Below are 114,544 nucleotides of genomic sequence, written 5' to 3'. Positions count from 1 at the left end.
CCTCGGCGTAGCGGTCAGCGCGCCGCCCGGCGCGCCGCGGTGATGGCGCCCAACGCGGCCACGGCCCCGACCATGCCGAGCGTCAGCAGCACGACCCGCGCGCCGTGCGCGGGCCCGCCTCCGCTCAACCCGGCCAGCACCGATTTCACCCCGATGAACACCAGCACCACCGCCAGCCCCACCGAGGCATCCGGCACCCGCGCCAGCAAGCCGCGCAGCAGCCCGAACAAGTGCCGGAACCCGACCAGCGCGAGCACACCCGCCACCAGCACCAGAGGCGCCGAGCCGGTCACCTCGCGGGTGGCAGCGGCCGACAGCAGCGCGAGGACGAGCGCGGCGAGCACCACCGCGGCCATGGCCAGGCGCGGAGCCAGCGGCCGGGGTGGGTGGCCCTCCCCGCGGAAGGCCCGCCAGGCCGCCCACAGCACAGCGGCGCCGAACACGACCGAGACGACACCGACCAGGGGCGCATCGGCGAAGGCCAGCGCACCTCGGGCCAGCACACCGACGACCACGACCACCGCGACGGTCTCCATCCCGGCTGCCACCGACAGCAGCACGGCCAGCAGATCCACCGTCGCGGCCAGCGAGGTCGCCCAGCCGGCGAAGAACTGCGCGGCGGCACCGGACCCGCTGGCGCCGAGGAGCACCGCGCCGACCAGCGCGGCCACCAAGAGCTGCGCGAAGAGCAGCAGGGTGCAGCGGCGCAGCGACCGGCCCCGTCCGGCTGCGGTCAGATCCCAGGCGACGAGGGCGAGCAGGATTCCCGCCGCCGACAACGAAATCGCAGGCACGCCCACAAGCGCCTCCGGTTCGGGAGCGATCGGCACCCCGATGGCCGACATCGGCCCCGCACTGCCGTTCTAGACCTGCCGGACCGGCGATGTCCAGCGCCGGCAAGGCGATCCATCCGTTCGGCGCAGCGACCGTCCTCTGTGGAACGTTGTCGACCCGGACGAAGATGACATACTGTATGCTAAATCCATCGGGCAAAACACCCGCGCCCCCGACCGACCCCGGAGCTGCGCATGTCGTTGACCTCGAAACCGCCGCAGGGCCTGGCCGCCCGCCAGGTCGCGCGTCCGGTGCCGCTGCGCGACACCGTCTACGAGGCCATCCTGGAGCTGATCGTCACCGGCGAGCTCAAGCCGGGCCAGCACCTGGTGGAGAAGGAGCTCGCCGAGCTGCTCGGGGTGTCGCGGCAGCCGGTGCGCGAGGCGCTGCAGTGGCTCAAGAAGGACGAGTGGGTGGACCTGCGGCCCGGCTTCGGCGCCTTCGTGCACAGCCCCACTCCGGAGGAGGCCGACCAGCTGCTGAGCGTGCGCACCCTGCTGGAGGCCGAATCCGCCCGGCTGGCGGCGCTGAACTCCACCAAGGAGGGCATCGCCGAGCTCAAGCAGATCTACAAGCGCGGTGTGCAGGCGCTCAAGGCCGACGACGTGGAGGCGGTGGTGGCGGCCAACGCCGAGCTGCACGCCCGGATCACCGAGATGTCCGGCAACAAGGTGCTCGGCGAGCTGGCGGCGCGGATCAACCGCCGGGTCCGCTGGTACCACACCCCGGTGGCCAAGTCGCGCGGCAAGAAGTCGTGGGACGAGCACTCCGCCCTGATCGACGCGATCGCCAAGAAGGACGCCGAGCGCGCCGCGCAGCTGATGCGCGAGCACACCGAGCACACCCGCGAGTCCTACCTCGCGCAGAACTCCGAGAGCTGAGCCGGATCCGCCGGTGGCGGGCGCCGCAGCGGATAGGGTCGCACCGTGTTCACGGTTACCGCGCCGATCACCACCGACCGGCTGCTGCTGCGCCCGTTCACCCCCGACGACGTCGACGACGTCTGGGCCTACCAGCGGCAGCCCGAGGTCGCCCGGCACCTGCTGTGGGAGGCCCGCGACCGGGCGCAGACCGAAGCGGCGGTCGAGCAGATGGTCCGCGAGACGACGCTGGCCGACGACGGCGACTGCCTGAGCCTGGCCGCCGTGCTGCCGGAGACCGACCAGATCGTCGGCCAGGTGGAGCTCGTCTGGCGCAGCCGGGAGGACCGGCAGGGCGAGGTGGGGTACGTGTTCAACCCCGACTTCCACGGCAAGGGCCTGGCCACCGAAGCCGCCCGGGCGCTGCTGCGGCTCGGCTTCGAAGGGCTGGACCTGCACCGGATCTTCGGCCGCTGCTCGGCGCACAACCTGGCCTCCGCCAAGCTGATGGAGCGCCTGGGGATGCGCCGCGAGGCGCACTTCGTGGAGAGCATGCGCATCAGGGGCTCTTGGCGCGAGGAGCTGGTCTACGCGATGCTCCAGCGCGAGTGGGCGGCCACCGCTCAGCCCAGCAGCGGCAGGTCGCAGAGGATCCGGCCCAGGTAGTCCAGCGCCGCGTCGACGGGGAACTGGCCGTAGGTCGCGGCGTGGGCGTCGCGGAAGCGGCGTTCGACGCCGAAGTCCTTGCGGAAGGCGAACTGCCCGCAGACCTTCATGCCGAGCTCGGCGACCCGCACCGCGCTCTCACCCGCCGTGGCCCGCAGCTGCAGCAACCGCCGCTGCGCCTCGGCCGGTTCCTGCCAGGTCGCCCGCACCGCGTCGGACAGCTGCAAGCGGACCACGTCGATCCGGGTCTGCATCCGCGCCAGGTCAGCCCGCACTTCCGGCTGCCGCGGCGGCGGTTCCTGCCAGCGCGCCCACGATGGCTGCGGGCCGTTGACGCACTCGATCGACCGCTGCACCACCGATTCCGCCAGTCCCAGCGCCAGGGCCGCGTTCAACGCGCACAGCCACGGCAGGACCGTCGTCAGCACGGCCTCCACTCCGCCGCCGTCAGCGCCGAGCATCGCCGAGGCGGGCACCTGCACGGGATCCCCGGTGATCGTGGCCGTCGCACTCCCGCGCAGGCCGACCCCCTCGGGTCGCGCCGGGACGCACATCCCCGGCGCGGAGGCGGGCACCAGCCACAGCGTGCTGGCTCCCGAGGGACCCACCGCGCGGCTGGACCACACGTAGCTGTCGGCTTCGCCCGCCGCGGTCACCCAGTTCTTGCGGGCGTGCAGGTCGACCACGCCGCCGTGCTCGCGAGGCCGGGCGACCGGTGCGAAGGGCCTTCCTTCCTCGGCCAGCGCGAGCGTGCTCAGGTGGCGGCCCGCCGCGATCTCGCGCAGCAGGGCCGGTTCGGCGTGTTCGGCGAGCACCGCCACGGCGGCGAAGTGCGCCTGCAGCACGGCAGCGGTCGAGCCGCATACCCGGGCGACTTGCCTGACGACCTGGGCCGCTTCGGCCAAGCCGTGCCCGCCGCCCCCGCACCTGATCGGCAGCGTCAGGCCGAGGACGCCCGCCCGGCCGAGCGCGTTGATCACCGGGCGGGGGAACCGGCCCAGGTCGTCGGCGTCGCGGCCGGCCGCTCCGGCCAGCGTGCGCAGGACGCGATCGACGCCGCTGAGGTGGTTGCCCGCCCGGCCCGTCATGGCCGCGGTTCCCGGTTCTGCACGTGCTGCCAGCCGAACCGGCCCTTGATGCACAGGTTCCCGTGCCCGACCGAGCTGTCGTGCGGCGAGGTCACCCGCACGATCTCGTTGTCCTGGGTGTGCAGCGTGACGTTGCAGCCCACGCCGCAGTAGGTGCACACCGTGGTGGTCCGCCGCTGCCTGGACTCGTCCCAGGTGCCCTCGGCGCGCATGTCGAACTCCGTCTTGAAGCTCAACGCGCCGGTCGGGCAGACCTCGATGCAGTTGCCGCAGTAGACGCAGGCCGATTCCGGCAGCGGAGCGGCGAACTCGGTGGAGATCCGCGCGTCGAAACCGCGACCGGCCACCGCGATCGCGAAGGAGTTCTGCCACTGCTCACCGCAGGCGTCCACGCACTTGTAGCACAGGATGCACTTGCCGTAATCGCGGACGTAGAGGTCGTTGTCGACCTTGGCGGGCTGGTGCACGGTCGCCGCGACCGAGCCGTCCGGTGCCTCGTGCTCGCCCGGCGGGCGCTCGTCGCGGTCCTCGGCCGGGGCCGGCGGGCCGAACCGCGCGGGGTCGGCGCCGTACTCGGCCATCCAGCCCGCGACCTCCGGCGTGCTCGACAGGTCAGCGGAGGAGCCGAGCAGTTCCAGCACGAGCTTCCTGCTGTGCCGGGTGCGCTCGGAGTCGGTGCGCACCACCATCCCGTCGGTGATCCGCCGGGAGCAGGCGGGCACCAGGGTTCGCGAACCCTCGACCTCCACCATGCACATCCGGCAGGCGTTGCGCGGGCGCAGCGTGTCGCCCCAGCACAGCGTCGGCACCTCGATGCCCAGCGCGGTGCACGCGTCGAGGATGGTCGAGCCCTCCGGCACGCTGACCGGCTGGCCGTCCAGGGTGAACTCGACCAGCCGGCGCGGGAGTCCCAGATCAACAGCCGTCATGCTTGTTCCGCCTCTCCGCGATTCGCAGTGGTGGTCGCGTCCGAGCTCGTCCTTGCGTTGGAGGTTTCCGGTGGCCGGGTTGCGTCGCGATCCCCCGGAGTGCGGTCGGGCGGCTGCGCGGCGGTGAAGGTGCCGAGCCGGTCCAAAGCTGATTCCACCGCGTTCCAGGCGGTCTGCCCCAGCCCGCAAATGGAGGAATCGCGCATCGCCCGGCCGACTTCGCGCAACAGCGCCAGGTCCTCGGCGCCATCGCCGCGGTCGCGCACGAGCCGCTGCAGCGCTTCCTCCTGGCGCACGGTGCCCACCCGGCACGGCACGCACTGGCCGCAGGACTCGTCCCGGAAGAACGCGGCGATGCGCAGCAGCAGCGCGGGCAGGTCCGCGGTGTCGTCGAAGACGAGCACGACCCCCGACCCGAGCGTGGCACCGGCTTCCCGCACCGCTTCCAGGCTCAGCGGCAGGTCGAGCTGATCGGGACCGACGAACCCGCCCGCCGCGCCGCCGAGCAGCACCGCGCGCAGCCGCCGGTCCTGCTCGACGCCACCGGCGAGGTCGAGCAGCTGCCGCAGCGTGGTGCCGAAGGGAACCTCGTACACGCCGGGTCGCCGCACGTTGCCGGACAGGCAGAACAGCCGCGTGCCGGTGGAGTCCGCGGTGCCGGTGCGGGCGTACTCCGCGCCGCCCCCGGTGAGGATCAGCGGTACGTTGATCAGCGTTTCGACGTTGTTGACCACCGTGGGCTTGCCGAACAGGCCCTGCTCCACCGGGAACGGCGGCTTGCTGCGCGGTTCGCCGCGATAACCCTCGATGGAGTTGAAGATCGCGGTCTCCTCGCCGCAGATGTAGGCACCGGCGCCCCGCCGGATCTCCACGTCGAAGTCGAACTCCTCCCGGCCGAGGATGCTGCGCCCCAGCAGACCGCGCTCGCGCGCCTGGTCGATGGCGTTGCGCAGGCGGCGCACCGCCCTCGGGTACTCGCCGCGGATGTAGAGGTAGCCGCGACGGCAGCCGGTGGCGAACCCGGCGATGGTCATGGCCTCGATGACCGCGAACGGATCCCCCTCCATGACCACGCGGTCCTTGAAGGTGCCCGGCTCGCTCTCGTCGGCGTTGCACACCAGGTAGTGCGGTTGGGCCGGTTGCCCGGCGGTGGCCTCCCACTTGCGGCCGGTCGGGAACGCCGCGCCGCCCCGCCCGGTCAGCTTGGCCTCGCTGACCTGCCGGACGACCTCGGCCGGGCCGATCTCCAAGGCCCGGCGCAGCGCGAGGTAGCCGCCGTGCGCGCGGTAGTCGTCGAGGCTCTCCGGATCGACCGCACCGATCCGCCGCAGCAGCCGCAGCGAGGCGTCACCGGCCTGCGGTACCGATTCGCGCGCAGGCGGCTCCTGATCTCCATCGACCGGGCCGGACACCACAAGGTCCACAGTGGATTTCTCGGACGCCGGTGCGAGCAGCTGCGTCCGCGCCGGATCACCGGCCTGGAACGCCAGCGCCGCGGGCGCCCGCTCGCACACCCCGAGGCACGGGCTGCGCAGCCACATCACCTCGCCGCTCGCCTCCACCGATTCCAGCGCCGCGCACAGCTGCGCCGACCCGCGAGTCCGGCACGCCAGGTCGTCGCAGACGTGCACCACCCGCGGTGGTCGCGGCCGCAACGCGAACAACGCGTAGAAGCTGGCCACGCCGTAGGCCTCGGCCGGCGGGATGGACAGCCGTTCGCAGATGTGGTTCAGCGCGCCCCGGCTGATCCAGCCGACCCGGTCGTTGACCGCGTGCAGCGCGGGCAGCAGCTGGTCGCGCCCGTGACCCGGCCCGCGCCCGTTGCCGCCGGGCGGGCCGAGCAGCGCGTCGACCGCGGCCCTCTCGACATCCGTCGGTGTGTCGTTGAGCAAGTGCAGATCCACCGCGCCTCCTCGCGCCCGAGATCCCGAACCGCCATCACCCGGTACCACGTCGATCTCGTACGAAACCGACCGCTCCCCCGCCTCAGACGGCGGATTCGGCGGGGAGCTTGTCGACTCGGATCGCCGAGGCCTTGTACTCGGCGGTGCCGGCCACCGGGTCGGTGGCCTCGATGGTGATCAGGTTGACGTCCACCTCGTCCGGGAAGTGGAAGGTCATGAACGCCAGCCCCGGCCGCAGCCCCTCGTCCAGCCGCACCGGCGCCACGATCGAGCCGCGCCGCGAGGAGATCTGCACCTTCTCCCCGGCCACCACGCCGAGCCGTTCGGCATCGGCGGGGCACAGGTCGATGGTCTCCCCGCGCCGCATCGGCGAGCTGAAACCGCCCGACTGCACACCGGTGTTGTAGGAGTCCAGCCGCCGCCCGGTGGTCAGGCGCAGCGGGTACTCCTCGCTGAGCTCGTCCACCGGCGGGCTGTGCCGCACCGGCGCGAACGTCGCGGGCTCGCCGCGCTCGGCGGGATCCTCCGCCCACAACCGGCCGTGCAGGTAGGTCGGTTCGAGCTCGTCCTCGGAGTAGCACGGCCACTGGATGCCGCCGAGGTCGGCGAGCCGCTGGTAGCTCATCCCCCGGTGCATCGGCGAGAGCGCCCGCATCTCGTCCCACACCTGCTCGGCGGATTCGTAGTGCCAGTCGTGGCCCAGCCGCCGCGCGATCTCGCAGATGATGTCGATGTCGTCGCGCGCCTGCCCCGGCGGATCCAGCGCCTTGCGCACCCGCTGGACGCGCCGCTCGCTGTTGGTGAAGGTGCCGTCGCTCTCGCACCAGGCCGCCGATGCGGGCAGCACCACGTGCGCCTGCTGCGCGGTCTTGGTCAGGAAGATGTCCTGCACCACCAGGTGCTCCAGGTTCTGCATCCGCTTGAGGGTGCGGCCGGAGTCGGCCTCGGACTGCACCGGGTTCTCACCGATGGCGTACACCGCGGTCAGCTCGCCGCGGTCCATGGCCTCGAACATCTGCGTCAGGTGCCAGCCGTAGCGGGGCGGGATGCTCGATCCCCACGCCGCGTCGAACTTGGCCCGCACCTCCGGCAGCAGGATGTCCTGGAAACCCGGCAGCCGGTTCGGGATCGCGCCCATGTCGCCGCCGCCCTGCACGTTGTTCTGCCCGCGCAGCGGGTTCAGCCCGGCGCCGTAGCGGCCGACGTGCCCGGTCAGCAGCGAGAGGTTGATCAGCGACAGCACGTTGTCGGTGCCGTTGTGGTGCTCGGTGATGCCCAACGTCCAGCACAGCTGCGCGCGGTCGGCCCGGGCGTAGGCCTGCGCGAGCTCCTCGATGAGTTCGGCGGGAACCCCGGTCTCCAGCGCGGCGACCTCCGGCGTCCACTGCTCGACCTCGGCGGCGTAGGCCTCGAAGCCGCTGGTGGCCCGATCGACGAAGGACCGGTTGACCAGTCCGGAGCTGATGATCTCCCGGCCGATGGCGTGCGCCAGCGCGATGTCGGTGCCGACGTCGAGCTGCAACCACCGGTGCGCCCACTTGGCGGTGCTGGTGCGCCGGGGATCCACGACGTAGAGCTTGGCGCCGCGGTGCACCGCCTTGAGCACGTGGTGGAAGAAGATCGGGTGCGCCTCGCGGGCGTTGGAGCCCCACATCACGATGACGTCGGCGTCCTCGATCTCCTGGTAGGACGAGGTGCCGCCGCCGCTGCCGAAGACCTGGGCCAGGCCCGCCACGCTCGGCGCGTGGCAGGTCCGGTTGCAGGAGTCGACGTTGTTGGTCCCGATGACCGCCCGGGCGAACTTCTGCGCCACGTAGTTCATCTCGTTGGTGGAACGGGCGCAGGAGAACACGCCGAAGGCGTCCGGGCCGCGGGATTCGATGGTCCGCGCGATCCCCTCGGCCGCGCGGTCCAGGGCTTGCGCCCACGACGCGGGCCGCAGCTCGCCGCCGTCGCGCACCAGGGGCTCGGTCAACCGGGTGTAGCTCATTGCTGCCTCCTCGGTTCGGAGATCGCGCAGATCCGCTCGTGGTGCGACACCGGTGTTTTCGCGCGGAATCACCACCCGGCCGGACCAACACCGGGACCGGTCCGGCGACGCGCTCCTCCAGATCTCGCAACGCGGGAGTCCCATGCTCGCCCGCCGGTCGGCCACCGGCCATCCGCCGTTCGATGGCAATGTCGGCGGTGCTCCAACGCGGCTGAACAGGCCGGAACCATCCCGGACATCCGCCAGAGCATGCAGTATACAGTATGTCAACACTCGGGAAAACCACCGGCCGATCGACTCGTGGCTCCACTTAGGACGGACGGGGCCTGCATCCGGGCGACCGGGTATGGACAACCGGCCACTCGCTGCGGTATCCCTGGAATCGCCTCATACGGTATGCAGTATGGAGCCGACCGCAGCCCGTTCCCCCCGAGAGGACGAGAGCGCTCATGGCCCAGACATCACCCGAGCAAGCAGGCGCAGCAGAGCTGATCTCCGGCGGTCACCTGGTCGCCAAAGCGCTCCGAGCAGAAGGCGTGGACACCATCTTCACGCTCTGCGGCGGGCACATCATCGACATCTACGACGGATGCGCGGACGAGGGCATCGAGGTCATCGACGTCCGCCACGAGCAGGTCGCCGCGCACGCCGCCGACGGCTACGCCCGCGTCACCGGCCGGCCCGGCTGCGCCGTGGTGACCGCGGGACCGGGCACCACCGACGCGGTCACCGGCGTGGCCAACGCCTTCCGCGCGGAGAGCCCGATGCTGCTCATCGGCGGCCAGGGCGCGCTGTCGCAGCACAAGATGGGATCGCTGCAGGACCTCCCGCACGTGGACATGATGGCGCCGATCACCAAGTTCGCCGCCACCGTCCCGCACACCGAGCGCGTCGCCGACATGGTGTCGATGGCCTTCCGGGAGTGCTTCCACGGCGCACCCGGCCCGTCGTTCCTGGAGATCCCGCGCGACATCCTCGACGCGAAGGTGCCGGTGGACCGGGCCCGCATTCCGCTGGCCGGCGGCTACCGCGCCTCCACCCGCTCGGCGGGCGATCCCGACGCCGTGGAGAAGCTGGCCGACCTGCTGGTCAAGGCGGAGAAGCCGTGCATCCTGCTGGGCAGCCAGACCTGGACGTGCCGGGCCACCGACTCGGCGGTCAAGCTGGTGCGCGAGCTCAACCTGCCCGCGTTCATGAACGGCGCCGGACGCGGCACCCTGCCACCGGCCGACCCGCTGCACTTCCAGCTCGCCCGCAGGCACGCCTTCGGCAACGCCGACCTGATCATCATCGTGGGCACCCCGTTCGACTTCCGGATGGGCTACGGCCGCCGCCTCTCCCCCGACGCCACCGTGGTGCAGATCGACCTCGACTACCGGACGGTGGGCCGCAACCGGGACATCGACCTGGGCATCGTCGGCGACGCCGACGCGGTGCTCACCGCGCTGGCCCAGGCCACCTCCGGTCGGCTCGACAACGGCGCGGGCAAGCGGGAGAGCTGGATCCGCGAACTGCGCGAGGTGGAGACGGCGGCCTACGAGAAGCGGTTGCCGCGCCAGCTCTCCGACTCCTCCCCCATCGACCCGTACCGGCTGGTCCACGAGATCAACGAGTTCCTCACCGAGGACTCCCGCTACATCGGCGACGGCGGCGACATCGTCACCTTCTCCGGCCAGGTCATCCAGCCCAAGGCACCCGGTCACTGGATGGATCCCGGCCCGCTGGGCACCCTCGGCGTCGGGCTTCCCTTCGCGATGGCCGCCAAGCACGCCCGCCCCGACGAGGAGGTGGTGTGTCTGTTCGGCGACGGCGCGTTCAGCCTCACCGGCTGGGACTTCGAGACGATGGTGCGCTTCGGCCTGCCGTTCATCGGGATCGTGGGCAACAACTCCTCGATGAACCAGATCCGCTACGGCCAGATCGCCAAGTACGGCGCGGACCGCGGCCGGATCGGCAACACCCTCGGCGACGTGGAGTACAGCAAGTTCGCCCAGATGCTGGGCGGCTACGGCGAAGAGGTCCGCGAACCCGGCGAGATCGGCCCTGCCCTGCGCCGCGCCCGGGAGTCCGGCAAGCCGTCCCTGATCAACGTGTGGGTCGATCCCGACGTCTACGCCCCGGGAACCATGAACCAGACGATGTACAAGTGAGAACTCGTCGTTTCCAGACCCGCCTCGCCCGGCGGTGCCGGTAGCGGAACCTCAGCGCCCGCCCGGCTTCGCGCAGGACAGCCGTCCTCGCCAGGCGAGCGCTGAGAACCCGCGGCGGTGCGAGCGCCGCAGGTGGGCCAAGCGGCTCCGCCGCTTCGAAGACAGAAGAGGTACTTGAGATGAGCGCTCTGGAAGGTGTCCGGGTGCTGGACATGACGCACGTCCAGTCCGGGCCGTCCGCGACGCAGGTGCTGGCCTGGCTCGGCGCCGACGTGGTCAAGCTGGAGGCGCCGACCGGCGACATCACCCGCAGGCAGCTGCGCGACGTCGACGACGCCGACAGCCTGTACTTCACCATGCTCAACTGCAACAAGCGCAGCATCACGCTGAACATGAAGTCCGAGCGCGGCAAGGAGATCTTCACCCGGCTGGTCGCCGAATCCGACGTGCTGGTGGAGAACTTCGGACCGGGCACGGTGGACCGGATGGGCTTCCCGTGGGAACGGCTGCGGGAGATCAACCCGCGCCTGGTCTACGCCTCCATCAAGGGCTTCGGCGACGGCCCCTACACCCACTTCAAGGCCTACGAGGTCGTCGCCCAGGCGATGGGCGGTTCGATGAGCACCACCGGCCTGGAGGACGGGCCGCCGCTGGCCACCGGAGCGCAGATCGGCGACTCCGGCACCGGGATCCACACCGTCGCGGGCATCCTCGCCGCCCTGCTGCAGCGCGAGCGCACCGGCCGCGGGCAGCGCGTTTCGGTGGCGATGCAGCACGCGGTGCTCAACCTGTGCCGCGTCAAGCTGCGCGACCAGCAGCGGCTGGCGCGCGGACCGCTGCGCGAGTACCCCAACGCCGGCTTCGGCGACGAGGTGCCGCGGTCGGGCAACGCCTCCGGCGGCGGGCAGCCCGGCTGGGCGGTGCGCTGCAAGCCGGGCGGGCCCAACGACTACCTCTACGTCATCGTCCAGCCGCAGGGCTGGGCGCCGATCGCTCGGCTGATCGGCAGGCCCGAGCTGATCGAGGACCCGGAGTGGGCGACCCCGGAGGCCCGCCTGTCCAAACTGGACAAGATGTTCGCCTTGATCGAGGAGTGGACGCTCGGCCAGGACAAGTGGTCGGCGCTGGCGGCGCTCAACGAGCACAACGTGCCGTGCGGTCCGATCCTGTCCACCAAGGAGATCATCGAGGACAGCTCGCTGGCCGACAACGACATGATCGTCACCGTCGACCACCCGGAGCGGGGCCCGTTCCGCACCGTCGGCTGCCCGATCAAGCTGTCCGACTCCCCGGTGCGGATCGACCGCTCCCCGCTGCTCGGCGAGCACACCGCCGAGATCTTCCAGGAACGGCTGGGCATCGGTGCGGCCGAGCTGACCGAGCTCAAGGCGAACGGGGTGATCTGAGGATGGCACACGAGAAAGCCCGCGTGCGGGAAGTGCTGGACGCGGTCCGGGCAGCGGGCCGCACCGCGCTCACCGCGCCGGAGGCCAAGCAGCTCTGCGACGCCTACGGCATCCCCACCGCCGGTGAAGGCCTGGCGACCAGCGCGGATGAAGCGGTGGCGCTGGCCAGCGAGATCGGCGGACCGGTGGCGCTCAAGATCGTCTCCCCGGACATCCTGCACAAGACCGACGCGGGCTGCGTGCTGGTGGGCGTTTCCGGGGACGAAGCGGTGCGCAGCGGCTACGCGGAGATCCTGGCCAACGCGCACGCCTTCACCGAGAACCCGGCCATCGCCGGGGTGCAGGTGCAGCAGGTGGTCAGCGGCCTGGAGGTGATCGTCGGCGCGACCACCGATCCGACCTTCGGCAAGGTGGTCGCGTTCGGGCTCGGCGGGATCCTGGTGGAGGTGCTCAAGGACGTCACCTTCCGGCTCGCGCCGCTCTCCCCCGGACAGGCCCGGTCGATGCTCGACGACATCGCCGCGGCCGAGGTGCTGCGCGGTGCGCGCGGTGGTGAACCGGTCGACGCGGCGGCGCTGGCCGACGTGCTGCGCCGGGTCTCCGAGCTGGTCGACGACTTCCCGGAGATCGGCGAGCTCGACCTCAACCCGGTCTTCGCCACCGCCGCCGGAGCCGTCGCCGCGGACGTGCGGATCGTGCTGGCCACCGAGCCGGAGGAGGCACCGCCGCAGCGCTCTCAGGAGGAGATCCTGCAGGCGATGCGGCGGCTGATGAACCCGGGCAGCGTTGCCGTGATCGGTGCGTCCAACGAGGACGGCAAGATCGGCAACTCGGTGATGAAGAACCTGATCAACGGCGGCTACGCCGGCGAGATCCACCCGGTCAACCCGAAGGCCGACGAGATCCTGGGCCGCACGGCCTACCGGAGCATCACCGACGTGCCGGGACCGGTGGACGTGGCGGTGTTCACGGTGCCGGCCAAGTTCGTGGCGGCGGCGCTGGAGGACTGCGGGCGCAAGGGCGTCGCTGCGGCGGTGCTCATCCCCTCCGGCTTCGCCGAGACCGGCAACCAGGAGCTGCAGGACGAGGTCGTCGCGGTCGCCCGCAAGCACGGCATCCGGCTGCTCGGACCGAACATCTACGGCTACTACTACACGCCGCAGAACCTGTGCGCGACGTTCTGCACGCCCTACGACGTGCGCGGCGGGGTCGCGCTGACCTCGCAGAGCGGCGGCATCGGGATGGCCATCCTCGGCTTCAGCCGCACCACCAAGATGGGCGTGTCGGCGATCGTCGGGCTGGGCAACAAGTCCGACGTGGACGAGGACGACCTGCTGACGTTCTTCGAGCAGGACGAAAACACACACTGCGTGGCCATGCACCTGGAGGACCTCAAGGACGGCAGGGCCTTCGTCGAAGCCGCCCAGCGGGTGACCAAGAAGAAGCCGGTGGTGGTGCTCAAAGCCGGGCGCACGGACCTGGGCGCGCGGGCGGCCAGCTCGCACACCGGTGCGCTGGCAGGCAACGACAAGGTCTACGACGACGTCCTGCGCCAGTCCGGGGTGGTCCGGGCGCCGGGGCTCAACGAGATGCTGGAGTACGCGCGCGGCATCCCGGTGCTGCCCACCCCGAAGGGCGAGAACGTCGTCATCATCACCGGTGCCGGCGGCTCCGGCGTGCTGCTGTCGGACGCCTGCGTGGCCAACGGCCTGCGGCTGATGGACATCCCGCCGGACCTGGACGCGGAGTTCCGCCGCTACATCCCGCCGTTCGGCGCCGCGGGCAACCCGATCGACATCACCGGTGGCGAACCGCCCAGCACCTACGAGGCCACCATCCGGCTCGGGCTGCGGGATCCGCGCATCCACGCGCTGATCCTCGGCTACTGGCACACCATCGTCACGCCGCCGATGGTGTTCGCCGAGCTGGCCGCGCGGGTCGCCGAGGAGGCGCGCGCCGACGGCGTGGACAAACCGATCGTGGTGTCCCTGGCCGGGGACACCGAGGTGGAGAAGGCCGCCGACTACCTGTACGACCACGGCATCGTCGCCTTCCCCTACACCACCGAGAAGCCCGTCGCTGTCCTCGGCGCCAAGTACCAGTGGGCCAGGGCGGCCGGACTCCTCGACTGACGCCACCCGGGGCCCGCGCCCCGGATGACGCCGAGCACCACCCGAAAGGCCTGATCAGGCACTTGCCACTGCGGGGTGCGCGGATTCTCTCCTCGTGCCCCGCAGCGGACGGGAGGCGCCTGATCACCACGTGTGAGCACAGCGAATCCCGAAGGGCGAGGAGGTCCGGTGTGGACGCTGAGAAGGCGCCGGGGAGAGATTCAGAACCGGTCATAGCGAGCAAGGTCTGGAAGGCGGGCCGGCTGGAACCGATGCCGATCCGCGCGTTGCCCGAATCGCCGCCGTCGATCCACCTGCTCGGCCCGACCGTGTTCCTGGTCGCGCTCGGGGTCGGCATGGGCGAGTCCTACATGTGGCCCCGGCTGGTGCTGGTCTTCGGCCCGGAGATCCGGTGGCTGTTCCTGATCGGCGTCACCCTGCAGGCCGTGGTGATGCTGGAGATGGCCCGCTACGCGATGGCCACCGGGGAGAGCATCTTCTCCGGCGCGGCGCGGGTGGCCAAACCGGTGATGTGGTTCTTCTTCGTCACCGCGATCGCCGTCTACATCTGGCCCGGGCACCTCTCGGCCGGAGCGGCCGCGCTGGAGGAGATAACCGGGGTGCCGTGGGTGGTCTCGGCGTGCATCGGGCTGCTGCTGGTGGGCGTGATCTTCACGCTGGCCAAGGTGATCTACGACCTGCTGGAGAACGTGCTGTCGGTGCTGATCGGGCTGCTGGTGGTGGGCACCGCCGTGGTGGCCGCGATGGTAGGCAACCTCGCGGACCTGACCAGCACGCTCACCGGCATGTTCCACTTCGGCTACTTCCCCGCCGAGGCGATGTCGCCGACCTGGTTCCCGATCGTCGTCGGCGCGGTCGCCTTCGCCGGGCCGTCGGGCATGCAGCAGATGTGGTACACCCTGCACCTCCGGGACAAGGGCGCCGGGATGGGCGCGCACATCCCGAGCATCCGCGGCCTGCGGCACGCGGGCGAGGAGGAGGCGATGCCCTCCCGCGGGTTCATGTTCGACACCGAGGATCCCGAGGAGCTGCGCAAGTGGCGGGGCTGGCGGCGGTGGGTCACCTTCGACGCGCTGCTGCTGTTCTGGGGCATCACCATGCTGGTGACGATCTCGTTCACCGTGCTGGCGCAGTCCGCGGCCCGGGAGAACCCGGACGTGCGCGGGCTGATCGAGTCCGGTGAGCGGGAGGCATCGCTGACCGCGATGGCCGACGCCTTCACCTCGGCGGGCGGCCCGGTGCTGGGCTCGGTGTTCCTCGGGTTCATCGCGCTGATCGGGCTCAACGCCACGCTCGGGCTGTTCGACTCGTTCTCCCGCGGGCAGGCCGACATGACGTACAACTTCGTGCCCGGGGCGCGGCGGTTCCGGATGTCGCACCTGTACGCGGCGTTCCTGTGGGGCGTGATCCTCTTCGGCATCGCGATCCTGCTGTTCGGCCCGGCCGACGGTCCTGGCGCGATCCTGGACGTGCTGGCGTTCCTGTCCACCTTCGCGATGGGCGCCTACTGCGTGGTGCTGCTGCTGGTGAACAACCGGATGCTGCCACGCCCGATCCGGCCGAAGTGGTGGAGCAACGCGATCATCGGCTTCGGCGCGGTGTTCTACCTGGGGTTGCTGTTCTACAGCCTGTTCGCCTTCGGCGTGGTCGTGAGCTGATGATCACGACGAAGCAGGTCCTCGCGCCGGGGCTGGTGATCGGCGTGGTCGGCGCGCTCTTCGCCGACGGATTGGCGGTGCTCAGCGGTGTGCCCGCCGGCTGGGCCGTGGTCACCGCGGTCGCGCTCGGCGTGCCGCTGGCGGCGTTCGGTGCCGGGTGCAGCGCCCTGCGGGCGCGCGGGGTGCTGCGCGGCGGTGCGTTCGCGCCGGTGGCGCTGTACTGGCTGCTCGCGTTCCCGCTGGCGCGGCTGGTGCAGGAGGTCGTCACCGGCCTGGTGCTGGCCGGGCGGCTCGTACTGCCGCCGCAGCTGGCGGCGTTCCTGGTCTACCAGGCGCTGATCAGCGTCGGGTTCGCGATCGGGTTCGTGTGGGTGCAGGAGCGGATGTGGCGGAGCGGGTGAGCAAGCGGTGGGACGAGTAACCAGCAGGCGGCGGGTGGTGAAGCTCCGCGACGGGGCCCGGCGGATCCGGCCGGACACCCTCGTCACCGAGGAACCGCTGGAGATCCGGCTCGGCGGCCGGCCGCTGACGGTCACCATGCGCACTCCGGGCGATGATTTCGACCTGGCGGCCGGTTTCCTGGTCAGCGAAGGAGTCGTGCGCCGCACCGAGGAGATCGTGAGCATCCGCTACTGCGCGGGCGCCACCGACGACGGGTCGAACACCTACAACGTGCTCGACGTCGCGCTGGCGCCCGGCGTGGCGCTGCCGGAGACCTCGTTGCAGCGCAACTTCTACACCACCTCCTCCTGCGGGGTGTGCGGGAAGGCCAGCCTCGACGCGGTGCGCACCGTGGCGAACTGGCCGGTCCGCGACGACCCGGCAGCGCTGGGACCGCAGTTGCTGACGGCGCTTCCGGACCGGTTGCGGGCCGCGCAGCGGGTTTTCGACCGCACCGGTGGACTGCACGCCAGCGGTCTGTTCGGGCTCGACGGGGCGCTTCGCTGCGTGCGCGAGGACGTCGGTCGGCACAACGCGGTGGACAAGGTCGTCGGGTGGGCGCTGCGCTCCGGGCGGCTGCCGCTGTCCGGGAGCGTGCTCGTGGTCAGCGGCCGGGCGTCGTTCGAGCTGGTGCAGAAGGCGGTGATGGCCGGGATTCCGGTGCTCGCCGCGGTCTCCGCACCGTCGTCGCTGGCGGTGGACCTGGCCGCGGAATCCGGGCTGACGCTGGTCGGATTCCTGCGCGGCAGCAGCATGAACGTCTACACCGGGGCGCACCGGCTGGGGTTGTCGGAGGCACGGGCATGATCGGTCTGCACACGCCGGGCCGGGAGGTCCGCGACCACCACGGCCGCCGCTACCGGCTCGGCGAGCACCCGAGCGAGCTCATCGGGCGCTCCCGGAGTGCGGTGCTGTGGTTGTGCTGGTTGCCGATGCTGCTCGTCGGCACCATGCAGTACGCCTACGGTTCGCTGGTGCCCGGTCTGGTCGTGGCGGGGCTCGCCCGCGATGAGCTGTTCTGGGCGCTGGCGGGCTGGGCCGTGTGCCAGGCGGGTGCCGGGCTGCCGGCCGCCCACCTCCGCCAGCGCAACCGCATCGGCCCGCGAACCGCACTGGTGGTGGGCGCTTTCCTGAGCGCGGGAGGGGTGTTGAGCCTCGCCCACTCGGCGTCCGCGCCTGGCCTGCTCGTCGGGTACTCGGTGCTGGGCGGTACCGGGGCGGGGCTGGTCTACGCGGCGTGCACGTCGACTGCGGGCAAGTGGTTCCCGGAGCGCGCTGCGGCGCGGGTCGGCTTCGTCACCGGGGCGTTCGCCTACGGTTCGGTGCCGTTCGTGCTGTGGCTGCCGGTGAACGCGGTGGCGTTGGACGCCTTCGCGGTGGCGCTCCTGGTGGCGGTGCTCGGGTGCGGTCTGCTGCTGGCCGATCCTCCGAAGCACTGGTGGCCTGCGCACGTCGATCCGCGTCGGTGGGCCTTGACCAGGCCGAAGCCTCCTGCTGTGCGGGAGTTCTCGGCTCTCGAGGCGCTGCGCACGCCGACGCTGCCCGTGCTGGCGGCGTGTCTGTTCTGCGCTGCCACCGCCTCGCTGTTCGACGCAGCGTTCCTGGCGTTGCACGCGGGCGTTCCCGTGTTCGCCGTGTTCATCGCGATCAACGGTGCGGGCCGGGCGCTGGCGATCCCGGTCGCCGATCGAATCGGCTGCCGCCGCACGCTCGGCTGGGTGGTGGCCGTCCAGGCTGCCGGGCAGGTGGTGCTGCTGGTCGGTGTCGCGCAGGGCTCGGTCGCGCTGCTGCTCGCCGGAGCTGCTGCGGCAGGGGTTGGCGGCGGGGCCTGCTACCCGCTGTCCGCTGCGTTGGCCCGCGAGTACTTCGGCGAGCACAGCGTTGAAGTGCACGGACTGGTCTACAGCGCCAAGGCTGCCAGCGGCGTGGTCGGGATCGGCTTGGGCGCAGTGGTCATCGCGCAGTGGGGCTTCCCCGTCGCGCTGCTGGGGGCTGCGGCGTTGGCGCTGTCCGGCGCTGTCCTCTGTGGAGCGCTGCGGCGACCGGGGTTGCCGAAGACGCTGCCCTCACCCGATCTGCGCGCCGATGGCGTTCGCGGCGGCCTGTAGCCGCTCGGCGACGTCTTCCGGCGAGCGGTCGCTCGACACGTAGACGACGGCCACCGCCGCGCAGGTCGGCGCGCGCGAGGCGATCGGCACCGCCACCGACGACAGGCCCGGGATCACTTCGTCGTGGCTGGTCGCGTAGCCCTGCTGCCGCGCCTGCGCCACGCGCTCCACGACGTCCGCACCCATGCCCTCGGTGCCCAGCAAGGTCAGCAAAGCCACTCCGGGCGCTCCTTGCTCTAACGGGTGGCGGGTGCCCGGGTGCTCGGCGACGGTCCCTGCCGCGCGGCGGGGTTCGACACTGGCGAGCGTGATGCACTCGCCGTGGTCGTGCACGACCACGAAGCACGTCATGCGCAGGTCCGCTGCGACTGCGGCGAGTTCGGGGACCGCGACGCTCTGCAGGTCGCGCGAGACGCCGTGCGCCAGCACCGCCAAGCCCGCGCCCGGCGCGCAGCGGCCGGCGGAGTCCCTGGCGACCAGGCGGTGGTCCTCCAAAGTGCGCACGATCCGGTAGACGATCGAGCGGTGCACGCCGAGCTCGGCCGCCAGCTCGTCGATGGTGCGCGGCCGGTCCGCCGCGGCCAGCACTTCCAGGACCTGGATGCCGCGGGAGAGCGTCTGCGACCGCGCCCCGTCGTTCTTCGCCCGTTCGACCATGTCGGCGAACATAGCCGCCCACCCCTTGTGCTGCCGCTCACAGCCCACTAGCGTTCTCAAATAGAACTGGTCGTTCGATTATAGAACTCAGGTGGTCCGAGATGGCACGTCCCCGCACGGCCCGCTCCCCGGCCGACACCCAACGGCGGCTCCGCTCCTGCCTCGGCAGGTTCGCCACCGGCGTCACCGTGATCACCTTCGACGGCCCGAGCGGACGGCACGGGTTCACCGCGAACTCCTTCACCGGGGTGTCGATGGACCCACCGCTGGTGCTGGTCAGCGTCGCCAACGCCGCCAAGGCGCACCGCGAGCTGCCGGAGCGGCCGTTCACCGTCAACGTGCTCGGAGCCGAGCAGCAGGCGCTCGCCCTGCACTTCGCCGGACGTCCGCAGGCCGAACCCGCCTGGGACGACACCGGCTCGGCCCCGAAGCTGGTGGGCGCGCTGGCGCACCTCGAATGCCGCCCGTGGCGCACTTGCGAGGCCGGCGACCACACGCTGCACATCGGCGAGGTCGTCGACTTCGACTACCGCGGCGGCGACCTGCTCGGCTTCGCCAACAGCCGCTTCACCACCATCACCGAACCCCTGCTCGGCATGGAAAACCTGCTCTGAACCTGGAGGCAACAATGGGCGCCCGTTCCGGACAGCAGTACCTCGACGACCTCGCGCAGCGGCGCATCCACGTCCAGATCGACGGCGAGACCGTCACCGGAAACACGCCGGACCACCCCGCTTTCGCCGGCGTGGCGCGCACCTACGCGGAACTGTTCGACATGCAGGTCAGCCCCGAGCACCGCGACGTGCTGACCTACGAGTCCCCTACCTCCGGCGACCGCGTCGCCACCTCGTTCCTCGTTCCTGAGAACGACGAAGACCTGCGGCGCAGGCGGGAGTCGTTCCGCACCTGGGCCAACTACACCGGCGGCATGCTCGGCCGCACCGGCGACTACCTCAACAGCGCCCTCATGGCGCTCAGTCAGGCCAAGTCCTGGTTCGGCCAGGCCGACCCGGCCTTCGGCGACAACATCGAGCGCTACTACGAGAAGGTCCGCGAAGAAGACCTCCTGTGCACCCACACGCTGATCCCGCCCCAGGTCAACCGCAGCGTCGGCGGCGGTCAGCAGGGCGGCGGGGCGCTGATGGCGCACGTGGTCCGCGAGGACGACAGCGGAATCGTGGTCCGCGGCGCCCGCATGCTGGCGACCGTCGCCCCGATCGCCGACGAACTGCTGGTCTTCCCGTCGACGGTCCTGCGCGGAACCCCCGAGGACGAGCCCTACTCGTTCGCCTTCGCCATCCCCACCGACGCCCCCGGCCTGCGTTTCCTGGCCCGGCAGCCGCTGCACGCCAACCGCAGCAAGTTCGACGAACCGCTGGCCGCGCGCTTCGAGGAGAGCGACTGCGTGGTCATCTTCGACGACGTCCACGTCCCGTACGAGCGCGTGTTCGTCCTGCGCGACACCGACCTGTGCAACGGCTTCTACACCCGCACGAGCGCGACGACCCACATGACCCACCAGGTCGTCACCCGCACGGTCGCCAAGAGCGAGTTCTTCCTCGGCCTGCTCACCGAGCTGGCGGACGCCATCGGCATCGACGGCTTCCAGCACATCCAGCAGGACCTGGCGGAAGCGATCACCACGGTCGAGATCGGCAAGGCGCTGCTCCAGTCGGCGGAATCCCAGGCGGCCAAGAACGAGTTCGGCGTCCACAGCCCGCTGTGGACCCCGCTGAACACAGCTCGCAACTGGTACCCGAAGGCCTCCCAGCGCCTCCCCGAGATCGTCCGCAAGTTCTCCGCGAGCGGCCTCATGGGCCTCCCGGCCGAACAGGACGTCTTCGGCGCGGCCCGCGAGGACGTGGAAACCTACCTGCAGGGCAAGTCGATCGACGGCCCGGACCGGGTGCGCCTGTTCAAGCTCGCCTTCGACGCGAGCACCTCCGCCTTCGCCGGTCGGCAGAACCTCTACGAGCACTTCTTCTTCGGAGACCCGGTCCGGATGGCCGGGGCGTTCGTCGGGTCCTACGACGACGGAGCGGTCCGGAAGCGGGTGCAGGACTTCCTGCACCGGTGATCCCGGCCAGCGGCCGTCGTGCGGCTCTCCCGCACGACGGCCGCTGCTTTGTCCCGGGACGCTTGGTGGTTGGGGTTGGGGTTCTTCTTCCGTCCTATTAGGACTTGCGAGTCTTCACGTTTGCGCCTGCGCGTAGGTCAACGACACGCCGAGCCATCCCCCGTCTTCTTCGAAGAATTTATGCTGCTAGGCAAGGGTTTTCGCGTTTGACGAGTGTTGTGTTCACCTGATTGTGGGACGGTTATTTGCTCGAAACCACGTTCGATCCTTGGGAGAATTTGATGCATGACACCGCTGATGGCTTCCCTGGACGTGACGCCCGTCGCTGGCGCGGGTGTGGTCGTGTCCGCCTTGCCCGCGTGGGATGTGTCCGCGCCGGGTGGGGTGTGGTCGTCTGCGGTTCGGTCTCTTTCCGATGAGGAACTCACCTCCCGGATCGGGGAGGTGGAACAGCGGATCCGCCAGGCCCGTATGCAGCAGCTGCGGTTGATCGCCGAGGCCGACCGCCGCCGCCTGCACACCGTTTGTGGTGCGCGTTCGACGCAGGTGTGGTTGCAGAACCTGCTCAACATCGACGGCCAGGACGCCACGAACCGGGTCCGTATCGCCACCGCCACCACGCCCTCGTCGAACACCAGCGGGGACAGTGAGAACACCACTGGGGCCGTCGCTGGGCCGGAGGTGTCCCTTCCGGCGACTGGGGAGGCGTTGGGTGCGGGTGTGATCGGGCTGGAGCATGCGCGGGTGATCTCCCGCTGTGTGTCCCGGCTGCCCGCGCACGTCCGGCACCAGGCCGGTGAGGTTGAGCGGTTGCTGGTGGACAACGCCCGTCGTCAGTGTCCCCGTGATCTGGCGAAGTTGGCCGACCGGGTGCGCTACACGCTCGACGCTGATGGTGCTGTGGCGGACGAGCGGGCGCAGTTCGAATCGCGTGAGTTGCACTATGCGACGGCTCGTGACGGGATGCTGGTGATCAAGGCCCGGCTGGACCGGGAGACCGGGGCGAAGTTCGTCACCGCCCTGCGTCCGCTGGCCGCACCGCGCCCGGAAACCGACGACATCAAGGACCTGCGCACGGTCGGGCAGCGTAACGCCGACGGTCTGTCGACTCTGCTCGACCTGGTGCTCGACACCGACGGGACGCCGCGCGCCGGTGGACAGAAGCCGCACCTGACCGTCACCATCGACTACACCCAGCTGAAAAACCAACTCCCCACCAACCCCACCGGTGGCGAGTTCACCGCCGCTGGTGGTGCGGGGATGCTGGAGGGCACCGGCCAGTATGTAAGCCCGCAAACGGTGCGCAGGATCGCCTGCGACTGCGAAGTCCTGCCCATGGTCCTCGGCGGGGACAGCCTGCCTTTGGACGTGGGCGCGTCTCAGCGGACCGCGCCGACCCACATCCGGGCCGCACTACTGGTAAGGGACGGCGCCTGCGCGTTCCCTGGATGTGATCACCCGGCGGGGACGCCGCAGGCCCATCACATCGTGCACTGGATCGACGGCGGACCCACCAGCCTCGACAACATGGTCATACTGTGCGCCCACCACCACCGCACCACCCACAACCACCACTGGCACATCGAGCTACAACGTGGCCGCCCGGTCTTCACACCACCGGCAAACCTCGACCCGGCACGCACACCAAAGCCCGGAGGGAAAGCCCAACCCGCCACCCACCACCACGCCCTCCACCACCTGAACACACCACCGGAGAGCCGCCCGCCAACGTCCAGATCCCTGGCGAGCACCTGATCACCTCACCCCGGTCTTGGGTGGGCACCCCACCCTGCCCACCGACCAAACAACGGCCCCGCAACACACGACACGCCGTCAGGCAACCTCCATCCACCACCAACACCCAGGCACCACATCACCAAACCCCGACTCGAACCAAATCAGGAACGGAATCCATCGACGATGAGCCAAACCATCACCGCCCGAACTCGAACCGCCAGCTCCACGACTCAACCGGCACGGGCCCCGGCCACCCGCACTTCGCGATTCGCCGTCCACAAACGGGGTCCGTTCCATACCGGGCCATCCCCGTGACACCGGACCACAGTCCCCAAACCACTGGGGCGACCCTCACGACAACACAACAACACCAGAAACACGCACCTTGAAAACACAAGAGTGGAAACGGAAGGCGGGCCCGACTCGTGGGTTTTCCCTGGCAACAGAGGGCCCAGTTGCCAGGGAACCCGACCCCGAGCGCCTATACAGCCATAGCCAGCCGCGGGTTGCTCAGGCGGTGGGGCGCACCTCGGTCCGGACCACCTTGCCGGTGGCGTTGCGAGGAAGCGGCTCCTGAGTGATCCGCCATCGGGACGGAACTTTGAAGTGCGCGAGCCGCTCCCGAGCGTAGTCGTGCAGCTGTTGCTCGGTGAGGACGCTCCCGGGCGCGATGACCACGACTGCGAACACCTCCTGGCCGAGGTCCGGATGGGAGACGCCCAGCACGGCGCACTCCTGGACATCGGGATGCTCGGCGAGCACACCCTCGACCTCGGCGGGGTAGACGTTCTCGCCACCTCGGATGATCAGGTCCGAGCGGCGAGCGCTCAGCCGGAGACGGCCGTGCTCGATGACGCCGATGTCACCGGTGTGCAGCCAGCGATCTGCGCGGATGGCGTCAGCGGTGGCTCGCGGGTCGTTCCAGTAGCCGAGCATGTTGTAGGCGCTGCGGACGCAGACCTCACCTTCCTGCCCGTCGGGCAGGGCGTTGCCGAACGGATCGCGGATCTCCAGCTGCACACCCGCGATCGGCCGTCCGAGCGTCTCCGGAGCTTCGGCCAGATCAGCGGGGGAGGCGGCGGTGAGCGCGGTGCACGTCTCGGTCATCCCGTAGCTGTCCACAAGGGACCGTTCAGCTACCGGCAACCGCTCCCGCAGCCGCTGCTTGAACGCTGCCGAGGACGGTGCGGAGGCCAGCGAGAAGGTGGTGAGCGACGACAGGTCGTACTGCGAGATGTCGCCGTGCTCCAGAATCCGGTGCGCCTGGGTCGGCACGGCACCCCAGTTGGTCACCCGCTCGCGGGCGACCAGGCGGAGGACCCGGTCCACGTCGAAGGAGCCCTGGTGCATCACCACGGTGCTACCGGTCGCGAGCCGGGGCACCGCCAGGTTGTGCAGGCAGGCGATGTGGAAGAGGGGCAGCGCCAGTAGGTACCGCCGGTCTCTCGGATCGATCGGGTCGCCGTGAGCTGCGGCGAGAGCGTCGTTCATGCGGTGGTACTCGATGACCGAGCACACGTTGCGGTGCGAGTGGACCGCACCCTTGGGACGTCCGGAGGTTCCGCTGGTGAACAGGATGATCGCCGGGTCGTCCTCGGCGACGTCCACGGCGGGCATCGGTGCGCCCGCGTACCGCTGGGCGAGTTCGTCGACCTGCTCCAGCGGGAGCAGCGGAACGGGCGAGCCGGTCAGCAGCGCTGCGCGCTTGGTGTCGGCGACGATCAGGGAAGGTTCGGTCAGCCGCACGCCGTGGTCCAGTTCGCGGGCCGACCACCAGGCGTTGCAGCCGACCGCGACGGCTCCGACGGACATCGCCGCCCAGAACGCGAGGATCCACTCCGGTGCGTTGGCCGCCGCGATCGCGACCCGGTCCCCCCTGCCGACGCCGTACTCCTCGCGCAGCGCCGTGGCCAGCGCGGCGACCTGGTCGGCGTGCCGGCGGAAGGAGATCCTCCGGTCCTCGGTCACGATGTAGTCGCGGTCTCCGTGCCGGGCGGATGCCGCGACGAGCTCGGCCAGCGACCTCGCCCGGTTGCGGAACACGGGCAGCCGGGTGCCGAGCACGTCCTGCTCCACGAGTTCGAATTCGCCACCGGGGCCGGTCAGGGCACTGGCAGGGGCAGCAGTGTCCGGATCGATCGTGCTCATGTGCTGGCGTTCCTCCTGCTGCTGGCCGGGAATCTGCGCAGCACAGCGTGCGGCACCGGACGGCGACGAGCGGTGCCCGATTCCGTTCATCGGGACCCGCGCTCGGCCGTTCTCCCGCTGAGCGGGACAGCGCGCTCGGGATTCTCGCGATCACACCACTGTTGCAGGCGGATGAGAAGCGCACGGCGAGCAGGAGGTGCTGTATGGGCGGTCTGCAGGGCAAGGTCGCGCTGGTCACGGGAGCAGGGCAGGGCGTCGGGCAGGGCATCGCGCTCGCGCTGGCCGGGGAGGGCGTGTCGGTGGCGGTCGCCGGGCGCACCGAGGCGAAGCTGGAGGCCACCTGCGAGCTGATCCGGGAGCGCGGCGGCCGGGCCGAGCCCTTTCCGATCGACGTGGCCGACACCGACGCGGTCCCAGCGGTGGTCGAGCAGGTCGTGAGCTCGCTGGGCGGCATCGACGTCCTGGTCAACAACGCCTACACCGGCGCTTACGGCCCGCTGCTGAGCATGAGCGATGACGACTTCCAGCGGGGCTTCCGCACCGCGCCGTTCGCCGCGTTCGCGTTCATGAAGGCCTGCCACCCGCACCTGAAAGCACGCAGCGGCTCGGTCATCAACCTGGTGTCCTCCGCGATGGTGCGGTGGGACACCTCGACCTACGGCGCCTACGCGGCGGCCAAGCAGGCGCTGAAGTCGCTGACCAGGACCGCGGCGGCGGAATGGGGCCGGGACGGGATCCGGGTGAACGCGATCGCACCGCACGCCCTGTCGCCCGGGCTCAAGACCTGGACCGAGCGCAACCCGGAGGAGGCCGCCGAGTTCGTCGCCTCCATCCCGCTGGGCCGCATCGGTGACTGCGAGGCCGACATCGGGCGCGCGGTCGTCGCCCTGGTCGGCCCGGACCTCCGCTACCTGACCGGGGCCACCGTGCCGCTGGACGGAGGCCAGGCGTTCTTCGGCTGAACTCCGCGGCTTCCCGATGAGCGGGACCGGCAGCGGTGCGGTGCCGCCGGATCGCCCTACCTTCGCGACAACCCAGCGGAACAGGAGTGCTCGTGACCACCACCCAACCCGCCCCGGACGTCTTCAGCCCTGGGAAGATCGGTCCGCTGACCTTGCGCAACCGGACGATCAAGGCCGCCACCTACGAGGGCCTCAGCCACCGTGGGAGGGTCACCCAGGACCTGGTCGACTTCCACGTCCGGCACGCGGCGGGCGGGGTGGGCATGACCACGGTCGCCTACTGCGCGGTGTCGCCGGAGGGCCGCACCGACCGGCACCAGATCCTGTGGACGCCCGAAGCCCTGCCGGGCCTGCGGAAGCTCACCGAAGCCGTGCACGACCAGGGTGCTGCCGTCTCGGCGCAGCTCGGCCACGGCGGCCCGGTCGCCAACCCCAAGGCGAACGGTGCGCCGGCGCTCGCGCCGAGCAGGCACTTCCACAAGACCACGCTCAGCTTCGCGCGCGAAGCGACCCGCGAGGACCTGCGCCGCGTGGTGCAGGACCACGCCAGAGCAGCGCGGATGGCCATCGAGGCGGGCTTCGACGCGGTCGAGGTGCACCTGGGGCACAACTACCTGGCCAGCTCGTTCCTGAGCCCGAAGCTCAACCACCGCACCGATTCCCACGGCGGCAGCCTGGAGAACCGGGCGCGCCTCGCGCGGGAGATCATGCTTGCGGTGCGGGAGGCGGTCGGCGACCGGATCGCCGTCATCACCAAGCTGAACATGGATGACGGCGTGCCGGGCGGCTTCTGGCTGGACGAGGCGATCGCGGTGGCGCAGTGGCTGGAATCCGACGGTTCGGTCGACGCCCTGGAGATGACCGCGGGCAGCTCGCTGAGCAATCCCATGTACCTCTTCAAAGGTGATGCGCCGCTGGACGCCTTCGCCGAGGTCATGCCGCAGCCGATCAAGCTGGGCGTGAAGCTGCTGGGCCGCACGATGCTGCGCGAATACCCCTACCAGGACGGCTACCTGCTCGACGACGCCCGGCAGATCCGGGCCGCGGTCAGCCTGCCGATGATCCTGCTCGGCGGCATCACGAACAAGGCGATCATGGATCGCGGCATGGCCGAGGGCTTCGAGTTCGTGGCGATGGCGCGCGCACTGCTCCGCGAACCCGACCTGATCAACCGCATCGAAGCGGATCCGGGCGTGCGGTCGCTGTGCAACCACAACAACCGCTGCATGCCGACGAACTTCACGGGTGCGCGCTGCGTCCTGGTCGACCGCAGCAGCCCCCGGTCGCAGAGCTGGGGCACCGACGCCGGCTACGCCTCCTGAGCGGCCACCGATGAGCCACCGTAGTGAGACGATCGCCGACCTGCTGCTGGACCGGCTCGGTGACCACCGGCCCGGTCTTCGCTCGCGGGAGCGGACCTGGACCTGGGACGAAGTGGTCCGCGACAGCGCGGCTCGCGCCGCCCGGCTGAGACGGCTGCGCGACGAGAAGCGCCCGTTCCACGTGGGTGTTCTCCTGGACAACGTCCCGGAGTTCGTCCTCTGGCTGGGTGCCGCCGCGCTCACCGGCGCGACGGTCGTGGGCATCAACCCCACCCGCCGCGGCACCCACCTGGAAGCGGAGGTGCGCCACACCGACCTCCAGCTGCTGGTGACCGATTCGGCGGGACTGGAGCTCCTCGACGGCCTCGACATCGGCGTGCCGAGGAACCGCTTCGTCCTGGTGGACTCGCCGGAGTACGCGGAGCAGCTGCCGCCCGCGGACCCCGTGCGCGATCCGTCGATCAGCGCTGAGACCCGCATGCTGCTGCTGTTCACCTCGGGCACGACGGGGGCCTCGAAAGCCGCGATCTGCTCCCAAGGACGCCTGGTCGGGCTCGCGCGGCAGAACACCGCCAAGTACCACATCGGTCGCGACGACGTCTGCTACTGCTGCATGCCGTTGTTCCACGGCAACGCCCTGATGGCGCTGTGGGCACCCGCGCTGCTCGCGGGAGCCTGCGTGGCACTCGCGCCGAAGTTCTCCGCATCCGGATTCGTGCCGGACGTGCGGCACTACGGCGCGACGTACTTCACCTACGTCGGCAAGGCGATCGGTTACCTGCTCGGCCAGCCGGAACGGCCGGACGACGCCGACAACACGCTGACGCACGGGTTCGGCACCGAGGCCTCGCCCGAGGACCGGGCCGAGTTCAAACGCCGCTTCGGCGCGATCCTCTACGAGGGCTACGGGTCGAGCGAAGGCGCCGGGATGATCAACCAGGCGCCTTCCGGACCACCTTCCGCACTGGGTGTTCCGGCCCACGCGGGAGTGCGCGTCGTCGACCCGGAAACCCGCGAGCCGTGCCCGCCCGCGGAACTCGACGAGCACGGCCGGGTGCGCAACGCCGAGGAGGCGATCGGCGAGCTCGTCAACACCGAGGGCGCGGCGAAGTTCGAGGGCTACTACAAGAACCCGGCGGCCAACGCCGAACGCGTCCGGCACGGCTGGTACTGGACCGGTGACCTCGGCTACCTCGACAGCGCGGGCTACCTCTACTTCGCGGGCCGGTCGGGCGACTGGATCCGGGTGGACGGCGAGAACATCTCCGCGCTGCTGACCGAGCGAGTCCTGCGGCGGCACCCGGACATCCTCGCCGCCGGGGTCTTCGCGGTGCCCGACCCGCGCTCGGGCGACCAGGTGATGGCGGCCGTCGAAACCCGCGCCCGGTTCGAGGACCTGAACCTCCCGGACTTCCTCGCCGCGCAGGAAGACCTGGGCCCCAAGGGAATCCCGCGCTACGTGCGGGTGTCCCGGCAACTGCCCACCACCGGGTCGAACAAGCTCCGCAAGAAGGAGATGCAGGCCGACGGCTGGCGCACCACCGACGAGGTGCACTGGTGGCAGGGCCGCGGAGCGCCGTCGTACGCCCGGATGACCGAGCAGGACAAGCAGGACCTGCGCGAGCAGTTCGCCACCAACGGCCGGCTGCGCTTCCTGCCCTGACCGGTGGTGACACGAGAGGACCTCCGATGGACTTGCGAGAGACGCCCGAGCAGCAGCGGCTCAGGCGGGAACTGCGCGCCTACTTCGCCGGGCTGCTCCCGCCGGACGAACGCCGGCGGGCGGGAGAGGAGGGCGTCGGCGGCTCCCGGTTCCGGGAGGTCGTCAAGATGCTCGGTCGCGACGGCTGGCTGGGCATCGGCTGGCCGCGCGAGTACGGCGGTCAGGGCCGGTCGGTCGAGGAGCAGTACGTGTTCTTCGACGAGGTCCAGCGCGCCGGCCTGCCGTTCCCGTTCGTCACGGTGAACACCGTCGGCCCCACCCTCATGGAGCACGGCACGGAGGAGCAGAAGCGGGCCTACCTGCCCGGAATCCTCAGCGGTGACATCGTATTCGCCATCGGCTACACCGAACCCGACGCGGGCACCGACCTCGCCTCGCTCACCACCAGGGCGGTGCGCGACGGCGACGAGTTCGTGGTCAACGGGCAGAAGATCTTCACCTCCGGCGCGAACACCGCCGACCACATCTGGCTCGCGGCCCGCACGGACCCGGAAGCGCCCAAGCACCGCGGCATCTCGATCCTGATCGTGCCCACCGAGACCGAAGGCTTCTCCTGGAGCCCGATCCAGACCGTCGGCGGCCTCTCCGTCACGGCCACCTACTACAGCGATGTCCGGGTGCCGCTCGACCACGTCGTCGGCGCGGTCGACGGCGGCTGGCGCCTGATCACCGCCCAGCTCAACCACGAGCGGATCGGCCTGGCGGCTCTAGGCGGTCGCACGATCCAGCTCTGGGAACAGGTGCTGGCCTGGGCCCGGGACAGCGGGGTCCTCGAAAAGCCCTGGGTGCGAACCGAAATGGCCCGCGCCTTCGCGAAGCTGGAGGCGATGCGGCTGATGAACTGGAAGATGACCACGGCGGTCGCGGAGGGCGCGCTGACCGGTGCGACGGCGGGCGCGGCGAAGGTGTACGGCACCGAGACGCACATCGACGTGCAGCGCGCCCTGACGCAGGTGCTCGGCGCGGCCGGGCGGATCCGGCCGGAATCCCCGGCAGCCGTGCTCGGCGGGCAGGTCGAGCAGCTCTCCCGGCAGAGCGTGGTCAACACCTTCGGAGGCGGCGTGAACGAAGTGCTGCGCGACATGATCGCCACCCAGGGCCTGGGGCTGCCACGGGGGAAGAGGGGCGCATGAGCGAGCACTACGAACAGGCTCTGCAGTCCTACGTCGGACGCGTGCTCGTCCCGGCCAGGGCGGGGCAGGACCCGGTCAACGTGCCGATGATCCGCCACTGGGTCGAGGCGATGGGCGATCCGAACCCGGTCTACCTCTCGGCTGATGCCGCGCGGGCCACGGGCCGCGATGGGATCGTGGCCCCGGCATCGATGATGCAGGCGTGGACCATGCGGGGCTATGCCGCCAGCAGCGCGCCGAGCGCCCGCACCGCCTTCGACGAACTGGTGGAGCTGCTGGCCGACGGCGGTTACACGTCGGTGGTGGCCACCGATTCGGAGTTCGAGTTCGTCCGCGAGCTGGTACCCGGTGACGAGGTCAGCACCGAAGAGGTCGTGGAGTCGATCTCGGCGGAGAAGCGCACCGGTCTCGGCCCGGGGCGGTTCGTGACCACGGTGCGCACCTACCGGGACGCCGGTGGTGCCGTCGTCGCGGTCCAGAAGTGGCGCACGCTGCGGTTCCGGCCTGCGGAGAAGCGGGCGCCGCGCCCGCGACCGGCGGTGAACCAGGACAACGCGTTCTGGTTCGAAGCCGCCATGGAGAAGCGCCTGGTCATCCAGCGGTGCCGGTCCTGCGAGGAGCTGCGCCACCCACCCGGCCCGTGCTGCCCGCACTGCCGGTCCTTCGAGTGGGACACCGTGCAGGCATCGGGTCGGGCCACCGTCCACAGCTACGTGGTCGCCCACCACCCGCCGCACCCGGCGTTCGACTACCCGCTGCTGATCGCGCTGGTCGAGCTGGCCGAGGGCACCAGGTTGATCACGAACCTGGTCGGCCTCGCCCCGGAGGAGGTCGCCATCGGCATGCCGGTCCGCCTGGAGTGGCTGGAAGCGGACCCGCAGCTGGTGCTGCCCGTGTTCCGCCCCGAGAGCTGAAGGAGAACACGAATGGACTTCCACCTCGGCGAGGAGCTCGCCGCGGTCCGGGACCTGGCCCGCGACATCTTCACCGACCAGGCCACCACCGACCGGATCCGGGAGGTGGAGGCCTCGCCGACGGGAGTGGACGAGCACCTGTGGGCGGAGCTGGCCAAGGCGGGGCTGGTGGACATCGCACTGCCCGAGGATCGCGGTGGAGCGGGACTCGGCCTCGCGGGTCTGTGCGTGTTGCTGGAGGAACAGGGCCGGGCCGTCGCACCCGTTCCGCTGTGGTCGGCGGGCGTGGCAGCCCTGGCCCTCGCCGAGCACGGCGTCCTCGCCGAGGGGCGGACCGCCTTGGCGCTGGAGGAGTTCGCACCCGCTGAGCCGGATGCGCCGACCTGCACCGCGACGCTGGAGAACGGTTCCTGGCTGCTCTCGGGAACCAAGGCGGTCGTCCCGTCACCGCGGGGTGCAGCCGCGGTCCTCGTCTCCGCGACTTCCGTCGACGGCCCCGGGCTCTTCCTGGTGGAGGCCGACGGGCTGCGCTGGGAACTCGCCGAGACCACGGCCAGAGGCCTCAGCGCGCACCTCCACCTCGACCGCGCCGGTGCACGCCCGATCGGGGGTGCCGAGGTGTTCCGCCGGACCCTGCAGCGCGCGACCGTCGCTCTGTCGGCGGTCCAAACCGGTGTCATGAAAGGCGCTCTTGCGCTCGCGGCCGGGTATCTCGGCGAGCGCCACCAGTTCGGCAGGCCGCTGGCCACCTTCCAAGCGGTCCAGCACCAGCTCGCCGACTGCTACATCGACGTCGAAGCCGTGGATGTGACGCTGTGGCAGGCGATCACCGCGCTCGCCGACGACGCACCCGACGCCGACCGCGCGGTGCTGGTGGCCAAGTGGTGGGCCGATCAGGCGGGGCTGGACGTCGTGCACCGCACCCAGCACGTGCACGGCGGCATCGGCGTCGACATCGACTACCCGGCGCACCGGTACTTCCTGTGGGGCAAGGAGATCGCGGGCACCTTCGGCGGAGCCGCCGCCGCGCTCGCGGATCTCGGCGCGCACCTGGCGGCCGCGGAGGTGACTTCGTGACCGCGTTCGACGAGGTGAGCATCGGCGATGCGCTGCCGAGGCTGGAGATCCCGCTGACCCGCACGCTGATCGTGGCCACCGCCATCGCGAGCCGGGACTTCCAGGACGTGCACCACGACCCGGCGCTGGCGGTCGAGCACGGTTCCGAGGACGTGTTCATGAACATCCTCACCACCAACGGCCTCGTGGACCGGTTCGTCACCTCGTGGGCGGGCCCGGCCTCGGTGGTCAAGGCCATCCGGATCCGGCTGGGCGCCCCCAACCACCCCGGCGACACCATGGTCCTGACCGGCGAGGTGACCGGCAAGGACACCGATCGCGGCTGCGTCCGCGTCGCGGTCACCGGCGAGAACAGCCGTGGTGCGCACGTCACCGGCACGGTCGACGTCCACCTCCCGGCCCAGGAGGAGTCCGCATGACCGGCGTCCTGTCCCGCTCGGTGGCGATCGCAGGCATCGGCGCGACCGAGTTCTCCAAGCGCTCCGGCCGCAGCGAACTGCGACTGGCCGTCGAGGCGGTGCTGGCCGCGGTGGCCGACGCGGGACTCGAACCGTCCGATGTGGACGGCATGGTCACCTACACCGCGGAGTCCAGCTCCGACATCCACGTCGCCCGCAACGCGGGAATCGGCGAGCTGACCTACTTCTCCCGCGTCGGTTACGGCGGCGGTGCGGCGTGCGGCACGGTGGCACACGCCGCGGCGGCCATCGCCGCCGGACTGGCCTCGGTGGTGGTCTGCTGGCGGGCGTTCAACGAGCGGTCGGGCGAGCGCTACGGGCTCGGGCAGGCCGACCGCCCGGTCGACCTCAGCGCCGATCGCGCCGCCTACTCGTGGATGACGCCGTTCGGCCTGAACACGCCCGCGCAGTGGGTCGCCATGTTCGCCCGCCGCTACATGCACGACTTCGGTGCCACCTCGGAGGACTTCGGCCGGGTCGCGGTGCTGGACCGCAAGCACGCCGCCACCAACCCGCGGGCCTGGTTCCACCAGCGCCCGATAACCCTGGCCGAGCACCAGGAATCGCGGTGGATCGCCGAGCCGCTGCACCTGCTGGACTGCTGCCAGGAGACCGACGGCGGGCAGGCACTGGTGCTGGTCTCGGCGGAGCGCGCCCGCGACCTGCCGCACCTGCCGGTGGAAGTGCTCGCCGCGGCGCAGGGCTCGGGCGCCGACCAGCACATGATGACCAGCTACTACCGCCCGTCGATCTCCGGCATTCCCGAGATGGGGCTGGTCGGCGAGCAGCTGTGGGCCCAGAGCGGGCTGCGCCCGGGCGATGTCCAGGCCGCGATCCTCTACGACCACTTCACCCCGCTGGTCCTGCCGCAGCTGGAGGAACTGGGTTTCTGCGCCCGCGGCGAGGCCAAGGACTTCATCCGCGACGGCCAGCTCGAACTGGACGGCCTGCTGCCCGCCAACACCCACGGCGGTCAGCTCGGTGAGGCGTACCTGCACGGGATGAACGGCATCGCCGAGGCGGTCCGGCTGGTGCGCGGAACCTCGGTCAACCAGCCGCCGGACGTGCGTAACGTGGTGGTCACGGCGGGCACCGGCGTGCCGACCAGCGGCCTGATCCTGGGCGCGTCCGAGTGACGGCGGCGAGCTGGCGGGGAGCCGAACTGGGCACCCGCACCGTCGACTACACCGAGCGCGACGCGATCCTCTACGCGCTGGCGGTCGGCGCCACCGCGCAGGACCTGGACCTGGTCTTCGAGGAGCGCCTGCGGGTGCTGCCGACGTTCGCGCTGACCCTCGCCCAGTGGGCACCGGACGAGCTGGGTTCCAGGGGCGCGTTCGACACCAGCACGGCGGTGCACGGCGCCCAGCGGCTCGAAGTGCTGCGCCCGCTGCCCAGATCCGGCTCCCTGACGATGACGGCGGCTGTGGCGGAGGTGTGGGACAAGGGCTCGGCGGCTCTCTTCGAAGTGGCAGTGGAGAGCGACTGCTTCCTGGCCACCTGGACGCTGTTCGCCCCCGGCTGCGGCGGGTTCGGCGGCCAGCGCGGCCCCACGAGCCCGAAGTCGCCGCGGACCCCGCCGGATCACCGGCTGGCGGTCGCCACCGCCCCGAACCAGGCGGCGCTCTACCGGCTGCTGGGCGATCGCCACCACATGCACATCGACCCGGCAGCGGCCCGGGCGGCCGGACAACCGAAACCGTTCCTGCACGGCCTGTGCACCTTGGCCACCACAACGCTGGCGGTGGCCCAGCAGTACGGCGCCCACCCGGCCGACCTGCGCAGGCTGGAAGCGCGCTTCGCCGGCCCGGTCTTCCCAGGCGATCAGCTGTCGGTGAGCTGCTGGCGAACCGGTGTGATCGCCTTCGGCGCCGAGGTCGAGCAGCGTCCCGCCCTCACCGGCGGCGAAGTCGAGTTCGGCTGAACGGTTCGAACCAAAGCAATTGCTTGGTAGGCTGGCGGCCGGTTCCCGACCACGGAGGAGCGCATGGCGGTTCAACTGGACATGGCGGGGCGGGTCGTCCTGGTCACCGGAGGCACCAAGGGCATCGGCCGCGCGATCGCCGCGGCGTTCGTGGCGGCAGGCGCCCGAGTGGTCACCTGCGCCCGGTCCGAAGTGGACGAGCCGGCCCCCGGCACCTCGCACCTGCGCTGCGACGTGCGGGACGCGGATTCGGTCCGCACGATGCTGGACGACCTGCTCGCCCAGCACGGGCGCCTCGACGTGGCGGTGAACAACGCCGGGGGAGCGCCGTACGCGCTGGCGGCCGACGCCTCCCCGCGCTTCCACGACAAGATCCTCGGCCTCAACCTCGCCGGACCGCTGCAGGTTGCGCAAGCCGCCAACGCCGCGATGCAGCGGCAGGACACCGGCGGCGCGATCGTGAACATCTCCTCCGTCAGCGCCCTCCGCCCCTCACCCGGCACGGCGGCCTACGGCGCGGCGAAAGCGGGCCTCGACTCCCTCACTCGTTCCCTGGCGGTGGAATGGGCCCCGAAAGTCCGGGTCAACGCGATCAACGTGGGCCTGTGCCGAACGGAGCTGACCGGAGACCACTACGGCGGGGACGAAGGCGTCGAAGCGATCGAGCGCACGATCCCCCTGGGCCGCATGGCCCGCCCGGAGGAGATCGCCAACGTCGCCCTCTTCCTGGCCTCCGACCTGGCCTCCTACGTCAGCGGTGCCGCGGTCGAATGCCACGGAGGTGGCGAACCCCCGGCCTTCCTGTTCGCCGCGCAGAACAGCTGACCGGTCCAGGAGCGGATGCGACCGTCCAACTCCTCGGTTCGCGCACGGGGCAGCGCGATACCGCGCGTCAGGGCGACGTTCCGTAGCGGGCGGCGATGGCGGCAGCGCGATCGCGCAGGGAGGTGCGCAGCCACTGCGGGGCGAGGGCTTCTGCATCAGTGGTGAGCTGCCACAGCGCCCATTCGGCGTGTCGCGCATCCTGGAAGGTCACCTCCAGCCGCAGCCACCCGTCCGCATCGGTTTCCTCGGCGCGGACGGCCAGCGCCGTGCCCGCCAGGTCCGCACGCCGCGCCGGGTTCACCCGGACCAGCACGGCGACCTGATCACCGCCGGTCCGGAACCGCGTGCTGCGTTCCTGCCAGGCCCGGTCGAGGTCGATCCCGTCCGGTCGTTGCGCGGCTTCGTCGAGCGCCTCGGCGGCCAGCACCCGGGCCAGCCGGTAGGTGCGGTCCGCGCCGGACCTCGTAGCCAGCAGGTAGCCCTGGCCGCGCACGGTGACCAGGCCGATCGGATCCACGGTGCGCCACTTCGGGGCCTGGTCCGCAGCCGCGTAGTGGATGCGCAGCTTGCGCCCGGCGAACACCGCGCGCCGGATCTCGGTCGCCACGGCGTCGGGCACCTCCTCGGTGGCCACCACGCGGCGGGACAGGAGGTCGGTCTCGGGATCGATGAGCAGCCGCCGCGCCGCATCGGCCGCGGTGTCCCGGTAGCTCTCCGGCAGTGCGTCGACCACCTTGAGCATGGCCGATGCGAGCGCCGAGCCGAGGCCGAACGCCTGCGCTCCGCGCCGCGATCCGGCGACCAGCAGGGCGAGCGCCTCGTCGTGGTTCAGCCCGGCGAGTTCCGTCCGGAAACCGGGCAGCAACGCGTAACCGCCGTGCCGGCCGCGTTCGGCGTAGACGGGGACACCGGCCGCGGACAGCGCTTCGACGTCACGCAGCACGGTGCGGGTCGAGACCTCCAGCTCGCGGGCCAGGGCGGCCGCGGACAGCCGACCGCGCTGGCGGAGCAGCAGCACCAGCGAAACCAACCGGTCGGCGCGCACGGGAGAAAAGCTATCGGAATATGCGACGCAGGATGGCGTGATTCGTTGGGAGGCTCAACGCGACATCACAGGCGGGCGACGACGCCCGGTGGATCGAATGGAACTGATGTGGCTTTGGAACGAACGGCGATCAACCCGGTGACCTGGTCGGTGGAGATGGGGTTCAACCAGGGCGAGGTCGTCTCCGGGCACTCCCGCACCCTGTACTGCTCCGGGCAGACCGCGATGGGGAGCGACGGCGAGCCCCAGCACCACGGCGACATGGCGGGCCAGGTGGCGCTGAGCCTCGACAACCTGGAGGCCGTGCTCGGCGAGGCCGGGATGTCCCTGGCGAACCTCGTCCGGCTCAACGTCTACACCACCGACGTCGACCTGCTCTTCCAGCACTACGGCGTGCTCGCGTCGAGGTTGGGCGCTGCCGGGGTTTCTCCGACCACGACGATGCTCGGGGTGACGCGGCTGGCGATCCCGGGCCAGATGGTCGAGCTCGAGGGGACCGCTGTGGCGTGATGCCGCCCGCTGCTCGTGCCGGTCGAACGGCGCGAGCAGCGGGCAGGCGGTGTTGTCCGGGTGCGCCGGTCAGGTCGTCGTGTCGTGCTGGGCGGTGACTCCTCCTGCCTTGCCCTTGCGCTGCTCGGCCTCCAGGCGCTCGGCTTCCTCGCCGCCGATCGCTTCACCGCGGTCGACCAGGCCCGCGACGTCGGAGAGCGGGATCTGCTTGAGGAACAGGGCGAGCAGGAAGGCGATGCCGATGAAGGGCAGGAGGTACCAGAAGACCGGGGCGAGGGCGTCGGCGTAGGCCGTGACCACGCCGTCGCGGACCGGTTCCGGCAGCTGGGCCAGGGTCTTCGGGTCGAGGGTGGCGGTGGCGGTCGAGGCGTCGGCCGCCGAGGCGCCCGCTGCGGTGAAGACCTCGGTGAGGTTCTCGGTGAGGCGGGTGGTGAAGATCGTGCCGAACACCGCCACGCCGAGCGCCGCGCCGACCTCGCGGAAGTAGTTGTTCGTGCTGGTCGCGGTGCCGATCAGGGCGGCGGGGACCGCGTTCTGCACCACCAGCACGACCACCTGCATGATCAGGCCGAGGCCCGCGCCGAAGACGAACAGGAAGACGCAGATCAGCCAGATCGGCGTGTCGGCGGCCAGCGTGGTCATCATGACCATGGCGGAGCCGGTGATGAGCGTGCCGATGATCGGGTAGATCCGGTACCGCCCGGTCTTGGTGATCAGGCCACCGGAGGCGATCGAGGTGCCCAGCAGGCCGACCATCATCGGCAGCAGCAGCAGACCGGAGACGGCCGCCGAAGTGCCCGAGGACATCTGCAGGAACGTCGGCAGGAAGCCGATGGCGGCGAACATGCCCAGGCCCAGCGTGAGGCCGATCGCGGTGGCGTTGATGAAGATCGGGTTGCGGAACAGGCTCAGCGGGATGATCGGGTCAGCGGCGCGGGATTCGGTGATCACGAACGCGATCGCCGCCGCGAGCAGCCCGGCGCCCCAGGCCCAGGTCTCCGGCGCGGTCCAGCCGTGCGCCTTGTCGCCGCCGAAGTCGGTGAAGAAGATGAGGCAGGTCGTGGCCACCGAGAGGAACACCACGCCGAGGACGTCGATCGGCTGGGTGGCCTTCTTGTTCGGCAGGGTCAGCGCGACCAGCGCGATGATGAACGCGGCGATGCCAATCGGGATGTTGATGTAGAACGCCCACTGCCAGGTGAGGTGGTCGACGAAGAACCCGCCGAGCAGCGGCCCGCCGACGGCCGACAGGCCGAAGATGCCGCCGAGCGGTCCGAGGTACTTGCCGCGCTCGCTGGCCGGGACGATGTCGGCGATGATCGCCTGCGAGAGGATCATCAGCCCGCCGCCGCCGAGGCCCTGCATGGCCCGGAACACCACGAACGTCCAGAAGTCGGTGGCGAAGGCGCAGCCCACCGAGGCGAGCGTGAACATCGCGATCGCCACCAGGAAGAGCCGCCGGCGGCCGAGCACGTCGCCGAACTTGCCGTAGATCGGCATCACGATGGTGGTCGCCAGCAGGTAGGCGGTGGTGATCCACACCTGGTGCTCGACGCCGCCGAGGTCGCCGACGATCGTCGGCATCGCGGTCGAGACGATCGTCTGGTCCAGGCTGGCCAGCAGCATGCCCGCGATCAGCGCGCTGAAGATGATCCAGATCCGCCGCTGGGTCAGCAGCAGCGGGGCGGGAGCGGTCGTTGTCATGATGTCCGTTCGGGGTCGTGGGGTGGTGCGAGAAGCTCGCGGGCGGCGGCTAGCCTGCGGCCCAGGATCTCCGCGTAGGTGCCGGTGTCGTCCGGGGCGAGGAACTCCCAGGCGCTGGCCCGGACGAGGACCTGGATGAGCTGCACGGCGGCAGCCGCCCGGAGGTCGCCGGAGGGCAGGCCTTCGCGCCGCTCGACGAGCTCCACGTCGGACTGCTCATCGCGCAGCAGCCGCTCGAAACCCTTGGTGAGCAGCCGCGGTTCGCGCTCGAACGCCGCGCGGACGTCGTGCATGCTCTCGGCGGTGATTCCCGAGCTGTCCCAGCGGCGCACTGACAGCTCGGCCAGGTCGTCGAGCAGGTTCGGCGAGATCCCGGGGACGTCCGGTCGGCCGCGGCCGGTGAACCAGGCGGTGAGGTCCTCGTCGTCCCTGCGGGCGGGCACCCCGAGGACGGCGTCGTCCTTCGAGGTGAAGTAGTTGAAGAAGCTGCGCCGGGAGATCCCGACGTGCTCGCAGACCTCTTCGACGGTGAATCCCGACAGGCCGCGTTCCGCGGTCAGCCTGCGGGCGAACGAAGTCATCTGCGCGATACGTCGGCGGCGCACGTCATTTGCACGATTCATTGCATAGTGCATTATTGCACTCTTAGTTGCAGAGTGCATCGAACCTGCCCTGTGGGCAAGGTCGCACTCCCGCTTTCCGCCTCATCGCCCCTCGTCGGCGGCCTCCACCTCGTCTCTCGCGGCTCCCGCGGTGGATCCGCGCGCCCGCCCGTGGTATCTAATCTAACGATCGTTTCAATTGTTACGATCGTTCAAATTTCTGAGGGGAGTCCCGATGACCCGCACGCTGCTGGACGTCGCCGGAAGCGGTGCGCACCATGGCTAATCCGTACCGGGAGCTGTTCTCGGCACCAGGCTCGCTCGCCTTCGCCGCGGCGGGACTCGTCGCTCGAATACCGGTGCCCATGACCGGGATCGGCATCATCGCGATGCTCGCCCAGATGCGCGGCGACTACGGCCTGGCGGGCGCGGTTTCGGCGGCGTTCACGCTGTCCATGGCCCTGATCGCCCCGCAGGTGTCGCGCCTGGTCGACCGCCTCGGGCAGGGCCGGGTGCTGCTGCCGGTGACCGGGATCAGCGTCGCCTCGCTCGGCGCGCTGCTGCTCTGCGCCCGCTACGGCGCACCCGTCTGGACGCTGTTCGTCTTCGCCGTGCTGGCCGGGTTCATGCCGAGCATGGCCGCGATGGTGCGGGCCAGGTGGTCGCAGCTGTACCGCGACTCGCCGCGGCTGCACACCGCGTTCTCGCTGGAGTCGGTGGTCGACGAGCTGACCTTCGTCATCGGCCCCGCGCTGTCGGTTTCGCTGTGCACCGCGCTGTTCCCGGAGGCGGGCCCGCTGGTCGCCGCGGTGTTCCTGGCCGTCGGCGTGGTGCTGTTCGTCGCGCAGCGCCGGACCGAGCCGGCCGTGGTTCCGGCCGCGGAGGTCACCGGCGGTTCGGCGATCGCGGGCGGCGCGGTCAAGTTCCTGGTGCTCGTGCTGGTGGCGGGCGGCGTCATCGTCGGCACCGTCGACGTGGTCAGCGTGGCCTTCGCAGAGCACCTGGGGCAGCCCGCGGCCGCCGGGATCGTGGTCTCGGTCTACGCGCTCGGTTCCGGGCTGTCCGGGCTGGTCTTCGGGATGCGCAGGCTGACCGTTCCGCTGCCGCGGCTGCTCCTGGTGTTCACCGCGGGCACCGCGCTGACCACGTTGCCGATGCTGGTCGCGGGCGGTGTCCCGGCGCTGTCGGTGACGGTGTTCTTCGCCGGGATCTTCTTCGCCCCGACGATGATCGTGGTCATGGGCATGGTCGAGAAGTTCGTCCCGGCCGGCAAGCTCACGGAGGGCATGACCTGGGCGATCACCGGCCTGAACATCGGCGTCGCGCTCGGCGCGGCGGCAGCGGGCCAGGCGATCGAAGCCTTCGGCGTCCAAGGCGGGTTCGTCATCGCGACCGGCGCGGGCGGGCTCACCTTCCTGGTGGCGTTGCTGGCCTTCCCGCTGCTCAGGCGGAAGTCGCGGGAGACCGACCCGGTGGCCGCGTGAGCCCGGCGGTGGCTTGCGCGAGCAGGCCACCGCCGCTGCGTACAGTACGGGCGGCGTGAACATGCACTTGGGAGGTGGCACGCTGAGCGAGCCGACCACCGACGGGCGCCGGATCAAGGGCGAGCGGCGGAAGCAGGAGCTGATCGAGGCGACCCTGCGCGTCGTGGCCCGCGACGGCGTGGCAGGCGTCAGCCACCGGACGGTCTCCCGCGAGGCAGGGCTGCCCGCGACCGCGGCGGCGTACTACTTCAACGGCATCGAAGACCTGCTCACCGAGGCGCTCACCCGCTGCATGGACGAGGACGCCGAGCGGATGCGCGTGCTCGCGGAGCGAGCCGACGGCGGTGCCGACAGCCTGCGCGCGCTGGCCGAGCTGATGACCGAGGTCGTCGCCCGCTCGGCGCACCTGCTCGCCGAGTACGAGCTGTACCTCCGCGCCGCCCGCGACCCGCGGCTGCGCCCGCCGACCCACCGCTGGATGGACGCCGTCGCGGAGTTCGGCCGCCGCTACACCGACGACCCGGTGCGCATCGACGTGCTGGTCGGCCTCATGGACGGAGTGCTCCTGCAGAGCCTGCTCCGGGACCGGCCGCCGACCACCGAGCGGTTCGAGGAGATCCTGCGGCTGGTCCTGGGCGAGCCGTCCTAGCACCGGTGCGCCTCGGAAGCGGGCGCGGCATCGACGATCCCATTCGGTGAGACCGCGATGCCCGGTTTCTTGGTGGATTCGCGACGGATGTGGAAGATCGTCCGTGGATGCGCCTGGAGGTGTGGATGAGCGACGCCGCCCGTTCCCGCGAGCGACTGCCGATCCCGGACGAGGCCGGGACACCGACCACCGCGCTGGACGCGCGCGACCAGCAGCCCCGGTTCGAACCCGTGCAACCCGTGCGACCACCCGAATCGGCGCCGAACGTGGTGGTCGTGCTCATCGACGACATGGGCTTCGGCGCGCCCAGCGCCTTCGGCGGCCCGTGCCGGATGCCGACCGCCGAGCGGCTCGCCGACGGCGGCCTGCGCTACAGCCGCTTCCACGTCACCGCGATCTGCTCGCCGACCCGGCAGGCGCTGCTGACCGGCCGCAACCACCACTCCGTGGGCATGGGCGTGACCACCGAGATGGCCAGCGCCGCGCCCGGGTACAACGGCATCCGCCCGCGCAGCGCCGCGACGCTGGCGCAGGTGCTGCGCGGAAACGGTTACAACACCGCCGCTTTCGGCAAGTGGCACCAGACCCCGGCTCGCGATGTCAGCGCCGCGGGGCCGTTCGACCGGTGGCCGACCGGGGAGGGCTTCGAGAAGTTCTACGGGTTCCTGTGCGCGGAGATGAACCACTGGTATCCGCTGCTGTTCGACGGGACGACCCCGCTGGAGCCCGAGCGCAGGCCGGAGGACGGCTACCACCTGTCCGAGGACCTCGTCGATCACGCGATCGACTGGGTGCGCGACCAGCGGTCCCTGAAGCCGGATCACCCGTTCTTCGTCTACCTGCCGTTCGGCGCCACCCACGCGCCCTACCACGTGCCCCGCGAATACCGCGACAGGTACCGGGGCGCCTTCGACCACGGCTGGGACCGGCAGCGGGAGATCACGCTGCGGCGGCAGAAGGAGCTCGGTGTGGTGCCCGAGGACGCCGAGCTGGCGCCGTGGGCGCAAGGCGTTCCGCACTGGGACGAGCTGTCGGCGACCGAGCAGCGGGCGGCGGCCTCGCTGATGGAGCTCTACGCGGGTTTCGCCGAGCACACCGACGACCAGGTGGGACGGCTCGTCGACGCGCTGGAGGAGCTCGACGCGCTGGACGACACGCTGTTCATCTACATCCTCGGCGACAACGGTGCCTCCGCGGAGGGCGGGCTCGGCGGCACGCTCAACGAGCACCGCTTCGCCAGCGGCATCCCGGACAGCGCCGAGTTCATCCTCGACAACGCCGACGCGCTCGGCGACGCGACGACCCACGCCCACTACCCGGTCGGCTGGGCGCTGGCGATGAACACCCCCTACCAGTGGACCAAGCAGGTCGCCTCGCACTTCGGCGGCACCCGGGACGGGATGATCGTGCACTGGCCCAGCGGGATCGCCGAGCGGGGCGGGGTGCGCCACCAGTTCCACCACGTGATCGACGTGGTGCCCACGGTGCTGGAGGCGGCGGGCATCCCGCACCCGGTCGAGGTGGACGGCATCGCGCAGAAGCCGATCGAGGGCACCAGCATGCTCTACAGCTTCAACGCCGCCGACGCGCCGGACCGGCACCGGCTGCAGTACTTCGAGATGGTCGGCAACCGGGGCATCTACCACGACGGCTGGATGGCGGTGACCCGCCACGGCACGCCGTGGGAGATGGTGCAGGGCGACCAGCGCCGCTACTTCGACGACGACCAGTGGGAGCTCTACGACACCTCGGTCGACTGGACGCAGGCGTGCGACATCGCCGCCGAGCACCCGGGCAAGCTCAACGAGCTCAAGCAGCTGTTCCTCGTCGAAGCGGGCAGGCACGGCGTGTTCCCGCTCGACGACCGGATGACCGAGCGGGAGAACCCGAAGGAGGCCGGGCGACTCGACCTCATGGGCGAGCGCCGGTCGATCACCTTCCACGCCGGTGCCAAGCGGCTGACGGAGGAGACCGCGCCGAACGTCAAGAACCGCTCGCACCGGGTGACCGCCCTGGTCGAGACCGATGGCGCGGCAGCGGGCGTGATCATCGCCCAGGGCGGCCGTTTCGGCGGCTGGTCGGTGTACTTCCACGAGGGCCTTCTCTGCTACGCCTACAACTACTTCGGCCTGGAGGTGCACACCGCGCGGGCCCGCGCGCCGCTGGCCGCCGGGCGCCACGAGATCCAGGTGGACTTCGCCTACCACGGCGGCGGTGTCGGCCGGGGCGGTGACGTGACGCTGCACGTCGACGGGGAGCAGGTCGGCGAGGTCGTCGTCCCGAAGACCATCCCGTACTACTTCGCCTTCGACGAGACCTTCGACATCGGCGTCGACCGCGCGACACCGGTCACCGACGACTACCCGGTGGCGGACAACGCCTTCTCCGGCGAGCTGCACCGGGTCCGCGTCGACCTGGGCGAGGACCTGCACGACAACGCCGAGGCCGATCGGGATCGCGCCCGGTTCAAGGCCGCCCATGACTGAACGGGCCTGCTGCGCACCTTCGGCAGGGCGGTCCACGACGGACGCCGAAGTCTCGCCCGCCGCCGTTCCCCGGGCGGAAGGCATGGTGCGGCTCGACGGCGGCTCGTTCCTGATGGGCAGCGAGGACGAGCTCGCCTACGCGGAGGAAGGGCCGGTCCGGACGGTGCGGGTCGGGCCGTTCCGGATCAGCCGCACCGCTGTCTCCAACGCGGAGTTCGCCGAGTTCACCGCCGCCACCGGCTACCGCACGGAGGCCGAGCGGTGGGGCTGGTCCTTCGTGTTCGCGGGCCTGCTGCCCGACGACTTCCCACCGACCCGCGGCGTCGCGGCGGCCCCGTGGTGGCGCCAGGTCGAGGGAGCCGACTGGCGCCGCCCGGAAGGGCCGGGGTCCGATGTGGACGGCAGGGCCGATCACCCCGTGGTGCACGTGTCCTGGAGCGACGCGCAGGCGTACTGCGCGTGGTCCGGGCTGCGGCTCCCGTCCGAGGCGGAGTGGGAGTACGCCGCGCGCGGCGGCCTCGCGGGCCGCCCCTTCCCGTGGGGCGATGAGCGGGAACCGGGCGGGGAACACCGGATGAACGTGTGGCAGGGGACGTTTCCGCAGCACAACGACCGGTCCGACGGCTGGGTCGGCACCTGCCCGGTCACCGCGTTCGAACCGAACGCCTTCGGCCTGCACAACACCACCGGCAACGTCTGGGAGTGGTGCGCCGACCGGTTCGCCCCCGGTGGCCCGAGCCGCAGCGCCCGGGGCGGCTCCTACCTGTGCCACGACTCGTACTGCCGCCGCTACCGGGTATCGGCCCGCCAGGGCTTGACCCCCGACACCTCCACGGGCAACACCGGCTTCCGCTGCGCACAGGACGCCTGAACCCGCTGCGCGGTCGCGCTTCACCGTGTCACGGCTCGCGGCCCATGCGGCGCAGCATGCGGTGCTGGTCGCTTTCGGCGGTGGCCGGCAGCGAGGGTGCCGCGAAGTGGCGGTGCGTGGAGTTCGGATCGAGCGGGCCTTCGGCGACTTCGGCGTAGAGGTGTTCGAAGTTGTCCTCGACCCAGTCGACGAGTCCGGGATCCAGGTCTTCCGGGGCTCCGATGGCGCGGGCGAGGTCCCAGGTGTGCACCGCGGTGTCGGCGATCAGCAGGCCGAGCAGCTTGCGGCCGTCGGCCGGTCCGAAGGGGTAGTCGACTTCCCGGTCCAGGGCACCGGTTTCGGCGAACGTCGCCAGGCACTCGGACGCGGCGGCGCGGAACGACTCCGCCGGGTCCTCGCCGAGGGTGTTGTGCTCGCGGATCGTCAGGAACTGGTCGCTGCTGCCACCGCGCAGCAGCATGCGGTAGATGACGTTCGCCTGCACCAGGTGGCTGACGAGCGCGCGCACGTCCCAGTCCGGGCAGGGCGTCCGGGCGGTCCACTGCTCGGGCCCGACCGAGCGCACCAGGTGGGCGAAGTCCTCGTTGGTCCGGCGGAGGTGGCCGAACAGCACGTCATCCGCGTCGCTCATGACGATGATCATGCGGTGCGGCCGGGACCGGTGTCTCGCGGGAATCGGACGCCGCGCCCGGGCGCCGGTCAGAGCACTGTGGACAGGTGCCAGGGAACGAATTCCTCTTCGCCGTAACCGAGTTCCTCGCTCTTGGTCTCCTCGCCGGAGGCGACCCGCAGGATGTGATGGAAGATCTGCTCGCCCATCTCGGCGACGGTCAGCTCGCCGTCGGCGATGACGCCGCAGTTGATGTCCATGTCGTCGGTCATGCGTTCGTAGAGCGGGGTGTTGGTGGCCAGCTTGATGCTCGGCGCGGGCTTGCAGCCGAACGCCGAGCCGCGCCCGGTGGTGAAGCACAGCAGCTGCGCGCCGCCCGCGATCAGCCCGGTGGCGTTGACCGGGTCGTAGCCGGGGGTGTCCATGAACATCAGGCCGCGGCCGGTGATCGGCTCGGCGTACTGCAGGACGTCGACGAGGTTGGTGGTGCCGCCCTTGGCCGCCGCGCCCAGCGACTTCTCCAGGATCGTGGTCAGCCCGCCCGCCTTGTTGCCGGGGGAGGGGTTGTTGTTGATCGAGCTGTCGTCGATCTGGACGTGCTTCTCCCACCAGGCGATCCGGTCCACCAGCTTCTCGCCGACCTCGCGGCTGACCGCGCGCCGGGTGAGCAGGTGCTCGGCGCCGTAGATCTCGGTGGTCTCGCCGAACACGGCGGTGCCGCCGTGCCGGATCAGCAGGTCCGCCGCCGCGCCGAGCGCCGGGTTGGCGGTGATGCCGGAGTAGGCGTCGGAACCACCGCACTCCATGGCCAGCACGAGCTTGTCCGCGGAGACGGTCTGCCGCTGGTAGGCGTTGGCGACCGGCAGCATCTCCTCGATCCGCCGCACGCCCTCGGCCACCGTCTTCTTCGTGCCGCCGAGCTCCTGGATGGTCATGGCGTGCACGGGCATGCCCGGCGGCAGCCGCAGGTCCTCGGTCAGGCTCTTGACCTGGTTGACCTCGCAGCCCAGGCCGATCACCAGCAGCCCGGCCAAGTTGGGGTGCCCGGCGTAACCGCGCAGCGCGCGGCGCAGCACCTCGAAGCCCTCGTTGCCCTGCCCGCTGTGCCCGCAGCCCAGCGTGTGGGTCAGCGGGCAGACGCCGTCGACGTTCGGGTAGTCGTCGAGCACGCCGGAGGCCTCGATCCGGCGGGCGATCATCTTCGCCGCGGTCGCCGAGCAGTTCACCGAGGTCAGCACCGCCAGGTAGTTGCGGGTGCCGACCCGGCCGTCGGGGCGCACGAAGCCCTGGAAGGTGGCGCGCTGCGCGCTCGGCACGTACTCGGTGGGCACCACGTCGGCGCCGTAGGCGTGCTCCCGATGGAACTCCTGGTAGGCCACGTTGTGCGTGTGCACGTGCTCACCGGCGGTGATCGGGCGCGAGGCGAATCCGATGATCTGGCCGTACTTGCGGACCGGTGCGCCCGCTGCGATGTCCACAGTGGCCAGTTTGTGTCCGCGCGGCACCTCGGCGGGCACGTGGATCCCGGAGTAGGTGCCCGCGGCCACGTCGGTTCGGGCGATGAGGACCGAATCGTCGGCGTGCAGGCGGAATCCCAACTCATCCAGCGACGGCAACCTGATCACCCTCACTTCATCATCGTGAAGAGATTTCCAAGTGGTGAACCCGATGCTAAACAGCCGATCCCAGGATGTCACGACGAACCGATACGCCGATTCGGTGTCAGCGCTCCCGGGCGCGCAGGCGGCGGAGCATGCGCGAGTCGGTGAAGCCGACCGCCCGCGCGGCCGCGTCGGCGGTCGCGCCCTGCGCGAGCAGGTGCTCGGCGCGTTCGATGCGCAGCGCCTGCTGGTAGCGCAGGGGCGTCAGCCCCGTGGCGCGCACGAAGGAGCGCGTGAGCGTGCGCTCGCTGCAGCCGCCGGCGGCGGCGAGCACGGCCAGCGGCAGCGGCTCCGCGAAGCGGGCGTCGATGAGGTCCTGGACGCGGTGCACCGCGTCGTTGAGGTGCGCGCGGTGGCGGAGCATCGCGCTGTCCTGCTGGTCCTCGCCGTTGCGGCGGGCGTAGACGACCATGTCGCGCGCGACCCTGGCCGCCGCTCCCGGGCCGTGGTCGGCGGCGACGAGGTGCAGCGCGAGGTCGATCCCGCTGGCGATGCCCGCCGAGGTGGTGATCCGGCCGTCCTCGACGAACAGCACGTCGCGCACCACGGTCGCCGTGGGATACCGGCGCGCGAGCTCGTCCTGCAGGTCGTGGTGGGTGGTGCAGCGCCGTTCGTGCAGCAGCCCGGCCTGCCCCAGCGCGTCGGCGCCGGAGCACACGCTGGCCACGGCGCCACCAGCGGCGTGGTGAGCGCGGAGCCGCTCGGCGGAGGCCGCGTGCAGCCGGGGCCAGTGCGGCGGATCGGGCACCCGCGACCCGGGCACCAGCACCAGGTCGTCGGCGGTCAGCTCCGGCCACTCGGTGCCGGCGTGCAGCGGAAGTCCTTGCGCGCTCAGCACGTTCTCGCCCTGCCCGACGTAGGACAGCGCGTAGTCGTGGCCGAGGTTGGCCGCGGTGGAGAACACCTGCGCGGGCCCGGCGAGGTCGAGCAGGTGCAGCCGGGGCAGCAGCAGGAAGACGATGCGTCGCACGATCCGCCCAGCCTACGACACCCGGTGCGGGCCAAGTCCCGTGCGCGTTTCGGGGCGCCACAGCACCCCGAAACGCGCACGGGAGGCTCAGAACAGGAAGGCCATCAGCTGGATCGGGATCATGGCGATGACCGAGGCGGCCGAGACGGTGAGGGTCACCGACTTCAGCGCGCCGCGGGTGGTCTGCGGCAGCAGTGTCTGCAGGAGCCAGAAGGTGTTGCTGGTGGCGTGGATGACGAACAGCGAGCCCGCGCCCGCGGCCAGGGCGACGAAGACCGGGTCGATGCCCAGCATCGGCATCACCGGGCCCAGCACGCCGGCCGCGGTGATCGAGGCGAGCACCACCGAACCGACGGCGATGTGCAACACCGCCGCCACCGCCCAGACCAGCAGCAGCGGGACGAGCGTGTTGGTGGTGAAGTAGTCCTTCAGCAGCTCGCCGAGCCCGACGTCCTTGACCGTCTGCGCCAGCGAACCGCCCACGCCGGTGAGGATCAGGATCTGCCCGCTCTCGTGGAACCCGCGCTTGAACGCCGCTTCGGTCTGCTCCTTGGGCAGCTTCCAGCGGGCGATGGCCAGCGCGCCGACCAGGCCGATCAGCAGTGCGATGACCGGGTCGCCGAGGAAGTCGACGGCCGGGGAGCTGAGGCCCGTCATCTCGGCGATCGCCCCGAACGCGATCAGCGCCAGCGCCAGCAGCAGCGGCGCCAGCGACAGGGCCAGCGGCGGGAACCGGCGGTCCGCCGCGGGCTCGACGTCGGCGACCGGCAGCTCCTCGGTCTCGTCCAGCTTCGGGTTCCACAGGCCGCGCTTGGCCAGCGCGGTGAACAGCGCCAGCGTGGTGACGATGGTGAACACGGCGGTGACGAGGCCGAAGATGAACATCTTGCCGAACGGCAGGTTCAGCACCCCGGCCAGCGCGACCGCGCCCACGCCGGGCACCACGAACACCAGGCCGACCTCGATGCCCAGCGCCATCGCCGCGCACATCCGGGCCGCGCCGTGCGGGCCGATCTGCCGGGACAACCGGCTGGCCAGCGGCGCGGTGATCACCAGCAGCACGTCGGCGAAGATGGACTGCAGCACGGTGCCGATCGTGGAGCCGAAGGCATAGGGCAGCGTCTTCGGGCCGAAGAGGCGCACCAGGCGCTCGACCAGCTGCTCGATGGCGCCGAGCGAGGCCATCAGCGAACCCAGCAGCACGCCGAAGGCGATGAGCAGCCCCACCTCGCTCATCAGGTCGCCGAACCCGGTGGTGATCGACTTGATCGTCTGCTCCGGCCCCAGGCCCGACACCAGGCCGAGGTAGATCGCGCCGAGCACCAGCGCGATCGCCGGGCTGATCTTGACCCGGAGGATGAGCACCACGACACCGATGATGGTGATCGCGGTGTTGGCGAAGACAACGATGTCCGACATTCGAAGCATCCGATTCGTCGGGGCCGGCGCGCGGTCGGCTCCAGTTCTGCCGCGGGCAGCGCTTGTGCGCCGGGGAAGAGTTGTGCTCGACCGGCGGCGACGAAGACGGACCGGCACAGCATACACACGGCGGCGCGGCGATCAAGGCCGTCGCGGCAGGCCATCGCCGGTGCTTGTCGGTGGGGTGCGCGATGATGTCGGCATGGGTGTGGCCAGCAGCCGGTTCTTCCGGATCATCGAGGGACTCGCCGACGTCGAGCAGCGCGAGGGGCGGGACTACACGTCCTTCAGCGTGCGCGGCAAGGGCTTCGGCTACCACTGGCCGCGCACCAGGACGGTCGGCCTGAAGCAGACCCTGTCCGAGCAGATCGCCCTGGTCTCCGAGCGCCCCGACGTGTTCGAGGTCCAGTTCACCGCGGGTGGCTACGGCTGGGTCGTGGTGCAGCTGCCGAAGATCGCCGCCGACGAGCTCGAAGAGCTGGTCTACGAGGCGTGGCGCCTCTCCGCGCCCGAAGAGCTCGTCGAGGCGAACCCCCTGCGCTGACCACCTGGGGCGCAATTTCCATTGAAACCGCACGCGCAATTTCCATTGAAATTGCGTGACGCCCCCGCCCGTCCGCAGCGGAGATCGCAGGCCGGGCAGGGTCTTTCGGTGTCCGCGCCGCGTTGCGGAGCGTCTCCGGGTGGCTTCTCGCTGTAGCCGGTTCCGGAACTTCCTGGTGGACGGATCGCGGTGGGCCTTGTGCGGGCGGATTCGGGCGGCTACGTTCGCTGCTTGTCAGTTTTGGGAAGGGTTTCCCAAATAGTGGCAAAGCAGGGCTTGCGGAGGCGGACACCTCGTGGCCCACGGGCGCGCACATCGCCCTCCCACCGATCGCACGTGACAACAGGAGAGGACCCGATGACGTCCACGGGACACGGCCCGCTGACCGGAGTCCGGGTCGTCGAGCTGGGCAACTTCATCGCCGCGCCGACCGCGGGCCGCATCCTGGCCGAGTTCGGCGCCGACGTGATCAAGGTCGAGCGCCCGCGCACCGGCGACGAGCTGCGCAGCTGGCGGCTGCACGGCGGTGACGTGTCGCTGCTGTTCCGCGCCATGGCCCGGAACAAGCGCTCGATCACCCTGGACCTGCGCGCCGAGCGCGGCCAGGACATCGCGCGGCGGCTGATCGCGGGTGCCGACATCGTCCTGGAGAACTTCCGCCCCGGCACCCTGGAGAAGTGGGGCCTCGGCCCGGAGCAGATCCGCGCGGTCAACCCCGAAGCGGTGCTGGTGCGGATCTCCGGCTTCGGCCAGACCGGCCCGTACCGGGAGCGCCCGGGCTTCGGCGGTGTCGCCGAGGCCTTCGGCGGAGTGCGGCACCTGACCGGCTACCCGGGCCTGCCGCCGGTGCGCACCGGGGTCAGCCTGGCCGACTCGGTGGCCGGGCTCTACGCGGTGATCGGCGCGCTGATGGGCCTGCTGAGCCGCCGCGCCGGCCGGCCGGGCGAGACCGTCGACGTCGCGCTCTACGAGGCGATCTACTCGCTCATGGAGTCCTCGGTGCCGGACTTCGACGCCTTCGGCGTCACCCGGGAGGCCACCGGTCCGACCATCCCCGGCGTGGTCCCCTCCAACACCTACCAGTGCGCGGACGGCAAGTACGTGGTCGTCGGCGGCAACAACAACGCCATCTTCGGCAGGCTCATGCGGCTGATCGACCGGCCCGATCTGGCCGAGGACCCGCAGCTGCAGACCAACGTGGGGCGCGTCGAGCGCAGCGACGAGATCGACGCGGCGATCAACGCCTGGACCGCGACGGCGGACAGCCCGCGGATCCTGGAGCTGCTCGCCGGCGCGTCCGTCCCCAGTGGACCCATCTACGACGTGCCGGACATCGTGGCCGATCCGCACTACGCGGCGCGCGGCATGCACGAGCGGCACCCGGTGCGCATCGAGCAGGAGGAGACCCGCGAGGTGCTGTTCCCGGGCATCGTGCCCAAGCTCTCCGAAGAACCGGGCCGCACCCGCTGGCTCGGCCCGGAACTCGGCGCGCACACCGGTGAAGTCCTCGACGAACTGGGCATCCCGCCCGAGCAGGCCGACGAGCTGCGGACCGAAGGAGTGATCTGATGGTGCTCATCACCGAGGTGTCGCTGCGCGACGGGTTGCAGATCGAACCGGTGGTGGTGCCCACCGCGGACAAGATCCGGTTCGGCGAGCTGCTGGTGGACGCCGGCTTCCGGAGCCTGGAGATCGGCTCGTTCGTCAGCCCGAAGCGGGTGCCGACGATGGCCGACACCGCCGAGGTCGTCGCCGGGCTCGCCGGGCGGCCCGCGACCTTCCACGCGCTCGTGCTCAACGAGCGCGGTGCGCAGCGCGCGGTCGAGGCGGGTGCCACGCACGCGCGGCTGGTGATGTCGGCCAGCGAAGGCCACAGCGAGTCGAATTCCGGTGTCAGCACGGCGGATGCGATGCAGCGCCTGGCCCGCGCGGCGGAGATCCTGCACGACGCCGGAGTCAGCACCGAGGGCTGCATCGCGACGGCGTTCGTGTGCCCGTTCGACGGCGACACCCCGGTGGAGCGCGTGGTGCGCGTCGCCCGGCACTACGAGCAGATCGGTGTCGACGTCCTGCACCTCGCCGACACCATCGGCGCTGCCTCGCCCAGCGACATCACCCGCGCGGTCACCGCCGTGCGGGACGTGTTCCCGATCGAGCGGGTCGGCCTGCACCTGCACAGCACCTACGGCATGGCCGACGCCAACGCCTGGGAGGCCTACCGCTGCGGCATCCGCCGGTTCGACGCCGCGCTGGGCGGGCTCGGCGGCTGTCCCTTCGCGCCGGGCGCCACCGGCAACATCGCCGCCGACGACCTGATCCACCTGTTCCACCGCGAGGGCATCGACACCGGCATCGACGTCTCGAAGCTCCCCGACCTGCGCGAGCACCTGGCCGGACTGGTCGGGCACGCGCTGCCGTCGGCGCTGGCGAAGATCCCCGCCGCACCGGCCGAAGTGCGGCGCTAGGCGATGGCCGAACCGTTCGCCACCGGTGTCGGGGTGCTGGACCGCTCGGTCGCGATCCTGGACTGCGTCGAGAGCAACCCGATGGGCACCAGCGACCTGGCCAGGGCTCTCGGGCTGACGGTGTCCACCGCGCACCGCCTGGCCACCGCGCTCGTCGCGCACGGCCTGCTGCGCCGGGACGCGGCGGGTTGCTTCCACCTCGGGCCGCGCTTCGCGACCTCCGCACTGGCCGAAACGGCGCAGCCGGTGCTGGCGGAACTGTGCGCGGAGACGGGGGAGTCCGCGCAGCTGTGGGTGCGCCGCGCCGACCGCCGGCTCTGCGTCGTGAGCATCGAATCGGCCGAGGAGCTGCGCGCCAGCCAGCCGGTGGGCAGCCTGCTGCCGTTTCCTCGCGGCTCGGCGGCGCAGGTCCTGCTCGGCGAGCAGAACCCGGACGGGTGCGGATGGGTCGAGAGCGTCGAGGACCGCGCGCCGGGCGTCGGATCGGTCAGCGCGCCGGTCCGCCTGCACGGCGACACCGTGGCGGCGGTGTGCCTCTCGGCCCCGACGCAACGCCTGCGGCCCAGCCCCGGCCGGTGCTTCGGAAGCCAAGTCGTCGCCGCCGCGGCCCGCATCGAAGCAGCGTTGCGGGCCTAGCTCTGGCGGCGCACCATCTCGTTGATCCAGATCGGCGCGTACGGGGATGTGCAGTTCGGCGGGGTCGGGTAGTCCTTGAGCACCTCCAGGCGCTCGCCGATGTCGAGCGCGCGGGCGCGGTGCTCGGCGTGGTCGATCCCGATCTGGGCCAGGCAGCTGTTCATCGCCCACTGCAGGCGGGGCGCGGCGTCCTTCATCTCCGCCTCGATGACGTCGAGCAACCCCGCCAGGTCGAGGCCAGCGGGCTTCTTGGCCACGCGTTCGGTGGTCAGCGCCCACCCGGCGCCGGCGATGACCGGATCCGGATCGGCGGACCAGGCCAGGCGCAGCTCCTCGGCGTGCGGGCTCTTCTTCACCACGTAGTTGACCAGCCAGTCGTGCACTTTCGGGGTGCGCGCCTCGCGCAGCATGGCGTCCAGCTCAGCGCGCTCGAAGGCCTTCGGGCGGCAGATCAGCGTCGCCAGCAGCCGTGCCGCGGAGTCGCCGGTCGCCCACAGCTCGCGGGAGAGCTCCTGCTGCGTCTTGAGCCGCTTCGCGATCGCGCGCAGCTTGCCGAGGTTCACGCCGTGATCGTCACCGTGCTTCTCGTTGACCGCGCGCATCTTCGGGTCCTCGAGCTCGGCCAGCTCGGCCAGCACCTCGGTCACCGCTGTCTCCGCCACCTCGGCCCCCTGTCCGTCGCGCGGGAGGTTCAGCTTACGCGAGACCACGATGACGGAGGTGGCGGCCAGGTGCCCGCCCGGGCACCGGGCGGGCACGATCCGGTCATTCCGCTGTGCCGGTGAGCTCCGCGACGGTGCGAATGGTGGCGAAGCGCCCGGACAGCGCGTACTCGGTGCGGGCGATGATCTCCGCGCTGTGCAGCGTCCGCGGGTCGGCCAGCAGCTCGGCCACCGTCTGGTCGGCCGGGGCGTCGCGGTGCGCGATCGGGTTCGTCGCCGTCGCATCGGTCACGAACGTGACGTCGTAGCCGAGGTCGGAGGCCACCCGGGTGGTGGTCTCGCAGCACTGCTCGGTGCGGATGCCGGCCACGCCGAGCTCGCGGATCCCGCGCTGCGTCAGCAGCTGGTGCAGGTTCGTGGTGGTGAAGGCGTTGTGCGAGGTCTTGGTCAGCAGCGGCTCGCCGTCGGCGGGCACGAGCCCCTCCTGGAGCCGGTTGTGGCCGTTGACCGGGTCGAACACGCCACCGCTGCCGGGTTCGCTGTGCAGCACCCAGACCACCAGGTCGCCCTCGGCGCGGGCGAGGTCGACCAGGCGGTTGACCTTGGTGACGATGTCGGGGTTGGAGATGGCCTGCCACAGCGGCCGCTGCCGGAACGATTCCTGGACGTCGACGACGAGAAGTGCTTTGTTCACAGCCCGGAGTCTTCCCGGCCGCGCCGCGACCGGGAAGGCACGATCACGGCGCAGGCCGGAACGATCCGGTCATCTGCTCGCGGGATTGGCCACGGCGGTCAGCGCGCTGAACCCGATCGGCCCCTCGGTGTCGTGGAACGTGCAGCTGCCCGCCGCGATGCCCTCCGCGCTGAGCTGCCCGGTCGCCTCGACGCCGATGACCTCGCCGCGCGGCAGCCGGCCGAGGGTGAGCGTGTAATCGGCGTTGATGAACTCCAGCGTCCCGTCCTGGCCGAAGTTCACCAGCGGACTGGCGAAATCGCCCGCCAGCGCGACGCGCACGAGCGGCGACATCGCCTCTCCCGCCACCAGGTCGCACCGGTCCCGCACCCACGCGCGGCGCGGCCCGCTGGCCCGCCAGTCCGCGGTGGGCTTGCCGTCGGTGTCGAGGATCCACACGTCGAACGGCGGGATCCAGCCGTGGGGATCCGGGCGGGGCGGGCCGAGCTCGCCCGGCGCCGGAGCGTCCCAAGCGGACGTGGCGGGAATGGTGCCCGCGGGCTGCTCGCCGCGGCGCAGCATGACGGCGCTCGCCCGCGCGACCGGCGCGTCCCCGGCCAACACCGTCGCGTCGACGACCCGGATGCGGCGGCCGTCGCGGACGCGCCGCGTCTCCACTCGCACCGGGGCGAGCTTGGCGCTGCGGAACAGATCCACAGTCAACCGGCTGAAGTGCAGGTCCGGGTCGCCGTGCTCCCGTTCCAGGGCGCGCGCGAGCAACCCGCCGAACAACCGCCCGTGCATCATGTCCGGCGCCCACGGGCTGTTCGCGTGCGGAGCCGGGACGAGCTGGTCGCCGTCCGGGGTGAAGAACGGTTCGCCACGGGTGGTTTCGGACATCGATCCTCCTCTGCCGCTTGCCGCGACCCTATGCCACGGGCCGGGCGCCGGAGCGCGGTCGATCTTCGCCTCATCGGGGTGAGCAACAGTTTCCGTTGTCCCGTTCGAGTCCTTCCGGAGCTTGCGACCGGATTGACGGCGTGATCGACTCGCTCGTCGATTCCGCACCCTAGCGATGGACGGTCACATGGCGATGTTCACGTTCCGGGGATCCGGCCGCTCGAAGTGGTCAACCGGCGCAGCCGCGCTGGTCGTGTCCCTGCCGCTGCTCGCGGCGCCGCAGGCGGCCGCGGCGCCGTCCTGCGACCCGTTCACGCCGCCGGTGGTCGACGATTCGGTGCCGACGGCGCGCGAGGTCCTGGGCACCGACCTCGGCGAGCGCGAGGTCACCACCGAGGAGTCCGACACCTACCTGCGGGCGCTCGCCGAGGCCAGCCCGAACGTCGTCGACGGCGAGCTGGCCACCTCGGTGCAGGGGCGTCCGCTGCGCTACGCGGTGGTCGGTCAGGAGAAGTGGGTGCGGCGGGGCGCGCTGGAGAACATCGGCAGGCAGCTCAACAGGTTGCGCGACCCGAACACGCCGGAACCGGTGGCGCAGCGGATCATCCGCGACACTCCCGCCGTGCTGTGGGTCGCCGGGAACGTGCACGGCGACGAGGAGAGCGGCACGGACGCGGCGCTGCGCGTGCTGTACGAGCTGACGGCCCGCACCGACTGCACCGCGCAGAGCATCCTCGACAACGCGGTCGTGGTGGTGCTGCCGACGCAGAACCCGGACGGGCGGGAGGCCGACACCCGCCGCAACGCCTACGGCTTCGACATGAACCGCGACTGGTTCGCCCGCACCCAGCCCGAGACCGAGGGCAAGCTGGAGAAGCTGCGCGAGCTGCCGCCGCAGATGTTCATCGACGCCCACGAGATGGGCAGCCCGGACTACTTCTTCCCGCCCAACGCCGACCCGGTCTACCACGACATCGGCGAAACCCCGCTGAACTGGGTCTACGACGTCTACGGCCCGGCGATGCAGCAGGCGTTCGGCCGCTTCGGCATCCCGTACTTCAACGGCGAGTCCTACGACCTGATGTACCTCGGCTACGGCGACACGGTGCCGCTGACCGGCTTCAACGCGGCCGGGATGACCTTCGAGAAGAACTCCGGCGATCCGGTTCCGGAGCGGGTCGGCGAGCAGTACACCGCGATCTGGGCGACGCTCATGGCCGCCGGGGCGCAGGACCGGCAGCTGCTGGCCGAGTGGCGCGGTGAGCACCTGGAGGCGCAGCGGCAGGGCGCGGCCGGTGAGCTGGAGCCGAACCAGCTCTACTGGAACGACGGAGAGATCACCAACCCGGTGCCCGACATCGCGGTCAAGCACTACTTCCTGCGCACCGACGACCCGGCGAAGTCCGCCGAGGTGCAGCGCCTCGCGCGACGGCTCCAGCGGATGGACGTCGACGTCTACCGGTTGACCACGCCGCTGGAGGTCCCGGACTACACCGAGTACGGGCGCGCGGAGCAGCCTGCGACGCTGCCCGCCGGGACGCTGTGGATCCCGATGGCGCAGGGCCAGAAGCACTGGGTGCAGGCCATGCTCAACGAGAACAGCTACGTCCCTTTCCCGTACTTCTACGACGTGACGGCCTGGAGCGGCCCGCTGGTGGAGAACATCAGCGGCGGACGTTCGGGAGCAGACCTGCGGCCGCGTGCGATGCCGTTGCCGGAGCAGCCGGAGCCGGTGGCGCGGCCGGTCGTCGACGCGCCGCGCACGGCGCTCTGGCAGCTGCCGGGCGGCAGTGCGGCGACCGAATCGGCGGGCTGGCTGCGCTGGTGGCTGGACGAGCAGCGGATGGACTTCGGCGACCTCACCGCCGAGCAGATCGCGGCCGGTGCGCTCGCCGGTCGCGACGTGCTGGTGATCCCGAACGGTTCGGACCAGGAGGCCTTCGACGCGCTCGGGGAGCGGGGCCGGGCCGCGCTGACCGAATGGGTCCGCGGCGGCGGAACCCTGATCGCGCTGCGCGACGCCTCGCGGCTGGCGGTGCGCCTGGGCCTCACCTCGGCGACCTACGCCGAGCCGACCTCGGACATCCCCGGCGCGCTCATCCGGATGCAGATCGACCAGGACAGCCCGCTGGCCGAGGGCGTGGGACCGACGGCGTGGGCGATGTACGAGTACGAGGCGGTGTGGTCGGCACCGGAGGAGTCGTCGGTGGCGGCGTTCCCCGCCGAGGGCGATCCGGACTGGTACGTCTCCGGGTTCGCCGAGGGCGCCGAGCAGCTGCACGGCAAGACCGCGGTCGTGGACGAAGCCGCCGGCAGCGGACGGGTGGTGCTCTTCGGCTTCGACCCGAACTACCGCGCTTTCACCAACGGCACGGCCAAGCTGCTGCGCAACGCCATGACCGGGCCGCGACCGGCGAACGCGCCCCAGGCCGCTGCGGCCGTCCGCGCGGAGCCCACCGCGGCAACGCCGGGCCGGCTGATCCTCTCGGTGCGTCCGGCCGTCGCCGATCAGGTGCAGCGGCTGATCGGCGAACGCGGTGGCTCCGCCGAGGTGGTGCGCGGGCCGGGGCTGGTGCGCTTCAAGGTCGACCTCGGTGGGCTGAGCGCCGACGAGCACCCGTGGGCGCGGCGGCTGGCCGACCAGGTCGCCGGGTTCGGCCGCGACGTGGTGGCGATCAGCCTGCCGTGACGGCGGTTCGGGCGGGCTCGCGGCCAACTCCGGCCGCGGGCTCGCCCGGCGTTCATCTCCGCGACGGGTGAACGCGATCTTCCGGACGCCCGTGATCTGCAGAATCGGCCCGTTGTCCGATCGGAAGGAGCAATGCATGCCCGGGAAGCTGAATCGCCGCAAGGTGCTGAGCATCGGAGGTGCGGGCGCGGCCGCGGTCCTGCTGGGCACGGGTGCGTGGAGCAGCGCGGCGGCCGACGTGCGGCTCCGCGGCGGTTACCCGTTCTCGCTGGGCGTGGCCTCCGGTGATCCGCTGCCCGACGGCGTGGTGCTCTGGACCCGGCTGGCACCGGAACCGCTGGCCGCGGACGGTTCCGGCGGCATGCCCGCCAAACCCGTGCAGGTGCAGTACGAAGTGGCCACCGACGAGTCGTTCCGCGACGTGGTGCGGCGCGGTTCGGCCACCGCGACCCCGGAGCTCGGGCACTCCGTGCACGCCGAGATCTCCGGCCTGCAGCCGGGCCGCGACTACTTCTACCGCTTCCGCGCCGCCGGCGAGCTGAGCCCGGTCGGGCGCACCAGGACCGCGCCCGCCGACGCCGCCGCGCTGGCCTCGTTGTCGTTCGCCTTCGCCTCCTGCCAGCACTGGAAGGACGGCTTCTTCACCGCCTACGAGCACATGGCGGGCGAGGACCTCGATTTCGTCGTGCACCTCGGCGACTACCTCTACGAGTACGACCAGACCGAAAACAAGCGGGGCGTGGCGCTGGGCTCGGAGTTCAAGTCGGAGACCGCGAGCCTCGACCGCTACCGCCTGCAGTACTCGCTGTTCAAGAGCGATCCGCACCTGCAGTCCGCGCACGCGGCGTTCCCGTGGATCACCACGATGGACGACCACGAGGTGGACAACAACTGGGCCGGGGAGATCTCCCAGGACGACGACGACACCGCGGTGTTCCTGCGGCGGCGGGCGGCGGCGTTCCAGGCGATGTACGAGAACCTGCCGCTGCGACGCACCGCGATGCCCGACGGCCCGAACGTGCGGCTGCACCGCAGGCTGAAGTTCGGCGACCTGGCCGACCTCACCATGATCGACACCCGCCAGTACCGCGACGACCAGCCCTGCGGCGACGGCTCGAAGTACGACTGCGCCGAACGGCTGGACCCGCGCCGCACCATCCTCGGCGAGCAGCAGCGGGAGTGGCTGCTGGACGGCTTCTACTGGAACCGCTCGAAGTGGCAGATCCTCGGCAACCAGGCGCCGATGGGCGAGACCGACCTCGACGCGGGCCCGGCGAAGAAGCTGTTCATGGACCCGTGGGACGGCTACGTGGCCGAGCGCAACGCGGTGCTGGCCGGCGCCGCCCACCGCGGCGTCCGCAACCTGGTGGTGATCACCGGCGACCGGCACCAGAACTACGCCTGGGACCTCAAGCGCGATTTCGATGACCCGGACTCGCCCACGGTGGCCAGCGAGTTCGTCGGCACCTCGATCAGCAGCGGCGGCGACGGCGCAGACATGACCGAGGAGGGCCGCACGATGCTCGCGGCCAACCCGCACATGAAGTTCTTCAACGCCCAGCGCGGCTACGTCCGCTGCACCCTGACCCCGGAGCTCTGGCGCAGCGACTACCGGGTGGTCCCGTACATCGAGCGCCGGGGAGCACCGATCTCGACCCGGGCCACCTACGTCGTCGAGAACGGCCGCCCCGGCGTCCAGCCGGCCTGACGCGACGCGGCGGCCGATCCCGGCACAAGGCGGGGTCGGCCGTCGCTGGTCAACTGGCCAGGAGCGTCACGACAGGGTGCGGACGTTCTTGCTCAGGGTGCCGGGAGTTCGCGTGAGCTCGGCGAGCCCCGCGTCGGCTGCCAGTGCGACTGCGCCCAGCACGGTCGCCTCGTTGCCGAGCTGGCTCGTCGTGATCGGGGTTTCCCAGATGAGCCTGCGCACCGCGTCCTGCACGCCGGGCAGCAGGATGTGGTTCTGCCCGACGCCGCCGCCGAGGACCACCAGCTCCGGGTCGAGCACCGCGACGGTGGCGGTAACGAGGTTGCCGAGGCCGGGCGCCGCCGCGCATCCGGCGGCGCCCAGCGGGTTCAGCCGCGCGGTTTGGCGAATTCGACTGCGGTGGCGCTGTTCTCGCCGATGGCCGACCACGGGCTGGGGGTGCTGAGGACCGCCACCGCCGCGGTCTTGAGCACTGCGGGTTCTCCGGTGAGCAGGCTGACCAGGTCCTCCAGGCCGGGGTTGTGGCCGATGACGGCTGCGGTCATCACCGTTTTCGGGATCTCGTGGACGACCAGCAGGAGTTCGCGCGCCGAGGCCACGTAGATCCGGTCGTCGTGCGTCACCACCGGCTCGGCCGGGATCTCCGGGGCCGCCAGCTCCCAGGTCTGGCGGGCGCGCGTGGCCGGTGAGCACAGCACCAGCTCGACCGCCGCCGCGTGCTTGCGCAGCCAGCGGCCGAGGGCCGGTGCGTCGCGGCGGCCGCGCTCGGCCAGCGGGCGGTCGAAGTCGTCGGCGTCGTCCGGCCAGGCCGATTTCGCGTGCCGGATCAGCACCAGCTCGCGCTGCGCATCCACCATGTCGCCCCACCTGCTCGCCGAGGTTGCCACTTCACGGTATGCCCGGGCGCCGGGCGACGCTGCCCGTTCCGGATGGCGGAAGGGATTGAGTCGGCGGGAGTCTCAGCGCGCGGTCGATTCGGTATTGGACAGCTCGGTCGGGGCGGTGGAAACGTGCTGGGCATGAACTTCGCCGATCTCGACCCAGCGCTGCGACCCCTGCTGACCCGGCACGTCGGCTCGATGGACCGGGTGGAGCCGGTGCTGCGCGACGTCGGCGCGGTGGCGGCGGGACGGCTCGACGAGCTGGCCGCGGTCGCGGAGACCAACCCGCCGCGGCTGCGGCAGTACGACGCGGCGGGCGAACGGGTGGACGAAGTGATCTACCACCCGGCCTACACCGAGATGTCGCGGCTGGCGTTCGAGCGGTTCGGGTTCGCCGCGATGTCGCACCGGGCGGGCGTGCACGGCTGGCCCACCGAGGTGCCGCACGTGGTCAAGTACGGTCTGTCCTACGTGTTCGTGCAGGCCGAGTTCGGGCTGTTCTGCCCGGTTTCGATGACCGACTCGGCCGCGCGGGTGCTGCGCAGGTTCGGCGACCGATCGCTGTTCGCGCGCGAGATCGACGGGTTGAGCTCCCCGCACTTCGACTCGCTGCTGACGGGCGCGATGTTCATGACCGAGAAGCAGGGCGGCAGCGACGTCGGACGCACCGCCACCGAGGCGACCCCGGCCGGTGCGCACTGGACGCTGCGCGGCCAGAAGTGGTTCGCCTCCAACGTTTCCGCCGACGTGATCCTCACCCTCGCGCGGATTCCGGGCGGCCCCGAGGGCACCAAGGGGCTCGGGATGTTCATGGTGCCCCGGCTGCGCCCGGACGGAAGCCGCAACACCTACCGGATCGACCGGCTCAAGGACAAGCTCGGCAGCCGCTCGATGGCCAGCGGTGAGGTGACGCTGGAGGACTGCTACGCGCTGCCCGTCGGCGATCTCTCCCGCGGGTTCCTGCAGATGGCCGAGATGGTCAACGTCTCACGGCTGTCCAACGCCATGCGCGCGGTGGCGCTGATGCGGCGGGCGCTCACCGAGTCGGTCGCGCACACCCGCGGCCGGGTGGCCTTCGGCAAACCGCTCTTCGACCAGCCGCTGATGCGCAAGACGTTGCTGCCGATGCTGCTGCACGCCGAGGCCGGCCTCGGGTTCGTGCTGGAAGCCGCCGCCGCGCTCGACCGGGCCGACGCCGGGAACGCCGACGCGCGCAGGCTGATCCGGGTCATGACGCCGCTGGGCAAGTACCACCTGTGCAAGTTGGCGCGCGTGGTGACCGGCGAGGCGATGGAGATCCGCGGCGGGAACGGCTACATCGAGGACTGGATCAACCCCAGGCTCCTGCGCGACGCGCACCTGGGCTCGATCTGGGAGGGCTCCAGCAACGTGATCGCGCTGGACGTCCTGCGCTGCATCCGCAAGGACCGCGCCCACGAGCTGCTCGCCGATACCGCGCAGCAGCGCCTGGAGCGCATCACCGACCCGGACGCGGCTGCCGGGGCTGAACACCTGGTGTCCGAAGTGGACAAGGTGCGTGCGCTCGGCGAGTCGTTGCTCGCCGCCGACGACGAGTACGCGCAGGCTCTGTGCGGCGAGTTCACCGACCTGGCGGCGCGGACGACGATGGCGGCGCTGCTGTTCGAGCAGGCCGACCACGAAGCCCGCACCGGCCTGGGCTACCGGAAGCTGCTGGTGGCCAACACCTACCTCCACCACGTGCTGCGGTCCTCCGACCCGGTCCCGGCGGCCTTGCGCTGGCTGGACGAACTCGTCGACGGGGGAGCGGTGCCCGCTCAGGTCTGATCGTCGGTGAGTCGTGCGTCGGTGACCAGGGCGCACGCCGCATCCGCGAAGTACTGCTCGTCGGCGCCGGGTGCGAGCCCCAGGTTGACGCCCTGGGTGAGTCCGACGAACAACGCCCTGAGCGCCGTCGTCAGGCGCTCGGCTTGGTGCCGGGTCACGGTGCTTCCGTCGTGGGCCCGCCCGGTGAACAGCTCGACCAGGTGGTTCTCCTGCGCTCGGACGGTCTCGGCGAGCTGTGCGGCCAGGCCCGGATCGTGCAGGGCCATGTCCAGCAAGGTGAGCTGGAGCGACTGCACGGACAGCGCATCGGGCGCGTCGCAGCTGCGCCGCTGGTGCCGGGCGAAAGCGCCGACCGCGGCGATCAGGTCCAGCTCGCCGGGCACTGCCTGCTCGATCTCCGCGTAGTGCGGCTGCAGGCGGTCGGCGACCAGCGCGACCACCAGGCCGTTCTTGCTGCCGAACAGCGAGTAGATGGCGCCGGTGGTCAACTCGGCGCGCGCGGCGATGTCTTCGAGCTTGGCCCGGTAGCCGTCCCGGGACACCACCTCGAACGCGGCGTCCAGCAGGGCGCGGCGGTTGTCCTCCTTGGCCTGCGCTCTCGTCTTTCGCATAATCAGATTATAGTCGTAATCAGATTACGACTGGAGGGGTGCTCGTGGAACAAGCGCGGACCGCGGTGTCGGCGGGGAAGTCGCAGGTGGCCGGGATCGTCGCCGACGGCGCGTTCAAACTCGCGTTCGCCGCTGCCTGCGCGATCGGTGCCGCACCGCTGGGTGAGCTGCTCGGAGTGCCCGGCTGGCTGATGATCGCCGCCGGTGCGGCCCTGCTGTCATGCGGCGCGATGGAGCTCGGATACCTGCGCAGCCGGACGAGGCGCACCTACCTGCGCCTCATGATCGCCTACGACGGCTGCTGGGTGCTGGCCACGCTGGTGGCCCTGCTGCTGGCACGGCTGGGCAGCAGCGCGGGCGGCGAGGTGTGGATCGGCTACCAGGCAGCGGCTCCGGTCGTGTTCGCCGTCTGCCTGGCAGCCGCCGCACGGCCGGAACGAGCGGCGGCGCCGGATCGGGAAGTCAGTCCCTGAAGGGCAATCGCCACACGACTTCGCCGTCGTGGATGTCGGCCGTCGGCTGCAGGCCGGCGGCCTCGGCGACCGCGGCCGAGGCGCGGTGTCGCGGGTGGACGTGGGCGAGGACGCCGCGCACCGGCAGTCGGCGGAGCCAGTCGACCAGGGCGAGCACGGCTTCCTTCGCGATGCCGCGGCGCTGCCACCCGGTGCCCACCATCCAGGCGATCTCGGCCGCGGGCCCGGGGTACCCGGGGCCGATCGTCGCCTGCACCGCGCCGACGAGCCGGTTCTCGGCGCGCAGCCGGATGACCCAGTTGCACCACGACACCTCGGGATCCGGCGAACCGGCCAGCATCCGCTCGTAGCGGGCGCGCAGTTCCGCCGCCGTCAGCGGGACGCCGCCGATGAACTCGTAGAGCTCCGGGGAGGCCAGCACCGCCGACATCTCCTCGGCGTGGTCGGCGCGCAGCGGCTCCAGGTCGAGCCGGTCGCTCCGGAGCGCGGGCGGTTCCTCCAGGAGCGTCCGGAGGCGGATCAGCTCCCGGTCGGTGGCCGACGACCGGTGCTGGTTCATCCCAGCGCCTTCTCGAACCAGTGCTCGGCGTACGGGCCGTCGTTGAAGGCCGGGACCTCCTGGTAGCCGTGCCTGGCGTAGAGGCGGCGGGCTTCCACGAGGTCGCTGCGGGTGTCCAGGCGGATCGCGCGGTAGCCCAGCTGCTGCGCGTGCTGCTCGACCTCGGCGAGCAGCCGGGCGGCCGCGCCGCGCCCGCGCACCTGCGGCCTGATGTACATCCGCTTCAGCTCGGCGATCCCGGGTTCGAGCTCGCGAATGCCCACGCAGCCCACGAGTTCGGCCTGCGCGCGGGCCACCAGGAAGACACCGGTCGGCGGGTGCAGCCCGGCGTTGGGATCCTCGGCGATCGCCTCGTCCACCTCGGCGTCGGTCGCCGGGCGGCCGTAGTACCGGCTGGCCATCTCGTCGGTGTACTCGCGGAGCAGGCCGAGGACGTCCGGCCGGTCCACTGCGGTGGGCTCGATTCTCCAAGTGCTCACGATCCGATTCTCGCCCGGTCGTCCACCGGATATAGGCCGGGCCTTCGGCTCCGTTCGCGAACCGGACTTTGACCCCTTCCGCGCGAGCTGCCTTGAATGGGCCGAGCACACCGGTGTGGAGAGGATCAGCGCATGCGTCTGGAAGGCATTTCGGCGGCGGTGACCGGCGGCGCGTCCGGTCTGGGACTGGCGACCGCGCGGAAGCTGGCCGGGGCGGGAGCCACCGTCACCATCATCGACCTGCCCGCCTCCCCGGGCGCGGAGGTCGCCGCCGAGCTCGGCGCGCGGTTCGCGGCCGCCGACATCACCGACGAGCAGCAGTTCGCCGCCGCGCTGGACGCAGCCGACGAGGCCGGGCCGCTGCGCGCGCTGGTGCACTGCGCCGGGCGCGGCGCCCGCATCCGCCTGGTGGAGAAGGACGGCGAGCCCGGTGCGCTCGAACCCTTCGAGGACGTCATCCAGCTGAACCTGATCGGTTCCTACAACGCGCTGCGCCTCGGTGCGGCGCGGATGGCCAAGCACGACGCCGTGGACGACGAGCGCGGCGCGATCGTGCTGACCGCGTCGGTCGCCGCGTTCGAGGGGCAGATCGGCCAAATCGCCTACACCGCGTCGAAATCGGCCATCGTCGGCATGACGCTCTGCGCGGCGCGGGACCTGGCGAGCAAGGCGATCCGGGTGTGCACCATCGCACCGGGCATCATGGACACCCCGCTGCTGGGCCGCCTGCGCGAGGACGTCCGCAAGTCCCTGGAGGACTCGGTGCCCAACCCGAAGCGGCTCGGCGACCCGGCCGAATTCGGCGCGCTGGCCTGCAACATCCTGGAGAATCCCTACCTCAACGGGGAAACCATCCGGCTCGACGGCGCGATCCGGATGGCTCCCCGCTGAGTCCGTGTCCAGGGGCTTTGGTCCCATCTGCGCTCCGGGTCCGGGCCCGGAAGAATCACCGCGCCAGGGGTTCTCGGGCGTTGTGCCCGGTTTGTACTGTGGACTGGTAGTCAGTTCTCCATCGGGCGAGCGTCGCCGCGGTGACGCCCGCCCGACCCCACCCATCGGAGGCGGTGCGACATGCGTCCACCCTCGCGCGGCCTGGCCGGATCGGTATTGGCGGTAGCGTTCCTGCTCGGTGCGCCCGCGCTCGCTTCGGCGCAGACCCCGGTCGACTGCTCCGACCTGCAGGACCCGGCGCAGTACTCGGCCTGCCTGGACCAGACCAACGGGCACGAGCACACCGGTGACCACCACTCGCAGCACGGGGACGAGCACGCGCAGCACCAGAGCGAGCACGCCCGGCACCACAACGAGCACCACCCGCACGGCCACCGCTGACCGCGCTCAGCTGAAGACGTTCACCAGGCTGTAGGCGCCCAGCAGGCTGATCGCGATGCTGCTGACCACCAGCAGGGTGTTGAACGCGCGCGAGCCGCGCAGCCGCCGGTCCACCTGCGTGTTGCGCAGATACCAGGTCGCCACCACCACCGCGGGCAGGAAGATGCCGGTCATGATGCCGCCGATCTGCACCATGACCACCGGTGAGTTGATGAACAGGTAGGTCGCGCCCCACACGATCGGCAGCGCGACCGTGAAGCCGCGGATCCACCTGCCGCGCGACCGCGCGTCCGACCAGTCCAGCACGCCGAGCGTCGCGAGCACGTTGACGTACATCCGCGACCAGCTCGGGATCGACGCCCACAGCGTCGATCCCAGCACCGCGATCGCGCCGACGAGGAACCCGATCGCCGCCCACTCACCGATCACGTCGGTGTACATCTGGGACAGCGTGGTGATCATCTCGTTGCCCTCGAGCACCAGGCCCTGCGGGTTGAGCACCGCCGCACCCATCACGAAGAACGCCAGCGTGCTGAACGTGTAGATCACCCAGGACAGGAAGACGTCCTTGTACATCACGCGGATCCAGCCGCGGGCGCGCCGCTGCCACTCCTCGCTGCCGTCGTCCGGCCCGACCCAACGGGCATAGCCCTTCTCGACGCACCAGTAGGTGTAGAACGTGATCTCGTCGGCGCCGACGCCGGTGATGCCGAACATCGCCACCGCCGCGCCGATCGCGCCGACCGGGATGGTGAACGTCAGCCCGGAGAGGAGATCGCCGCCGCCGTAGCCGAAGGGCGTGAACGGCAGGCCGAGGGCGATCACCACGGTGGCCACCGAGAAGACCGCGACCAGCGCGAAAGCGCCGCGCTCGATCAGGTTGTAGCTGTTGGAGTACAGCAGCGCGATGCTGCCCACCACGACGATGAGCGTCCACACCGCCAGCGAGGTGAAGCCGAGCGGATCACCGCCGACCGGTATCAGCATGCTCAGCGCCACCGCCGTGCCGCCGACGATCCCGCCGACCTGCAGCAGCTTGGACAGCGCCATCAGCATCCACAGCAGATTGATCCAGCCGATCCGGCCGATCTTCGGCGGGACCTCGTTGAAGCCGGTCAGGGCGGGCTTGCCGGTGATGATGGTCCAGCGGGCGAGCTCGGCCTGCACGGCCACCTTCACCGCGGTGGACAGGATCACCATCCACAGCAGGGCGAAGCCGACCTCGGCTCCGAGCGCGGTGGTCGCGATCAGTTCGCCGGAACCGACGATGGAGGCGCTGACGATCAGTCCCGGACCCAGGTACCGGAGGCTGGCCTTCCAACCGGTGGGCGGTTCCTTGATGCCGTCAGCGGTGAGCAGGTACGGGTCGTCGGTGGTCGCATTGGGTGCACCCATCAGGCACTCCTTCGTGCAGCTGGGCATTTTCACATCTGTGAAGGGGCTGCGATGGATGTGAAAGCTACAGTCGCGGACATGGCCGGTCAACGGGCGGCGAGGCAGGTTTTCGATCGACCCGCAACGGGCATCTCGGAAGCACGACCCGCACCCGGAGTGCGGTGTCGCGATCCTCTGTGGACTGCGTCCGGCCGCACCGAGGCGAGGTGGGACATTTGCGACCAGCACGTGCAGTCGCTTCCTTCGACTCCGCGACGGGGATGCTCCGGGCCCTGTCGCGCTTCCTCGCCGGCCAGGACATCCCCGCGATCGGCCAGGCGCCGAGAGCGCTCGAACCGGTGCTCGGCGCCGTGCTGGCGGGTGTCAACCGGCTGCCCGCGCGATGGGCGGACCAGCTCTACGCGGCCAGCGGCGTGAGCGAGGCGCTGCCGCCCAACCGGCTGGGAGAGGTCGATTCCGACGAGCTCGCCTCCTGGGTCGTCGACCAGTACCCGAAGCGCCGGTACCCGGTGGTGTTCATCGGTGCCTCCAACGGTGCCGCGGTGCACCTGGCGGCGGCGCTGGACGCGCCGTGGTTGCCGCAGACCGTGCTGATCCCGGTGCGGCGGCGCGGAGTGGACCGCGACGACCCGCAGGCCGAGCTGGAGGCGGGGCGCGCCCCGGCCGAGCGGCTGCTGGCCGCCAACCCGGACCTGGTGCTGCACCACATGCACGATCCCAACCAGGACCGGCTGATGATCAGCGGGATGTCCTACTTCCGCGTGAAGTGGCGGCGCTTGCCGGACGCCTACCGCCGGTTCCTGCGCGACCACCTGATGGCCGGTGGCGCGGTGGTGACGGTCGAGTGCGGACTGTCGTGGCCGGTGACCCGGGTCGGTCCGCGCCACGTGTTCCAGTTCGGCGCCCTGGGCGGCGCGTCCGAGGAGGAGTACCACTCGGGCGGGCCGAGGGTGGCCGACCTGCTGCGCCGCTACGGCGCCCACCGCAGCCGCTGGTGGCCCCCGGAACCCGACGAGCGGGCACCGGAAGCCGAGTGGGGTTTCGAACCGGGCCTGCTGACCGACCTGGGCGAAGCGGCGGACCAGCAGCAGTTCTCGTTGCGGCGCATGCCCTTCGACCACCCCGAGCGGATGAGCCCGCTCGTCGCCGACCTGCACCGCGCCTGGTACGCGGAGCGCGGTCTGCCCGCCGACCGGCTGCTGGTGGAGTCCTTCCTGCTGATGGAGCCCTGGTGGACGCTGCGCACCGGATCGGTGCCGTTCTGGATGGCGTTCAACACCGAGGCCTCGCACCGCGCGCTGAGCGACTTCCTCGACACCCGGGACTTCGAGGAGATCCGCCTGATGCTCTTCTCGCACGGCACCGAGTCCATCGGGCTGGCGGGCATCGACGAGTGGCGGCGGTTGCTGCAGCGGGCCGGGCGCCGCGGAATGCTGCTCGGGGTGGACCCGCGCGCGTTCCCGAGGGACTTCGCCGGTCTCGTCCGGGCGCACCGCGAGCTGACCCGGGTGCGGCCGTGCTGGGAGCTGCCGCCCCCGCGCCGGTTGTCCGACGTGGAGTCGCTGTTGCTCGCGGAGCGCTGACCGGGGAATTTTTCCCGCGCGTCGGCTGTTGATCCACTCCGGCCAACGGTGGATTTCGCTGCTTCGAGTCGGCGTGACGGATAGGGTTTCGTACATGGTGGGTTCATTGCTGGGGACCGAGGTCCAACGGGTCGAGGACCCGGAACTGCTCCGCGGCCGGGGCACTTACGTGGGCAACCTGGACATCGCGGGCGTCCTGCACCTCGGATTCGTCCGCTCGCCGATGGCGCACGCCCTGATCACCGGTATCGACGTCGCGGCGGCCGCCGCCGCGCCCGGTGTCGTGGCCGCCTTCGCCGCAGCCGACCTGGACGTCCCGATCCCGCCGGCGTTCGGCGGTTTCAACCCGCTGTGCGCACGCCCGCCGCTGGCCACCGACCGGGTGCGGTTCGTCGGCGAACCCGTCGCGGTCATCGTGGGCGAGAGCGCCGCGGCGGTGGCCGACGCGATCGAGCTGGTCGACGTCGACTACGAACCGCTGACCGTCGTCGCCGACCCGGAGCGCGCGCTGGACCCGGCGGCCGAGCAGCAGTTCCCGGAACTCGGCTCCAACATCGCCGGTGGTTTCCGCGACCCGGCCGGCGCCGAGGTGCTCGCGGACGCGGAAGTGGTGGTGCGCGCCCGCATCGAGAACCAGCGCGTGGCGGTGGTGCCGCTGGAGGGCAACGCGATCGCGGTCGAGCCCGGCGGCCCGGACCAGGACTACGACGTCACGGTGCACGTGTCCACGCAGATGCCGCACGGGCTGCGCGACGGTGTGGCCGAGGCCTTCGGCTGGGAACCGCAGCGGGTGCGGGTGATCTCCCCGCACGTCGGCGGTGGTTTCGGCGGCAAGGCGGGAGTGGTCTCCGAGCACGCGGTCGCGATCGCGGCCGCAGTGCGCCTGGGCCGCCCGGTCCGGTGGGTGGAGACGCGCTCGGAGAACATGCAGGGCATGCCGCACGGACGCGCGCAGGTCCAGTTCGCGGAGCTGGGCCTGCGGCGCGACGGCACCATCACCGGGTTGCGCTGCCGCGTGATCGGCGACTGCGGTGCCTACGCCGGTTTCGGCGGCTCCCTCGCGCTGAGCTCGACGCGGATGATGGCGCAGGGCGTCTACAACATCCCGAAGATCAGCTACGACGGGGTGGCCGCGCTGACCAACACGACGCCGGTGGGCGCGTTCCGCGGCGCCGGGCGGCCGGAAGCCGCCGCGATGCTGGAGCGCATGATGGACCTCGCGGCCGCGGAACTCGACATGGACCCGGTCGTGCTGCGGCGCAAGAACTTCCTCGCCCCGGAGTCGTTCCCGTACAAGACGCTGCTCGGCGCCACCTACGACAGCGGCGACTACGCGCTGCCGTTCGACGAAGCCCTGCGGCTGGCCGACTACGAGGCCCTGCGCGCCGAGCAGGCCCGCCGCATCGAAGCCGGGGAGAAAGTGCTCCTCGGCATCGGTACCAGCGCATACGTGGAGATCACCGGTGGTGGCGCGGGCGAGTACGCCGAGGTCGAGGTGCACGAGAACGGTGCCCGGATCAAGGTGGGCACCTCCGCGCACGGGCAGGGGCACGCGACGTCCTTCGCCATGATCGTGTCCGACGCGCTGGGCATCCCGCTGGAATCCGTCGAGTTCGTCCAGTCCGACACCGCCGAGGTGCCGCGAGGTGGCGGAACCGGCGGATCGCGGTCGCTGCAGATCGCCGGGAGCGCGGTGCAGGAGGCCGGCGGCCTGGTGCTGCGCAAGGCCAAGGAACTGGCCGCGGCCCGGCTGGAGGCCTCCGTCGACGACATCGAGCTGACCGACGGCGGCGAGCTCGGCGTGGCCGGTGTGCCCAGCGCGACCATCGCCTGGGCGGAACTGGCCCGCGCGGCGGCCGAGGACGGTGACCGCCTGGCGGCCAACGTCGACTTCGCGCCGGGCGGTGCGACGTTCCCGTTCGGCGCGCACGTCTCGGTGGTCGAGGTGGACGTGGAGACCGGTCACGTCCGCCCGCTGCGGCACGTCGCGGTGGACGACTGCGGCCGGATCATCAACCCGATGCTGGTGCGCGGGCAGCAGCACGGTGGTGCGGCGCAGGGCATCGCCCAGGCGCTGTGGGAGCAGGTGACCTTCGACGCGGAGGGCAACCCGGAGACCGGCACCCTCGCCGACTACACGATCCCGTCGGCGGCGGACCTGCCCTCGTTCGAGGTGACCAACACCGAAACCCCGAGCCCGCTGAACCCGTTGGGAGCCAAGGGAATCGGCGAATCGGCAACGGTGGGCTCGACACCCGCGGTGCAGAACGCGGTGGTCGACGCGGTCAAGCACCTCGGCGTCCGCCACATCGACATGCCGACGACACCGGAGAAGGTCTGGCAGGCGATCCAGCAGGGCGCCGCCGCGACGTACTGGCAGGAGCCCCCGGCGGCCTTCGCCGACCTCCCGGCCCGGGACGAAACCACCCCGGAAGACGCCGAAGAAGCAGTCGTCTGACCGCTCGCGGAGGCACTTCCGGAGAACCTGGAGGTGCCTCCGCTCTCCGACCTGCCAGGATCCGTGCTGTGGGCGATGTTCGGCACGTGCGGTTCCAAGCGGCGGCCAGCGACCAGGACGGCCGGTATCCAGGAGTGTTCGGTTTGGTCAACGGCCTTGCGCGAGACGGGCGGTTGACCGAGGCGCAAGAAGCGTTCCGCCGCACCGCCAATGACTGGTACGAAGCGAACTGCACCGATCCCAGCAGCGTCGACCCGACGGTTTACGACCACCCGGGTGCTACCGCGTGGTTCAAGTCGTCGGCGGTGCACCTGATCGACCGGGTCGCGGGTCATCTCGCAATCCTCGACGCGCACCGGGTCGGCTGGGTCGGGCTGGAGTCCCTGGATCCGGGCCGGATCCGCTACGAGGACGCCCACCAAGTCGTCGCAGTCGCGAGCCAGGGTCAGGTTTCCTTGCGGCGGGCGCGATAGGTGCGCATCTTGTGGCGGGCTCCGCAGATGTCCATGCTGCACCAGATGCTGTTGTTGCCGGGGGAGCGGTCGTAGTAGAGCCAGCGGCAGTCCTCGGCCTGGCAGACCTTGAGGCGCCCGGGTTTCCCGCTCAGGTCCGCCACCACCAGCGCGACCACGAGGTCGCCGATCATCCGCTCCACCGCGCCCTCCCCGCCGACCGGGATCACGATCCGGCCGCGTTGCCACCTCGGTGCTCCGAGCAGGCGGCGGGCGTAGTCGTTGAGCTGCGCGGAACCGGTTCCGGCCAGGTGTTCGCGGATCGCCTCACGGGCCCGGACCAGCTCCAGTCGCGCGGACTCGTCCAGCTCCTCGGCGGCGTCCGGCCGGTCGTGGTCGCGCAGCCACTGCCGGGCGTCCACCAGATCGCGCAGGGCGTCCTCGTCCTGCAGGAATCGCGCGGAGTTGCCGAACGTCTCCACCGGTCGCAGCTCGTCCGGTGCGGGTGGGCGGTCGTATGCCATCCGTCCAGGTTACCGGCTTGTTGACAGAGCCGGTAACGTTACTGGCATAGGGAGTCAGGCGGTAACGGAGGTGTGCGATGGGATGGGAACTTCCGGAGCGGTTCGAGTCGGCGCACGGGACGGTTCGCTGGGCGAGCTTCGGCCAGGGTGATCCGGTGGTGCTCATGCACGGCACACCGTTCTCCTCCTACGTCTGGCGGGACATCGCCGCAGCGCTGAGCAGCCGGTACCGGGTGTTCGTCTGGGACATGCCCGGATACGGGCAGTCGGAGATGCGCGACGGCCAGGACGTCTCGCTGGCCGCCCAGCAGCAGGTGTTCGCGGAGCTCCTGCAGCACTGGGGGCTGGCTGAACCGGCTGTGATCGCGCACGACTTCGGCGGCGCCGTGGCGCTGCGGACAGCGCTGCTCAGCGGGGCTCGCTACAGGCGCTTGGCGCTGGTCGACGCGGTGAGCGTGCGGCCGTGGGGATCGGAGTTCTTCCGGCTGGCCCACGACAACTCCGAGGCCTTCACAGCACTGCCGCCACTGCTGCACGAAGCGCTGGTCCGCCGCTACATCACCACCGCTGCCCACCGGGAGCTGCGTGCCGACGTGCTGGACCACCTGGTGGCACCGTGGCTCGGACCGGTGGGGCAAGCGGCCTTCTACCGCCAGATCGCCCAGGCCGACGAGCGCTACACCCGCGAGGTCGAGGACCGCTACGCCGAACTCGCCTGCCCGGTGCTCATCGCGTGGGGCGATCAGGACCAGTGGCTGCCACCGGCCCGCGCGAAGGACCTGGCCGCGCGCATCCCGCACGCCGAAGTGGCCTGGATCGGCGAGTGCGGTCACCTGGTCCAGGAGGACAACCCGGCGCAGCTGACCGCGCTGATCGCCGGGTTCCTGGCCGCGGGCTAGCTCAGCTCAGCGCGATGAGCCCGGCATCGGTCGGGCGGAAACCGCAGGCGTCGAAGTAGAAACCGCGCAGGTGCGGCTCGAAGTCCACGTGCAACCAGGTGCACCCGGCGTCGGTGGCGCCCGCCGCGGCACGGCGCACCAGCTCGGTGCCGATCCCGCCGCGCTGGTGCGCCGGGTCGACCTTCGGATCGAGCAGGAAGGCGTGATCGCCGCCGTCCCACGCGACGTTGGCGAACCCGATCAGCGCTCCGCCGCCCGCCCGGCCGGTCACCCAGCCCAGGCTGTGCGGCCGCACCCGGTCCCACCAGCCGGGTTCCGGATTTCCGCCGTGCGACAGCGTCAACGCCACCAGCTCGTCATCGGAGGCAGCACCGCGCCACCGGTAGTCGATCTCCATGCGACCGATCATGCCGCGCAGCGCAATCGGATTCGTCCTGGTTCAGAGCTGGACATGCAGCGTTCGACCTGCGGTGAGTGTGAGCCGGTCGGGGAAGGTGAGCACCGGGCGCTCGGGATCCGCGCTCACCGGGACCTCCTCTCCGTCGAGCCACGCTCGTGGTTCGGCACTGATCGCGTCGAGCGCGAGGGTGGTCAGGTGCAGGCGGCCGTGGCGGAGCTCGACGGTGCTGCTCCGATCGGAGTCCGTGCGCTGCTGGCGGTACAGCCCCCAGCCCTCGGCCGTGGTGAAGGCCGCGGCGAAGTTCTCCGGCGTGATCTTGGGCGCGAACCCGAGGTGCCCGCGCGGGCCGTGGTGCTCGAAGCCCAGCAGGCTCGTGTACACGCCGAAGCTCGCCATGGAACGCGCGTAGTGGTCGCTGCACTCGATCTCGTTGTACGGATTCCGGCGCAGCGGGGCGTAGCGGTCGTGCACGGAGCGGGCTATCGCGAGACCTTCGTCGAGCATCCCTTCGGCGATCAAGTGCGCGGCGACCTGGTACTCGATGCCGTGCCAGGCCTCGTTGAAGTAGCTGGTCGACCAGTTCTCGCCCGCCTCGTCGCCGCCGCCCTTCGGCCAGGTGCACATGATCAGGGCCGGTACGTCCTCGTCGTAGAAGATGCGGCCGCCCGCGATCGGGCTGTGCTCCCGGTACTCCATCGGGCGCGGCACGAAGTTGTGCCGCCAGATGCTGCGCAGCGCGGAACGCGTCTCGGCCTCCGGCAGGACGCGCGGCAGGCCGAGCTGCGCCGCCCAGCTCTGGCCGAGCAGCTGGTCGGCGAAGCAACCGCGATTGGTGTTGACCGAACCCGGGTGCGCCGGGTCGAGCTCGTGGACGAAGTACTCGCCGTTGAACAGATCGCGCACGATGATCTCGGCACCGCGGTCGGCCAGCTCGCGGCAGCGCTGCGCGAACCCGTCGTCACCCACCTCCGAGGCCATCGCCGCGGCCGCCCGAAGCGCGGCCAGGTACAGGCCGGACAGCCAGCTGTTGCGGCCGAACCAGGTGGCGTCCTGCGTGTTGGGCTGGGCCCCGTCGAGCACTCCGTCCGGCTCCGCGTCCGAGCCGATCAGGTACTCGACGGCGCGCCGGGTGCGCGGCCAGACCCGCGACAGCCAGCCGGGGTCCGCCGACATCTGGTGCTCGCGGTAGATCCGCAGGATCGTTCCGGCCTGCCCGTCCACCGCCGGGATCCGGTCGGCCTCACCGCGCATGCTCAGCTGCCCGGTGGTGGCGTGGAAGCCGATGCCCAGGTCCACCCGCTCCCGGGTGTCGCGCTCCACGACGGGGAACAGGCGCGCGAGCGCGTGGGCGTAGTGCCAGACGTGCGTGCACGTGCCCGCGCAGCAGTAGGCGCCTTCCCAGCCGTAGAAGCGGCCGTCGGCGAACCGGTAGCAGGTCGAGGTCGACAGGATCGTGGTGTTGGCGGCGACCCGCTCGAGCAACCAGTGCGGCAGCGTCGAATCCTCGTACCAGGTGCGGACCCAGCACGCAGTGCGCTCCAGGAGGTGTTCCTGAGCGCCGGCGAGGTGCTCGATGACCGCTCTGGCGTTGTCGAAGCGGCTCGCGTAGTGCCGGAGCAGTTCGCGGCTGTGCTCCAGGAAGGCGAGTCCCTCCCGGTCGGGCACGGGGAAGAACCACGCCAGCGCGAACCGGACGGTCCGCTCCTCACCCGGCGCCAATGTCACGCTCGCGCTCACCGTGCCCGCGGTGCGCTGGGCGATCCCGTCCACTCCCGAAGGCCCGGGGACAGGGTCCAGCACGTCTTCCGGGGCGTTCCAGGACACCGCGGCAGGGCAGGTGCGGACCCGGTCCGCGCCGAGGACGGCCAGCGCGGCAGTGCCGTTGTCGGGCAGCTCGGACAGCGGCTGCTGAGGTGCGTGGTCGGTGAGCACGAGCTGGTCGACTCCGATGTGGCCCCACGGGCCCGTCTCCTCGTCGACGATCTCGACGACGGCCTCGCGGCCCTGCCACGGCCCGAGGAACAGCACCCGGTCGGCCAGCCGGTCGCTGACCGAACCGGTCGCCGAACCGACGATCCGGCCGTCGACCACGACGTTCAGGCAGCAGGTGCCCGGATAGCTGCCGCCGCTCACGCGGAACCGCAGGTAGTTCCGCTCGATGCGGAACGGCGCGCTGCGCAGCCTGCCGGTGGCGCTGTCGCGGGCACCGGCATCGGTTCCCGGAGCGCTCGCGTGCGAGTCGACCATCCGCATCCCGAACGCACCGGCCTCGCCCTGGTAACCCGGGCGGTCGAGGGTGCGGATCGGGCCGGAACCGAAGGCGTCACCGATCACCGACCAGCCGGCGTAGTCGGGTTTCTCCCAGTCCTCCAGCAGCAGATCCGGGCGCATGCGGTTCTCGACGCTGCCTTCGGCGGCGGCGAACTGCACACCTGTCGCGGAGCCGGTGGTGAACTCCTCGGCGCTGAGCCGCAGCGGTCGGGTGTGCCGGCTGCCGACGCACACCGGGTTCTCCAGGAACCCGCCGATCTCCACCTCCACTGTGGACTGCGAGGTGTTCGTGATGGCGTAGTCCAGGAACACCGCGGGATAGGAGCTGTCGTCGATCTCGGTGGGGACGAACGGCGAGCAGGCGCGCAGCCGGACCCGCGCCTCCGAGCCCGGGTAGTCGACCTCGGCCAGCGGCGGGCGCCCGGTGAACGCCGCATCGGGAAAACCGCGCGCGTCCAGCCACTTCGCGGGCCGCTCACCGATGCGCACCGCGAACCCGTGCTCGAACGGCGAGCTCGGGACCTGCGGGCGGGTGAAGTGCAGGTCGTGGATGGCGGCCGGCGCGGTCCGGTTGTCGACGTCCCAGAGCCACAACCGCCCGTCGCCGCCCAGGTAGAGCTGACCGCAACCGATGCCGCCGATCGGCATCCCGACCAGCCGCAGCTCGGCATCGCGCAGCCGGCGCGGCGTCCCGCGGGCGGAGAGGTCCTGCTTCGGGGCCTGGGACACGGCGCACTCCTTCGTCACGACACGTGCGGGGCGGAGTTCGGGGGAGCGCTCAAGTCTAGGAATCCGCGGCGCCCGGCGGCTGCGGTTCGCCGCCGTGATCAACCGGACGGACGATCGGGCAGGCTTCCCAGCATTCGGGAAGACGTGGCCGTTCCCGGTCCGCGGTGACGGGGACTCCGCCAGGCTTGGCGTTCACGGACTGTTCGCAGGTGTCGGCGGAGCGTGCGCACCCAGGTGAGCATGCCCACGATGCGGGAACCCCATCTCGGCAAGTGGTCGGTCGCGGATTACAGTGCTGTAGTCCGATCGTGTTAACGAGGAGGTTGCGGCGCCATGGCTGTCGGCCACGTCCCAGCACCAGGAGTGCGGGACTCCGGATCACCGGGTGATCCCACCCCGCGGAACTCGACCCGGCAGGTGGTCATCGCCAGCCTCGTAGGCACGTCCATCGAGTTCTACGACTTCTACGTCTACGCGACCGCGGCGGTGCTGGTCTTCCCGCACCTGTTCTTCCCGGCGGGCGACCCGACGGCCGCGACCCTGCAGTCGCTGGCGACCTTCGCGATCGCCTTCGTGGCCCGCCCGGTCGGCTCCGCGCTCTTCGGTCACTTCGGCGACCGCATCGGCCGCAAGTCCACCCTGGTGGCCTCACTGCTGACCATGGGCATCTCCACCGTGGTGATCGGTCTGCTGCCCGGCTACGCGCAGATCGGCGTCCTCGCGCCACTGCTGCTGGCGCTGTGCCGGTTCGGGCAGGGGCTGGGGCTGGGCGGTGAGTGGGGCGGTGCCGCGCTGCTGGCCACCGAGAACGCCCCGCCGCGCAAGCGCGCCCTGTTCGGCACCTTCCCGCAGCTGGGTGCGCCCATCGGGTTCTTCTTCGCCAACGGGCTGTTCCTGCTGCTGTCCGAGCTGATGGACGAGCAGGCGTTCCTGTCCTGGGGCTGGCGGGTGCCGTTCCTGGTCTCCGCGGTGCTGGTGGTCGTCGGCCTGTGGGTGCGGCTGAACATGCACGAGACCCCGGCGTTCTCGAAGGTCGTGGCGCGCAACGAGCGGGCCAAGGTGCCGTTCGCGCAGGTCTTCCGCAGCGACTTCAAGGCCCTGATGCTGGGCACCTTCATCATGCTGGCCACCTACGTGCTGTTCTACCTGATGACGGTGTTCTCGCTGTCCTTCGGCACGGCTGAGACCGGACTGGGCTACGAGCGCTCGTCCTTCCTGATCATGCTGATGATCGGCGTGGTGTTCTTCGGCCTGACGGTGCCGGTGGCGGGCCTGCTGGCCGACCGCTACGGGCGGCGGCCGACGCTGATCGTCACCACCAGCGCGATCATCGTGTTCGGCCTGCTGCTGGGCCCGTGGTTCGGCGCGGGCTCGACCGTCGCGACGGTGTCGTTCCTGATCGTCGGGCTCGGCCTGATGGGCATGACTTTCGGCCCGATGGGCGCGGTGCTGCCGGAGCTGTTCCCCACCGCGGTGCGCTACACCGGCGCCTCGGTGTCCTACAACCTGGCCAGCCTGCTGGGCGCCTCGGTCGCGCCCTACGTCGCGACCTGGCTGGCCAGCTCCTACGGCCTGGGCTGGGTCGGCGTCTACCTCGCGGCGATGGGCGCGATCACGCTGATCGCGCTGGTGATCAGCAAGGAGACCAAGGAGAGCTCGATCGAGGACTGAGCTTTCCTGCGCGGACACTCCGCCCCGCCTGGCTCGACGGCCAGGCGGGGCGGAGTTCGTTCCGGGGCCGTGGTCAGGCCAGCCGACCGCTTTCGCGCAGCGAGTCGAGGAGACGATCGACGAACGCGACCTGCGCCGGGTTGAGCTTCTCCCGCGCGGTGTCCGGATCGCACCACAAGGCGCGGTCGACCTCCGGGAACAGCTGGCGGCGACCGGATCGCGGTGGCCACTCCAGCTCGAACTCGTTGCTGCGCAACGCCGTCGCGTCGAAATCGCCTTCGGCGGCCCAGGCGGTGACGACTTTGCCGTTGCGCTGCTTGACCTCCCCGAGCGCGAGCAGCTCGCGCTCGGACGGCGCGGCACCGGTCTCCTCGGTGAACTCCCGGATCGCCGCCGCCCGCGCGTCTTCGCCGGGTTCGTACTCGCCCTTGGGCACCGACCAGGCGCCCGCGTCCTTGTTCTTCCAGAACGGCCCACCGGGGTGGACCAGCAGGACCTGCGGGACACCGTCGGCCAACCGGAACAGCAGGATGCCGGCGCTTCGCTTGCTCATCCCGCCAGTGTCGCGCACCGAGGTCTGGCGGAAACGGCGGAACCCGTCGATGCTGGCAGCGTGGAACGGGTCGTGCTGCACGTGGATCTTGATCAGTTCATCGTGGCCGTCGAGCTGTTGCGCCACCCGGAGCTGCGGGGACGGGCGGTGCTCGTCGGCGGCAGCGGCGACCCGACGCAGCGCGGAGTGGTGGCCGGGGCTTCCTACGAGGCCCGTGCCGCCGGAGTCCGATCCGGGACACCACTGCGGACGGCGGTCAGCCGCTGTCCCGAAGCGGTGTTCCTGCCCGCGGACAACGAAACCTACCTGGCCGCCTCGGCCGACGTGATGAGCGCGCTGCGCGACCTGGGCGGGCTCCTGGAAGTCGCCGGGTGGGACGAGGCGTTCATGCTCGTGGACACCGAGGACGCCGAGCAGACCGCGCGAGTGGTGCAGCAGCAGGTCCGGGAGCGCACCGCACTGGCGTGCTCGGTGGGCATCGGGGACAACAAGCTGCGCGCGAAGATCGCATCCGGTTTCGCCAAACCGGCTGGGGTGTTCCGGCTGGAGATGGCCAACTGGGTCGAGGTCATGGCCGAGCTGCCGACGGACGCGCTCTGGGGCGTCGGCGCGAAGACCGCGAAGAAGCTGGCGGCCAGGGGAATCGCGACGGTCGGCGATCTGGCCCGCACGAGAATGGCGGACCTGGCGGGCGAATTCGGCCCCAACATCGGGCCGTGGCTGGTCGCTCTCGCGCACGGCTACGACTCGACCCCGGTCAGCGAAGAACCCGAGGAGGCCCGTTCGCACGGTCGCGAGGTGACCTTCCAGCGCGACCTCCGCGATGTCGAGGAGATGCGCGCGGAGGTTCAGCGGCTGTCCCACGTGGTGGCAGCCGACCTCGCCGTGGAGGACAAGGTGGCCCGCCGCGTCGTGGTGAAGGTGCGCGATTCCAGCTTCGCGACGCACACCCACGGCGTAACGCTGCCCAGTCCGACGCGGGACGCCGACGCCCTCGAACGCGCCGCCCGCACGGCGCTGGACCGCTTCCCCCTGAACCGGCCGGTCCGGCTGCTCGGCGTCCGCGCCGAACTGCCCCGGGTCAAGCGCTAGTCGGCCGTGTCCGCGGCCCCGAACCCGGCCGCGATGGCCAGGAAGACCTCGGTGCACCGCTCGACGAGTCCGCGCTCGTCGAGCCGCAGCGTGCCGTCGAGCCAGGCGGTGAGCGCCTGCGCCAGCCCGCCCACCATGAAGTGCGTGGTCAGCTCCAGGTGCGGACTCTCGGTGATCCCGTAGAAGTCCTGCGCCTGACCGCCCAGCAGCGCGGCGAACAGCCGCGAGGAGTCCAGTCGTCGCTGGGCCAGCAACGGGCTGCTCAAGCCGACCGAGAACAGCAGCCGACCGCGGCGCGGATCTCGCGCGACGGTCCGCACGATGTTCTCCAACCCGGCACGAACCTTGGCCCGCTCGTCCGGCCCGGCGGTGGTGACGGCCGCAAGCGTGGTGGTCGCCAGGTCGTCCACCACGTGGTCGTACACCGCTGCGGCCAGCGCGTCGCGGTCGGCGAAGCTCTCGTAGAAGTAGCGCGTCGCCAGCCCCGCCTGCTGGCACGCGCCGCGCACCGTCAGGGCCGGGCCGTCACCGGAGGCGCCGAGCAGGTCCAGCCCGGCCTCGAGCAGCTGAGCCCGGCGTTCCGCCCTGCGGTGATCACCCTGCACCCCGCCGTAGACCCGCAGTGGAGACGTGCCCATGGGCACAATCTTGACAGATCAGCGGGATCGCTGGTTCCCTAACTGGAAACGTGCGTGTGCAGATTTGACCTCGTGCGGAAGGCGGCGGACGGTGACGGCTTCGGCGGACACGACCGCCCGGGTCCGGAACGCGGTGACCGGGGCTGGGCTCCTCGCGGGCAACGCGAACGTGATCATGCAGCTGGCCAGGCCCGGGGTGGGTCACGGCGTGGTCGAGAGCCGGGTGGAGAGCGGTCAGCTGTTCCGCCACCCGATCAAGCGGACCCGCACGACCCTGGCCTACATCGCCGTCGCCACGATGGGCACCGCCCGCGAGCGCGAGCTGTTCCGACGCGGTGTCAACCGCGCCCACGCCCAGGTGCGCTCCACCGACTCCAGTCCGGTCGCCTACAACGCCTTCGACCCGGATCTCCAGTTGTGGGTCGCTGCCTGCTTGTACAAGGGGTTCGAAGACCTCCACCTCCTCTTCTTCGGTGAGCCCGACGCGGAGACCGCCGAGGCGTTCTACCGCGACGCTGCGGTGCTGGGCACGACGTTGCAGGTGCCGCCCGAGGCGTGGCCGAGCGATCGCGCCGCGTTCGAGCGGTACTGGACCGAATCGCTGGACCGGATCGCCATCGACGACACGGTGCGGGAATACCTCCTCGACGTGACGATGCTGGCCTGGCTTCCCCGCCCGTTGTCGGTGCTGTTCGGCCGCTTCAACAGGTTCGTCACGGCCGGATTCCTTCCCGCGCGGTTCCGGGAGGAGATGCACCTGCCCTGGACCGCTCGGGATCAGCGCCGCTTCGACCGGTTGATGGCGGTGGTCGGCGCGATCGTCCGGAACCTGCCGCCCGTGCTGCGGCACTTCCCGTACAACCTGGTCCTCTGGGATCTCCGCCGCCGGATCCGCACCGGTCGACCGCTGGTCTGATCAGGCATCAGGCCGTTCGGTCGGGCTGAACCGGTGATCACCAGCCGCTCGGCCGCGGCACGAGATGCGTAGCCGCATTGGCCACTGTGGACGTTCCGCGGTGTTGCCTTCTGTTCGTGAGCTCGTCACCTGTCTGGGGGTGGACTGCGCCCATCAAACATGAAAGATTTTCTGATCAGTTCGATGATCAGGGCGGATGGGCTGGGGACCGACATGGCAGGGATCAACAGGCGTGGCTTTCTCCGGGCTGCGGGCATCACCGGAGCCGTACTCGGCAGCGGGCTGCTGAGCGCGACACCGTCGTTCGGGAGGGGCGCGAGTCCCCGGCTGGCCTACAGCGCGGGCACCACGCTGCAGGCCGTGGCGCAGCCGGAAGCAGGGGAGGGCTACCGGCGGCTCACGGCAGGCCCGGGCTGGCCGCAAGTGGTCCGCACCGACCTGGTGGTGGGCAGGACCGACCGCGTCGACCGCCGGGTTCCGGTGGTCGCGTTCACCCAGTTCACCGACCTGCACGTGGTGGACGCGCAGAGCCCGGCCCGGTTCGAGTACGTCCACCCGCTGGCCGGTGGCGCGCACCGCCCGCAGGAAATGCTCACCTCGCTCGGTGCTGCACACCTCGTGCGCCGGGTGAACTCGCTGCCCGGAGCGCCGGTGACCGGCCGCCCGATCGACTTCATGATCACCACCGGGGACAGCACCGACAACCACGAACTCGCCGAGCTCGACTGGTACTTCGGCGTGCTCAACGGTGGCCGGGTCACGCCGAACACCGGCGACCGAACCGCTTACGAAGGCGTGCAGGACTCCGGCGATCCGCTGTACTGGCACCCCGACGGTGGCGTCTCGGACCGGTTCCGCGAGCTCGGGTACCCGGTGCTGCCCGGACTGCTCGGTGACGCGCTCCAGCCCTTCGACAGCCCGGGGTTGCGGATGCCCTGGTACGCGGTGTTCGGCAACCACGACAACAGCGTCGTCGGAACGGTGCCGGACGAGCTGATCCCGGGACTGGTCGACTGGTACACCGGCTCGCGCAAGATCATCGGCCGGGACGAGCGGGAGAAGCGCGAGATCGTGGCCCTCATGGAGGGGCGCAGCCAGCAGCGGACGGCCAGCGTGATGACCACCCGCACCGGACTGATCCGCACCGTCACCCCGGACGAACGGCGCCGTCCGTTCAACACCGAGGACTTCATCCAGGCGCACCGGGACCCGGCCAACACCGGCCCGGGCCCGGTCGGCCACGGGTTCGGCGAGGACCACGACGAGCCCTACTACACGTTCCCGATCGCGCCCGGCGTGACCGGCATCAGCCTGGACAGCACCAACACCGCGGGTTTCGCCGAGGGTTCGCTCGGGCTGGCCCAGTTCCGCTGGCTGGAGAAGACGCTCACCGCGGGCAGCTCGGTGTACTACGACGGGCTCGGCCGGAAGCAGCGGCAGTCGGTGACCGACGAGCTGTTCATCCTGTTCAGCCACCACACCAGCGGCACGATGACCGCGCTGCTGCCGGACTTCCGCCGACCCGGCGAGATCCGCAAGAGCGGTGCCTCGGTGGTGCGGCTGCTCAAGCGCTTCCCGAACGTGCTGGCCTGGGTCAACGGGCACACGCACCGCAACACCATCACCCCGCACCACGCCGACGACCCGGCCTGCGGCTTCTGGGAGATCAACACCGCCTCCCACGTGGACTTCCCGCAGCTGGCCCGGATCATCGAACTGGTGGACAACGAGGACGGCACGCTGTCGCTGTTCACCACGCTCATCGAAGCCGACAGCCCGTACCAGGCCGACTACGACGACAGATCCCCGGACGCACTCGCCTCCCTCTACCGGGAACTGGCCTTCAACAACCCGCACACCGACCTGGCCCAGCTCGGCGGACTCGGTGACCGCAACACCGAGCTGCTGGTGCCCGGCCGCATGCCGACCCGGTAGTCCCGGTCTCACCGGGCGAGGTGCGGCGAACTCGCCCACCCTGGTGCTGTCGTCCTGAGCAGCGCTGGGAGGGCCGGGATGAGTGGGTTCGGACGTGTGGTGACCGGGGTCGACGGCTCCGCCGTGGCGCTCAACGCCGCTCGTTGGGCGGCGCGTGAGGCGGCTCGGCGGAGATCCGGGCTGCGGATCGTCTACGCGGACCCCACCACCACGCCCGTGCTGCCGGAGCTGCCCGGCCTGCACTGGCCGAAGGAGCACCGCGAACAGGTGCGCGAGCAGGTCGCGCACTGCCTGGACGTGGCCGCGGGCGCTGCGCGGGAGCAGGCACCGGATCTCGCGGTGGACGCGGCGGCCTGCGCCGGCTCGCCGGTGCTGGTGCTGATCGACGAGTCCCGCGCCGCCGACCTGGTCGTCGTGGGCGACCGCGGCTTCGGCGGGTTCACCGGGCTGCTCGCCGGATCGGTCGCCGTGAAGATCGCCGCGCACGCGAAGTGCTCCGTCGCGGTCGTGCCGGACACCGGCGACCCGCTCAGCTTCCCGGTCACCGGCCCGGTCCTCGCCGGCATCGACGATGACCTCTCCGCCGATCTGGTGCTGGCGCAGGCCTTCGCCGCCGCGGCGCACTGGGACGTCCCGCTGCACGTGGTGCACACCTGGGAAGTCGTCGGTCTCGATCTGAAGTGGTTGCGCTCCCGGTTGCCCAGCGACGTCGTCGGGGACACCGCGGTTCGGTTCGTCGCGGAAGTCCTCGCCGGTTGGAGCGAGCGCTATCCGGACGTCGAGGTGCTCAGGTTCATCGGGCGCGGTACGCCGACGACCGAGCTGCTCTCCCGCGCGCGGGAGGCACAGCTCGCGGTCGTGGGTGCACGCGGCCGAAGTGGCGTTGCAGGTGCGCACCTGGGCTCCACGAGCCACAAGCTGCTGCACCACTCGCCATGTCCGGTGCTGATCGTCCGGGCTCCCGAACCGGCTGGTTCGGTTTGATCCGGTAGCGGGGCGGATGCCCATCGTCGGGGCGTGACCGATCGCGTTCCGCTGGTACTTCGACAACATGGCCGTGCTCCTTCTCCTCGGCGTGACGAGCTTGCCGACTCTGGTCGGCGCGCTCGCAGATGAATCGCGTTCATCATCGAAGCTGGTGATTTTGCGCGTCATACCAATGATTCTCACGGTCCACTGTCGACGGATGTGTCTGCTTCGGTGTCCCGTTGGCGTGCTACCAGTGTTGCAGGAGTCGAACGTGGATTCGAGCGAATAACGGTCGCTCGATGGAGTGATCATCACTGAGCACGTTTCGCTTTTTCGCTGAGACGAAGGAGTTTCGAGTAATCAGGAAGTGGCGGTCGATAAAATCGGTTGCGCTGTAACGCAATCGGCGATCAACTGGGGACGCTTCACATGAGGCGAGTTGCTCGCCGGGGGCAGCGGCGCCTGCTCCCGTTCCGGGATGCACCACTTCCTCCACCGGCCGGTTTCCAGGAATATGCGGAAAGCAGCGCTTCTGGCCAGCGCGGTGGCGCCGCAGCCGGATCCGCGGTGGCCGCGGGGGCGGGGGCGAGCAGCCGGATCCGGACCCTTGACTGAGATCACCCGGCTTCCCATGCTCGGGGAGCCATATGTCCTTCGGTGCCCATTCGACGAGGAGTGGATATGAAGACCAAGGCTGCTCTGCTGCACGGCCCGGGCGAGAACTGGGAGGTCGATGAGATCGAGCTGGGCGACCCCGTCGCCGGTGAGGTGCAGGTGCGGCTGGCGGCATCGGGGCTGTGCCACTCCGACGAGCACCTGCGCACCGGTGCCAGCCCGTCCACGTTCTACCCGGTCGTGGGTGGTCACGAGGGCGCCGGCGTGGTCACGAAGGTCGGGCCCGAGGTCACCGGGTTGCAGGAGGGCGACCACGTCGTGCTGGCCTTCATCCCCGGCTGCGGCACGTGCCGCCCGTGCGCGCGCGGCATGCAGAACCTCTGCGACGCCGGTGCGGGGCTGCTGACCGGCCGGGCGATCTCCGACGGCACCTACCGGACGACCTACCGGGGCGAACCGGTCGTCTCGATGTGCCTGCTGGGCACCTTCGCGCCGTACGTGACGGTCAACCAGGCCTCGGTGATCAAGATCGAGGACGACATCCCGTTGGACAAGGCCGCGCTGCTGGGCTGCGGCGTGTCCACCGGCTGGGGATCGGCGACCGAGATCGGCGGGACGCGCGCCGGCGACACGGTGGTCGTGGTGGGCATCGGCGGGGTCGGCATCAACTCGGTGCAAGGTGCGGCGGCGGCCGGGGCGCGGTACGTGGTGGCGGTCGACCCGGTGGAGTTCAAGCGGCAGAAGGCGCTGGAACTGGGCGCGACGCACGCCTTCGCCTCGATGGAGGAGGCCGCCGGGGTGGTCTCGGAGCTGACCTGGGGGCAGAACGCGAACACGGTGATCCTGACGATCGGGGACACGACCGGCGAGCACCTGCAGCCGGCGGTGTCGATGACCGCCAAGGGCGGGCAGGTGGTGGTCACGGGCATGGGCCACCACGCGCAGATCGATGCCAAGCTCAGCCTCTTCGAGCTGACCCTGCTGCAGAAGCGGGTGCAGGGCGCGATCTTCGGCGGGGTCAGCCCGCGCACCCAGATACCACGACTGCTGGAGCTCTACCGGCACGGCACGCTGAAGCTGGACGAGCTGGTGACCAACACCTACCGGTTGGAGGAGATCAACACCGGCTACCAGGACCTGCTCGACGGCAAGAACCTGCGCGGAGTCGTGGTATACGACGAAGCCGACTACTGAGCGGCCGGGGCCGGGAACCGACACGCGGAAACCGGCCCCGCGAAGCGGTTCGGCTCACGAGTCGGCGAAGGACAGCCCCTGTTCGGCGAGCTCCTCGCCGAGGATCCGGACCGCCTTGGGGCCCACGCCGTGGATCTTCAGCAGGTCCGCCGCAGTCACGTCCGCGAGCTGGGCGTACCGGGTGAATCCGTGGACGGCCAGCTCGCGGCGCGCGACTTTGCCGATCCGGGGCGTGAACTCGGTCTGCACGGCGGGTTCTCCGGTGGGCATCCCGTCCTCCTGACGTCTCGTTTCGGCCGAGGTTAGCTGCTCGCGCCGGGCCGGTCCGGCCCCGGAGAACGCGGCGGCGAGTTCGCGCATCGCCGCATCCAGGAGTTCGGTGAGTTCGGCATCGGGTTGGTCGAGCCACCGCTCGTAGGCGGCGAGTGCCACGCCCAGCGTCGCGTGCGCGATGGTCTGGGGAGCGAGTGCGCCGGCCGGTTGCCCGGTTCGTTCGCCGACGAACTCGGCGATGACCTCCCGCCAGGCTTGGAAGCGCAAGGTCGAGTGGGCTTGCAGCGCCGGGACGCCGAGGATCAGCCGCATCCGCCGCCGGTGCGCCGGTACCTGCTCGGACGGCACCCGGTTGAACTCGACCAGGCAGCGCCGGATGTTGTCCATCAGCGGGATTCCGCTGGGGGCGGCGTGCAGATCGGCGCGCAGCCGGGCCAGCTCGGCGTCGAAATCACCCCACGGCACGTCGTTCTTGGACGGGAAGTAGTGGAAGAACGTCCGGCGCGCGATGCCCGCGGCCCGGGCGATGTCGGTGACCGTGGTGTTCTCGAAACCCTGCTCGTCGAAGAGGTCGAAGGCCACCTGCTCCAGCTCGGCGGCGCTGGTGACCCTCCGTCGCCCACCGCTTCGCGCGGTTGCTCCAACGGTGTTGCTTCCCAAGAGGTCCTGCTCCAGGTCTTCCAAATCTGCACCGGGTGCAAATACGGTGTCGGCGGTGGATCGGTCAACGTCGACAGGAGCATCCCATGGCTGAGGAACAGGTCGAAGCGGGAACCACCGAGCCGGTCGTCGAGGAGGAGCTGCTCGTCGAGGAGGTCTCGATCGACGGGATGTGCGGGGTCTACTGATGGCCACCGCGGCGGAGTTCGACACGAGCCTGGGCTACCGGTTGAATCCGCAGGTCGCGCTGCGCCCCGAACCGTTCGGGGCGCTCGCGTACCACTTCGGCAACCGGAAGTTGTCGTTCTTGAAGGTCCCCGAACTGGTGGAGCTGGTGCGCGGATTGGGTGAGCACACCAGCGTCGAGGAGGCGTTGCTGGCCGTGCCGCAGGAGCGCCGGCCGCAGTTCCGGCGAGCGCTGGCCTCGCTGGCCGCCTCGGACATGATCCGGCCCCGTTGACGGAGTGGAGACGACGTGACCGCGGTGGAACCGGTGCCCTCCCTGGTCGAGCAGTTCAAAGGCGGGCTGGACGCCCCGATCTGCCTGACCTGGGAGTGGACGTACGCCTGCAACCTCGCCTGCGAGCACTGCCTGTCCTCCTCGGGGAGGCGCGATCCGCGGGAGCTGAGCACCGCGGAGATGAAAGCGGTGATCGACGAGCTGCAGCGGATGCAGGTGTTCTACGTCAACGTCGGCGGTGGTGAGCCGACGGTCCGACCGGACTTCTGGGAGCTGCTGGACTACGCCGTCGAGCACCAGGTGGGCGTGAAGTTCTCCACCAACGGCCTGCGGATCGACCGCGCGCGGGCCGAACAGCTCGCCGCCACCGATTACGTGGACGTGCAGATCTCGCTGGACGGTGCCACCCGGGAGGTCAACGACGCCGTCCGCGGGCCGGGTTCGTTCGACATGGCGATGCGGGCGTTGCGGAACCTCTCGGCCGCCGGCATGCGGGACTTCAAGATCTCGGTCGTGATGACCAGGCAGAACGTCGCGCAGCTGGACGACTTCCTGGCGATCGCCGATGAGTTCGGCGCGCAGTTGCGGATCACGCGGTTGCGCCCGTCGGGGCGCGGCGCGGACGTGTGGGACGAGCTGCACCCGACCGACGCCCAGCAGCACGAGATCTACGCCTGGCTGATCGAGCACGGCGACCGGGTGCTCACCGGCGATTCGTTCTTCCACCTCAACGCGCTGGGTTCCACTCCGCTGCCGGGGCTGAACCTGTGCGGCGCGGGCCGGGTGGTGTGCTTGATCGACCCGGTGGGTGACGTCTACGCCTGCCCGTTCGCGATCCACGACGTGTTCAAGGCAGGCAACGTCCGGGACGCGGGTGGTTTCGCCCGGGTGTGGCGCGAATCGGAGCTGTTCACCGAGCTGCGCCGTCCGCAGTCGGGTGGTGCCTGCCGGTCCTGCTCGGCGTTCGACGCCTGCCAGGGCGGCTGCATGGCGGCGAAGTTCTTCACCGGACTCCCGCTCGACGGCCCCGACCCGGAATGCGTCAAGGGCCACGGTGAGACGGCTCTGTCCGTCGTGGACAGAGGCGGGTTGCCGAAGCCGTCGCAGGACCACTCCCGATCCTCGCGGCGCAAGGTGAGCCTCGGGTTGCCCCTGGTGCCGGCCAAGCCCTGCGACTCCAGCCCGCTGGCGGCCGGTGCATGAGCCTCGCGGAAGGTGTGCGGCTCGGTTCTGCCGAAGCACCGTCGCGGGTGCTGTTCGGGCCGCACGAGACGAACTTGGGGCGCGGGCGGGCGATTTCGGACCGCCACGTCGCCTACTACCGGGCGCGTGCGGCCGGCGGTGCCGGTGTGATCGTCACCGAGACAGCCAGCGTGCACGCCTCGGACTGGCCCTACGAGCGGGCGCCTCTGGCCGCTGAGTGTGCCTCGGGGTGGGCGGCGGTCGCCGAGGCGTGCCGACCGCACGGAACGATAGTTCTCGCTGGTCTCGGCCACTCGGGATCTCAGGGCTCGTCGGCGTTCTCACAGCAGGTGTTGTGGGCGCCGTCGCGCGTGCCGGACGTGGTCAGCCGTGAGCTGCCGATGGAGGTCGAGCAGGGCCAGATCGATGCGCTGGTAGCCGGGTTCGCCGCCGCGGCGCGTTCGGCAGTGCACGCCGGATTGCACGGGGTGGAGCTGGACGCAGGACAGTTCTCCCTGCTGCGGCAGTTCCTCTCCGGGCTCACCAACCAGCGCTCCGACGGCTACGGCGAGGACCGGGTGCGGTTGTTGCGCGAGGTGCTCGCCGCCGTCCGGGACGCGGTCGGGGACGGTGTCGTGGGGCTGCGGTTGTCCTGCGACGAACTCGCTCCGTGGGCGGGCATCACCCCGGAACAGGCCGCCGGGATCGCGCGGTCGGTCGCCGACCGCATCGACTACCTGGTGGTGGTGCGCGGTTCGGCGATGGCGACCTCGGCGACCCGCCCGGACCTGCACACCGAACCGGGCTTCAACATCGATCTCTGCCGCCAGATCCGCGAAGCCGTGCGCACCGAGAAGCGCCCGCCCCAGGTCGTCCTGCAGGGCAGCGTCGTGGACCCGGCGCAGGCGAAGTGGGCTTTGGACGACGGCGTCGCGGACCTGGTCGAGATGACGCGGGCGCAGATCGCCGAGCCGCAACTGGTCGAGCTGGTGCGATCCGGACGTCCTGAGCAGGTCAGGCCGTGCGTGCTGTGCAACCAGAAGTGCCGGGTGCGGGACAACCGCAACCCGATCGTCTCCTGCATCGGCGAGCCGTTCAGCGGACACGAGGCCACCGAGGGGGCCGCTGCTCCTGCTGAACCGCGCGACGTGCTCGTCGTCGGAGGTGGCCCGGCCGGGATGGAAGCGGCGCGTGTTCTGGCGCTGAACGGGCATTCGGTGGAGATCGTCGAGCGAGGTGACAGGCTGGGCGGGTCGTTGCTGCTCGCCGCGCAGGTCGGTGGCCGGGCGAGATTGCAGCTGCTCGCGGACTGGCTCGAGGCGGAGGTGCGCCGGCTCGGAGTGCGCGTCACTCTCGGCACCGAAGCGGACCTGACCAGCCGGGACGCGGTGATCGCGACCGGCTCGAGGCCGGGCCCGCGCGCCTATGAGGACTTCGGCGGCACGATCGTCGACGTCACGGCAATGCTGGCGGACGACGTGCTGCCGGACGGTCCGGTCGTGGTGTTCGACCCGGTCGGCGACGCGGTGGGCGTCGGTGTCGCGGAGCTGCTCGCCGAGCGGGGGCGGGACACCTCCATCGTCACCCAGGACCAGGTCGTCGGCACGCAGCTCGCGCTGACCGGAGACCTGGCCGACGCCAACGGACGCCTGCAGCGCGCCGGTGTGCGTCTGGAGAAGCGCTCGCTGCTGCGCGAGGTCCACCCCGACCACGTGGTGCTCGAGGACGTCTTCACCGCTCAGCGCCGCGACGTGGCCTGCGCGGTGGTCGTCCACTGCGGACACCGGCTGCCCAACCCGGAACCGGCCGGAGCAGTGCGGGCCGGGGACTGCGTGGCGCCCCGCACGATCCACGAAGCGATCCTCGAGGGCCGTCGCGCCGCGCACCGGATCACCGCGCTGGAGGGCGCGAGATGAGCGAACACCGCTATCTGTTCTCACCGCTGCGGATCGGGCCGCTGACCGTCCGCAACCGCATCGTGTTCTCCGCGCACCTGACGAACTACGCCCAGGACGGAGTGCCGACCGACCAGCACGCCGCGTACTACGCGGCCCGTGCCGCGGGCGGCGCCGGGCTGATCATCACCGAGGAGCACTCCACCCACCCGACCGACTGGCCCTACGAGAAGCTGATCCACGGCTTCCGGCCCGAGGTGGTGCCCGGGTACCGGCGGATCACCGAGGCCGTCCACGCCCACGACGTTCCGATCCTCGCGCAGCTCAACCACAACGGCGGGCAGGCGTCCTCGATGTATTCGAGGCTGCCGGTGTGGGCGCCGTCGGCGGTGCCCGACCCGATGTTCCGCGAGGTGCCGAAAGCGATCGACGTGCACGAGATCGCCGAGGTCGTGGCCGGTTACGGCACCGTGGCCGGGCATTGCGCGGACGGCGGTTTCGACGGTGTCGAGCTGCAGTGCTCGCACTCCTCGATCGTGCGCGGATTCCTGTCCCCGGCGACGAACGTGCGCACCGACGCCTACGGCGGTCCGCTGGCCAACCGCGCTCGCATCCTGCTGGAGATCATCGACGTGGTCCGGGAGGCGATCGGCCCGGACCGGGCGCTCGGCGTCCGGCTGTGCGGCGACGAGCTGATCGAGGGCGGCACCACCATCGACGAGGCCGTCGAGGTCGCGCGGATGGTCGAGGCCACCGGGAAGGTCGACTACATCAACACCTCGATCGGCGTGGCCACCTCCACGCTCTACATGATCGAGGCGTCCATGACGATCCCGCCCGGGTACGCGCTGTTCATCTCCAACGCGATCCGCCGCGCCGTGGACCTGCCGGTGGTCGGCGTCGGCCGGATCAAGGATCCGCTGCAGGCCGAGCGCGCGCTGGAGGAGGGGCACTGCGACCTGGTCGGTGTGGTGCGCGGGCAGATCGCGGACCCCGATTTCGCGGGCAAGGCCCGTTCGGGGCACCGCGGCGACATCCGGACCTGCCTGTCGTGCAACCAGGAGTGCGTCGGGCGGATGGGCCTGAACCGCTGGCTGGGCTGCATCGAGAACCCGCGCGCCGGACGGGAGTCCACGCCGCTGCCGATGCCGCGGCTGCGCAAGCGGGTGCTCGTCGTCGGCGGCGGGCCGGCGGGCCTGCAAGCTGCGGCGACGGCCGCCGAGCGCGGCCACCACGTGACCCTGTTCGAGCGGGAACCGTCCACCGGTGGACAGGTCGCGGTGGCGGCGACCGTGCCCAGCCGGGCGGAGTTCCTCGACGTGGTGCGCAACCTCCGCGCGGAGTGCGAGCGCTTCGGCGCGGACATCAAGACCAACGTGGCGGCCACCGCCGAGATGCTGCGCGGCGAGCGCCCCGACGTGGTGGTGCTGGCCACCGGCGCCCGTCCGCAACCCGTGCACTGGGCCGGGGGCGCGGAGCGCGTCGTCGACGTCCGCGACGTGCTGGAGGGCCGCGCCGCTCCCGAAGGCGATGTGCTCGTGGTCGACGAACTCGGCTTCCACCAGGCCGCTTCGGTCGCCGAACTGCTGGCCGACCGATGTTGCCGGGTGCAGATCAGCACGCCGGGCATGGTGGTCTGCCAGGACCTCGGCGTGACCCTGGACATGGAGACCTTCAACATCCGGGCGCACGCGAAGGGCATCGTCCAGCGCACTGACGAGGTTGTGATGTCCGCGGCCGCTGAAGCCGGTGGGGTGGTCCTGCAGATCCTCAAGCACACCACCGGGAACATGAGCGAGGAACGCTTCGACTGGATCGTCTGCGCAACTCACCAAGCACCCGAGGACGAGCTGTGGCAGGAGCTGAAGGACGCGCCGTTCGCAGTTCACCGGATCGGTGACTGCATCGCCCCGCGCCGCGCGCACGCCGCGGTCGTCGAAGGACACCGTTTGGCGGTGGGCTTGTGACCGGGCTTCCCGATGTGCTGGCCGTCGTGGTCGTCCGCGACGCAGTCCTCCCCAGCGGCGCCGACGAAGCCGTCGCCGAGTGCGGGGGAGCGGTCCTGCTGGTCGGGACGGGCACCCGGGCGGCTGCTCGCGAGTTGATCGCCGCTCGGCAGGTCTGGACGAGCGAAGTGCCACGAGTCGCGTTCGGCGCATTGGCCGAGGCACTGGCACCGGTGCTGCGCAGCGTTCCGGTGGTGCTGCTTCCGGCATCTCCCGACGGGCGTGATCTCGCAGCGCGGCTCGCTTTCCGCGCAGACCGGCAGCTGTTCGCCGGTGCCAGCCGGTGCACCGCCACGCACGTCGAGCTGTCCCGGGTGGACGACCGGCTGGCCGTGGATGTCGAGTTCAACGGCCCCGTCGTGGTGACCCTCCAGCCGAACGCGCGCGGCGTGCCCGAACCGGTGCCGAGCCCGGAACCGGTGGAGCTGCCGGTGACGCTGCCCGAGGACGTCCTCGACGCGGAGACCGCGCAGATCCTTGACCCGGACCCGGAAACCGTCGAACTCACCGAAGCCCAGCGGATCCTCGGCGCGGGTGCCGGCCTGGTGCGGACAGGGGAGGACGGCTCCGCGGTGATGCGCACCCTCACCGAAGTCGCCGCCGCGCTCGGCGCGTCGGCCGGTGCGACCAGGGTCATCACAGATGCCGGGTGGGCGGGCCACGACCGCCAGATCGGCACCACCGGGGTGGTCGTCGATCCCGCCCTCTACATCGCGTTCGGCGTCTCGGGCGCGGCCCAGCACGTCGGCGGGCTCGGCAGGCCCGAGCACGTGATCAGCGTGAACACCGACCCTTCCTGCCCGATGACGGCGATGGCGGACCTCGGCATCGTCGCCGACGCCCCCGAGGTCCTGCGCGAACTCGCCCGCCGACTGAACGGAGCCGCCGATGAGTGAGCGGGTGGACGCGGTGGTCGTCGGAGCCGGTCCCGCCGGTTCGGCGGCCGCACTGGAGCTGGCCCGCGCCGGGCGCAGCGTCGTCCTGCTGGAACGCGGCCCGTTCCCCGGTGCCAAGAACGTCTACGGCGGAGTCGTCTACGGGCGGGTCCTCGACGAGGTCCTGCCGAACTGGTGGGAAGAGGTGCCCGTGCAGCGCTGGGTCACCCGCCGCGGCACGATGGTCCTGACCGACACCCAGGCGCTGACCATCGACTTCCGCACCCAGGACTGGGCGGGCGCACCCCACAACGGCATGACCACCTACCGCGCCGACTTCGACTCCTGGCTCGCTGGCAAGGCGGTGGACGCCGGAGCGCAGTTGGTGACCTCGACCGTGGCCACCGAGCTGCTGCGCGACGGCGGGCGCGTGGTCGGCGTGCGCACCGACCGCCCGGACGGCGACATCCGCGCCGACGTGGTCATCGCCTGCGACGGGGTCAACTCGTTCCTCGCCAAGCAAGCCGGGCTGCTGCCCACGACCGACGCCGCGCACCACACCCTCGGCGTCAAGGAGACCCTCGCGCTGCCCCGGAAGAGCATCGAGGAGCGGTTCGGCCTGCGCGGCGACGAGGGCGCGGACTTCGAAGTCCTCGGCTGCACCGGGGGCATCCCGGGCGGCGGGTTCGTCTACACCAACCGGGACGCGATCAGCGTCGGCGTCGTCCTGTCGCTGACCGGGCTGGCCGAATCGGGCCGCCGCCCCGAAGACGTGCTGGCCGACTTCAAAGCCCATCCCGGCATCGCCCCCTACCTGCGCGGTGCCGAGCTCAAGGAGTACTCGGCGCACTTGATCCCCGAAGGCGGCTACCGCAGCATGCCGCCGCTGAGCACCGACGGCATGCTGGTCGCGGGTGACGCAGCGGCGATGTGCCTGGCGGCCGGGATCTGGCTGGAGGGGGTCAACTTCGCCATCGGCTCCGGGCTGGCGGCCGGTCGCGCGGCAGCCGAAGCCATCGCCGCCGGAAGCAGGGACCTGTCCGGCTACCGCAAGCGGCTGCAGGACAACTTCGTGCTCACCGATCACAAGAACCTGCAGCGCGCACCGCACCTGGTGCTCTCCGAGCGGGTTCAGCGCCAGTACCCGAAACTGCTCTGCGACCTGGCCCAGGAGGTCTTCACCGTTCGCAACCCGGAGCCGAAACCGGGTCTGCGCAAGCTGTTCCGCCGCACGGCGGCCCGGCACGGCATCCGCCTGCGCGAACTAGCCGCGGACGCCTGGGCGGGATTCCGGACCTTCGGGTGAGGAGCGAACATGCACCACGAGATGTCCTTCGCGGACCGGATGTCCACGGTCGAGTTCGACGTCGGTGAGCGCCCGCACATCACGGTCGACACCGAGATCTGCCGCTCCTGCACCACCAGGGCGTGCGTGCCGGCGTGCCCGGCGAAGCTGTTCGTGCCCACCGACGACGGCGGAATCCTGTTCAACTACGAGCAGTGCTTCGAGTGCGGCACCTGCTACCAGCTCTGCAACTCGGCGGGCGCCATCACCTGGACCTACCCCGACGGCGGGCACGGCGTCGTGTTCCGGAAGGGCTGACATGCAGATCGTCGCAGCGCTGAGCTGGTCGTGGCAGCGCATCGAGGTCGACCCGCTGACCGGCAACCTCACCACCGACCACCGAGGCACCAACGCCGCCGAGCTCGCCGCGCTGGAGCACGCGCTCAGGCTCGCTGAAGAGCTGGACGGGCATGTGGTGGCGGTGACGGTTGGACCGCCGGAAGCCGACGAGGTGCTGCGGACGGCGTTGGCCGCTGGAGCGCACGAGGCGATCCGAGTGGAGCGCGACACCGCACCCGACGCCCGCTGGCTGGCGTCCAACGGCGCTGAAACCGCTCGTGCGATCACAACTGCGCTGAGGACAACCCCCGACCTGGTGCTGTGCGGCGACAGATCGTCCGACGGCGCAACCGGCACAACTCCGGCGTTCATCGCCGCGCGCCTGGGCGCCGCGCAGGCGCTCGGCGTCGTCAAGCTCGCGACCGAGGGACGGACGGTCCTGGCCCACCGACGCTTGGACGGCGGACGCCGCGAGGTCCTTCGCCTGCCGACCCCCGCTGTCATCTCCGTCGAAGGCGGTGTCCGCCTACGCCGAGCGAGCTTGCCAGCCGTGCTGGCCGCTCAACGCGCCCCGATCTCCTCGGTGCCGTTCGACACCCGACGGGGGCCGACGGTCGCCGCCCGCCCGCGTCGCCCGCGCCCGCGCGAACTACCGCCCCCGACAGCGGCTGCTGCGCACCACCGGATCCTGGAGCTCACCGGAGCGCTGGTCGAACGCACCCCGCCGGCGATCGTCGGCCCGCTCCCAGCACCGGAAGCCGCCGACGTCCTGCTGGCCTACCTGCACCGCCACGGCTACCTCGAAACCGACCCTGTCGCGCGAGAAGCAGTGGAACGGCCATGAGCAGCCCTGTGCCGACCCCAGTGCTGCACAACCGCATCCCTGGGGGCCGTGATGCGAATCAGCCACAAGAATCGATCCGGAACGCAACCGCCACTGTGAATCGCGGAGAGGCGGGTAGGCCATGAGCAGGGTCGCGATCGTCACCGGTGCGGCGCGCGGGATAGGCGCCGCTGTGGTGCGGCAGCTCGCCACCGAGGGTTGGCGCGTTGTCGCCACCGACATCTGCGCGGAGCTCCCCGGAGCCTCCTATCCGCTCGGAACCCGCGCGCAGCTGCGGGAACTGGCCGAGCAGTGGCCGGATTCGGTCCGTGACGTGGTCGCCGACGTCCGGGACGACGCGGCCGTCCGGCACGCCGTCGAAGTGGCCGAGGCCGAGTTCGGCGGGATCGACGCAGCGGTCGCGGCAGCGGCGGTCATGGCAGGTGGCGAACCGCTCTGGGAGACCACCGACGAGCAGTGGAACGCCCTGTTCGACGTCGGCGTCCGGGGCGTGGCGAACCTGGCCCGCGCCGCCGTGCCGAAACTGCTGCAACAGCCCGAACCGCGCTCCGGCCGCTTCGTCGCGCTGGCCTCCTCGGCCGCGCACCGCGGGCTGTACCACCTCGCCGGGTACAACGCGGCCAAGCACGCCGTGGTCGGCTTGATCAGAGGCCTGGCCACCGACCTGCGCGGCACCGGGATCACCGCCACGGCCGTCTCGCCGGGATCGACCCGCACCGACATGCTCACCGCCACCGCGGCCTACTACGACCTGCCCGACGTCGAGGAGTTCAGCAGGCACCAGCTCGTCGAGCGGATCCTGGAACCCGAGGAGGTCGCAGCGGCGGTGTGCTGGCTGTGCGGTGAGCGGTCCTCGGCGATCACCGGAACCGTGGTGCACGCCGACGGAGGTTTCACCGCATGACCCTCCGGTTGGCGCCCGATCCCGGTCTCCGCCGCTTCGCCGACGGTCGAGCCCTGGCCGGCGGCTCACCGTTCCGCGTGCTGCGGCTGAGCGCGGCAGGAGCGCGCCTGGTCGACCGGTGGTTCGCCGGAGAGCCGGTGACTGCGGGCGCAGCGCTCGCGAAGCGCCTGGTCGGCGCAGGTATGGCGCACCCCCGCTACGAGCAGTCCCGGTTCCGTCCCGAAGACGTGACCGCGGTGCTTCCAGTGCGCGACGACCAGTACCGAGCACCGGACTCGGCGATCGTCGTGGACGACGGATCGAGGCACCCGGTACCGGGCGCCTCGGTGCGGCACCCGGTGCCCCGGGGCCCGGCAGCGGCCCGGAACTCGGGCCTGCGACTGGTCACCACGCCGCTGGTGGCCTTCCTGGACGCCGATGTCGAGGCAGCGCCCGGCTGGCTCGAACCACTGCTCAGCCACTTCGAGGACCCCGATGTGGTGGCAGTGGCGCCCCGCGTCCGCAGCGTCCCGGGCAGCAGTGCACTCGACCGCTACGAGACCGCGAGATCGCCGCTGGACCTCGGCGATCAACCAGGACTGGTGCAGCCGGGCAGCCGCATCAGCTACGTGCCCTCGGCGGCACTGGTGGTCCGCACCGATGTGCTCCGCGAAGCTGGTGGATTCGACGAGAACCTCCGCTTCGGCGAGGACGTCGACCTGATCTGGCGCCTGGTTCAGCAGCACCGGATCCGCTACGAACCGGCATCCACCGTGCACCACCGACCGCGCCGGACCTGGACGGCCCTGCTCCGCCAGCGCTTCAGCTACGGAACATCAGCCGGCCCGCTCGCCACCCGCCACGGCACGGCGGTCGCCCCGGTCCGGACTTCGCTGTGGAGCGCCGCCGCGTGGGCGCTGCTCGGCACCCGCCGAATAACCCCGGCACTGGCGGTCACCAGCGGCGCGGCGGTGCTCCTGGCCCGCAAGCTGGGCAAGATCGGAGTCCCGGTGGAGGAATCGCTGCGCCTGACGGCGCTCGGAACACTCGGCGCAGGCCGCTACCTGGCCGACGCCATCGGCAGGCCCTGGGCGCCGCTCGCGATCCCCCTGCTGGCGATGAGCCGAGGTGGCCGCCGCGTCTTGACGGCGGTGGCGCTGCGGCACCTGCTGGACTGGTTCCGCGAACGCCCACCGCTGGACCCGGTCAGCTGGACACTGGCCCGCCTCGCCGACGACGCGGCCTACGGCTGCGGAGTGCTCTGCGGCGCGTTCCGCAGCCGCACCGCAACACCGCTGCTACCGGTCCTGTCCAACGCTGGCGGCCGCAGCAGCGTCCCGACGGAGCGACCATGACGAACCTGGCGGATCTGACCTGGCCGGACCTCGCGGAACCGGCCCTGCTGGCAGTGCCCCTGGGAGCAACCGAGCAACACGGCCCCCACCTGCCCTTCACCGTCGACACCGAGATCGCGGTGGCCCTGTGCGAACGCCTGGCCGAGCACCGCCCGGTCCTGGTAGCCCCACCGGTGGCCTACGGCTCCAGCGGCGAGCACGCGGACTTCCCGGGCACCCTGTCGATCGGCCAGCGAGCGGTGGAACTGCTGGTCGTGGAGCTGGCCCGCTCAGCGGACTCGTACGCGGGAGTGCTCCTGGTCTCGGCCCACGGAGGCAACGCCGAACCGCTCGGCCGAGCCCTGCGAACCCTGCGCGCGGAAGGCCGCCGAGTCCTCGCCTGGTCACCACCGGGCAGACCCGACGACACCCACGCGGGCCGCACCGAAACATCGGTGATGCTGGCCCTGCGCCCAGCAGCGGTCCACCTCGACCGCGCGGAACGAGGCACGACGACCCCGCTCCCGGACATCCTCCCGACCCTCCGCGAGAAGGGACTGGCGGCGGTGACGCCCAGCGGAGTCCTCGGCGACCCGCGCGGAGCGACCGCGGCGGAGGGGGAGCGGCTGCTGGCGACCTGGACCCGAACCCTGATCACGGCAGTCGACGCCTGGACCTGCGAAAACGCCGAACCAGGGGGGTAGATGATCGCCCGTTCGGAGGTGCGGTAAGCTATCGGCACACCCCAAGAGGTGAGTCGGGATGTAGCGCAGCTTGGTAGCGCACTTGACTGGGGGTCAAGGGGTCGCAGGTTCAAATCCTGTCATCCCGACGGTGTAGAGGGTCTTCGCAGGTCAAACCCTGCGGAGACCCTCTCTTTTTGATCAAGACTCGTTCTTCGGAGTCAAGCACGCCGCTTGTCGACACCTTGACTTCGGAGATTCGAAATGCCCCTGATGGATCTTGAAAGACTCACCGACGGCCTCTCGGTGACGTGGGCAGGCTACCTGCGGGACTGGGACCGCAGCCTGCGGTCCGCCAACCGTCCGGAGACCACTCGCTACAACTATCTCCTCGCCGCCGCGCAGCTGGCCCGCTACCTCGCGGAGCACTCACCTGATCCTGACGCCGCGGAGGCCTCTGAGGATCCTGCCGAGGTCACGAAGGCTCATGTCGAGGCGTTCCAGGCCTGGATGATCGAGACTCGCTCGGCAGCTACTGCGGTGAACAAGCACAAGGCCCTGCAGCAGTTCTTCAAGTGGCTGATGTTCGATGAGGAGGAGATCGATCGTTCGCCGATGGAGCATGTCCGGTTGCCCAAGGCACCGACCAAGCTCGTCCCGGTGATCGAGTCTGAGGCGACTACGCGTCTGCTGGAGGCCTGTAAGGGCAAGGACTTTCTCAGACTCCAGCTTGCGCGCAAGACCGATGCAGGCGGTGTCGTGCTCGACGTTGCTGACGCCGACCCATTGGTGCCTCGTTCAGCGGCGTGGTCTCCAGCGTCGCAGATAAGGCCGGAATCACGGTGTACCGGGTTCTGGTGCAGCGGTGGACAAGGGCGTTGGGGAGGCGCTGGTCGGCTATCGGCGCACACCGGACGTAGGCCCGGTCGTGGTGCTCTCCACTGGCGGGGTGCAGGCGGAGCTGTACGAGGACGGTACCGACCAACGTCAACGGCTTGGGGGCTTCCCTAGGCCACCAGATCAGCGCGACCGACTCCCCGAAACTTGACTTCGCAGCAAATGGCACCAAGGTCCGTTCAGTGTCGCTTGCTCACCCGCTGTGTCACCGTGTGGTTGTGTCACCCCGGGCCTTTTCTGGCGTACGGGTTCTGCGATTTCATGGATGGTCGTCATGGGGCGAGGTCTTTGACGCGGATGGCGCCGAACCCGTGGGTGGTTTGGGCACCAATCCCGGCGATGATGGCGAATTGCATCAGGGCAGCGAAGATGGTTCGGGTGGTGTGGTCGGCTGCTTTGATCAGGCCGAGGCGGACCGTTCCGAAGAAGCCGGTTTGGTGCATGGTGGCCGAGACAGGGGTTCGGACGGTTTCGCCTGCCATCGCGTGCAGGAATACCGTGCCGGTGATGGCGCGCAGTAGTTCGTCGGTGATAGCGAACAGTGCTGGAGCGTGGGCGTTCCAGCGCTGTGCCAGGTTGCGGACGATCAGCACCGGATCCGGCAGCGGGTGGTCCCGACCGTTGCGGGAGAAGTACATCGGGCTGACGACCTGGAGTTGTGCATGGCGGGCGGGTTTGCTGTCGGCGAGTCGGGCGTAGCTGGTGTTGTCGAAGTGCGCGGCGCGCACATCGCAGTCGACGTCGCCGAGTCGGATGCGGTCCGGCAGCTGGGGTGGTGGTTGCTCGGCGAGCCAGCCGAGTCGCCAGCGGGTGCTTCCATCGATGTCGTACAGCGGTCCGACGGCGAAGGGCTTGTACTGCCGTTGGTGGTCGCTGTCCGGTGTCTCTAGCAGGGCGCAGGCGGCACCGTGCAGTCGTGCCGGGTAGATCTGCGGGTGCCCGGTGAGATCAAGGGTGATCTGGATTGTCGCTGGCACCGGTCGCCTCCTTCTTGTGCCCGTTGCCGCTCGCCACCGGCGCGGTGGCCGTGGGTGGCGTGGTCGGTTGAGATTCACGCACCCGCATCGGGATGTAGCCGCCCGAAGGCTGGTCGTAGTGCATGAGGTGCGTTCCGGCGAAGAACGCGTTGCGGGTCTGAGAGAGGTGCCACCCGATGGCCAGGGTGACGGTCTTGGGCACCATTGCCACGACAACCAGCTCCCGGTCAGCGGTTTCACGCTTGATTTCCCGCAAGAACCGGCTGATCTCCGGGCCGAACGATGCGAGCGCGTCGCGATCGAAGTCCGGTTCGTACCCGTCACGGCCGGGGATCTTCCCGCCGAGGGTGATCACATGCAGGGTGCTGACGCCGAAGTCAGCGAACTTCTCCTCGGAGTAGAACTTCGCCTTGTCGGTCAGCGCCAGCCACACGCCGACCCGGTTCCCCTGGGAGCCTGCGAGCTCGTGGGTATCTCTCCGGAGAAGGCCCGACGGTGGCGAATCCATGGGAAATTCTGCCGCTCGACGCTTGGATCCCTTTCGCCGGGCTTCGAACTCCAGTAGCTTGAGTTTGTCGGGCTGCGGGAGATGGGCCCCGACGGCCAAGGCCATCGGCCAGAAAATGTTCGGGGCGATGGTGTAGCCGGTGTCGTTGCGGTCGGTGTTGATCGCATCCTCGACGGCGTGCCCGATCTCGCGGCACGCCTCGACCATGTCGATCACGCCGTTCCTCCGGCGCCCGTTGAGGCTTACCCAGCGGGTCACCGAGCGTAGTGCCAGTCGTTCTTCCCTCGCGGCTTTCAGCGGCTCGTTGTGCAGGTTGGCCATCGATTCGTCGAGGACCTGCACGTAGAACAGGGTCCCCTTCTTGTCGTGCACGTAGGTCCTCCACAGCAACGCCAGGATCAGCACGACCAAGGCCACTACCAGGACAGTGAGCCGTTCGGGCACGATCACAGGCTTGTCCTGGGGCGTCTTCGGGAACCCGTCCTCCACTACCAGGGCCAGCGCCGCGGTGATCACGGCGGTGGAGGTGACGATCAGCCAGTTCGCGCCCTGAACCCGCAGCTGCCCGATGCCCGGCACTAGGCGGCGCAACGATTTCACCGGAACTCCCTCTCACGATCTGTGCGCATCCGGCAACCTACCGCACCCGATCACCGCTATGGTGATCACGGAGTCGTTGAAGGCCATCTGGGAGGCTGTGCGTGGCCGAAAGCTTCGTCAATCCCTATACGTTCGTGCCGTTTCCCGATTTGGCACCGCACCGCAGCGCCCCGCACGGGCATCTCGGGCGTGGTGACCTGCTGTCGGGGCGGTTGATGGTGACGATCGATGCCGAGACGCCGTTGCTGATCCGAGGCATTACGGCACAGCGGGACGACACGCCGCAGCTCCCGCGACGTCCGGATGGCACACCGATGATTCCGGGGTCCTCGCTCAAAGGCGCTCTGCGGTCGTTGCACGAGACGCTGGTGGGTGGGTGCCTGCGCGTGTTCAACAACGACTTCGTGCCGGGTTATCGGGATTCGGCCAAGCCGTCGGACATCGGCACCGTTCGGATGGCTGTGGTCAAGCACCATGATGACGAGACCGCGCCACCGGTGTTGTTGCTGTGCAAGGACGGTGACCCGCGGAAGCTCCGGCTGCACCAGAAGGATCTCCTCGGTCTGCACAGCGAGGATAATCCACTCACCTCGGGCGACCGGTTGAAGGTGAGCTTTGATGCCGAGTCGGGGAAACCGACCGGCGCGACCCGCAGTGCGGACGGCGAGTGGGTGGTCTTTATCACCGATTCACATGCTCGCGAGTCGAAAAGCCCCTACCGAGCGCACATTCGTCGGTTGCCGCCGGAACCCAAGACCGTCGACGTGCCCGCTGAGGTTTGGCGGTCGTATGTCGCGGCGTTGGAGGGTGCCGACGATTTAAGGACCAAGCGTGTCAAGGATCATGACGAAACCGAGCGTTATGCTTCGGTCACCTTCGATTACAAGCCCAAAGGAGGCCTGGAAACCACACTGACCCTGGGGCGTCGGTGGCTGGTGAGTAAGCGGCTGCATCCAGGACAACCCGTGTGGGTCCGCGTGCAGGGCGATCAGATCATCGCGCTTCGGCACGCGATGATCTGGCGGCACAACGGCGATTACCGGGCCGAGGAACGCATCGACAGCAGATTTTTGCCGTGCGAAGACGAACAGCATCTGTGTCCGAGCTGCCAGGTGTTCGGCTCCGCCGATACCAGCGGCCGCGACGGCGACCACGCCGAGCAGCACTCCTATCGCGGGCACGTGCGCTTCGGTGACGCTTTGGCGGTCGGCGATGTCGCGGGTCTGGAGGTGACCCTGCCGCCGATGGGCCGTCCCCGCCCCGGTGCTGGCCAGTTCTACCTGGTCAACGACCCGAACACCCGCGGGAACGCCAGCGCCCGGCCACTGCGGGAGTGGGGTTCCATCGCCGACCAGGACCGCAAGCCCCGGCGGCTGAGGGGACGCAAGTACTACTGGCACACGCCGCTGGGGACCGATTCGCTCCCGGCACGCGGGCAGGCACGGCCGCATCAGCTCGAAAGCGCGATGACCAGCAAGGCGGTCGCCTTTCCGCCCGGCACCCGGTTCACCGCGACGATCACGTTCACCGATCTCGATGAGATCCAGCTCGGCGGGCTCCTGGCCGTGCTGCAGCCCAGCAGCCTGCTTGGTCAGCGGGTGTGGCAGCACATCGGTGGCGGTCGGCCGCTCGGATACGGCTCGTGCACCGTGTCGGTCGACACCGAGCACAGCATGCTGTGGCGGTCCGGAAGCCGCTACGGCGCGGAGGGGACGGCCGCCCAGCCGGATATCGACGGGATCATCGCCTCCTTCCAAACCTGGGTTCAGTCCGAGCTGCCCGCAGTCGGGAACCAGTGGCCGCTGGTGGCGAAGGTCCTCGCGCCGAACACGGTCGATCCCAACAAAGTCTGGTATCCACCGGGTGCGGGTTGGAAGCAGCAGGGCAGCAAGGAGTTCGACGACGGCTACAGCTTCTGGAAGCAGACCAGCGGGGCGGAGATGGCCCGCGACAAGAAGTCCCAACGTCGTACGGGCTTCCCGCTGACACCGCTGCCGGAGCTGTGCGAGGACGACCAGTCGATGGACATCATCCCGGCGGACAAGGCCGTGCCGCTGCCCCAGCAGCAGAGGCACCCGCTCGATGACGACCGGAAAGGCAGGCGCAAGTGACCACCTACCTGGACGTTGCGGTGGTGCGCATCCAGTCGTGGTTGACCCGGGCACCTCAGCTGCGCGGGCGCCGAGGTGCGTCGGCGATGATCCGCGAAGCCACGGACCCGGACGAAGTCGAGCGTCTGTTGGCCGGGTGGGAGGAAGTCGTGGAACGCTGCAACGAGGCCGGCCACATCGACGGCGTGATCCCGCTGCGGATGCACACCGACGACGGCGACGTCATCGGCCGGGTCGAAGAGCACATCGTCCGCGGACTTCGACAGCGGTTGCCCGCGGCTGCACTGCGCACCACACAGCGCAGCGGCACGACGTGGCTGGACGCCCAAACCGGCGCGATTCAGGCTGAACACGAGTGGCCGCCGATGGTGTCCGAATGGCCGCCCGGCAAGCTCTGCGACTGGTGCCTCGCCTGGCCCGCCAGCAAGCAGCTGGTGGTCGGTGCAGGTGACGACCGGGAGCGCCGGGCGCTGTGCCTGGACTGCCAGCTGCGCGAGGAACACGCCGGATACGCCACCAGTAGCCGCGAGGACCTCGCCCCGAGTACCGAACGCGACCTGCTGGAACAGTGGGAGAAGAGGCATCCGGAGCGTCCGATGACCGTGCCGGACACCTTCGAAGCCCTCGCCGTGCTCGGCGAGGAACACGACAACACCCATGTGGCGACCGTTCACGCCGACGGCAACGCCATCGGAACCCTGCGCAAGGCCATCAGCAAAGCCATGGCCGAAGGCCGCGGAACCGGATTCAACCTGCCCGCGGCCATCGAGCACGCGACCTGGTCTGCGCTGGTCGACGCCCTCGACGCCACCACCCATCCGGACACCGTCACGCTGCCCGTCATCGCGCACCTGGTCGGCGGCGACGACCTCCTCATCAGCCTTCCTGCGCACCGCGCGTGGGAGTTCACGCACACCCTGCAGAGCCGCTTTACCACCTACTTGGCGCAGAGCCTCGCCGACGCCGGCTTGCAGCAGATCGCAGCGCCAACGATCTCCTCCGCAGTGGTCTTCCACCACCGGCAGAGCCCGTTGTCGCAAGCAGCCGACCTGGCTGCGGAGCTGCTCAAGTCCGCCAAAAAGCGCTACCGGGGGCGAGCAGCGGCGTTGGCCTGGCAGGACATCACGCGCGATGGCCCCCAACCGTTGCGGGACCGCGAGGCCCTCCGCTTAGACACGATGCACGATTCCTGGTCCGCGCTGGACATGCTGGCCAGCTGCAGCGCGTCCAGCCTCGCCAACCTGGCCGGACTGGCGCGGGACGGTGATCCCGAGCGGCTCAGCGAGTACGCCGCGCGCGTGAAGGTGGACGACACCGTGCGCCCCTTCACCGCCGGCCCCCTGAACCTCACCGACGCCCTGGGCATGGTTCGGTGGTGGAGAACGGCATGATCCCGATGTCTGCAGTGGATTTTCAGATCACGTTCAACGGTCCGTTCCGGGTGTCCACCGGGTATGCTCGCGCGGGACTCGACGCAGCGATCGACATCGAGAACCCGCTGCCCAACACCAGTCTCAAAGGTGTCATGCGCGCCACCGCCACTCAACTCCTCGGCGAGGAATCAGCCGTCGTGAAGCAGGTGTTCGGCTCAGTCGAGCACGAGGCCCCCTGGCGGTGGGGCCACGCCACACCCGGCGGATCCGGTTGGCACACCCCCAAGCCCGCCGCACGAGTGGCCATCGACGCGGACACTCACACCGCTGCCCCGGACATGCTGGGGATCAGCGAGCAGACCAGCGCCGCGCACGCGTTCTTCACCGTCACCCAGCGGTACCCGCTGGATGAGAACGCACTGCGCGCGCACCGCCTGGCGCTCGCCGTCGCAGGTCAGGCCACCAGGTCCCTGGGTGCGAACCGGCGTCGCGGGCTGGGTTGGGTCACCATCACCTGCACGAACGTCTCCCTCGATCGCGCCGCCATCGACGAGTTCCTCACACTGAGGTCAGCATGAACCAACACGCGCGAGTCACCGTCACCTTGACCGAGGCAGTCGCCGCGACCAAGAACGCGCGATCGGACTTCCAGCCGGACGTCCACAACCACATCCCGGGTTCCGTCCTGCGCGGTGCCGTCGCGGCGATCTGGATCCGCCAGCTGGGCCCCGAGATCACCACCACACCGGAGTTCGCCCGGATCTTCGACGGTGAAGGAACCTTCGGCCCGCTGCACACCCTCGGCAGCCAACCGATCCCGCTGTCGGTGCAGGTCCACAAGTACGAGCCGGAGCGCACCTGCCAGAAGCTGTGGTGGGACGCCGCACTCGGCGAGATCGCCGAAGACTGCCCTGATTGCAGGTATCCCCTGGAATTCAGCAAGGGTCAGTCTCGCGGCTCGGTGGACTTCACCACCCGGATCATGACCGCTCTCTCCACCGACGGCGTGGCCAAGGACGGCCACCTGTTCAGGCAGAAGGCACTGCGTCAAGACCAGCGCATGCACGGATGGCTCTACGGCGAAGCCGTTGCGGCGCTGAAGCTGAACGACACGCCCATCACGTCGGTGTTGCTGGGCTCGCGCCGAAGCCTTCGCGGCAGCGCCACGGTTGAGCTCGAGCACGATGCAGTCCCGGAACCTGTCGAATGCATCGGCAACGACATCATCCTGCGATTGGCATCTCCCGGAGTGTTCGTCGACGACTTCGGTCTACCGAGCCAAGTTCCGAACCTCATCGAACTCACCCACGTGCTCGGTGTCAAAGCGATCAACGTCGATCAGCACTGGACGCGCTGGGACGAGGTGGGCGGTTGGCACGCGGCCAGCGGCCTGCCCAAACCAGCCGAACGGGCAGTGGCCGCCGGCTCCACCTATCGAGTGCGCTGTGCTGAGCAGCCGTCAGAAACCGCTCTGCGCGCTCTGATGGCCCGCGGAGTCGGATTGCGGCGCAGGGAAGGCTTCGGGGCTCTCTTCCGTCCCGAAGCACCGCGCGCGGTCCGCAGCTGGACCGGCAGCGTTGCACCGCTTCGGCAACGGCCGCAACTGCTGCCCGCATTCCGCAACCGCCTCGACGGCCTGCGCCGGGGCACCACCGACGACGCTGTCTTCCGCCGCGCGTTGGAGAACATGCGAAATGCTCCCGACACCTACGTTCAAGCGTTCCGGACGATGCTCGACATCACCGACGCCGACCTTTACGAGAAACTCCTGGACTTCCTGGAGCAGGGATGAAGAGCGCACTGATCAGGCTCCGGCTGCGCATGGAAACCGCCGGCGGCGTTACAGCTCCCGAATCGGCGGAAACGCCGGAGCAAACCCTGCTGCTGCGCACCGACACCGCGGGGAAACCCCATCTCCCCGGCGCAACCGTCGCGGGAAGTCTCCGGGCCCATACCGCCGCGCAGAACGCTCTCAAACCCACCGAGCAGCTCCCCGACCTCTTCGGCAGCCAGCTGAAGTCGAAGCAGCGCGCGGCGTCCCCCGTGCAGGTGCTCGGCACGATCTACCGCGGTGACGGGGGCACCGACCTCCGCCGACGAACCGCCATCAACCGGGAACGCGGCGGCGCGGACAACCTCACGCTCCACACGATCGAAACCCTGCCCGCAGGAACGGAATTCGACGTCGTGCTGCGCTGGGACAACCCCGACCAACGCTATGACGCCTTCATCGACGCGCTCCGCGTCTGGCGCCCCCAGCTCGGCCGCGGCGGCAGCACCGGCGCCGGATTCTGCACGGTCACCGGACTCGGCCACCAGACCTACGACCTCACCACCCCGGACGGCCTGCTCGCCTGGCTCGCAATCGCCTCCACCGACGACTACCCCGAACCGGATCGCTTCGCAGCGCAGGACTCGCACCCGGAAGCACTGCTGCAGGTCGACCTGGACATCGTCGACGGCATCCACATCGGGGCCGGCGAGGCCACCAAGACCGAACCCGCCGGTCCGGACATCAGCAGGATCCTGTGCATCGGCAACGACTACATAGTGCCCGGTTCCACGCTCAAAGGCGTCCTGCGCTCCCGGACCGAATACATCTGCCGCGTCGTCGGGGCACCAGCCTGCCCGGACCAAGCTTGCGGCGAATGCGCCCCATGCACGTTGTTCGGCTGCGGCGGGACGGAACGCACCGCGCACCGCGCGAAGATCGCCATCCACGACGCCGTCATCACCGACCCGGTGCTCGAACTGCGCCACCACGTCGCCCTCGACAGGTTCACCGGCGGTTCCGCGGACGGACTGCTCTACACCGACGAGGTCGTCACCAGCGGGTCCTTCCGGCTCCGCATCGACCCGCTCGTGCCGAGACCAGAGCTCAGCCGCGCCGAGCTTCTCCTCCTCGAAGCAGTCGTCACCGACCTCGATGATGGACTAATCGGAATCGGTGCCCGCTCAACCGCCGGTCTTGGAACAGTCCGGGTCACGAGCACAGACTGGAAACGCCCCGAGAACCTCGCAGACCTGGCCGGGCTCCTCACCAAGGAATCAGCAGCATGAGCATCAACTGGACCCTGCACGGCAGCCGCCAACGCCACAACAACGTCTGGTCGCAGCTCTACCAACACATCGAGGGCTGGACGGCCGCCTGGGCGGACAACAACGGCTTCCACCTCGAAACCATGCCGACCGCCCCTCCGAACACCACACATCTCTGGGCATGGACAGCCGGGCAGTGGCTCCGCGCCCGCCTCGACACCCCGCACTGGTGGGTCGCCGTCCTCACCACCGAACCATTCACCACCGTCGACGACTGGGCTACCCAAACGATCGACCAAGTCGACATCATCCCGGTACTGCACTGGCCATCCAAGAGCGGTCGTACCGGCCAATACCGCGGCCCCGAGAACATCCTCGGAACCACCGACACCATCCAACTGCTCCCGCACCGGGCCACCACGACACCATTCATCGGGAAGACGGCCTCCCTCCCAACGGAGCTCCGCACGCTCGCCGGGGTCTAGCCGCATCCCTCGGGTGCATCCAACTGCGAGCGTTCCAACACAAGCACTCCCACGCGTAACCGATCGCGCCGGGTCTGCTCAGGATTGCGCGGCTGAGGCGGTCGAAAGGATCGGGGCCGTCATCGCCGCCGGTGACACCGTGTCGTGCTGTGCCCTGCGGTTATCGGATCGAACCTGGTTACCGTGACAGACTGCGCGAGCGGCTCGGTTCACGCCAGGTCGTGAAGAGGCGCTCGCAACAGCGTTTGTGCAGGTCAACGGGAATCTGATGATCCGTCGTCCGAGCTGGGTGGCGATCTCTCGATCTTCGTTGCCGAGGTGCTCGAAACCGACTACGATTCTGCAGGTCACCGGTCACGCAAAACGTGAGCGGTCGATACAACTTCGCCCGCCCACGGGCATAGAAACCCGATACGGCCATCCCCGCACAAATCGCGGCGATGACGTCGATACAACTTCGCCCGCCCACGGGCATAGAAACCGCGGGGATCTCCTCCAGGTCGCGCACCTGCCCCCGGATGGTCGATACAACTTCGCCCGCCCACGGGCATAGAAACACGTCGTTGCTCGGTCCGGCATCCGTGCGACTGCCGAGTCGATACAACTTCGCCCGCCCACGGGCATAGAAACTCCTATTGGGGGGATGCGTCGTTGGCGTCGACCACGTCGATACAACCTCGCCCGCCCACGGGCATAGAAACCGGTGGTCCATCAGCACGCTGTCGCGGTCCTCGACCTCGTCGATACAACCTCGCCCGCCCACGGGCATAGAAACCGCTGCTGCTCCCACAGCCTCGCCCGGCCACGGGCCACAATCTCGCCCGGTTACCGGCATAGAAACCTCTGGATGAGCGTTGTTGCAGCGGTGTCCTTGTCCGTTCAGACGCCGCAACCTCGCCCTGCTACCGGTGAGCAGGGCGGGGTAGTTGATCCGGAATGCCAACCTCAGTCGGAGTTGTCGCGGTTCTCGCCGTTCAGACGGATGCCGACAGCCAGTCGGGTTGCGTAGGTCGTGGGGATCAGTACGGTCTCACACAATGAAATTGCGTTCTCGTTTTCCGCAGTGGACACTGTCTGTTCGAGATCGAGTACGTCGATTCCGCGTAGGTGCGGGTCGTCGATTCCGACGAGGTCGTAGCGGTCCGAGCGGGTGGTTTCCGGTGAGGGGCCGCGCACTTCCGGTCCGGTCTCGTCGGTGAGTGGAAACGCGTCGCGGATGGTGTCGGCGAATGCCTCGCGGATTACGGGGTGGTCCGGGATGAGGATCTTCGCTGGCAGATGCGTTCCGGTGTCGCGTTCGGTTCGGGTCAGGCGCATCGCGCGCGCCATCATCTGGGACACGAACAGCGGCGCCACGATGTTCGAGGCGTACGCGATCACGGAGATATGCGGACAGTCGAAGCCTTCTGTGACCATGCGAACCGTGACGATCCCGCACGACCGCGGTTCGTCACGGGCGATGCGAAGATTGGTGAGTGCATCGGGTTCGTCGTAGACGATCAGGCGGGCGAAGTCCGTACCGGTGGCCTTGTTCAGGGCGCGTGCGGCATGACGTGCCACGACGACGGTTGGTGCGACGAAGAGCAGCTTCAGGTACTCCGCATGATCGAGTGCCTCGATTTGCTCATTGAGCAGCCGTACCGCTTCGGCCGCGAAGCGATCGATCCATTCCGGTGACTCCAGCACCTGTGAGAGCAGGGCGGTGCGTTCGCGCTCGTCCAGGTCAGCGATCTGCGTGGGGAGTACCGGATGACTGCTGGAGAGGTTGATGTACTCGGCTCGTCCGCCGTAGCGGTAGAGCTCGGGTGCGCGGAGTTCGGTGCCGATGAGCTCGCGCGTGGGCACGGCCCAGTCGTTCAGAGCCTGAAGCTTGGGCACGTCGTTGACTGTTACCCGTTCGTAGCGAACGGTCGAGATTCGGTGGCGCGGATCGGAACGGAAAAGGGTCCCGGTCATGTTGAGCACAGCGCCCGCGCGAACTTCCCCTGCCGCGACGTCGCCGACCATGCGCCGGACAGCGTTTCCCCACGATGCCTCGTCTGCGACGTGATGCACTTCGTCGAACACCAGCAGCGTTGTTCGCTGTCGCATCCGGGTCGCGTGCACGCGTGCGTAGGTGGGCAGAGACTGGTATGTGACGATCACGCCGACCAGTCCATCGGCTTCGAGCGCGCCGTCCGTCGGGTGCGGGTCGAGGTGAATTCCGAGCTGGGCGAGTTCTGATCGCCACTGCCTGACCAGCGCGGTGTTGGGCACGACGACCACAATGCGCTCGATGAGCCTTGACTCGAGCAGTCGACGCATCAGCACGGCGGCGAAGATCGTCTTGCCCGCGCCAGGGGCGGCCTGGAGGGTGGCGGTGCCGTGCCGGAAGACCCGGTCGGCGATCACGGGCAGTGCGTCAGCCTGCCAGGGTCGGAGGGTGAGGCCGGCGATCGGGCCTGCGTCGTGGTTGCCGAGCCGAAGGTTGCAGCTCGGACACCAGGCCTCCAGATTCGGGAGGGTGGTGGCGCCGCCGTGCGAGTGGGCGATGAGATGTGCTGCCTGGTAGTCGGGCCCGAGCTCCACGCCGCACCGCTGGCACCGGCCGCCTGCGTCTTCGAACAGGTGAGCGCGTTGCTGCGGGTCGGCGCGGCGCTTCGGGTCGCGTCCATAGCTGGACATGGTCCTTTCCTTATTGATGTGCGGATTTAGTCGGTGTCGCTGTCGGTTTCACGGGAGGTGACGTCGGGCTCGTTGCCCGGGTGGGCCTCGCGGTAGCTGTGGATGCTGTCGATGATTCCGAAGACGAACTTTCGGTCTTCCTCGGTGAGTTTCAGTGGGTCGATCTCGACGCCGAGGCTGAGCTTCCCCGCGCCTTCGGCGAGGATGACGGTCTCAGTAGGACGCGACGTCGACTCGGGTGCGCTCGCCTGTTTCGGTACTCGCGGAGCACGAGATCGCCTCGGTCGCGATGGCGCGGCTTGTCGGCTGATCTTGTCGGCGTTGCGTTCCCAGTTCTTGCTCACCGTGATTCCGGCAAACTTGGCTGCCTGCATAAAGAATCGGATTGCCTTGCGCCGAGTTTCACCGCTCTGGCCGAAGGACTCACGCCATGTATCAAGAAGTTGTTGTGCAGTGGCGTAAGGTCCAAGATCCAGGACCGGTGCGTAGTGTTCCCGAACAAGCCGTTCGACGACGATCGGGCGCGCGTCTTGGTTGTAAACGATGTCGTGAAGCAGTTGGGTCGGCACATCGTTTGAATCGATGAGGCCTGTTTTCCGGAACAAGGAGAGGTAGTTCGACTGCACGGTCCCGGGCATCCAGTGCAGGTAGCTTCGGTCGATGACCGACGGGAGCGCCTCGTCGCCGGCCATTCGATCGAGACTGGACATGAACACCCCGAAGGTGAGGTTGTAAGGCGGGACGAAAGTGCTTGTGGTGACGTCCTCGTTCGTGGCCATGATCCGTTCCTCTCTGGTGGTGGAGTTTCACACCACCCGATGTCCCGTAGCGGGCAGTGGGCGCCGACGTCCCAGGAACTCAAACCGGCTCGTGTCGTCGGGTTGTCCGAGGTCGACGATCAGAATGCGGTCCTCTGTAGGGTCGATGATCTGGTCGAGTGTGTAGGTCATATCGGCGACATCCGCGCGGGTGAGATCGCATAGGAACACCGAGTACTGAGCTCTGTCGCCGAAGTCCTCCATCCGCTTGGCGACCAGGCGAAGCCGGTGGGGTGAGCGGATGTCGTACGCGACCAGGTAGCGACGTCGAAGCATCGTGATCACCTGCTGGTGAATGCGGTGTAGTGGGGGATTTCACCCATCAGACAAGCTGCGAACAGCCGTGCCTGGATCTCGATGGCGCGCCGATAGGTGACCTGGTATCCGAAGACTGGGTGGCGAATCTCGGTCGCCAGACGGCGTTCGTAGGCACCGATGACCTCACCTCGACCAGTCTTCGTGAGCGCCACGGAGACCGGGTGGACGTGGAACGTGGCCGGACGTGCCTGGCGGTTGTTGATCAGGGTGAAAGCCGTCGAGTCCGCGACCAGGGGACGGAACTCCTCGGCGAGATCGAGAACGAGCGCAGGGCGGCCGCGGCGTGGTTGGTGGTAGCAACCCCAGTACGGGTCCAAGCCGAGCGCGTAGCAAGCGGTCATGACGTCCTTGACCAACAGGCCGTAGAGGAACGAAAGCAGACAGCTCACCGCGTCCTCCGGCGGCCTGCGAGTCCGTCCGGAGACCTGGAACGACGGCCCGGGAAGACGATGATCACTGCGCAACGAACGCGCGAAGCCAGCGAAGTAGGTGCGTGCCGCTGCCCCCTCTATACCCCGCAGCGTGGTCAGGGTCGGAGCCCGCTGCGCTCGGGCAGCTTCGGCGTCGAGCCGATCGAGAAGATCCTGGTCGTCAAGATGTGGATTGCGGCGAAGCAGCGTGCGGCAATTGCGGATCTTTCCGGCGACGATGCGGCGCGCGATGTCGAACATCTGACCCGGAGAAGCGGTGAACTGGCGCCGACGAAGCTCGACGTGCTTGCCGAGAGTTGGAACTCCGACCACCTTGAGGCCGCCGTGAGTCGACGTCCACACCAGCGGGCTGCCCTGATCGGCGAGCGCATGCACAGCCTGACTCGTGACGGTGACCGGGCCCGCGGCGACGAGGTGCAACACATCCCGAAGCCGGACGGTCATCAGGGTGTGCTGGTTTTTGCTGACGACCAGGCGATCACTGCGGATACCGACGGTCGCGCCTGGTTCGGCGATGTAGACCGGGTCGCGAGCTGGAGCACGGGGGAGAAGGCGTCTGGGCTCTTCGGTGTTCCGGTCGGTGAGCTCGTTGATCTCGTCCGGCATGCAGATCGGCAGCATCGCGCAGAGCGCGCACTTCTGGCTGTGCTGCAGAGGAGGCGGCGGCTTCGCCTGACCGACCAGCTTCCGAGCTTCAAAGATTGTGCGGCGTAGTTCGGCTTCGGCCTCAGGAGTCCACGGGACACGAACACGTTGGCGAACAGAGGCATACCAGAGGTAGCCCTCGGTGCACCTGTAGTCTTGTAGCCGTAGAAGCACGATCTGTGCCATGAGTTGCACTTGGTGGTCTGGCCAGGGAGTACCGTCACGCTGTGGGGCTCCCCTGCGGAACTCCACGGGACGAACGCTTCCATCAACTGCTTCAACGACGTCGCAGGTGGCCGTCAGTCCAAGCTTGGCGGAGGACAACGCGAGCGAACGGGCCTTCCAGCTGGTCGGCTTGATGCGGTGAGCAGGGCGTTCCTGGCCGGTGGGGATATCAACGGAGGAGTGGACGTGGCGCCCGAGTCTCATCTCTTCGGTGTCCAGTCGGTAGCCCTCGGCGTACTGCAGGTGGAACATGCGCCCGCAGAATCGTAAGTCGCCGACTGCACGGGCGCCGAGGGGGAGTGGTGCATCCATACGATCACCTCTTGCAGCCAAATCCGGTACACTTTCGGACAATCTGCAGCGTGCGTCGGCACCGCCGTTCTGTGAAGTCACACGATGGTTCTCGCTGCCAGCACGGCGAGTGCTCAGCTCGGATAGGGCTGTTGTCTCCGATGGAGCGGGGAATTCTGGTGTGCCAGTAGGTGACGGCGGGTTTGCGGTCAGCTCGCGAAACGTCACACCGGATTCGCCCAGGTGCATACCAGCGTGTCGATTCGGAATTGCTGGTGCGTAAGTTGTCTGAGGTGCGATTGTGGTTGCGAGCGGCTCGGTTCGAAGTTGGCCCTGAGGAGGCGCTCGCGGCGTGATTGACGCAGGTCAGATCTGCTAAGGTGATCAACATGACGGCCCGAAGGACAAGATGATGGTCTCCGTTGCCCAGGCGCTCGAAACCGACTACGATTCCGCAGGTCACCGGCCACGCAAAACGCGAGCGGTCGACACAACCTCGCCCGGCCACGGGCATAGAAACCGGCGCGGCGATGTCCCGTCGGTAGACGCCAAGCTCCGAAGTCGACACAACCTCGCCCGGCCACGGGCATAGAAACC

101 protein-coding genes, 1 tRNA gene and 1 CRISPR repeat array are annotated in these 114,544 nt (G+C 70.1%); of the genes, 67 read left to right on the top strand and 35 right to left on the bottom strand.

The window, feature by feature from the left end:
- Positions 1–14 precede the first annotated feature (14 nt).
- Positions 15–794, bottom strand: coding sequence for a TerC family protein (locus tag C4T78_RS05300; protein ID WP_143185875.1), 780 nt, complete (start codon positions 792–794; stop codon positions 15–17).
- A gap of 234 nt (positions 795–1,028) precedes the next feature.
- Between C4T78_RS05300 and C4T78_RS05295 the strand changes: the two genes are divergently transcribed.
- Together C4T78_RS05295 and C4T78_RS05290 are read left to right on the top strand one after the other, a co-directional pair.
- Entirely contained in the window at positions 1,029–1,715 is a 687-nt protein-coding gene (locus tag C4T78_RS05295; RefSeq protein WP_093353042.1) for a GntR family transcriptional regulator, read from the top strand.
- A gap of 45 nt (positions 1,716–1,760) precedes the next feature.
- Entirely contained in the window at positions 1,761–2,360 is a 600-nt protein-coding gene (locus tag C4T78_RS05290; protein ID WP_093353039.1) for a GNAT family N-acetyltransferase, read from the top strand.
- Here the strand turns inward: C4T78_RS05290 and C4T78_RS05285 are convergent.
- From C4T78_RS05285 to C4T78_RS05270, 4 genes are all read right to left on the bottom strand, one after another.
- Positions 2,318–3,448, bottom strand: a complete 1,131-nt coding sequence (locus C4T78_RS05285) for an acyl-CoA dehydrogenase family protein (protein ID WP_093353036.1) — start codon at positions 3,446–3,448, stop codon at positions 2,318–2,320. The two genes, C4T78_RS05290 and C4T78_RS05285, sit on opposite strands and share 43 nt — an antisense overlap.
- Complete coding sequence (locus tag C4T78_RS05280; RefSeq protein WP_093353033.1) at positions 3,445–4,377, bottom strand: 2Fe-2S iron-sulfur cluster-binding protein; 933 nt, start codon at positions 4,375–4,377, stop codon at positions 3,445–3,447. The genes C4T78_RS05285 and C4T78_RS05280 overlap by 4 nt, the downstream gene beginning before the upstream one ends.
- On the bottom strand, positions 4,374–6,281 hold the full coding sequence (locus C4T78_RS05275) for an NADH-ubiquinone oxidoreductase-F iron-sulfur binding region domain-containing protein (protein ID WP_093353030.1): 1,908 nt from the start codon (positions 6,279–6,281) through the stop codon (positions 4,374–4,376). Before C4T78_RS05275 ends, C4T78_RS05280 begins: the two co-directional genes overlap by 4 nt.
- Positions 6,282–6,363: 82 nt before the next feature.
- Positions 6,364–8,271: a molybdopterin oxidoreductase family protein gene (locus C4T78_RS05270; protein WP_093353027.1), complete on the bottom strand. Its 1,908-nt coding sequence runs from the start codon at positions 8,269–8,271 to the stop codon at positions 6,364–6,366.
- Positions 8,272–8,720: 449 nt separating this feature from the next.
- Here C4T78_RS05270 and C4T78_RS05265 point away from each other — a divergent pair, with 449 nt between their 5' ends.
- The 7 genes from C4T78_RS05265 to C4T78_RS05235 all read left to right on the top strand — a co-directional run bounded on the left by C4T78_RS05265 (position 8,721) and on the right by C4T78_RS05235 (position 18,166).
- Positions 8,721–10,421 carry a thiamine pyrophosphate-binding protein gene (locus C4T78_RS05265; RefSeq protein ID WP_093353024.1) on the top strand — a complete coding sequence of 567 codons (1,701 nt, stop codon included), beginning with the start codon at positions 8,721–8,723 and terminating at the stop codon, positions 10,419–10,421.
- Between the two features lie 179 nt (positions 10,422–10,600).
- Complete coding sequence (frc, locus tag C4T78_RS05260; RefSeq protein ID WP_093353021.1) at positions 10,601–11,827, top strand: formyl-CoA transferase; 1,227 nt, start codon at positions 10,601–10,603, stop codon at positions 11,825–11,827.
- A gap of 2 nt (positions 11,828–11,829) precedes the next feature.
- Complete coding sequence (locus tag C4T78_RS05255; RefSeq protein WP_093353019.1) at positions 11,830–13,959, top strand: acetate--CoA ligase family protein; 2,130 nt, start codon at positions 11,830–11,832, stop codon at positions 13,957–13,959.
- 170 nt (positions 13,960–14,129) lie between these two features.
- The gene (locus C4T78_RS05250) at positions 14,130–15,617 is read left to right on the top strand and encodes an Nramp family divalent metal transporter (protein WP_235863554.1); all 1,488 of its coding nucleotides are present in this window, start codon (positions 14,130–14,132) and stop codon (positions 15,615–15,617) included.
- Positions 15,617–16,018: a hypothetical protein gene (locus tag C4T78_RS05245; RefSeq protein WP_093353016.1), complete on the top strand. Its 402-nt coding sequence runs from the start codon at positions 15,617–15,619 to the stop codon at positions 16,016–16,018. The genes C4T78_RS05250 and C4T78_RS05245 overlap by 1 nt, the downstream gene beginning before the upstream one ends.
- Before the next feature lie 7 nt (positions 16,019–16,025).
- Positions 16,026–16,865: a formate dehydrogenase accessory sulfurtransferase FdhD gene (gene fdhD, locus C4T78_RS05240; RefSeq protein ID WP_093353014.1), complete on the top strand. Its 840-nt coding sequence runs from the start codon at positions 16,026–16,028 to the stop codon at positions 16,863–16,865.
- Complete coding sequence (locus tag C4T78_RS05235) at positions 16,862–18,166, top strand: MFS transporter (RefSeq protein ID WP_093353011.1); 1,305 nt, start codon at positions 16,862–16,864, stop codon at positions 18,164–18,166. Before fdhD ends, C4T78_RS05235 begins: the two co-directional genes overlap by 4 nt.
- Here the strand turns inward: C4T78_RS05235 and C4T78_RS05230 are convergent.
- Entirely contained in the window at positions 18,125–18,823 is a 699-nt protein-coding gene (locus C4T78_RS05230; protein ID WP_093353738.1) for an IclR family transcriptional regulator, read from the bottom strand. The genes C4T78_RS05235 and C4T78_RS05230 overlap by 42 nt on opposite strands.
- 101 nt (positions 18,824–18,924) lie before the next feature.
- On the opposite strand from C4T78_RS05230, the gene C4T78_RS05225 reads away from it, so the two are divergent.
- The 3 genes from C4T78_RS05225 to C4T78_RS05215 all read left to right on the top strand — a co-directional run bounded on the left by C4T78_RS05225 (position 18,925) and on the right by C4T78_RS05215 (position 22,655).
- On the top strand, positions 18,925–19,437 hold the full coding sequence (locus C4T78_RS05225; RefSeq protein ID WP_093146167.1) for a flavin reductase family protein: 513 nt from the start codon (positions 18,925–18,927) through the stop codon (positions 19,435–19,437).
- Between the two features lie 14 nt (positions 19,438–19,451).
- Entirely contained in the window at positions 19,452–20,900 is a 1,449-nt protein-coding gene (gene hpaB, locus C4T78_RS05220) for a 4-hydroxyphenylacetate 3-monooxygenase, oxygenase component (RefSeq protein ID WP_093353008.1), read from the top strand.
- A 285-nt stretch (positions 20,901–21,185) separates the two neighbouring features.
- Positions 21,186–22,655 (top strand): HNH endonuclease signature motif containing protein, encoded by a 1,470-nt coding sequence (locus tag C4T78_RS05215; protein ID WP_103908082.1) that lies wholly within the window; start codon positions 21,186–21,188, stop codon positions 22,653–22,655.
- A 492-nt stretch (positions 22,656–23,147) separates the two neighbouring features.
- Here C4T78_RS05215 and casG read toward each other — a convergent pair whose 3' ends face one another.
- Positions 23,148–24,785, bottom strand: a complete 1,638-nt coding sequence (gene casG, locus C4T78_RS05210; protein ID WP_093346580.1) for a steroid-24-oyl-CoA synthetase — start codon at positions 24,783–24,785, stop codon at positions 23,148–23,150.
- 203 nt (positions 24,786–24,988) lie between these two features.
- On the opposite strand from casG, the gene C4T78_RS05205 reads away from it, so the two are divergent.
- The 10 genes from C4T78_RS05205 (at position 24,989) to C4T78_RS05160 (ending at position 35,123) form a co-directional block, all read left to right on the top strand.
- Entirely contained in the window at positions 24,989–25,747 is a 759-nt protein-coding gene (locus tag C4T78_RS05205) for an SDR family NAD(P)-dependent oxidoreductase (protein ID WP_093346583.1), read from the top strand.
- 92 nt (positions 25,748–25,839) lie between these two features.
- Positions 25,840–27,069, top strand: a complete 1,230-nt coding sequence (locus tag C4T78_RS05200; RefSeq protein WP_093346586.1) for an NADH:flavin oxidoreductase — start codon at positions 25,840–25,842, stop codon at positions 27,067–27,069.
- Positions 27,070–27,079: 10 nt separating this feature from the next.
- Positions 27,080–28,732, top strand: coding sequence for a steroid-22-oyl-CoA synthetase (gene casI / locus C4T78_RS05195; protein ID WP_093346589.1), 1,653 nt, complete (start codon positions 27,080–27,082; stop codon positions 28,730–28,732).
- Positions 28,733–28,758: 26 nt separating this feature from the next.
- Positions 28,759–29,925, top strand: coding sequence for an acyl-CoA dehydrogenase family protein (locus C4T78_RS05190; protein ID WP_093346592.1), 1,167 nt, complete (start codon positions 28,759–28,761; stop codon positions 29,923–29,925).
- On the top strand, positions 29,922–30,839 hold the full coding sequence (locus C4T78_RS05185) for a bifunctional MaoC family dehydratase N-terminal/OB-fold nucleic acid binding domain-containing protein (RefSeq protein ID WP_093346595.1): 918 nt from the start codon (positions 29,922–29,924) through the stop codon (positions 30,837–30,839). The genes C4T78_RS05190 and C4T78_RS05185 overlap by 4 nt, the downstream gene beginning before the upstream one ends.
- Positions 30,840–30,851: 12 nt before the next feature.
- Positions 30,852–31,916 (top strand): acyl-CoA dehydrogenase family protein, encoded by a 1,065-nt coding sequence (locus C4T78_RS05180; RefSeq protein ID WP_093346598.1) that lies wholly within the window; start codon positions 30,852–30,854, stop codon positions 31,914–31,916.
- A complete protein-coding gene (locus C4T78_RS05175) occupies positions 31,913–32,335 on the top strand; it encodes a MaoC family dehydratase (RefSeq protein ID WP_093346601.1) in 423 nt (140 codons plus the stop codon). Before C4T78_RS05180 ends, C4T78_RS05175 begins: the two co-directional genes overlap by 4 nt.
- Positions 32,332–33,510 (top strand): lipid-transfer protein, encoded by a 1,179-nt coding sequence (locus C4T78_RS05170; RefSeq protein WP_093346604.1) that lies wholly within the window; start codon positions 32,332–32,334, stop codon positions 33,508–33,510. Before C4T78_RS05175 ends, C4T78_RS05170 begins: the two co-directional genes overlap by 4 nt.
- Entirely contained in the window at positions 33,507–34,298 is a 792-nt protein-coding gene (locus C4T78_RS05165; RefSeq protein ID WP_093346606.1) for a MaoC/PaaZ C-terminal domain-containing protein, read from the top strand. Before C4T78_RS05170 ends, C4T78_RS05165 begins: the two co-directional genes overlap by 4 nt.
- 63 nt (positions 34,299–34,361) lie before the next feature.
- Positions 34,362–35,123, top strand: coding sequence for an SDR family oxidoreductase (locus C4T78_RS05160; protein WP_093346609.1), 762 nt, complete (start codon positions 34,362–34,364; stop codon positions 35,121–35,123).
- Between the two features lie 67 nt (positions 35,124–35,190).
- Here the strand turns inward: C4T78_RS05160 and C4T78_RS05155 are convergent, their stop codons facing one another.
- Complete coding sequence (locus C4T78_RS05155; RefSeq protein ID WP_093346612.1) at positions 35,191–36,168, bottom strand: helix-turn-helix transcriptional regulator; 978 nt, start codon at positions 36,166–36,168, stop codon at positions 35,191–35,193.
- 114 nt (positions 36,169–36,282) lie between these two features.
- On the opposite strand from C4T78_RS05155, the gene C4T78_RS05150 reads away from it, so the two are divergent.
- The gene (locus C4T78_RS05150) at positions 36,283–36,678 is read left to right on the top strand and encodes a RidA family protein (RefSeq protein ID WP_093346615.1); all 396 of its coding nucleotides are present in this window, start codon (positions 36,283–36,285) and stop codon (positions 36,676–36,678) included.
- A 69-nt stretch (positions 36,679–36,747) separates the two neighbouring features.
- Here the strand turns inward: C4T78_RS05150 and C4T78_RS05145 are convergent, their stop codons facing one another.
- Both C4T78_RS05145 and C4T78_RS05140 read right to left on the bottom strand, forming a co-directional pair.
- Positions 36,748–38,382 (bottom strand): MDR family MFS transporter, encoded by a 1,635-nt coding sequence (locus tag C4T78_RS05145; RefSeq protein ID WP_177247394.1) that lies wholly within the window; start codon positions 38,380–38,382, stop codon positions 36,748–36,750.
- Complete coding sequence (locus C4T78_RS05140; protein WP_235863018.1) at positions 38,379–38,963, bottom strand: TetR/AcrR family transcriptional regulator; 585 nt, start codon at positions 38,961–38,963, stop codon at positions 38,379–38,381. The genes C4T78_RS05145 and C4T78_RS05140 overlap by 4 nt, the downstream gene beginning before the upstream one ends.
- Before the next feature lie 299 nt (positions 38,964–39,262).
- Between C4T78_RS05140 and C4T78_RS05135 the strand changes: the two genes are divergently transcribed.
- The 4 genes from C4T78_RS05135 (at position 39,263) to C4T78_RS05120 (ending at position 44,474) form a co-directional block, all read left to right on the top strand.
- The gene (locus C4T78_RS05135) at positions 39,263–40,468 is read left to right on the top strand and encodes an MFS transporter (RefSeq protein WP_093348411.1); all 1,206 of its coding nucleotides are present in this window, start codon (positions 39,263–39,265) and stop codon (positions 40,466–40,468) included.
- 61 nt (positions 40,469–40,529) lie between these two features.
- On the top strand, positions 40,530–41,117 hold the full coding sequence (locus tag C4T78_RS05130; protein ID WP_218161499.1) for a TetR/AcrR family transcriptional regulator: 588 nt from the start codon (positions 40,530–40,532) through the stop codon (positions 41,115–41,117).
- Between the two features lie 107 nt (positions 41,118–41,224).
- Complete coding sequence (locus C4T78_RS05125) at positions 41,225–43,603, top strand: arylsulfatase (protein WP_374703858.1); 2,379 nt, start codon at positions 41,225–41,227, stop codon at positions 43,601–43,603.
- Complete coding sequence (locus C4T78_RS05120; RefSeq protein WP_093346623.1) at positions 43,596–44,474, top strand: formylglycine-generating enzyme family protein; 879 nt, start codon at positions 43,596–43,598, stop codon at positions 44,472–44,474. Before C4T78_RS05125 ends, C4T78_RS05120 begins: the two co-directional genes overlap by 8 nt.
- 28 nt (positions 44,475–44,502) lie before the next feature.
- Here C4T78_RS05120 and C4T78_RS05115 read toward each other — a convergent pair whose 3' ends face one another.
- The 4 genes from C4T78_RS05115 to C4T78_RS05100 all read right to left on the bottom strand — a co-directional run bounded on the left by C4T78_RS05115 (position 44,503) and on the right by C4T78_RS05100 (position 49,134).
- Positions 44,503–45,105: a TIGR03086 family metal-binding protein gene (locus C4T78_RS05115; protein ID WP_177247395.1), complete on the bottom strand. Its 603-nt coding sequence runs from the start codon at positions 45,103–45,105 to the stop codon at positions 44,503–44,505.
- Between the two features lie 68 nt (positions 45,106–45,173).
- Positions 45,174–46,709, bottom strand: coding sequence for a UxaA family hydrolase (locus C4T78_RS05110; RefSeq protein ID WP_235863144.1), 1,536 nt, complete (start codon positions 46,707–46,709; stop codon positions 45,174–45,176).
- Positions 46,710–46,806: 97 nt separating this feature from the next.
- A complete protein-coding gene (locus tag C4T78_RS05105; RefSeq protein ID WP_093346628.1) occupies positions 46,807–47,715 on the bottom strand; it encodes a GlxA family transcriptional regulator in 909 nt (302 codons plus the stop codon).
- A gap of 87 nt (positions 47,716–47,802) precedes the next feature.
- Positions 47,803–49,134: a GntP family permease gene (locus tag C4T78_RS05100; RefSeq protein WP_093346631.1), complete on the bottom strand. Its 1,332-nt coding sequence runs from the start codon at positions 49,132–49,134 to the stop codon at positions 47,803–47,805.
- Between the two features lie 202 nt (positions 49,135–49,336).
- Here C4T78_RS05100 and C4T78_RS05095 point away from each other — a divergent pair, with 202 nt between their 5' ends.
- From C4T78_RS05095 to C4T78_RS05080, 4 genes are all read left to right on the top strand, one after another.
- Positions 49,337–49,678: an MmcQ/YjbR family DNA-binding protein gene (locus C4T78_RS05095; RefSeq protein WP_093346633.1), complete on the top strand. Its 342-nt coding sequence runs from the start codon at positions 49,337–49,339 to the stop codon at positions 49,676–49,678.
- Between the two features lie 357 nt (positions 49,679–50,035).
- Positions 50,036–51,247, top strand: coding sequence for a CaiB/BaiF CoA transferase family protein (locus C4T78_RS05090; RefSeq protein WP_093346636.1), 1,212 nt, complete (start codon positions 50,036–50,038; stop codon positions 51,245–51,247).
- Positions 51,247–52,143 carry a hydroxymethylglutaryl-CoA lyase gene (locus tag C4T78_RS05085; RefSeq protein WP_093346639.1) on the top strand — a complete coding sequence of 299 codons (897 nt, stop codon included), beginning with the start codon at positions 51,247–51,249 and terminating at the stop codon, positions 52,141–52,143. Before C4T78_RS05090 ends, C4T78_RS05085 begins: the two co-directional genes overlap by 1 nt.
- Before the next feature lie 3 nt (positions 52,144–52,146).
- Positions 52,147–52,779 carry an IclR family transcriptional regulator gene (locus C4T78_RS05080; RefSeq protein WP_093346642.1) on the top strand — a complete coding sequence of 211 codons (633 nt, stop codon included), beginning with the start codon at positions 52,147–52,149 and terminating at the stop codon, positions 52,777–52,779.
- On the opposite strand, the gene C4T78_RS05075 is transcribed toward C4T78_RS05080, so the two are convergent.
- The 3 genes from C4T78_RS05075 to C4T78_RS05065 all read right to left on the bottom strand — a co-directional run bounded on the left by C4T78_RS05075 (position 52,776) and on the right by C4T78_RS05065 (position 55,014).
- Positions 52,776–53,441: a DNA alkylation repair protein gene (locus tag C4T78_RS05075; RefSeq protein ID WP_093348422.1), complete on the bottom strand. Its 666-nt coding sequence runs from the start codon at positions 53,439–53,441 to the stop codon at positions 52,776–52,778. The genes C4T78_RS05080 and C4T78_RS05075 overlap by 4 nt on opposite strands.
- 103 nt (positions 53,442–53,544) lie before the next feature.
- On the bottom strand, positions 53,545–54,135 hold the full coding sequence (locus C4T78_RS05070; protein ID WP_093346644.1) for a cysteine hydrolase family protein: 591 nt from the start codon (positions 54,133–54,135) through the stop codon (positions 53,545–53,547).
- A gap of 69 nt (positions 54,136–54,204) precedes the next feature.
- The gene (locus C4T78_RS05065) at positions 54,205–55,014 is read right to left on the bottom strand and encodes an acyl-CoA thioesterase domain-containing protein (RefSeq protein WP_093346647.1); all 810 of its coding nucleotides are present in this window, start codon (positions 55,012–55,014) and stop codon (positions 54,205–54,207) included.
- A 187-nt stretch (positions 55,015–55,201) separates the two neighbouring features.
- Between C4T78_RS05065 and C4T78_RS05060 the strand changes: the two genes are divergently transcribed.
- Both C4T78_RS05060 and C4T78_RS05055 read left to right on the top strand, forming a co-directional pair.
- Positions 55,202–57,703 carry a M14 family zinc carboxypeptidase gene (locus C4T78_RS05060; RefSeq protein ID WP_177247396.1) on the top strand — a complete coding sequence of 834 codons (2,502 nt, stop codon included), beginning with the start codon at positions 55,202–55,204 and terminating at the stop codon, positions 57,701–57,703.
- A gap of 136 nt (positions 57,704–57,839) precedes the next feature.
- Complete coding sequence (locus C4T78_RS05055) at positions 57,840–59,411, top strand: alkaline phosphatase D family protein (RefSeq protein ID WP_093346651.1); 1,572 nt, start codon at positions 57,840–57,842, stop codon at positions 59,409–59,411.
- Positions 59,412–59,477: 66 nt separating this feature from the next.
- On the opposite strand, the gene C4T78_RS36905 is transcribed toward C4T78_RS05055, so the two are convergent.
- Both C4T78_RS36905 and C4T78_RS05045 read right to left on the bottom strand, forming a co-directional pair.
- Positions 59,478–59,840: an ROK family protein gene (locus C4T78_RS36905; protein ID WP_107916145.1), complete on the bottom strand. Its 363-nt coding sequence runs from the start codon at positions 59,838–59,840 to the stop codon at positions 59,478–59,480.
- On the bottom strand, positions 59,780–60,268 hold the full coding sequence (locus C4T78_RS05045; RefSeq protein ID WP_093346657.1) for a SixA phosphatase family protein: 489 nt from the start codon (positions 60,266–60,268) through the stop codon (positions 59,780–59,782). Before C4T78_RS05045 ends, C4T78_RS36905 begins: the two co-directional genes overlap by 61 nt.
- A 162-nt stretch (positions 60,269–60,430) precedes the next feature.
- Between C4T78_RS05045 and C4T78_RS05040 the strand changes: the two genes are divergently transcribed.
- Complete coding sequence (locus C4T78_RS05040) at positions 60,431–62,098, top strand: acyl-CoA dehydrogenase family protein (RefSeq protein ID WP_093346659.1); 1,668 nt, start codon at positions 60,431–60,433, stop codon at positions 62,096–62,098.
- On the opposite strand, the gene C4T78_RS05035 is transcribed toward C4T78_RS05040, so the two are convergent.
- Positions 62,089–62,709, bottom strand: coding sequence for a TetR/AcrR family transcriptional regulator (locus tag C4T78_RS05035; protein ID WP_093346662.1), 621 nt, complete (start codon positions 62,707–62,709; stop codon positions 62,089–62,091). The genes C4T78_RS05040 and C4T78_RS05035 overlap by 10 nt on opposite strands.
- Before the next feature lie 44 nt (positions 62,710–62,753).
- On the opposite strand from C4T78_RS05035, the gene C4T78_RS05030 reads away from it, so the two are divergent.
- Positions 62,754–63,182, top strand: a complete 429-nt coding sequence (locus tag C4T78_RS05030; RefSeq protein WP_218161444.1) for a hypothetical protein — start codon at positions 62,754–62,756, stop codon at positions 63,180–63,182.
- Here the strand turns inward: C4T78_RS05030 and C4T78_RS05025 are convergent.
- Together C4T78_RS05025 and C4T78_RS05020 are read right to left on the bottom strand one after the other, a co-directional pair.
- The gene (locus C4T78_RS05025; protein WP_093346664.1) at positions 63,172–63,741 is read right to left on the bottom strand and encodes a GNAT family N-acetyltransferase; all 570 of its coding nucleotides are present in this window, start codon (positions 63,739–63,741) and stop codon (positions 63,172–63,174) included. The genes C4T78_RS05030 and C4T78_RS05025 overlap by 11 nt on opposite strands.
- Positions 63,738–64,220 carry a GNAT family N-acetyltransferase gene (locus tag C4T78_RS05020; RefSeq protein WP_218161445.1) on the bottom strand — a complete coding sequence of 161 codons (483 nt, stop codon included), beginning with the start codon at positions 64,218–64,220 and terminating at the stop codon, positions 63,738–63,740. The genes C4T78_RS05025 and C4T78_RS05020 overlap by 4 nt, the downstream gene beginning before the upstream one ends.
- Before the next feature lie 132 nt (positions 64,221–64,352).
- Here C4T78_RS05020 and C4T78_RS05015 point away from each other — a divergent pair, with 132 nt between their 5' ends.
- Complete coding sequence (locus C4T78_RS05015) at positions 64,353–65,111, top strand: SDR family NAD(P)-dependent oxidoreductase (protein WP_093149477.1); 759 nt, start codon at positions 64,353–64,355, stop codon at positions 65,109–65,111.
- 180 nt (positions 65,112–65,291) lie between these two features.
- The gene (locus C4T78_RS05010) at positions 65,292–65,552 is read left to right on the top strand and encodes a hypothetical protein (RefSeq protein WP_143185727.1); all 261 of its coding nucleotides are present in this window, start codon (positions 65,292–65,294) and stop codon (positions 65,550–65,552) included.
- 6 nt (positions 65,553–65,558) lie between these two features.
- On the opposite strand, the gene C4T78_RS05005 is transcribed toward C4T78_RS05010, so the two are convergent.
- Positions 65,559–66,947 (bottom strand): Nramp family divalent metal transporter, encoded by a 1,389-nt coding sequence (locus C4T78_RS05005; protein WP_093346670.1) that lies wholly within the window; start codon positions 66,945–66,947, stop codon positions 65,559–65,561.
- Positions 66,948–67,162: 215 nt separating this feature from the next.
- On the opposite strand from C4T78_RS05005, the gene C4T78_RS05000 reads away from it, so the two are divergent.
- The 3 genes from C4T78_RS05000 (at position 67,163) to C4T78_RS04990 (ending at position 71,461) form a co-directional block, all read left to right on the top strand.
- Positions 67,163–68,530 carry a hypothetical protein gene (locus tag C4T78_RS05000; protein ID WP_093346672.1) on the top strand — a complete coding sequence of 456 codons (1,368 nt, stop codon included), beginning with the start codon at positions 67,163–67,165 and terminating at the stop codon, positions 68,528–68,530.
- A 94-nt stretch (positions 68,531–68,624) separates the two neighbouring features.
- Complete coding sequence (locus tag C4T78_RS04995) at positions 68,625–70,988, top strand: xanthine dehydrogenase family protein molybdopterin-binding subunit (protein ID WP_093346675.1); 2,364 nt, start codon at positions 68,625–68,627, stop codon at positions 70,986–70,988.
- Between the two features lie 134 nt (positions 70,989–71,122).
- The gene (locus tag C4T78_RS04990) at positions 71,123–71,461 is read left to right on the top strand and encodes a hypothetical protein (protein ID WP_258958321.1); all 339 of its coding nucleotides are present in this window, start codon (positions 71,123–71,125) and stop codon (positions 71,459–71,461) included.
- Here the strand turns inward: C4T78_RS04990 and C4T78_RS04985 are convergent.
- Complete coding sequence (locus tag C4T78_RS04985) at positions 71,434–71,964, bottom strand: CGNR zinc finger domain-containing protein (RefSeq protein ID WP_093346680.1); 531 nt, start codon at positions 71,962–71,964, stop codon at positions 71,434–71,436. The genes C4T78_RS04990 and C4T78_RS04985 overlap by 28 nt on opposite strands.
- 77 nt (positions 71,965–72,041) lie before the next feature.
- Between C4T78_RS04985 and C4T78_RS04980 the strand changes: the two genes are divergently transcribed.
- Positions 72,042–72,863: an alpha/beta fold hydrolase gene (locus C4T78_RS04980; protein WP_093346682.1), complete on the top strand. Its 822-nt coding sequence runs from the start codon at positions 72,042–72,044 to the stop codon at positions 72,861–72,863.
- A 1-nt stretch (position 72,864) separates the two neighbouring features.
- On the opposite strand, the gene C4T78_RS04975 is transcribed toward C4T78_RS04980, so the two are convergent.
- Positions 72,865–73,272: a GNAT family N-acetyltransferase gene (locus C4T78_RS04975; RefSeq protein WP_258958320.1), complete on the bottom strand. Its 408-nt coding sequence runs from the start codon at positions 73,270–73,272 to the stop codon at positions 72,865–72,867.
- Positions 73,273–73,302: 30 nt separating this feature from the next.
- Positions 73,303–76,263, bottom strand: coding sequence for a GH116 family glycosyl hydrolase (locus C4T78_RS04970; protein ID WP_093346685.1), 2,961 nt, complete (start codon positions 76,261–76,263; stop codon positions 73,303–73,305).
- A 333-nt stretch (positions 76,264–76,596) separates the two neighbouring features.
- Between C4T78_RS04970 and C4T78_RS04965 the strand changes: the two genes are divergently transcribed.
- A complete protein-coding gene (locus C4T78_RS04965; protein WP_093346688.1) occupies positions 76,597–77,934 on the top strand; it encodes an MFS transporter in 1,338 nt (445 codons plus the stop codon).
- Between the two features lie 73 nt (positions 77,935–78,007).
- Here the strand turns inward: C4T78_RS04965 and C4T78_RS04960 are convergent, their stop codons facing one another.
- Positions 78,008–78,487, bottom strand: a complete 480-nt coding sequence (locus tag C4T78_RS04960) for an NUDIX hydrolase (protein WP_093348430.1) — start codon at positions 78,485–78,487, stop codon at positions 78,008–78,010.
- A 60-nt stretch (positions 78,488–78,547) separates the two neighbouring features.
- Between C4T78_RS04960 and C4T78_RS04955 the strand changes: the two genes are divergently transcribed.
- Positions 78,548–79,579 (top strand): DNA polymerase IV, encoded by a 1,032-nt coding sequence (locus C4T78_RS04955; RefSeq protein ID WP_093346692.1) that lies wholly within the window; start codon positions 78,548–78,550, stop codon positions 79,577–79,579.
- Here the strand turns inward: C4T78_RS04955 and C4T78_RS04950 are convergent.
- On the bottom strand, positions 79,576–80,217 hold the full coding sequence (locus C4T78_RS04950; protein WP_093346694.1) for a TetR/AcrR family transcriptional regulator: 642 nt from the start codon (positions 80,215–80,217) through the stop codon (positions 79,576–79,578). The genes C4T78_RS04955 and C4T78_RS04950 overlap by 4 nt on opposite strands.
- Positions 80,218–80,308: 91 nt before the next feature.
- On the opposite strand from C4T78_RS04950, the gene C4T78_RS04945 reads away from it, so the two are divergent.
- From C4T78_RS04945 to C4T78_RS04930, 4 genes are all read left to right on the top strand, one after another.
- Positions 80,309–81,133 carry an oxygenase MpaB family protein gene (locus C4T78_RS04945; RefSeq protein WP_235863020.1) on the top strand — a complete coding sequence of 275 codons (825 nt, stop codon included), beginning with the start codon at positions 80,309–80,311 and terminating at the stop codon, positions 81,131–81,133.
- 213 nt (positions 81,134–81,346) lie between these two features.
- Positions 81,347–83,068 (top strand): TIGR03767 family metallophosphoesterase, encoded by a 1,722-nt coding sequence (locus tag C4T78_RS04940; protein ID WP_093346701.1) that lies wholly within the window; start codon positions 81,347–81,349, stop codon positions 83,066–83,068.
- A 78-nt stretch (positions 83,069–83,146) separates the two neighbouring features.
- Positions 83,147–84,052: a universal stress protein gene (locus C4T78_RS04935; RefSeq protein ID WP_093346704.1), complete on the top strand. Its 906-nt coding sequence runs from the start codon at positions 83,147–83,149 to the stop codon at positions 84,050–84,052.
- 666 nt (positions 84,053–84,718) lie between these two features.
- Positions 84,719–85,846, top strand: coding sequence for an NDMA-dependent alcohol dehydrogenase (locus tag C4T78_RS04930; RefSeq protein WP_093346706.1), 1,128 nt, complete (start codon positions 84,719–84,721; stop codon positions 85,844–85,846).
- Positions 85,847–85,900: 54 nt separating this feature from the next.
- On the opposite strand, the gene mftR is transcribed toward C4T78_RS04930, so the two are convergent.
- A complete protein-coding gene (mftR, locus tag C4T78_RS04925) occupies positions 85,901–86,779 on the bottom strand; it encodes a mycofactocin system transcriptional regulator MftR (protein WP_309599256.1) in 879 nt (292 codons plus the stop codon).
- Positions 86,780–86,865: 86 nt separating this feature from the next.
- Between mftR and mftA the strand changes: the two genes are divergently transcribed.
- The 14 genes from mftA (at position 86,866) to C4T78_RS36900 (ending at position 99,576) form a co-directional block, all read left to right on the top strand.
- On the top strand, positions 86,866–86,967 hold the full coding sequence (gene mftA, locus C4T78_RS04920; protein ID WP_093149417.1) for a mycofactocin precursor MftA: 102 nt from the start codon (positions 86,866–86,868) through the stop codon (positions 86,965–86,967).
- Positions 86,967–87,239 carry a mycofactocin biosynthesis chaperone MftB gene (gene mftB / locus C4T78_RS04915; RefSeq protein WP_093149414.1) on the top strand — a complete coding sequence of 91 codons (273 nt, stop codon included), beginning with the start codon at positions 86,967–86,969 and terminating at the stop codon, positions 87,237–87,239. The genes mftA and mftB overlap by 1 nt, the downstream gene beginning before the upstream one ends.
- A gap of 15 nt (positions 87,240–87,254) precedes the next feature.
- Complete coding sequence (mftC, locus tag C4T78_RS04910) at positions 87,255–88,442, top strand: mycofactocin radical SAM maturase (protein ID WP_093346708.1); 1,188 nt, start codon at positions 87,255–87,257, stop codon at positions 88,440–88,442.
- Positions 88,439–90,337, top strand: a complete 1,899-nt coding sequence (locus C4T78_RS04905; RefSeq protein ID WP_093346710.1) for a mycofactocin system FadH/OYE family oxidoreductase 1 — start codon at positions 88,439–88,441, stop codon at positions 90,335–90,337. The genes mftC and C4T78_RS04905 overlap by 4 nt, the downstream gene beginning before the upstream one ends.
- Entirely contained in the window at positions 90,334–92,283 is a 1,950-nt protein-coding gene (locus C4T78_RS04900) for a mycofactocin system FadH/OYE family oxidoreductase 2 (protein WP_093346713.1), read from the top strand. The genes C4T78_RS04905 and C4T78_RS04900 overlap by 4 nt, the downstream gene beginning before the upstream one ends.
- Positions 92,280–93,218, top strand: coding sequence for a mycofactocin-associated electron transfer flavoprotein alpha subunit (locus C4T78_RS04895; protein ID WP_093346715.1), 939 nt, complete (start codon positions 92,280–92,282; stop codon positions 93,216–93,218). Before C4T78_RS04900 ends, C4T78_RS04895 begins: the two co-directional genes overlap by 4 nt.
- The gene (locus C4T78_RS04890) at positions 93,211–94,503 is read left to right on the top strand and encodes an FAD-dependent oxidoreductase (protein ID WP_093346718.1); all 1,293 of its coding nucleotides are present in this window, start codon (positions 93,211–93,213) and stop codon (positions 94,501–94,503) included. Before C4T78_RS04895 ends, C4T78_RS04890 begins: the two co-directional genes overlap by 8 nt.
- 9 nt (positions 94,504–94,512) lie before the next feature.
- Positions 94,513–94,800 (top strand): ferredoxin family protein, encoded by a 288-nt coding sequence (locus tag C4T78_RS04885; RefSeq protein WP_093346720.1) that lies wholly within the window; start codon positions 94,513–94,515, stop codon positions 94,798–94,800.
- A gap of 1 nt (position 94,801) precedes the next feature.
- Positions 94,802–95,665: a mycofactocin-associated electron transfer flavoprotein beta subunit gene (locus C4T78_RS04880; RefSeq protein ID WP_093346723.1), complete on the top strand. Its 864-nt coding sequence runs from the start codon at positions 94,802–94,804 to the stop codon at positions 95,663–95,665.
- A 121-nt stretch (positions 95,666–95,786) separates the two neighbouring features.
- Complete coding sequence (locus C4T78_RS04875; protein ID WP_093346725.1) at positions 95,787–96,569, top strand: mycofactocin-coupled SDR family oxidoreductase; 783 nt, start codon at positions 95,787–95,789, stop codon at positions 96,567–96,569.
- Complete coding sequence (mftF, locus tag C4T78_RS04870; protein WP_093346727.1) at positions 96,566–97,903, top strand: mycofactocin biosynthesis glycosyltransferase MftF; 1,338 nt, start codon at positions 96,566–96,568, stop codon at positions 97,901–97,903. Before C4T78_RS04875 ends, mftF begins: the two co-directional genes overlap by 4 nt.
- Positions 97,900–98,586, top strand: coding sequence for a mycofactocin biosynthesis peptidyl-dipeptidase MftE (gene mftE, locus C4T78_RS04865; protein WP_093346730.1), 687 nt, complete (start codon positions 97,900–97,902; stop codon positions 98,584–98,586). The genes mftF and mftE overlap by 4 nt, the downstream gene beginning before the upstream one ends.
- 54 nt (positions 98,587–98,640) lie before the next feature.
- A tRNA-Pro gene (locus C4T78_RS04860) sits at positions 98,641–98,714 on the top strand.
- A gap of 115 nt (positions 98,715–98,829) precedes the next feature.
- Positions 98,830–99,576 (top strand): tyrosine-type recombinase/integrase, encoded by a 747-nt coding sequence (locus C4T78_RS36900; protein WP_235863022.1) that lies wholly within the window; start codon positions 98,830–98,832, stop codon positions 99,574–99,576.
- A gap of 158 nt (positions 99,577–99,734) precedes the next feature.
- Here C4T78_RS36900 and cas6 read toward each other — a convergent pair whose 3' ends face one another.
- Together cas6 and C4T78_RS04845 are read right to left on the bottom strand one after the other, a co-directional pair.
- A complete protein-coding gene (gene cas6, locus C4T78_RS04850) occupies positions 99,735–100,439 on the bottom strand; it encodes a CRISPR system precrRNA processing endoribonuclease RAMP protein Cas6 (RefSeq protein WP_093346732.1) in 705 nt (234 codons plus the stop codon).
- Positions 100,411–101,547 (bottom strand): P-loop NTPase family protein, encoded by a 1,137-nt coding sequence (locus C4T78_RS04845; protein ID WP_143185728.1) that lies wholly within the window; start codon positions 101,545–101,547, stop codon positions 100,411–100,413. Before C4T78_RS04845 ends, cas6 begins: the two co-directional genes overlap by 29 nt.
- Before the next feature lie 101 nt (positions 101,548–101,648).
- On the opposite strand from C4T78_RS04845, the gene C4T78_RS04840 reads away from it, so the two are divergent.
- Genes C4T78_RS04840 through C4T78_RS04815 form a run of 6 tightly spaced genes read left to right on the top strand, consistent with a single transcriptional unit; the run spans position 101,649 to position 108,555 of the window.
- Entirely contained in the window at positions 101,649–103,658 is a 2,010-nt protein-coding gene (locus C4T78_RS04840) for a TIGR03986 family type III CRISPR-associated RAMP protein (RefSeq protein ID WP_177247397.1), read from the top strand.
- Positions 103,655–105,049, top strand: a complete 1,395-nt coding sequence (locus tag C4T78_RS04835) for a Cas10/Cmr2 second palm domain-containing protein (RefSeq protein WP_093346739.1) — start codon at positions 103,655–103,657, stop codon at positions 105,047–105,049. Before C4T78_RS04840 ends, C4T78_RS04835 begins: the two co-directional genes overlap by 4 nt.
- Positions 105,034–105,609 carry an RAMP superfamily CRISPR-associated protein gene (locus C4T78_RS04830; RefSeq protein WP_235863023.1) on the top strand — a complete coding sequence of 192 codons (576 nt, stop codon included), beginning with the start codon at positions 105,034–105,036 and terminating at the stop codon, positions 105,607–105,609. Before C4T78_RS04835 ends, C4T78_RS04830 begins: the two co-directional genes overlap by 16 nt.
- Positions 105,606–106,823 carry a type III-B CRISPR module-associated Cmr3 family protein gene (locus C4T78_RS04825; protein ID WP_093346744.1) on the top strand — a complete coding sequence of 406 codons (1,218 nt, stop codon included), beginning with the start codon at positions 105,606–105,608 and terminating at the stop codon, positions 106,821–106,823. The genes C4T78_RS04830 and C4T78_RS04825 overlap by 4 nt, the downstream gene beginning before the upstream one ends.
- Positions 106,820–108,091 (top strand): RAMP superfamily CRISPR-associated protein, encoded by a 1,272-nt coding sequence (locus tag C4T78_RS04820; protein ID WP_093346746.1) that lies wholly within the window; start codon positions 106,820–106,822, stop codon positions 108,089–108,091. Before C4T78_RS04825 ends, C4T78_RS04820 begins: the two co-directional genes overlap by 4 nt.
- Entirely contained in the window at positions 108,088–108,555 is a 468-nt protein-coding gene (locus tag C4T78_RS04815; protein WP_093346749.1) for a hypothetical protein, read from the top strand. The genes C4T78_RS04820 and C4T78_RS04815 overlap by 4 nt, the downstream gene beginning before the upstream one ends.
- Positions 108,556–108,927: 372 nt before the next feature.
- A CRISPR array of direct repeats spans positions 108,928–109,330; the repeat unit is 36 nt; unit sequence GTCGATACAACTTCGCCCGCCCACGGGCATAGAAAC.
- A gap of 170 nt (positions 109,331–109,500) precedes the next feature.
- On the opposite strand, the gene C4T78_RS04810 is transcribed toward C4T78_RS04815, so the two are convergent.
- The 4 genes from C4T78_RS04810 to C4T78_RS04795 are packed head-to-tail and all read right to left on the bottom strand — an operon-like array spanning position 109,501 to position 113,968.
- The gene (locus tag C4T78_RS04810) at positions 109,501–111,219 is read right to left on the bottom strand and encodes a DEAD/DEAH box helicase family protein (RefSeq protein ID WP_093346751.1); all 1,719 of its coding nucleotides are present in this window, start codon (positions 111,217–111,219) and stop codon (positions 109,501–109,503) included.
- 26 nt (positions 111,220–111,245) lie between these two features.
- Complete coding sequence (locus C4T78_RS04805) at positions 111,246–111,998, bottom strand: DUF5343 domain-containing protein (protein WP_177247398.1); 753 nt, start codon at positions 111,996–111,998, stop codon at positions 111,246–111,248.
- Between the two features lie 27 nt (positions 111,999–112,025).
- Positions 112,026–112,313: a CRISPR-associated endonuclease Cas2 gene (gene cas2, locus C4T78_RS04800; protein WP_093348434.1), complete on the bottom strand. Its 288-nt coding sequence runs from the start codon at positions 112,311–112,313 to the stop codon at positions 112,026–112,028.
- A 5-nt stretch (positions 112,314–112,318) separates the two neighbouring features.
- On the bottom strand, positions 112,319–113,968 hold the full coding sequence (locus C4T78_RS04795) for a CRISPR-associated endonuclease Cas4/Cas1 (RefSeq protein ID WP_093346753.1): 1,650 nt from the start codon (positions 113,966–113,968) through the stop codon (positions 112,319–112,321).
- Positions 113,969–114,544: the final 576 nt, after the last annotated feature.

It is taken from the genome of Saccharopolyspora kobensis (genome assembly GCF_900108315.1).
GTDB lineage: Bacteria > Actinomycetota > Actinomycetes > Mycobacteriales > Pseudonocardiaceae > Saccharopolyspora > Saccharopolyspora kobensis.
The sequence above is the reverse complement of the archived record's forward strand: the minus strand, read 5'-3'. Positions and strand labels throughout refer to the sequence as shown.

Coding starts and splice junctions, on each gene's coding strand:
- C4T78_RS05295 (WP_093353042.1), top strand. CDS start 1,029: ATGTCGTTGACCTCGAAACCGCCGCAGGGCCTGGCCGCCCGCCAGGTC.
- C4T78_RS05285 (WP_093353036.1), bottom strand. CDS start 3,448: ATGACGGGCCGGGCGGGCAACCACCTCAGCGGCGTCGATCGCGTCCTG.
- C4T78_RS05280 (WP_093353033.1), bottom strand. CDS start 4,377: ATGACGGCTGTTGATCTGGGACTCCCGCGCCGGCTGGTCGAGTTCACC.
- C4T78_RS05270 (WP_093353027.1), bottom strand. CDS start 8,271: ATGAGCTACACCCGGTTGACCGAGCCCCTGGTGCGCGACGGCGGCGAG.
- C4T78_RS05265 (WP_093353024.1), top strand. CDS start 8,721: ATGGCCCAGACATCACCCGAGCAAGCAGGCGCAGCAGAGCTGATCTCC.
- frc (WP_093353021.1), top strand. CDS start 10,601: ATGAGCGCTCTGGAAGGTGTCCGGGTGCTGGACATGACGCACGTCCAG.
- C4T78_RS05255 (WP_093353019.1), top strand. CDS start 11,830: ATGGCACACGAGAAAGCCCGCGTGCGGGAAGTGCTGGACGCGGTCCGG.
- C4T78_RS05245 (WP_093353016.1), top strand. CDS start 15,617: ATGATCACGACGAAGCAGGTCCTCGCGCCGGGGCTGGTGATCGGCGTG.
- C4T78_RS05235 (WP_093353011.1), top strand. CDS start 16,862: ATGATCGGTCTGCACACGCCGGGCCGGGAGGTCCGCGACCACCACGGC.
- C4T78_RS05230 (WP_093353738.1), bottom strand. CDS start 18,823: ATGGTCGAACGGGCGAAGAACGACGGGGCGCGGTCGCAGACGCTCTCC.
- C4T78_RS05225 (WP_093146167.1), top strand. CDS start 18,925: ATGGCACGTCCCCGCACGGCCCGCTCCCCGGCCGACACCCAACGGCGG.
- hpaB (WP_093353008.1), top strand. CDS start 19,452: ATGGGCGCCCGTTCCGGACAGCAGTACCTCGACGACCTCGCGCAGCGG.
- C4T78_RS05215 (WP_103908082.1), top strand. CDS start 21,186: ATGACACCGCTGATGGCTTCCCTGGACGTGACGCCCGTCGCTGGCGCG.
- casG (WP_093346580.1), bottom strand. CDS start 24,785: ATGAGCACGATCGATCCGGACACTGCTGCCCCTGCCAGTGCCCTGACC.
- C4T78_RS05205 (WP_093346583.1), top strand. CDS start 24,989: ATGGGCGGTCTGCAGGGCAAGGTCGCGCTGGTCACGGGAGCAGGGCAG.
- casI (WP_093346589.1), top strand. CDS start 27,080: ATGAGCCACCGTAGTGAGACGATCGCCGACCTGCTGCTGGACCGGCTC.
- C4T78_RS05190 (WP_093346592.1), top strand. CDS start 28,759: ATGGACTTGCGAGAGACGCCCGAGCAGCAGCGGCTCAGGCGGGAACTG.
- C4T78_RS05185 (WP_093346595.1), top strand. CDS start 29,922: ATGAGCGAGCACTACGAACAGGCTCTGCAGTCCTACGTCGGACGCGTG.
- C4T78_RS05180 (WP_093346598.1), top strand. CDS start 30,852: ATGGACTTCCACCTCGGCGAGGAGCTCGCCGCGGTCCGGGACCTGGCC.
- C4T78_RS05170 (WP_093346604.1), top strand. CDS start 32,332: ATGACCGGCGTCCTGTCCCGCTCGGTGGCGATCGCAGGCATCGGCGCG.
- C4T78_RS05160 (WP_093346609.1), top strand. CDS start 34,362: ATGGCGGTTCAACTGGACATGGCGGGGCGGGTCGTCCTGGTCACCGGA.
- C4T78_RS05145 (WP_177247394.1), bottom strand. CDS start 38,382: ATGACAACGACCGCTCCCGCCCCGCTGCTGCTGACCCAGCGGCGGATC.
- C4T78_RS05140 (WP_235863018.1), bottom strand. CDS start 38,963: ATGACTTCGTTCGCCCGCAGGCTGACCGCGGAACGCGGCCTGTCGGGA.
- C4T78_RS05135 (WP_093348411.1), top strand. CDS start 39,263: ATGGCTAATCCGTACCGGGAGCTGTTCTCGGCACCAGGCTCGCTCGCC.
- C4T78_RS05130 (WP_218161499.1), top strand. CDS start 40,530: ATGCACTTGGGAGGTGGCACGCTGAGCGAGCCGACCACCGACGGGCGC.
- C4T78_RS05125 (WP_374703858.1), top strand. CDS start 41,225: ATGCGCCTGGAGGTGTGGATGAGCGACGCCGCCCGTTCCCGCGAGCGA.
- C4T78_RS05120 (WP_093346623.1), top strand. CDS start 43,596: ATGACTGAACGGGCCTGCTGCGCACCTTCGGCAGGGCGGTCCACGACG.
- C4T78_RS05115 (WP_177247395.1), bottom strand. CDS start 45,105: ATGAGCGACGCGGATGACGTGCTGTTCGGCCACCTCCGCCGGACCAAC.
- C4T78_RS05100 (WP_093346631.1), bottom strand. CDS start 49,134: ATGTCGGACATCGTTGTCTTCGCCAACACCGCGATCACCATCATCGGT.
- C4T78_RS05095 (WP_093346633.1), top strand. CDS start 49,337: ATGGGTGTGGCCAGCAGCCGGTTCTTCCGGATCATCGAGGGACTCGCC.
- C4T78_RS05090 (WP_093346636.1), top strand. CDS start 50,036: ATGACGTCCACGGGACACGGCCCGCTGACCGGAGTCCGGGTCGTCGAG.
- C4T78_RS05085 (WP_093346639.1), top strand. CDS start 51,247: ATGGTGCTCATCACCGAGGTGTCGCTGCGCGACGGGTTGCAGATCGAA.
- C4T78_RS05080 (WP_093346642.1), top strand. CDS start 52,147: ATGGCCGAACCGTTCGCCACCGGTGTCGGGGTGCTGGACCGCTCGGTC.
- C4T78_RS05065 (WP_093346647.1), bottom strand. CDS start 55,014: ATGTCCGAAACCACCCGTGGCGAACCGTTCTTCACCCCGGACGGCGAC.
- C4T78_RS05060 (WP_177247396.1), top strand. CDS start 55,202: ATGGCGATGTTCACGTTCCGGGGATCCGGCCGCTCGAAGTGGTCAACC.
- C4T78_RS05055 (WP_093346651.1), top strand. CDS start 57,840: ATGCCCGGGAAGCTGAATCGCCGCAAGGTGCTGAGCATCGGAGGTGCG.
- C4T78_RS05045 (WP_093346657.1), bottom strand. CDS start 60,268: ATGGTGGATGCGCAGCGCGAGCTGGTGCTGATCCGGCACGCGAAATCG.
- C4T78_RS05040 (WP_093346659.1), top strand. CDS start 60,431: ATGAACTTCGCCGATCTCGACCCAGCGCTGCGACCCCTGCTGACCCGG.
- C4T78_RS05035 (WP_093346662.1), bottom strand. CDS start 62,709: ATGCGAAAGACGAGAGCGCAGGCCAAGGAGGACAACCGCCGCGCCCTG.
- C4T78_RS05025 (WP_093346664.1), bottom strand. CDS start 63,741: ATGAACCAGCACCGGTCGTCGGCCACCGACCGGGAGCTGATCCGCCTC.
- C4T78_RS05015 (WP_093149477.1), top strand. CDS start 64,353: ATGCGTCTGGAAGGCATTTCGGCGGCGGTGACCGGCGGCGCGTCCGGT.
- C4T78_RS05010 (WP_143185727.1), top strand. CDS start 65,292: ATGCGTCCACCCTCGCGCGGCCTGGCCGGATCGGTATTGGCGGTAGCG.
- C4T78_RS05005 (WP_093346670.1), bottom strand. CDS start 66,947: ATGGGTGCACCCAATGCGACCACCGACGACCCGTACCTGCTCACCGCT.
- C4T78_RS04995 (WP_093346675.1), top strand. CDS start 68,625: ATGGTGGGTTCATTGCTGGGGACCGAGGTCCAACGGGTCGAGGACCCG.
- C4T78_RS04985 (WP_093346680.1), bottom strand. CDS start 71,964: ATGGCATACGACCGCCCACCCGCACCGGACGAGCTGCGACCGGTGGAG.
- C4T78_RS04980 (WP_093346682.1), top strand. CDS start 72,042: ATGGGATGGGAACTTCCGGAGCGGTTCGAGTCGGCGCACGGGACGGTT.
- C4T78_RS04975 (WP_258958320.1), bottom strand. CDS start 73,272: ATGATCGGTCGCATGGAGATCGACTACCGGTGGCGCGGTGCTGCCTCC.
- C4T78_RS04965 (WP_093346688.1), top strand. CDS start 76,597: ATGGCTGTCGGCCACGTCCCAGCACCAGGAGTGCGGGACTCCGGATCA.
- C4T78_RS04960 (WP_093348430.1), bottom strand. CDS start 78,487: ATGAGCAAGCGAAGCGCCGGCATCCTGCTGTTCCGGTTGGCCGACGGT.
- C4T78_RS04950 (WP_093346694.1), bottom strand. CDS start 80,217: ATGGGCACGTCTCCACTGCGGGTCTACGGCGGGGTGCAGGGTGATCAC.
- C4T78_RS04940 (WP_093346701.1), top strand. CDS start 81,347: ATGGCAGGGATCAACAGGCGTGGCTTTCTCCGGGCTGCGGGCATCACC.
- C4T78_RS04935 (WP_093346704.1), top strand. CDS start 83,147: ATGAGTGGGTTCGGACGTGTGGTGACCGGGGTCGACGGCTCCGCCGTG.
- C4T78_RS04930 (WP_093346706.1), top strand. CDS start 84,719: ATGAAGACCAAGGCTGCTCTGCTGCACGGCCCGGGCGAGAACTGGGAG.
- mftA (WP_093149417.1), top strand. CDS start 86,866: ATGGCTGAGGAACAGGTCGAAGCGGGAACCACCGAGCCGGTCGTCGAG.
- mftB (WP_093149414.1), top strand. CDS start 86,967: ATGGCCACCGCGGCGGAGTTCGACACGAGCCTGGGCTACCGGTTGAAT.
- C4T78_RS04905 (WP_093346710.1), top strand. CDS start 88,439: ATGAGCCTCGCGGAAGGTGTGCGGCTCGGTTCTGCCGAAGCACCGTCG.
- C4T78_RS04900 (WP_093346713.1), top strand. CDS start 90,334: ATGAGCGAACACCGCTATCTGTTCTCACCGCTGCGGATCGGGCCGCTG.
- C4T78_RS04890 (WP_093346718.1), top strand. CDS start 93,211: ATGAGTGAGCGGGTGGACGCGGTGGTCGTCGGAGCCGGTCCCGCCGGT.
- C4T78_RS04885 (WP_093346720.1), top strand. CDS start 94,513: ATGCACCACGAGATGTCCTTCGCGGACCGGATGTCCACGGTCGAGTTC.
- C4T78_RS04880 (WP_093346723.1), top strand. CDS start 94,802: ATGCAGATCGTCGCAGCGCTGAGCTGGTCGTGGCAGCGCATCGAGGTC.
- C4T78_RS04875 (WP_093346725.1), top strand. CDS start 95,787: ATGAGCAGGGTCGCGATCGTCACCGGTGCGGCGCGCGGGATAGGCGCC.
- mftF (WP_093346727.1), top strand. CDS start 96,566: ATGACCCTCCGGTTGGCGCCCGATCCCGGTCTCCGCCGCTTCGCCGAC.
- mftE (WP_093346730.1), top strand. CDS start 97,900: ATGACGAACCTGGCGGATCTGACCTGGCCGGACCTCGCGGAACCGGCC.
- C4T78_RS36900 (WP_235863022.1), top strand. CDS start 98,830: ATGCCCCTGATGGATCTTGAAAGACTCACCGACGGCCTCTCGGTGACG.
- C4T78_RS04825 (WP_093346744.1), top strand. CDS start 105,606: ATGAACCAACACGCGCGAGTCACCGTCACCTTGACCGAGGCAGTCGCC.
- C4T78_RS04820 (WP_093346746.1), top strand. CDS start 106,820: ATGAAGAGCGCACTGATCAGGCTCCGGCTGCGCATGGAAACCGCCGGC.
- C4T78_RS04815 (WP_093346749.1), top strand. CDS start 108,088: ATGAGCATCAACTGGACCCTGCACGGCAGCCGCCAACGCCACAACAAC.
- C4T78_RS04810 (WP_093346751.1), bottom strand. CDS start 111,219: ATGTCCAGCTATGGACGCGACCCGAAGCGCCGCGCCGACCCGCAGCAA.
- C4T78_RS04805 (WP_177247398.1), bottom strand. CDS start 111,998: ATGGCCACGAACGAGGACGTCACCACAAGCACTTTCGTCCCGCCTTAC.
- cas2 (WP_093348434.1), bottom strand. CDS start 112,313: ATGCTTCGACGTCGCTACCTGGTCGCGTACGACATCCGCTCACCCCAC.
- C4T78_RS04795 (WP_093346753.1), bottom strand. CDS start 113,968: ATGGATGCACCACTCCCCCTCGGCGCCCGTGCAGTCGGCGACTTACGA.